This window comes from Streptomyces sp. SID12488, from assembly GCF_010548275.1.
GTDB lineage: Bacteria > Actinomycetota > Actinomycetes > Streptomycetales > Streptomycetaceae > Streptomyces.
In genome coordinates this window covers 57,672-152,938 of the sequence record NZ_JAAGLT010000024.1, presented here as the reverse complement: position 1 = coordinate 152,938, position 95,267 = coordinate 57,672, and the positions used below count along the sequence as shown (strand labels likewise).

62 protein-coding genes and 2 pseudogenes are annotated in these 95,267 nt (G+C 69.6%); 41 read left to right on the top strand and 23 right to left on the bottom strand.

Features of this window, described 5'->3' with window-relative positions:
• Window positions 1-147: 147 nt before the first annotated feature.
• Together G3I56_RS30500 and G3I56_RS30495 are read right to left on the bottom strand one after the other, a co-directional pair.
• Entirely contained in the window at window positions 148-2,727 is a 2,580-nt protein-coding gene (locus tag G3I56_RS30500; RefSeq protein ID WP_343240095.1) for a maltotransferase domain-containing protein, read from the bottom strand.
• A gap of 224 nt (window positions 2,728-2,951) precedes the next feature.
• Window positions 2,952-4,163 carry a S8 family peptidase gene (locus G3I56_RS30495; RefSeq protein ID WP_164414558.1) on the bottom strand — a complete coding sequence of 404 codons (1,212 nt, stop codon included), beginning with the start codon at window positions 4,161-4,163 and terminating at the stop codon, window positions 2,952-2,954.
• 256 nt (window positions 4,164-4,419) lie between these two features.
• On the opposite strand from G3I56_RS30495, the gene glgP reads away from it, so the two are divergent.
• Window positions 4,420-7,062 carry an alpha-glucan family phosphorylase gene (gene glgP, locus G3I56_RS30490; protein WP_164414555.1) on the top strand — a complete coding sequence of 881 codons (2,643 nt, stop codon included), beginning with the start codon at window positions 4,420-4,422 and terminating at the stop codon, window positions 7,060-7,062.
• 87 nt (window positions 7,063-7,149) lie between these two features.
• On the opposite strand, the gene G3I56_RS30485 is transcribed toward glgP, so the two are convergent.
• From G3I56_RS30485 to G3I56_RS30450, 8 genes are all read right to left on the bottom strand, one after another.
• Window positions 7,150-9,141 (bottom strand): protein kinase, encoded by a 1,992-nt coding sequence (locus tag G3I56_RS30485; protein ID WP_239135197.1) that lies wholly within the window; start codon window positions 9,139-9,141, stop codon window positions 7,150-7,152.
• Between the two features lie 176 nt (window positions 9,142-9,317).
• Window positions 9,318-9,830 (bottom strand): DUF1990 domain-containing protein, encoded by a 513-nt coding sequence (locus G3I56_RS30480; RefSeq protein WP_164414553.1) that lies wholly within the window; start codon window positions 9,828-9,830, stop codon window positions 9,318-9,320.
• Window positions 9,831-10,014: 184 nt separating this feature from the next.
• Window positions 10,015-11,676: a M4 family metallopeptidase gene (locus tag G3I56_RS30475; RefSeq protein WP_164414551.1), complete on the bottom strand. Its 1,662-nt coding sequence runs from the start codon at window positions 11,674-11,676 to the stop codon at window positions 10,015-10,017.
• 349 nt (window positions 11,677-12,025) lie between these two features.
• A complete protein-coding gene (locus tag G3I56_RS30470) occupies window positions 12,026-14,104 on the bottom strand; it encodes a M4 family metallopeptidase (protein ID WP_164414549.1) in 2,079 nt (692 codons plus the stop codon).
• 236 nt (window positions 14,105-14,340) lie between these two features.
• On the bottom strand, window positions 14,341-16,128 hold the full coding sequence (locus tag G3I56_RS30465) for an ABC transporter ATP-binding protein (protein ID WP_164414547.1): 1,788 nt from the start codon (window positions 16,126-16,128) through the stop codon (window positions 14,341-14,343).
• A complete protein-coding gene (locus G3I56_RS30460) occupies window positions 16,125-17,909 on the bottom strand; it encodes an ABC transporter ATP-binding protein (protein WP_164414545.1) in 1,785 nt (594 codons plus the stop codon). Before G3I56_RS30460 ends, G3I56_RS30465 begins: the two co-directional genes overlap by 4 nt.
• Window positions 17,910-17,987: 78 nt before the next feature.
• A complete protein-coding gene (locus G3I56_RS30455) occupies window positions 17,988-20,168 on the bottom strand; it encodes an ABC transporter ATP-binding protein (protein ID WP_239135196.1) in 2,181 nt (726 codons plus the stop codon).
• Window positions 20,165-22,039, bottom strand: a complete 1,875-nt coding sequence (locus G3I56_RS30450; RefSeq protein WP_164414543.1) for an ABC transporter ATP-binding protein — start codon at window positions 22,037-22,039, stop codon at window positions 20,165-20,167. The genes G3I56_RS30455 and G3I56_RS30450 overlap by 4 nt, the downstream gene beginning before the upstream one ends.
• Window positions 22,040-22,221: 182 nt before the next feature.
• Between G3I56_RS30450 and G3I56_RS30445 the strand changes: the two genes are divergently transcribed.
• The 4 genes from G3I56_RS30445 to G3I56_RS30430 are packed head-to-tail and all read left to right on the top strand — an operon-like array spanning window position 22,222 to window position 25,853.
• On the top strand, window positions 22,222-23,127 hold the full coding sequence (locus G3I56_RS30445; protein ID WP_164414541.1) for an ABC transporter ATP-binding protein: 906 nt from the start codon (window positions 22,222-22,224) through the stop codon (window positions 23,125-23,127).
• A 5-nt stretch (window positions 23,128-23,132) separates the two neighbouring features.
• Window positions 23,133-23,918: an ABC transporter permease gene (locus G3I56_RS30440; protein ID WP_164414584.1), complete on the top strand. Its 786-nt coding sequence runs from the start codon at window positions 23,133-23,135 to the stop codon at window positions 23,916-23,918.
• A 32-nt stretch (window positions 23,919-23,950) separates the two neighbouring features.
• Window positions 23,951-25,216 (top strand): sensor histidine kinase, encoded by a 1,266-nt coding sequence (locus G3I56_RS30435; protein WP_164414539.1) that lies wholly within the window; start codon window positions 23,951-23,953, stop codon window positions 25,214-25,216.
• Complete coding sequence (locus G3I56_RS30430; protein ID WP_164414537.1) at window positions 25,206-25,853, top strand: response regulator transcription factor; 648 nt, start codon at window positions 25,206-25,208, stop codon at window positions 25,851-25,853. The genes G3I56_RS30435 and G3I56_RS30430 overlap by 11 nt, the downstream gene beginning before the upstream one ends.
• A gap of 77 nt (window positions 25,854-25,930) precedes the next feature.
• Here G3I56_RS30430 and glgX read toward each other — a convergent pair whose 3' ends face one another.
• A complete protein-coding gene (gene glgX, locus G3I56_RS30425) occupies window positions 25,931-28,255 on the bottom strand; it encodes a glycogen debranching protein GlgX (RefSeq protein WP_164414535.1) in 2,325 nt (774 codons plus the stop codon).
• Window positions 28,256-28,459: 204 nt separating this feature from the next.
• On the opposite strand from glgX, the gene G3I56_RS30420 reads away from it, so the two are divergent.
• The 7 genes from G3I56_RS30420 to G3I56_RS30390 all read left to right on the top strand — a co-directional run bounded on the left by G3I56_RS30420 (window position 28,460) and on the right by G3I56_RS30390 (window position 35,670).
• On the top strand, window positions 28,460-29,689 hold the full coding sequence (locus G3I56_RS30420; protein WP_164414533.1) for an Ig-like domain-containing protein: 1,230 nt from the start codon (window positions 28,460-28,462) through the stop codon (window positions 29,687-29,689).
• A 307-nt stretch (window positions 29,690-29,996) separates the two neighbouring features.
• Window positions 29,997-31,187: an Ig-like domain-containing protein gene (locus G3I56_RS30415; RefSeq protein ID WP_164414582.1), complete on the top strand. Its 1,191-nt coding sequence runs from the start codon at window positions 29,997-29,999 to the stop codon at window positions 31,185-31,187.
• A 90-nt stretch (window positions 31,188-31,277) separates the two neighbouring features.
• Complete coding sequence (locus G3I56_RS30410) at window positions 31,278-32,045, top strand: enoyl-CoA hydratase-related protein (protein WP_164414531.1); 768 nt, start codon at window positions 31,278-31,280, stop codon at window positions 32,043-32,045.
• A 326-nt stretch (window positions 32,046-32,371) separates the two neighbouring features.
• The gene (locus G3I56_RS30405) at window positions 32,372-32,875 is read left to right on the top strand and encodes an ATP-binding protein (protein ID WP_164315485.1); all 504 of its coding nucleotides are present in this window, start codon (window positions 32,372-32,374) and stop codon (window positions 32,873-32,875) included.
• 106 nt (window positions 32,876-32,981) lie between these two features.
• Window positions 32,982-33,773: a polysaccharide deacetylase family protein gene (locus G3I56_RS30400; protein ID WP_164414529.1), complete on the top strand. Its 792-nt coding sequence runs from the start codon at window positions 32,982-32,984 to the stop codon at window positions 33,771-33,773.
• Complete coding sequence (locus G3I56_RS30395; RefSeq protein ID WP_164414527.1) at window positions 33,773-34,963, top strand: YncE family protein; 1,191 nt, start codon at window positions 33,773-33,775, stop codon at window positions 34,961-34,963. Before G3I56_RS30400 ends, G3I56_RS30395 begins: the two co-directional genes overlap by 1 nt.
• A 98-nt stretch (window positions 34,964-35,061) precedes the next feature.
• Window positions 35,062-35,670 (top strand): ADP-ribosyltransferase, encoded by a 609-nt coding sequence (locus G3I56_RS30390; protein WP_164414525.1) that lies wholly within the window; start codon window positions 35,062-35,064, stop codon window positions 35,668-35,670.
• A 15-nt stretch (window positions 35,671-35,685) separates the two neighbouring features.
• On the opposite strand, the gene G3I56_RS30385 is transcribed toward G3I56_RS30390, so the two are convergent.
• Window positions 35,686-36,324 (bottom strand): GNAT family N-acetyltransferase, encoded by a 639-nt coding sequence (locus G3I56_RS30385; protein ID WP_164414523.1) that lies wholly within the window; start codon window positions 36,322-36,324, stop codon window positions 35,686-35,688.
• Between the two features lie 56 nt (window positions 36,325-36,380).
• Here G3I56_RS30385 and G3I56_RS30380 point away from each other — a divergent pair, with 56 nt between their 5' ends.
• Both G3I56_RS30380 and G3I56_RS30375 read left to right on the top strand, forming a co-directional pair.
• A complete protein-coding gene (locus G3I56_RS30380; protein WP_164414521.1) occupies window positions 36,381-37,328 on the top strand; it encodes a MerR family transcriptional regulator in 948 nt (315 codons plus the stop codon).
• Window positions 37,329-37,370: 42 nt separating this feature from the next.
• Complete coding sequence (locus tag G3I56_RS30375; protein WP_164414579.1) at window positions 37,371-37,583, top strand: EF-hand domain-containing protein; 213 nt, start codon at window positions 37,371-37,373, stop codon at window positions 37,581-37,583.
• A 100-nt stretch (window positions 37,584-37,683) separates the two neighbouring features.
• Here G3I56_RS30375 and G3I56_RS30370 read toward each other — a convergent pair whose 3' ends face one another.
• On the bottom strand, window positions 37,684-38,241 hold the full coding sequence (locus G3I56_RS30370) for a glycoside hydrolase family 25 protein (protein WP_164414519.1): 558 nt from the start codon (window positions 38,239-38,241) through the stop codon (window positions 37,684-37,686).
• A gap of 367 nt (window positions 38,242-38,608) precedes the next feature.
• Between G3I56_RS30370 and G3I56_RS30365 the strand changes: the two genes are divergently transcribed.
• Window positions 38,609-39,367, top strand: a complete 759-nt coding sequence (locus tag G3I56_RS30365) for an IclR family transcriptional regulator C-terminal domain-containing protein (protein WP_164414517.1) — start codon at window positions 38,609-38,611, stop codon at window positions 39,365-39,367.
• Window positions 39,368-39,673: 306 nt separating this feature from the next.
• Here G3I56_RS30365 and G3I56_RS30360 read toward each other — a convergent pair whose 3' ends face one another.
• Window positions 39,674-40,444, bottom strand: coding sequence for an IclR family transcriptional regulator (locus G3I56_RS30360; RefSeq protein ID WP_164414515.1), 771 nt, complete (start codon window positions 40,442-40,444; stop codon window positions 39,674-39,676).
• Between the two features lie 175 nt (window positions 40,445-40,619).
• On the opposite strand from G3I56_RS30360, the gene G3I56_RS30355 reads away from it, so the two are divergent.
• The 13 genes and pseudogenes from G3I56_RS30355 to G3I56_RS30295 all read left to right on the top strand — a co-directional run bounded on the left by G3I56_RS30355 (window position 40,620) and on the right by G3I56_RS30295 (window position 56,341).
• Window positions 40,620-41,522, top strand: a complete 903-nt coding sequence (locus tag G3I56_RS30355) for an ABC transporter substrate-binding protein (protein ID WP_203690984.1) — start codon at window positions 40,620-40,622, stop codon at window positions 41,520-41,522.
• A complete protein-coding gene (locus G3I56_RS30350; protein WP_239135195.1) occupies window positions 41,519-42,412 on the top strand; it encodes an amino acid ABC transporter permease in 894 nt (297 codons plus the stop codon). The genes G3I56_RS30355 and G3I56_RS30350 overlap by 4 nt, the downstream gene beginning before the upstream one ends.
• Window positions 42,412-43,161, top strand: a complete 750-nt coding sequence (locus tag G3I56_RS30345; protein WP_164414574.1) for an amino acid ABC transporter ATP-binding protein — start codon at window positions 42,412-42,414, stop codon at window positions 43,159-43,161. The genes G3I56_RS30350 and G3I56_RS30345 overlap by 1 nt, the downstream gene beginning before the upstream one ends.
• Complete coding sequence (mmuM, locus tag G3I56_RS30340; RefSeq protein ID WP_343240094.1) at window positions 43,158-44,078, top strand: homocysteine S-methyltransferase; 921 nt, start codon at window positions 43,158-43,160, stop codon at window positions 44,076-44,078. Before G3I56_RS30345 ends, mmuM begins: the two co-directional genes overlap by 4 nt.
• A gap of 196 nt (window positions 44,079-44,274) precedes the next feature.
• Window positions 44,275-45,245 (top strand): annotated as a pseudogene (locus G3I56_RS30335) (2OG-Fe(II) oxygenase family protein).
• Between the two features lie 1,173 nt (window positions 45,246-46,418).
• Window positions 46,419-46,835, top strand: coding sequence for a hypothetical protein (locus tag G3I56_RS30330; protein WP_164414513.1), 417 nt, complete (start codon window positions 46,419-46,421; stop codon window positions 46,833-46,835).
• A gap of 452 nt (window positions 46,836-47,287) precedes the next feature.
• Window positions 47,288-47,812 carry a hypothetical protein gene (locus G3I56_RS30325; RefSeq protein ID WP_164414511.1) on the top strand — a complete coding sequence of 175 codons (525 nt, stop codon included), beginning with the start codon at window positions 47,288-47,290 and terminating at the stop codon, window positions 47,810-47,812.
• 150 nt (window positions 47,813-47,962) lie between these two features.
• Window positions 47,963-49,315: an L-fuconate dehydratase gene (locus G3I56_RS30320; protein WP_164414509.1), complete on the top strand. Its 1,353-nt coding sequence runs from the start codon at window positions 47,963-47,965 to the stop codon at window positions 49,313-49,315.
• Window positions 49,312-50,079, top strand: a complete 768-nt coding sequence (locus G3I56_RS30315; RefSeq protein WP_164414507.1) for an SDR family oxidoreductase — start codon at window positions 49,312-49,314, stop codon at window positions 50,077-50,079. The genes G3I56_RS30320 and G3I56_RS30315 overlap by 4 nt, the downstream gene beginning before the upstream one ends.
• 39 nt (window positions 50,080-50,118) lie before the next feature.
• Window positions 50,119-51,162: a sugar ABC transporter substrate-binding protein gene (locus tag G3I56_RS30310; protein ID WP_164414505.1), complete on the top strand. Its 1,044-nt coding sequence runs from the start codon at window positions 50,119-50,121 to the stop codon at window positions 51,160-51,162.
• Between the two features lie 48 nt (window positions 51,163-51,210).
• Complete coding sequence (locus G3I56_RS30305) at window positions 51,211-52,761, top strand: sugar ABC transporter ATP-binding protein (protein WP_164414502.1); 1,551 nt, start codon at window positions 51,211-51,213, stop codon at window positions 52,759-52,761.
• 19 nt (window positions 52,762-52,780) lie between these two features.
• Window positions 52,781-53,788, top strand: a complete 1,008-nt coding sequence (locus G3I56_RS30300; RefSeq protein ID WP_164414570.1) for an ABC transporter permease — start codon at window positions 52,781-52,783, stop codon at window positions 53,786-53,788.
• 90 nt (window positions 53,789-53,878) lie between these two features.
• Window positions 53,879-56,341: a SpoIIE family protein phosphatase gene (locus tag G3I56_RS30295; RefSeq protein WP_164414500.1), complete on the top strand. Its 2,463-nt coding sequence runs from the start codon at window positions 53,879-53,881 to the stop codon at window positions 56,339-56,341.
• A 225-nt stretch (window positions 56,342-56,566) separates the two neighbouring features.
• On the opposite strand, the gene G3I56_RS30290 is transcribed toward G3I56_RS30295, so the two are convergent.
• The 4 genes from G3I56_RS30290 to G3I56_RS30275 all read right to left on the bottom strand — a co-directional run bounded on the left by G3I56_RS30290 (window position 56,567) and on the right by G3I56_RS30275 (window position 61,875).
• Window positions 56,567-58,864, bottom strand: coding sequence for a tetratricopeptide repeat protein (locus G3I56_RS30290; RefSeq protein ID WP_164414498.1), 2,298 nt, complete (start codon window positions 58,862-58,864; stop codon window positions 56,567-56,569).
• 65 nt (window positions 58,865-58,929) lie between these two features.
• Complete coding sequence (locus tag G3I56_RS30285) at window positions 58,930-59,394, bottom strand: hypothetical protein (RefSeq protein ID WP_164414496.1); 465 nt, start codon at window positions 59,392-59,394, stop codon at window positions 58,930-58,932.
• Between the two features lie 430 nt (window positions 59,395-59,824).
• On the bottom strand, window positions 59,825-60,157 hold the full coding sequence (locus tag G3I56_RS30280; RefSeq protein ID WP_164414494.1) for a hypothetical protein: 333 nt from the start codon (window positions 60,155-60,157) through the stop codon (window positions 59,825-59,827).
• A gap of 44 nt (window positions 60,158-60,201) precedes the next feature.
• On the bottom strand, window positions 60,202-61,875 hold the full coding sequence (locus tag G3I56_RS30275) for a DUF262 domain-containing protein (RefSeq protein ID WP_164414492.1): 1,674 nt from the start codon (window positions 61,873-61,875) through the stop codon (window positions 60,202-60,204).
• Between the two features lie 736 nt (window positions 61,876-62,611).
• Between G3I56_RS30275 and G3I56_RS30270 the strand changes: the two genes are divergently transcribed.
• The 11 genes and pseudogenes from G3I56_RS30270 (at window position 62,612) to G3I56_RS44180 (ending at window position 84,921) form a co-directional block, all read left to right on the top strand.
• A complete protein-coding gene (locus tag G3I56_RS30270) occupies window positions 62,612-63,526 on the top strand; it encodes a hypothetical protein (RefSeq protein WP_164414490.1) in 915 nt (304 codons plus the stop codon).
• 31 nt (window positions 63,527-63,557) lie between these two features.
• The gene (locus G3I56_RS30265) at window positions 63,558-65,750 is read left to right on the top strand and encodes a DNRLRE domain-containing protein (protein WP_164414568.1); all 2,193 of its coding nucleotides are present in this window, start codon (window positions 63,558-63,560) and stop codon (window positions 65,748-65,750) included.
• Between the two features lie 42 nt (window positions 65,751-65,792).
• Window positions 65,793-68,858: an RHS repeat-associated core domain-containing protein gene (locus G3I56_RS45130; protein ID WP_164414488.1), complete on the top strand. Its 3,066-nt coding sequence runs from the start codon at window positions 65,793-65,795 to the stop codon at window positions 68,856-68,858.
• A 29-nt stretch (window positions 68,859-68,887) separates the two neighbouring features.
• Window positions 68,888-69,172, top strand: coding sequence for a hypothetical protein (locus tag G3I56_RS30255; RefSeq protein WP_164414486.1), 285 nt, complete (start codon window positions 68,888-68,890; stop codon window positions 69,170-69,172).
• A 278-nt stretch (window positions 69,173-69,450) separates the two neighbouring features.
• Window positions 69,451-69,603 (top strand): annotated as a pseudogene (locus G3I56_RS44185) (ISKra4 family transposase); the annotation flags it as partial.
• A 1,560-nt stretch (window positions 69,604-71,163) separates the two neighbouring features.
• Window positions 71,164-74,736 carry a LamG domain-containing protein gene (locus G3I56_RS30250; protein ID WP_164414484.1) on the top strand — a complete coding sequence of 1,191 codons (3,573 nt, stop codon included), beginning with the start codon at window positions 71,164-71,166 and terminating at the stop codon, window positions 74,734-74,736.
• A gap of 53 nt (window positions 74,737-74,789) precedes the next feature.
• Window positions 74,790-81,236, top strand: coding sequence for a putative adhesin (locus G3I56_RS30245; RefSeq protein ID WP_164414482.1), 6,447 nt, complete (start codon window positions 74,790-74,792; stop codon window positions 81,234-81,236).
• A gap of 3 nt (window positions 81,237-81,239) precedes the next feature.
• Window positions 81,240-81,656 (top strand): hypothetical protein, encoded by a 417-nt coding sequence (locus G3I56_RS30240; RefSeq protein ID WP_164414480.1) that lies wholly within the window; start codon window positions 81,240-81,242, stop codon window positions 81,654-81,656.
• Complete coding sequence (locus G3I56_RS30235) at window positions 81,653-82,117, top strand: hypothetical protein (RefSeq protein WP_164414478.1); 465 nt, start codon at window positions 81,653-81,655, stop codon at window positions 82,115-82,117. The genes G3I56_RS30240 and G3I56_RS30235 overlap by 4 nt, the downstream gene beginning before the upstream one ends.
• Window positions 82,118-82,895: 778 nt before the next feature.
• Entirely contained in the window at window positions 82,896-84,626 is a 1,731-nt protein-coding gene (locus G3I56_RS30230) for a PE-PGRS family protein (protein WP_239135194.1), read from the top strand.
• Entirely contained in the window at window positions 84,601-84,921 is a 321-nt protein-coding gene (locus G3I56_RS44180) for a hypothetical protein (RefSeq protein WP_239135193.1), read from the top strand. Before G3I56_RS30230 ends, G3I56_RS44180 begins: the two co-directional genes overlap by 26 nt.
• Before the next feature lie 763 nt (window positions 84,922-85,684).
• On the opposite strand, the gene G3I56_RS30225 is transcribed toward G3I56_RS44180, so the two are convergent.
• Window positions 85,685-86,374 carry a helix-turn-helix domain-containing protein gene (locus G3I56_RS30225; protein ID WP_343240093.1) on the bottom strand — a complete coding sequence of 230 codons (690 nt, stop codon included), beginning with the start codon at window positions 86,372-86,374 and terminating at the stop codon, window positions 85,685-85,687.
• Window positions 86,375-86,679: 305 nt separating this feature from the next.
• Here G3I56_RS30225 and G3I56_RS30220 point away from each other — a divergent pair, with 305 nt between their 5' ends.
• Both G3I56_RS30220 and G3I56_RS30215 read left to right on the top strand, forming a co-directional pair.
• Entirely contained in the window at window positions 86,680-89,535 is a 2,856-nt protein-coding gene (locus G3I56_RS30220) for a BTAD domain-containing putative transcriptional regulator (protein ID WP_164414474.1), read from the top strand.
• Window positions 89,536-89,795: 260 nt separating this feature from the next.
• A complete protein-coding gene (locus G3I56_RS30215; RefSeq protein ID WP_164414472.1) occupies window positions 89,796-90,626 on the top strand; it encodes an AfsR/SARP family transcriptional regulator in 831 nt (276 codons plus the stop codon).
• Window positions 90,627-90,719: 93 nt separating this feature from the next.
• Here the strand turns inward: G3I56_RS30215 and G3I56_RS30210 are convergent, their stop codons facing one another.
• The 4 genes from G3I56_RS30210 to gcvH form a co-directional block, all read right to left on the bottom strand.
• A complete protein-coding gene (locus tag G3I56_RS30210; RefSeq protein ID WP_164414470.1) occupies window positions 90,720-91,334 on the bottom strand; it encodes a hypothetical protein in 615 nt (204 codons plus the stop codon).
• A gap of 771 nt (window positions 91,335-92,105) precedes the next feature.
• Window positions 92,106-93,473 (bottom strand): L-serine ammonia-lyase, encoded by a 1,368-nt coding sequence (locus tag G3I56_RS30205; RefSeq protein ID WP_164414468.1) that lies wholly within the window; start codon window positions 93,471-93,473, stop codon window positions 92,106-92,108.
• Between the two features lie 70 nt (window positions 93,474-93,543).
• Window positions 93,544-94,806, bottom strand: a complete 1,263-nt coding sequence (gene glyA, locus G3I56_RS30200; protein WP_164414466.1) for a serine hydroxymethyltransferase — start codon at window positions 94,804-94,806, stop codon at window positions 93,544-93,546.
• A 52-nt stretch (window positions 94,807-94,858) separates the two neighbouring features.
• Window positions 94,859-95,236, bottom strand: coding sequence for a glycine cleavage system protein GcvH (gcvH, locus tag G3I56_RS30195; protein ID WP_164414464.1), 378 nt, complete (start codon window positions 95,234-95,236; stop codon window positions 94,859-94,861).
• Window positions 95,237-95,267 lie beyond the last annotated feature (31 nt).

Genomic DNA, 95,267 nt, shown 5'->3' with positions numbered 1-95,267 from the left:
GGCCCTTGAGGTCACCGATTCCGTCGCCGTTGCTGTCCTGGAAGGAACGGACGAGGACCTCGTAGAAGACGGCGCGTTTGAACCACTCGGGGTCCCGGTCCTTGGCGGGAGTGTCCTCGAAGGTGTCCGGGACAGGCTCGTTGACGATCATGTGGTGGGTGACCCTCCGATCTGCGGGGTGGACGGTCGCAGGACGGTCAGGATGTGCGCGGGGCGCGTACCCGGTTCCAGGCGCACGTAGTTCGTCCTGCCCCATTGGTAGGTCTCGCCGGTGAGCTCGTCGCGCACAGGCAAGGACTCGTGCCAGTCCAGGCCGAGTTGCGGCATGTCCAACGACACTGTGGCTTCCTGGGTGTGGTGAGGGTCGAGGTTCACGACCACCAGAACCGTGTTCGATCCCCGGCGTTTCGAGTAGACGATCACCGACTCCTGGTCCGCCTCGTGGAAGTGGATGTCACGCAGTTGCCGCAGGGCCGGGCTGCGCCGCCGGATCGCGTTGAGCGCGCCGATCAGTGGCGCGATGCTACGTCCGTCACGTTCTGCCGACTCCCAGTCGCGGGTACGCAGTTGGTATTTCTCGGAGTCCAGGTATTCTTCGCTGCCCTCGCGCAGGGGGGCGTTCTCGCACAGTTCGTAGCCGCTGTAGACACCCCAGGTGGGCGAGAGCGTCGCGGCCAGCACGGCACGCACCTCGAACGCCGGACGGCCGCCCCGCTGAAGATACTCGTGCAGGATGTCCGGGGTGTTGACGAAGAAATTCGGCCGCATGTACGCCGCCGCATCACCCGACAGTTCGGTGAGATATTCGGTGAGCTCGGGCTTGGTGGTACGCCAGGTGAAGTAGGTGTACGACTGCTGGAAGCCGACCTGGGCCAGCGTGTGCATCATCGCCGGCCTGGTGAACGCCTCCGCCAGGAAGATCACGTCCGGGTCGGTGCCGTTGATGTCCGCGATCACCTGCTCCCAGAACACCACCGGCTTGGTGTGCGGGTTGTCGACCCGGAAGATCCGCACCCCGTGGTCCATCCAGTGCCGCAGCACCCGGGTGGTCTCGGCGACCAGACCCGGCAGATCGGCGTCGAAGGCAATGGGATAGATGTCCTGGTACTTCTTCGGCGGGTTCTCCGCGTACGCGATCGTCCCGTCGGGCCGGTGATGGAAGAACTGCGGGTACTTCTGCACCCACGGATGGTCCGGCGAGCACTGCAGCGCGAAGTCCAGCGCCACCTCCAGCCCGTGCCGGGCGGCCTCCGCGACGAAGAACGCGAAGTCCTCCAGGGTGCCCAGATCCGGGTGCACGGCGTCGTGGCCGCCCGCCTCGGAACCGATCGCCCACGGCACCCCCACATCCTCCGCCGACGCCGACAGCGTGTTGTTGGGGCCCTTGCGGAAGGTGCGCCCGATGGGGTGGATGGGGGGCAGGTAGAGGACGTCGAAGCCCATCTCCGCGATCTGCGGGAGCCGCCGCGCCGCCGTCCGGAACGTCCCGTGCGGCTGCTCCGGCGTGCCCTCGGAGCGCGGGAAGAACTCGTACCATGCCCCGTACAGGGCCCGCTCCCGCTCCACCATCAGCGCCAACGGTTCACTCGACGTGACCAGCTCACGCAACGGATACCGGCGCAGCACCTTGTTCACGGCCGGTGTGAGGGCCGCTGAGAGCCGGGACGGCGCCGGGCGTCCGACGTCCCGGAGGGCCTCGGCGGCGGCCAGGAGCACGTCCCGCTTGCCCTTGTTCTTCGGTACGCCGGTGGCGGCCCGCTCGTACAGCAGCGCGCCCTCCTCCAGCACCAGCTCCGTGTCGATCCCGGCCGGGATCTTGATGCCCGCGTGATGCCGCCAGGTGCTGATCGGGTCGCCCCACGCCTCCACGGTGTACGTCCAGTCACCGGGCGCGTCGGCCTCGACGGTGGCGCCCCAGCGGTCGGTGCCGGGGGCCAGTTCGCGCATTGGCGTCCAGCGGCCGGGGCGGCCCTTCGGGTCGCGGAGCACGACGTTGGCGGCGACCGCGTCATGGCCCTCGCGGAAGACGGTGGCCGAGATCTCGAAGGCCTCGCCGACCACCGCCTTCGCCGGACGGCGCCCACCCGTGACGAGGGGCCGGACGTCCAGGACGGGGATACGGCCGACCGCGGTGCCCTTTGCCGCAGGGCGGGGCGGGCTGCTCTGAGGGGCCGGGGCCGGTTTCGTGGCCGGAGGGGTGGTGACGGAGCGGGTGTCCGATGCCGGTTGTCCGGTGACGGACTGCGTGGCCGGGGCCGGTTCGCCTGTGGCGGGCGGTACGGCCGGGGTGGGCTTGCCCGTCGCCGAGGGCCGGCCCTTGGCCGAGCGTGTGTCGCGGGCCGTCGGGCCGGGGTCGGAGGGTTGTTCCGGAGCCGGGGGCCGGACGGCGGACGAGGTCTCCGGGGTCGCTTTGCCCGTGGCGGGCGGCGTGGCCGGGGCCGGTTCGCCGGTGACGGAGGGCGTGGGCGCCGTCCGGTTGTCCGTGACCGAGGGCGTGCCCGGGGTCGGCCCGCGCTTGGCCGAGCGTGTGTCGCGGGCCGTCGGGCCGGGGTCGGAGGGTTGTTCCGGAGCCGGGGGCCGGGCAGCGGAGGAGGCCTCCGGAGTCGTGGACCGGGCGGCCGAGGGGGTCTCCGGGGTGGCCGGCGGGACGGCGGCGTCCGTCGGGCGTATCGGTGGTGTGTCGGAGGTGGGCGTCGGGGGTGGTGACGAGTGGTGCGTGGCGGGCATTACCGCTCCTGTCCGCGTCAACGTGGGTGGGCGGATGGATGTGGGGGAGGGTGTCCAGCGTCGTGTACCCCGGTTGTGTACCGGGGGAGCCTTCCCACCCTATTCGGGTAGGCAATCCGGCACTTTGCCAACTACTCACGCGTATGTCCGCACCCAGGATCAGCCAGGTCGGCGAACGACATCGGCCCCGTCCGGTGGACGGGGCCGACAACGCCACAGTGCTCCTAGGGAAGCGGTGTCCGCAGGAGTTTGTTCGGTGAACCGGCCTTCTTGTCGGAGACTTTCCCGGATGTCGCCAGAGCCGTCAGAGCCCTGGCGACCTGCGCCGGATTGGATTTCGGTTGTTCCGCCAAGTAGAGGGCCGCAGCGCCCGCCACGTGCGGCGCCGCCATCGACGTACCGGAATAGGCCACCCGGCCGGTGTCACTGGCATACGACGCCGAGGTGATCGAGACACCCGGGGCGAACAGGTCGAGAGCCGGTCCCCAGTTCGAAAAGTCGGCCCGGGCGTCCGTCGGCCCGGTCGCGCCGACCGTGATCGCATCCTTGACGCCGGCCGGCGAGTAGGCCTCCGCCGGTTCCCCGGCGTTTCCGGCGGCGACCGTGTACGTCACCCCGGACGCGATCGAGTTCCGTACGGCCGTGTCCAGTTGGGTGTTGCGGTAGCCGCCGAGGCTCACATTGGCGACCGCGGGCTTCCTGGCGTGTCTCGTCACCCAGTCGATACCCGCGATGACCTGCGCCGTCGTGCCGCCGCCCGCGTTGTCGAGGACGCGTACGGAGACGATCCTGGCCTTCTTCGCGACGCCGAGGGCCGAGCCCGCGATCGTCGCCGCGACATGCGTGCCGTGGCCGTTCCCGTCGCCGGCCCATCTGTCGCCGCCGACGAAGTCCCAGCCGTAGCTCGCGCGCCCGCCGAAGTCCTTGTGCGAGATACGGACACCGGTGTCGATCACGTAGACCGTGACGCCCGTGCCCGCCGACTTCGGCCAGCTGTAGCCGCCGTCGAGCGGCAGACCGGCCTGGTCGATCCGGTCCAGGCCCCAGGAGGGCGGGACCTGCCGGCCACGTTCAAAGGCGCGGTCGTACGTGATCCGGGTGTCCTGGGCGACCGAGGCCACGCGGGAGTCCGCCGCGAGACGCCTGGCCTGTGTCTCGTCTGCCTGAACGGCGTAGCCGTTCAGGACGGAGCTGTAGGTGTGGCTTATTTTCGCCCCGTACCTCGCGGCGAGTCTCCTGCCGTCCGCCGAAGGAGCCGGCGTACCTCCCTTGAGTGTCACCAGGTAACTTCCGCCGACGGCGCCGGGTGAGCCGGCGCCGACTATCAGGCCCTCGGGTGCGGCCTGCGCGGGTGCGGTGACCGAAAGTACAGAGAGCGTGGTCACCGTGGTCAGGCCCGCCGCCCAGCGCAGACGTCCGGTACGCGTCCGTTTCATGCTTGGAGTTCCCCCTCCTCGGCCGCCGGCGCCCGGCGGCCTTCTGGGCAGCCTCTCGTGCGGGGAGAAGTGTCACAAGGTGGCCTACGGGGGTGGAATCGGCCATATCGGCGGTCGGCCCTCACCGGGGGCGCGCAATACGCGCCATGGTTCCCGCGCGCCCTCACCGATACCGTCAGGGGGATGATGAGGGGACGCACACGGTCGTGCGTCCCGGTACGTACAGGTTTGATAAGCACGACCACCGAGGTGGAATGTGAAGGCGATCCGTCGGTTCACCGTCCGTCCCGTTCTCCCCGAGCCTCTCCGGCCGCTCAGCGACCTGGCCCGCAATCTGCGCTGGTCGTGGCATGCGGAGACCCGTGAGCTCTTCCAGTCCGTCGACCCCGAGCGCTGGACCGACTCGGAGTGCGACCCCGTAAGGCTCCTGGGCAGCCTCTCGCCCGAGCGGCTCACCGAGCTCGCCGAGGACCACCGCTTCCTGCGCCGCCTCACCGAGGCCGCCGACGACCTGCACGACTACGTCACCGGCACCCGCTGGTACCAGACGCAGAATCAAGGTCAGGGGGGTGAACTTCCCGCCGCCGTCGCCTACTTCTCTCCCGAGTTCGGCATCATGGCCGCCCTGCCGCAGTACTCCGGCGGCCTCGGCATCCTCGCCGGGGACCATCTGAAATCGGCCAGCGACCTGGGCGTGCCGCTGATCGGCGTCGGGCTCATGTACCGGCACGGCTACTTCCGCCAGTCCCTCTCCCGGGACGGCTGGCAACAGGAGACCTATCCCGTCCTCGACCCCAACGAACTCCCCGTCACCCTCGTCAAGGAACCCGACGGCTCCGCGGCCCAGGTCTCCCTGGCCCTGCCCGGCGGCCGGTCGCTGCGGGCCCGGATCTGGCTGGCCCAGGTGGGCCGGGTGCCGCTCCTCCTCCTCGACTCGGACGTGGAGGAGAACGACCTCGGCGAGCGGGGCGTCACGGACCGGCTCTACGGGGGCGGCAGCGAGCACCGGCTGCTCCAGGAGATGCTGCTCGGCATAGGAGGAGTGCGCGCGGTCCGGACGTACTGTCGCCTGACCGGCCACCCCGCCCCCGAGGTGTTCCACACCAACGAGGGCCACGCGGGCTTCCTCGGACTGGAGCGGATCGCCGAACTCTGCGACGAAGGGCTGGACTTCGACGCGGGACTGGAGACGGTCCGCGCGGGGACGGTCTTCACGACGCACACGCCCGTCCCGGCCGGCATCGACCGTTTCGACCGCGAACTGGTCGCCCGCCACTTCGGCCCGGACGCCGAACTCCCGCGCATCGACGTGGAACGCGTGCTGAACCTGGGCATGGAGACCTACCCGGGCGGCGAGCCCAACCTCTTCAACATGGCGGTGATGGGCCTGAGGTTGGGCCGCCAGGCGAATGGCGTGTCCCTTCTCCACGGGCAGGTGAGCCGGGAGATGTTCGCGGGGCTGTGGCCGGGCTTCGACCCGGCCGAGGTTCCGATCACCTCGGTCACCAACGGTGTGCACGCGCCCACCTGGGTCGCGCCGGAGGTGTACAGGCTCGGCGCCAGGCAGATCGGCGCGGAGCGCACCGAGGACGCGCTGACGGTCGGCGGCTCGGACCGGTGGGACGCGGTCGCGGACATCGCCGACCAGGACATCTGGGAGCTACGGCGGTCCCTGCGCGAGCAGTTGGTGGTGGAGGTACGGGAGCGACTGCGGGCGTCCTGGCGGCAACGCGGCGCGGGTACGGCGGAGTTGGGCTGGATCGACGGGGTGCTCGACCCGGACGTGCTGACCATCGGATTCGCGCGCCGTGTCCCCTCGTACAAACGCCTGACCCTGATGCTGCGCGACCGCGACCGGCTGCTGGATCTGCTCCTCCACCCGGAACGGCCGATCCAGATCGTGATCGCGGGCAAGGCGCACCCGGCGGACGACGGCGGCAAGCGGCTGATCCAGGAGCTGGTGCGCTTCGCGGACGACCCGCGCGTCCGCCATCGCATCGTCTTCCTCCCGGACTACGGCATGGCGATGGCGCAGAAGCTGTACCCGGGCTGCGACATCTGGCTCAACAATCCGCTGCGCCCCCTGGAGGCGTGCGGGACGAGCGGGATGAAGGCGGCGCTGAACGGCTGTCTCAACCTCTCGGTCCTGGACGGCTGGTGGGACGAGTGGTTCCGGCCGGACTTCGGCTGGGCGATCCCCACGGCGGACGGCATCGCGGGCACGGACCCCGACCACCGGGACGACGTGGAGGCCGCGGCCCTGTACGACCTGCTGGAGCAGCGCGTCACCCCGCGCTTTTACGAGCACGGCGAGACGGGACTGCCCGACCGCTGGATCGAGATGGTCCGCGAGACCCTGACCCACCTGGGCCCGAAGGTCCTGGCCGGCCGTATGGTCCGCGAGTACGTGGAACGCCTGTACGCTCCCGCGGCCCGCGCCCACCGCACCATGACCCCGGACACGGCAAGGGAGTTGGCGACCTGGAAGTCCCGGGTGCGCTCCGCCTGGCACACGGTGACGGTCGACCACGTGGAGACCTCGGCGGCGACCGCCCCCGCGTTGACGGCGGAACTGGGGAGCACGCTCTCGCTCCGCGTGCGGGTGGGGCTCGGTGAACTCACCCCGGACGACGTCGAGGTCCAGGCGGTCTCGGGGCGCGTCGACTCGCAGGACAGCATCACCGACGCGACGACGGTGCCACTGAAGGCCGTCGGCGGCCCGGACCCGGAAGGGTGCTGGCTGTACGAGGGGCCACTGTCGCTGCACCGGACAGGGCCCTACGGGTACACCGTGCGGATTCTGCCGGCGCACCGGCTGCTGGCGTCCAGCGCGGAGATGGGGCTGGTGGCGGTGCCCTCGGAGGAACTGGGGGAGGGGGCGGGGGTTCTGATGCGGTGACCCGCGGCTTCCGGCTCCGACCGGTCCTGTCCGGCTCGGTCCGGCTCGGGCCGGTCCTGGCTGGTCCCTACTGGTCCTGGCGAATCGTCAGGACCAGTTCCACGCCTGGTTGGGGTTGCCCGCACAGCTCCACCCCTGTGTCGCCCGGCCCTCCTGCCCGGACGTGGCGTCCTCCGCGTCCAGGCAGAAGCCGTCCGGAACGCTGATCAGTGACTGGCCGGCGTACTCGCCCCCGTCGCCGAGCTGCCAGTGCTGGGCGCTCAGGCCGTCGCAGGCCCTGGCGTGGATCTTCTGGCCGTTCTGCGCGGCGGTGGCAGCGTCGGCATCCAGACAGCGGTGGTTGCCCTGGTTGACGACGAGGTAGGTGGAGGCGGGACCGGGGACCCGGTACAGGGCCCACTTCTGGGCGGACGTGCCCTTGCAGGTCCACACCCCGACGGTCACGCCGTCCCGGGCGTCGAGGCATCTGGCGACCGGGGCGCCGTTGATGTTCTCGGTCATCGTCAGTGAACCGGTGCGGACCGGCCCGCGTGCCGTGGCGTACAGGGCTTCCTTGGTCTGGGAGCCGACCTTGCCGTCCACGCTGACCCCGGCCTCCGCCTGGAAGGCCTTCACCGCGGCGAGGGTCTTCTGCCCGAACCGGCCGTCCACCGCGACGTACAGGCCGTGGCCGCCGAGGAGGAGTTGCAGGGCCTCGACGCAGTCACCGGCGGCGCCCGACGCGAGCTCCGCGGCGCACGCGGCGGACCGGAGGTCCAGCGTCGCGGGGTCCTGGCCGGTCGTCGGGCTCGACTCCGGCCGGGTGGTCGCGTCGTCCGTCTTCGACGGGGTGGGCGCGGGCGCGCTGCGGCTGGCGGACGCGGATGCCGTCGGGTTCTTCGTCGTGGTCGGGGAGGGCGCCGACTCCGGGACGGCCGACGTACCGATACTGGTGTCGGGGCCGGTTGCCGCCGATGTCCGGTCGTCGTCCTGGCCCTGGAGTGCCAAGGTGATGCCCCCGGCGGTCAGGACCACTGCCGCGGCGACGGCAACTGCCGTCACCCTCCTGCGGTTTCCGCGCCTTGTGGGTGGGGCGGGCGAGGCGGGCGAGGCGGTTTCGGCAGCCCGGGGTGGCCCTTCGGGAAGGGCCTTCGGTCTGGGTCTGCTCGGGGGTGAAGGTACCGGGACCGTTACCGGCGCCGACAGCTGATGCCCGATGGCCGTCCTGAACACCGTCTCCGGCAGGGGGCGCCGCTCGGGATCCTTGTCCAGGCAGGTGCGGATGAACGCGCCGAGTTCCGCGTCGACGGTCCCCACCTGGTCGAGGATCTCCTCACGGGGCGGCTCGAAGGCCACCCCGAAGAGGACGTCGACGCCCGTCCCCTCACCGAACGGCGCGTGCCCCGTGACGGCGTACGTCAGGGTCGAGGCCAGCGAGAAGACGTCGGAGGCTGCGGTCACCTCGCGGCCCCTCGCCTGTTCCGGGGACATGTAGGCGGGCGTTCCGACGTTCTGGCCCGTGGCGGTGATCGCGGTCCCGTCGGGGGACTGGACGACGCCGAAGTCGATGACGCGGGCACCGTCGGCGCCCAGGATCACGTTGGACGGCTTGAGGTCGCGATGGACGAGTCCCGCCTGCCAGATGGACTCGATCGCGCGCCCCACGTCGGCCAGCAGCCGCCAGGCCGACGCCGGGTCGATCGGCCCGCGCGCGTTGACGACGTCGGAGAGGGTGGGCCCAGGTATGTACTCGGTGGCGACCCAGACCAGGTCCTCCTCGCACCCGCTGCCCAGCAGCCGCACGATGTGCGCGCCCTGGATGCTGTCCAGCGCGCCGACCTCCCGCTCGAAGCGCTTCCGGAAGAGCGGGTCCTCCGCGTACTCGGGCCGGATCACCTTCACGGCGGCCAGGCCCGTCCCGCCGGTGGTGTCCCGGCCCAGATAGACCCGGCCCATGCCGCCGGCGCCGAGCACCGACTCCAACAGGTACGGGCCGGCCTGTCTCGGATCGTTCCTGCGCAGCGGGACCACGGGAGGCGGTTCCATACCGGCCGCCGCGTAGGCCAACTCTTCGGTGCGGCTGCGGTGTTGGGGTGGCATGTGGGCCCTGGTCTCTCGGGTGGCACGTAGGACCGAGAGATTAGCGCAGCACGCGTGTGCGAAACGGGGAGTTGGACCGGTTCCTCGGCCAGGAATTCGCGCAGCCGCCGGGTCGCACCGGTCCGCGTGGGTCCGTGTCGGAGTTCGTCGGTGTTTATCGGTGTTTTCGGCCCGCGTCAGTCCTCTTCGTATCCCCCGCACAGCCGCCGCAGCACCGCCCCGCACCGCCGTGCGTAGGCATGCTGCAACCCGCGCGTCGCGGGGCCGCCCGCCTTGGCGTACCACTTCGCGGGGCGGCTGAACGCGCTGATCGTCAGCCACACCGTGCCGTCGCCCGTGCGGTCCACGACGAAGGACTCCTCGCCGCACTCCGGGTGACCGGCCAGGGTGCCGTACGCCCAGCCGGCGCGGCGGTACTCCTCCACGGTCCAGACCACGCGGCAGGGGGCCTTTATGACGCCGGCGAGGGTGACCGTCACGTTGACGTCCGGGGCCGCCCGTTCGGAGCTCGCGTCGATGCCCACGCCCATCGCGCGGTGCATCTCCCAGGTGAGGACTGCCTCGGCGGCGCGCCGGAAGACCTCCTCGCCCTCGCCGAGGCGGGTGCGTACGTGCATGGGGTGGAAGCCGGGCGGGCAACGGAAGCCGCGGTCGCGCGTCGCGCCGACGTCCGCGTACGTGAAGGACATGGGGCCCAAGGGTAGGGCGGGGGGTGCGCGCGGCTGAGCGGCGGGGTGTGGGATTCGGACGCACGTACGGCGGGGCGGTACCCGGAGATGCCTTCGCTCCGGGTACCGCCCCGCCGCTCACCTGCTCACCCGCCGCTCATGCCGAGCGGTGCGTGTCACTCGTCAATTTGTCATGCGTCACTTGTCACGCGGTGACGTTGACCGCGGCCCAGGCCGCGTTCACGGCCGCGTACTCCGTGCTGCTGGCGCCGTACAGGGCCGAGGCCGCCGACAGGGTCGCCGTGCGGGCGCCCTTGTAGTTGGTCGTCGACGTCATGTAGGTGGTCAGCGCCTTGTACCAGATCTGGACGGCCTTGGCGCGGCCGATGCCCGTGATCGTGGAGCTGTTGGACGTCGGGGAGTTGTAGGCGACCCCGTTGATCGTCTTCGCACCGCTGCCCTCGGAGAGGAGGTAGAAGAAGTGGTTCGCCGGGCCCGACGAGTAGTGCACGTCGAGGTTGCCCAGGGTGGAGGACCAGCTGTCCCTGGACCCGCCGTCCTTGCTCGGCTTGTCCATGTAACGCAGCGGCGTGCCGTCGCCGTTGATGTTGATCTTCTCGCCGATGAGGTAGTCACCGACGTCGGAGGAGTTCGCCGCGTAGAACTCGACGGCCGTGCCGAAGATGTCGGACGTCGCCTCGTTCAGGCCACCGGACTCGCCCGAGTAGTTCAGGCCCGCCGTGTTGGCGGTCACGCCGTGGGTCATCTCGTGGCCGGCCACGTCCAGCGAGGTCAGCGGGTGCGTGTTGCCCGTCCCGTCGCCGTAGGTCATGCAGAAGCAGCTGTCGTCCCAGAAGGCGTTGACGTACGCGTTGCCGTAGTGGACGCGGGAGTAGGCGGCGACGCCGTTGTTCTTGATGCCGCTGCGGCCGAACGTCGACTTGTAGAAGTCCCACGTCGCCTGCGCGCCGTACGCGGCGTCGACGGCGGCCGTCTGGTCCGTGGTCGAGCTGGAGGCGGCGCCGGTGCCCCAGGTGTCGTCCGCGTCGGTGAACAGCGTGCCCGCCGAGGAGGACGTCGCGTGGGCCTTGTTGTACGTCTTGTGGCCGCCGCGGGTGCCGTCCGTCAGGTTGTACGTCGAGCCCGAGAGGGTCGTGCCGAGGGTCACCGTGCCCGAGTACAGGCTCTTGCCGGTGCCGGTCTCGATGCCCTGGTACTCGTACAGCTTCTTGCCGGTGGCCGCGTCGGTGATGACGTGCAGCTCGTTCGGGGTGCCGTCCTCCTGGAGGCCGCCGACGACGGTCTCGTAGGCGAGGGTCGGGGTGCCCGAGGCCGCCCAGATCACCTTGCGGGGGGCGTTGGACGCCTCCGACTTGGTGGAGCCGGCCTTCTTGGCGAGTGTGACGGCCTGCTTCTCGACGGCGGCCGTGGTCACCTCGGGGGTGAGGTCGGCGACCTTGATGGCGGCGTTGTGCGCTCTGGTCACGCCCTTGGTCACGCCGGCCGCGTTCTCGTGCACGACGAGGTCGCCGCCGAGGACCGGGAGGCCCGCGTAGGTGCGCTCGTAGCGGGTGTGCAGCGTGCCGTCGGCGTCCTTGAGGACGTCACGGACGACGAGCTTCTCCTTGGCGCCGAGGCCTATCTCGTCGGCGGTCGCCGGGGCTTCGGCGGCGGCTTCCTTGATGAGGGCCGTGCGTGCGGCGGGAGTCAGTGTCACCGGGACGGCGGCGACCCTGGCCTTGGTGCCGGCCGGCTCGCTCTGCGCGGAGGCGCCGGTGGTCACCGCGGTGGTGAGGAGGGCTCCGGCGGCGACGGCGGTGGCGATGGCGAGCGTGGTGCGCTTGTGACGCGCGTAGAGGGGGGTCACACGAACTCCTTTTGTGGGGGTTCCGGGCGGTCTTGGGGTGAACGCCTGGAAGTGCTTGTGAAGTTGGAGTGCTGCTGCGGCGTGCGTTGGAAGAGTGACATTGGGGGCGCGTACATGTCAGGACCCCGAAGTGATGTTGGCCGAAAATCGACTGTCAGCCGAACGTTTCATGCATGTAACACGGCGCGACCCTGGTAAAGCGAGAACCAAGGTCGGGCACGGTGCCAACAAAAGCGCAGTACAGGCGCCGCAAAGGCAAAGCCGCCCCGGTGGGTTGATCCACCGGGGCGGCGCCCTGTCGTTTACGCGTCCTGAACGGGGCTCGAACGGGCCCTTAACCGCTGTGTGTTCAGGCTGACGGGAAGGTGATCTTCCAGCCGTTGATCCTTCCGGTGTCCTGCGCCGCCTTGTCCTGGACCCTCAACTGCCAGGTCCCGTTGGCGACCTCGGAGGAGGCGTTGACCGTGTAGGCCTCGGTCACGTCGTCCGCGGAGTCCGAGGAGCTGAACGGCTTCAGGTTGTAGACCGAGCCGTCCGGCGCCACCAGGTCGACGACGAGGTCGCCGCGCCAGGTGTGCGTGATGTTCGGCGTGACCACCAGGTTGGTCGGCGCGTTGCCGGTGATGCCGGTGACCGCGAGCGACGAGGTCACGGCAGCGCCGTTGTCCGGAATCGATACGACGGTCGCGGACTCGAAGGAGGTGCCGGTGCCACCGCCACCACCGCCCGGCCGCGTACCGACGGCGATACCGGCCCACGCGTTCTGCACGGCCGTGTACTCGGGGCTCGTCGTGCCGTACAGCTCACCGGTCGCCGCGAGGGTGCCGGTGCGGGCCGCCGCGTAGTTGGTGGTCGATGTGAACTTCGTGGTGAGCGCGCGGAACCAGATCTTCTCCGCCTTGTCCCGGCCGATGCCGGTCACCGGGAGCCCGTCCGAGGTGGCCGAGTTGTAGCTGACGCCGTTGATGGTCTTTGCGCCGCTGCCCTCGCTCAGCAGGTAGAAGAAGTGGTTCGCGGGGCCCGACGAGTAGTGCACGTCGAGGCCACCCAGGCTGGAGGACCAACTGTCCCTGGACGAACCGTCCTTGCTCGGCTTGTCCATGTAACGCAGCGGCGTGCCGTCGCCGTTGATGTTGATCTCCTCGCCGATGAGGTAGTCACCGACGTCGGAGGAGTTGTTCGCGTAGAACTCGACAGCGGTGCCGAAGATGTCCGAGGTGGCCTCGTTGAGACCGCCGGACTCACCGCTGTAGTTGAGGCCGGCCGTGTTGGCGGTGACGCCGTGGGTCATCTCGTGGCCGGCCACGTCGATCGAGGTCAGCGGGTTGGCGTTGCCCGACCCGTCGCCGTACGTCATGCAGAAGCAGGCGTCCTGCCAGAAGGCGTTGATGTACGCGTTGCCGTAGTGGACGCGCGAGTACGCGCCCACGCCGTCGCCCCTGATGCCGGAGCGGCCCTGGACGTTCTTGTAGTAGTCCCAGGTCAGTGCCGCGCCGTAGTGGGCGTCGGCGCCGGCCGACTCCAGGTTGGACGCGAGACTGTTGCCCCAGATGTCGTCCGGGCCCGAGAAGAGGGTGCCGGTGCCGGAGGTGCCGCGGTTCAGGTTGTACGTCTTGTGGCCGCCGCGCGCGCCGTCGGTCAGGTTGTACGTCGAACCCGATTGCGTGGTGGTGAGGGCGACCGCGCCGCTGTACACCGTGTTGCCGGTGCCGGTCTCGACGCCCTGGTACTCGAAGAGCTTCTTGCCGGTGGCCGCGTCGGTGATGACGTGCAGCTCGTTGGGGGTGCCGTCGTGCTGGAGACCGCCGACGACCGTCTCGAACGCGAGCACCGGGGTGCCGGAGCCGGCCCAGATGACCTTCCTGGGCTCCTTGCTGAGCTTCGGGCTCTTCGACTCGGCCTTCGCGGCGGTCAGCGCCTGCTTCTCCGCCTTCGCGACGGGCAGCGAGGCCTTCGTCGTCGCGACCTTGATGGTGGCCCGGGCCGCCTTCGCGACGCCTTCCGTGGCACCCGACTTGGCGGTGTCGACGATCAGGTCGCCGCCGAGGACGGGGAGTCCGTCGTACGTGCGCTCGTACCGTGTGTGCACCGTGCCGTCGCCGTCCTTGAGGACGTCACGGACGACGAGCTTCTCCTTGGCACCCAGGCCGAGTTCCCGGGCCGTCTCCACCTTGGTGGAGTTGGCCTCGGCCAGCAGTGCAGCGCGCTGCGCGGGGGACAGCTTGACGGACTCGGCGCCCGGTATGACCTTGCCCGCGGCCGACGGTGCCTTCTCCGGGGCTGCGGTGGCGGCACCGGACTGAACTGCCGCTGCCAGTAGGGCGGTTACCGCCACGAGGGCGCCGGTGGCGACCCGTCGCTGGGTGGAACGGGAGAGCTCGGTGGAGGTGGCGTGGGGGGCGCGTCTGTGGGACTGGCGTCTCAACACTGACTCCTTCTGCGTGGCCGCTGGTCCAACGGCCAGGGGGGACCGAACGGTGGTCGTCCGTCCGGGGCAGAACAGGTGCGTGCGGATGCGCGGCGACGGACGCAGCGGTGTTGCTGTGGAGTTGCTGTGAAGTCGCCGTGGGAAGAGTGGCAGGCGGGGCCGTACGCTGTCAGGACCGCGTCAATAAGTTGGCTGGAAAAGGTTCGTTGTCCGGTTGGTCATGTTCGGTATACGGGCTATTCAGTCTTCTGCAAGGAATCGACCTTCTCCGTCGAAGCCGACTGCTGCTCCCCGTGCCACGACCGCCACAGCGCCGCGTACGCCCCGCCCGCAGTCACCAGCCCCTCGTGCGTGCCGAGTTCGGTGATCAGCCCGTCCTCCATCACGGCCACCCGGTCCGCGTCGTGCGCGGTGTGCAGCCGGTGCGCGATCGCGATCACCGTCCGCCCCTCGAGTACAGCGGCCAGCGCGCGCTCCGTATGACGCGCGGTCGTCGGATCGAGCAACGCCGTCGCCTCGTCCAGGATCAGTGTGTGCGGGTCGGCCAGCACCACGCGGGCCAGGGCCAGTTGCTGGGCCCGTGAACCGTCGGTCGACTCCCCGTCGGGGCCCAGCCCGGTGTCCAGCCCGGCCGGCAGCTCGCGCACCCAGCCGGCGGCGCCGACAGCGGCCAGCGCGGCCCACAACTCGGCGTCCGTGGCGGCCGGTTCGGCGATCAGCAGATTCTCCCGGACCGTGCCCAGGAAGACATGGTGCTCCTGCGTGACGAGCACGACCTGCCGCCGCAGCTCCTCGGGCCCGAGCGAGGCGATCGGTACGCCGCCCACGGTCACCGTGCCCGAACGTGGCTTGTCGATGCCCGCCAGCAACCGGCACAGCGTCGACTTGCCCGCACCCGACGGCCCCACCACCGCGAGCCGTTCACCCGGCCGCACCGTCAGATCGACCCCGCGCAGCACCTCGCCCCCACGGTCGTACGCGTACCGCACCCCCGTCACGTCGATCCGGTCGCCCACCGGCACGGGAGACTCCTCCGAGTCACCTGTGGGCGCCCGGCCGAGCCCCTCCACCCGCGCGAACGAGGCGCTGCTGGACTGCAGTTGCTCCATCCACGTCAGCACCTCGTCGAGCGGTGCCTCCAACTGCCGCAGATACAGGGCAGCCGCCACGACCGCGCCCAGACTGATCGCCCCCTGCCCGTGCAGCGCGCCGCCCACCACCAGCACGACGACCACGGGAAGGACGTACGACACCTCCACGGGCGGAAAGAACACGGTCCGCAGATACAGCGTGTGCAGACGCCTGCGCCGGGAGTGGTCCAGCGCCTCCCGGCTCACCGCCACCCGCCGCTCCGCTAGTCCGAACGCCTCGACCGTGCGCGCTCCGGACGCGGTCGCCGAGAGAATTTCGGCCACTTCGGAGTTCGCGGAACCCTCGGCGAGATACGCGGTGCGCGCCCGGCGCAGATACCAGCGCAGCGCGAACCAGATACCGCTCTGAGCGACCACCGCGGCCAGGCCGAGCAGCGGATCGAGCGCGAACACGGCGCCGACGATGAACAGACACTGCACCGAGGCGATCAGCAGGTCCGGCCCCGCATCGCGCAACGTCGTGCCGACCGTGCTGACGTCGGCCGTCCCCCGGGCCGTCAGATCTCCGGTCCCGGCCCGCTCCACCACCGACGCGGGCAGCGCGAGCGCCCGGTCCACGAACTCCTCCCGCACCCGCGCGAGCGTCCGCTCCCCGAACCGGTACCCCACGAACCGTGCCCAGCGCGCCAGCAGCAACTGGCCCACCGCGCAAACCACGATGACCAGCCCGAGTCGGTCCACGACCGAGACCCCGGCGCCCGCCCGCACCTCGTCGATGATCCGCCCGAGCAGCCAGGGCGCGACGAGCCCGGCACCGGCGGCGGCCGAGTTCAGCAGCAGAAGCGCGACGAAGGCAAGGGAGTCGGCCCGGATCAGCCGACCGGCGGCCCGGCGTACGTCGGCCGCCGAGGCGATGGGGAGTTGGGCAGTCACCGTACGGACTCCTCGATGTTCGCCAGGCCCTCTTCGCCCGCCAGGTCGGTCGGGCCCTCTTCCTCGTCCGGCTCGTCCGCGTCGCGCGCCACCAGGGCCCGGTATCCCGGTTCCTCCGCGAGCAGGCGCTGATGGCTGCCGACGGCCGCCGCCTTGCCGTCGACCAGGTAGTACACGGTGTCCGCCCGGTCCAGCATCAGGGGCGAGGTGGACGCCACGACGGTCGTACGGTCCGTGCGCTCGCCCCGCTCGGCGCGCAGCCGGTTCGCGACGGCGGCCTCGGTGTGCGCGTCCAGCGCCGACGTCGGCTCGACGGCGAGCAGTACCTCGGGGTCGGCGAGCAGCGCCCGGACCAGGCGTACGCGCTGCCGCTGACCGCCGGAGAGGTTGCGGCCCTGCGCGTCGATCGCCGAGTCCAGCCCCTCCGGCAGCCCGAGGACGATGTCGTCGGCGACGGCCGCGCGCACCGCCCGCGCGATGGCCTCCTCGCCCGGCTCCCCGCGCCCGGAGACCAGTTCGCGAAGGGTCCCGGCGAACAGGTCGGCCTCGTTGTCGGCGACCAGGATGCGGGCGCGCACCTGGGCGAGGGCGACGTCGTCGAGCCGTACACCGCCCCAGGTCGCCGCCGACGGCACGAACCGGCCGAGCCGGTCGACGACGTCGGCGGCATCGGCGGGCCGGGCACCGGCGAGCGCGGTCAGCCGCCCCGGCACGACGGTCACGCCGGAGTCGGGGTCGTGCAGCGCGGACGGGGGCGCGGGCGCGTCCAGCCCCCGGCCGCCGCTGTCGTCGTCGGGATCGAGTACCAGGAACCGTACGACCCGTCGGGCGGCCACCAGGGCGCGGCTGATCTGGAATCCGCACTCGATGAGGAACGCCACCGGCATGATCAGCACGGCGACGTAGCCGTACACCGACACCAACTCGCCCACGGTGATGGACCCTTGGGCGGCCAGCCGGGCCGCCAGCCAGGTCACCACGGCCAGGAACAGCGTCGGCAGCCCGACCCCGAGCGCCTGGATCCAGCTGCTCACCGCCCCGACCCGGTACCCCTGCTCCTGGAGGCGACGCGAGTCACGGCGGAAGGCGTCGGCGAACAGCCCTTTGCCGCCAAGGCCGTTGAGGACGCGCAGCCCGCCCGAGAGGTCCCCGATCCGGGCGGTCAGGACGCCCTGCCGATCCCGGTACGACGACTCCACCCCCTGGAGCCGGCCGAGCAACGGCCCGATGAGGACGGCGACAACGGGCACCCCGAGCAGGATCACGGCGGCGAGCGTCGGTGACACCGACAGCAGCAGACCGGCGACCACGCTGTACGAGACCATCGCGCCGATGCCGGGCCCGACGAAGGTCAGCGACTGGCCGATCGTCTGCACGTCACCGACGCCGATCGTGACGACCTCACCGGCCCCGACCTGCCGGGGCAGCGCGGCCCCCAGCCGCACGGCCTGCCCGACCACGACCTTGACCGTACGGAAGTTGGCGTCCATCCGGATACGGGTCATCGTGCGGTGCCGCATGATGCTCAGCCACGCACTGAACGTCCCGGCGGCGAGGATCGCGCCCGCCCAGCCGGCCAGCACGGCCTGGTCGCCCGGTTCGAGACCGTCGTCGACGGCCCGGGACATCAGATACGGCGACAGCGCCATCAGCGTCGTCCAGGTGCTGGCCAGCAGCGCCCCGACCGCACACCGCCGCCACTGCTGCCGCACCAACCACACCAGATAGCGCGCGGGGCCGCGGGAGTCGGGCGTGCCGGGATCCTCGTACGCGTCGATCATTACCTTCTCGTCCCCGTCCTGTCCCCGCCCCGTCCTGCGCCTACAAGATCACGAACTGCTCATGGGCTGCTCACGGGCTCACGCCAGGCTGTCCCGCCAGGCCCGGTGCAGATCCGCGAACCGGCCCGTACCGGCGATGAGTTCGGCCGGGGCGCCGTCTTCGACGACCCGCCCGTGCTCCATCACCAGCACCCGGTCGGCGATCTCGACGGTCGACAGCCGGTGCGCGATCACGACGGCCGTACGCCCCTTCAGGATCGTCGACATCGCGCGCTGTACGGCCCGTTCGCCCGGGATGTCGAGCGAACTGGTCGCCTCGTCGAGGATCAGCACCGCCGGATCGGCGAGCAACGCCCGCGCGAACGCGACCAGTTGGCGCTGCCCGGCGGAGATACGGCCACCTCGCTTGCGTACGTCCGTGTCGTAGCCCTCGGGCAGCGCGGTGATGAAGTCGTGGGCGCCGATCGCCTTGGCCGCGCGCTCGATCTCCTCGCGAGGGGCGTCCGGGGAGCCGATGGCGATGTTGTCGGCGACGCTGCCGGAGAACAGGAAGGCCTCCTGCGTCACCATCACGACCCCGCGCCGCAGATCGGCACCCGACAGGTCGCGCAGCTCGACGCCGTCGAGGCGGACATGCCCCTCGGTGGGGTCGTAGAAGCGGGCGAGCAGCTTGGCCAGGGTGGACTTGCCGGCGCCGGTCGAGCCGACGACCGCCACGGTCTGCCCGGCCGGAAGGGTGAGGTCGAAGCGGGGGAGCACCTCGCCGCCGGTGCGGTAGGCGAACCGGACCCCGTCGAAGACGACCTCGCGACCCGGATGCTCGGACTCGAGTACCGGAAGCTCCCGCGGAGCCGACGGCTCAGGGACCGAGGGGGCCTGGGCGAGCAGCCCGGAGATCTTCTCCAGGGAGGCGGTGGCCGACTGGTAGGAGTTGAGGAACATACCGAGCCGGTCGATGGGGTCGTACAGCCGGCGCAGGTACAGCACGGCGGCGGCCAGCACACCCAGCTCCAGCGAGCCGTCCGCGACCCGGTGGGCACCCCACAACACCATCGCCGCGACAGCGGAGTTGGCGACGACCCGGGAGCCGACGACGTAACGGGCCATCTCCAGGATGGCGTCGCCGTTCTTCTGCTCGTGACGCCGGTTGAGGTCCTCGAACTCCGCGTCGTTGGCGGCCTCGCGACGGAACGCGCGCACCGGCCGGATGCCGTTCATCGTCTCGACGAACTTGACGATGACGGCGGCGATAGCCGTGGACCGCAGCGCGTACACACGGCCGGCCCGGCGCCGGTAGAGCCGGACGAGGAGGTACAGCGGCACGAAGGAGGCGATGGCGAGCGCGCCGAGGCTCAGATCCAGCCAGAGCAGGACGGCCGAGATGTAGGCGAAGGACAGGGCGATGGTGACGAGTTCCTGGAGCCCGTCGTTCAGCAGCTCGCGCAGCGACTCGACGTCCGCGGTGGAACGGGAGATCAGCCGGCCCGAGGTGTAGCGCTCATGGAAGTCGAGGCTGAGCGCCTGCGCGTGCCGGAAGATACGCCCGCGCAGATCGAGCAGCGCGTCCTGGCTGACCCGGGCGGCGGCGGAGATGAACCAGTACTGCAGCCCGCCCGAGGCCAGCGCGCAGAGCAGATAGCCGACCCCGACGGCGACGAGCGGCCCGTTGTCGTGGTCGCGGAAGGCCGGTACGGCACGGTCGATGGCGTACGCGACGAGCAGCGGGCCCGCCTGGACGGCCGCCTGCTGGAGCAGCAGAAGTACGGCGGTCAGGGCGACGCGGCCCTTCATCGGGGCGAGAAGCGACCGCAGCAGGCTCGCGGTGGCGCCCTTGGGGGTGGGCAGGTCGTCCTGGTCGAAGGGGTCGCCGGGGGCCGGGGGCCGGGGAACGGCGGGGGCCGCCTTGGCGGCTGGTCCGGCTTCCGGCCCGGCGGTTGCTCCGGGGTTCGGCCCGGCGGTTGGTCCGGTGTCCGGTTCGGCGTTCAGCCTGGTGTCCGGCCCGGGGTGCGGTCCGGGGTTCGGGTCGGTGTCCGGACCGGCGTTTGGCATGGTGTCCGATCCGGCGTCCGACCTGGCGTTCGGTGCGGTGTTCGGCCCGGCGTTCAGGCTGGTGTCCGGTCCAGGGTGCAGGTCGGGGTTCGGTCCGGCGTTCGGTGCGGTGTCCGAGTCGGCGTTCGGTCCGGAGTCGGGCCTGGAGTCCGGGCCGGGGGGCCGTTCCTCGTCGTCGGGGGTCGGCGCGGTGGTCGTGGGCGCCGTCATCGGGCGGCCTCCTCGAAGCTGTCGGTGCCGTGGGGGGTGTCGCCGCGGTCGGTCCCCTCGTCCGCGCCGGCCATCAGCCAGGCGTACTCGGCGTTCGTCCGCAGAAGTTCGTGATGCGTGCCCACGGCGGCGATCCGGCCGCCGGACAGGAGGGCGACGCGGTCGGCGAGCAGAACCGTGGACGGGCGGTGCGCCACGATCAGGGCCGTGGTGTCGGCGAGGACCCGGCGCAGCGCGGCCTCGACGGCGGCCTCCGTGTGCACGTCCAGCGCGGACAGCGGGTCGTCGAGGACGAGGAACCGGGGCTTGCCCACGACCGCCCGGGCCAGCGCGAGCCGCTGCCGCTGGCCGCCGGACAGACTGAGGCCCTGCTCGCCGACCTGGGTGTCCGTGCCCTGCGGAAGCGAGTGCACGAAATCGGCCTGCGCCACGGAGAGCGCGTGCCGCAACTCGGCCTCGCCCGCGGACTCCTGGGCCCCCATGAGGACGTTGGCGCCGACGCTCGCGGAGAAGAGAGTGGGTTCCTCGAAGGCGACGGCGACCAGGGCGCGCAGTTCTTCCCTGGGCAGGGCGGAGATGTCGTGCCCGTCGAGAGTGATGCGCCCCGAGGTCACCTCGTGCAGCCGGGGGACGAGTGCCGTGAGCGTGGTCTTGCCGCTGCCGGTCGTGCCGACGAGGGCCATGGACTCGCCGGGGCGGATGTGCAGGTCGACGTGGTCGAGGACGGGAGCGGAGTCGGCGGGGGCGTCGGGATACCGGAAGGAGACGTCGTGAAAGCGGAGCCCACAGTCGGCGCCCGAGGATCCGGAGGCAGAGGCATGGGGACGGGGATGGGCGCCGGGGAGCGAGTCCCCCTCGCTCTCCGGATCCTCGTCCATCACCTCGAAGTACCGTTCCGTGGCGGTGGCCGCGTCCTGGCTCATCGCGAGGAGGAAGCCGATGGAGTCGACGGGCCAGCGCAGGGCGAGGGCCGTGGACAGGAAGGCGACCAGCGTGCCGGCCGACAGGTCACCGTCGGCGACCTGCACGGTGCCCAGGACGAGCGCCGCCCCGATCGCCAGCTCCGGCAGCGTGACGATCACCGCCCAGATCGCCGACAGCAGCCGGGCCTTGTGCAACTCGGTCCCGCGCAACGTCCCCGACAGCTCACGGAACGCCCGCGCCTGACTCCGGTGCCGCCCGAACCCCTTGATGATCCGGATGCCGAGCACACTCTCCTCGACGACCGTCGTCAGGTCACCCACCTGGTCCTGCGCCCGCCGGGCCACGAGGTGGTAGCGCCGCTCGAAGACGATGCACACGATCAGGACGGGAATGGCGGGCCCCAGGATCACCAACCCCAGTGACCAGTCCTGGACCAGCATGATGATCACGCCGACCAGGATCGTCACCGCGTTGACGAAGAGGAACGTCAGCGGGAAGGCGAGGAACATCCGCAGCAACTGCAGGTCCGACGTCGCCCGGGACAGCAACTGCCCGGACGGCCACCGGTCGTGGAAGGCGACCGGCAGCCGTTGGAGCCGCCGGTACAGAGCCGCCCGCATCGCCGCCTCGACCCCCGCCAACGGCCGGGCCACCAGCCACCGCCGCAGCCCGAACAGCAGCGCCTCCCCGACACCGAGGAGCAGCAGCCACAGCGCCCCGAACCACACACCCCGGGAATCCCGGTCGGCGATCGGCCCGTCCACCATCCACTTCAGGACGAGCGGGATCACCAGCCCCATGCACGAGGCGAGCACGGCGACGAAGGCGGCGACGAACAGCCGTGCGCGCACCGGCCGGACGTAGGGCCACAGGCGCAGCAGAGTGCGTACGGCGGAACGGCCGGCGTGGACCTCGGGGTCCTTTGCGGTTGCACGTGTCGTGGGCATCGATCCGAGCCTACAAACCACCACTGACAGTGCCTACCGAGTTTTGACCCGAACTCGGTCCGCCGAAGGTCCTACGACCTGCGTGTTCGAGAAGTCGTACATGCGTGTCAACCGATCGGCTGATGTGGGTCCGAGCGCGTCGGCCGATGTGCCGCCCCGTCCCGCACCGCGACGCTGGTTGCATGTCCGTCATCGAAGTGAACGAACTGCGCAAGTCCTACGGCGGCCGTCCCGTCGTGGACGGTGTCTCCTTCTCCGTCGAGGAGGGCGAGATCTTCGGCATCCTCGGCCCGAACGGCGCCGGCAAGACCACCACCGTCGAATGCGTCGAGGGCCTGCGCGTTCCCGACGGCGGCCGGGTCCGGGTCACCGGCCTCGACCCGGTCACCGACCACGAGGCCACCAGCCGGGTCCTCGGCGCCCAGCTCCAGCAGAGCGAACTGCAGGCCAAGCTGACCGTCCGCGAGGCCCTGGAGCTCTACGCCGCCTTCTACCCCCGCCCGGCCGACTGGCGCCCACTGGCCGAGCGGCTGGGCCTGACCGACCGTCTCGACGTCAGGTTCGGCAAGCTCTCCGGTGGCCAGAAACAGCGCCTGTTCATCGCGCTCGCGCTCATCGGCAATCCCCGGGTCGTCGTCCTCGACGAACTCACCACGGGCCTCGACCCACGCGCCCGCCGGGACACCTGGCAGCTCATCGAGGACGTACGGGAGAGCGGGGTGACGGTCCTCCTGGTCACCCACTTCATGGAGGAGGCGCAGCGGCTGTGCGACCGGATCGCCGTGATCGACAAGGGGCGGATCGCCGCCCTGGACACCCCGGCCGGTCTGATCCGCCGCTCGGCAGGCGCCACGGTGATCAGCTTCACACCGTCCGCCACGCTGGCCGAGGACACTCTGAACACGCTCCCGGCGCTCGCGTCGGTCGACTACAGGGACGGCCGCGTCACCCTGTCCGGCACGGACGAGACCGTCAACGCGGTCATCACCCTCCTCGCCCGAAGCCATGTCACCGCCCACCAACTCCGTGTCACCGACGCCACGTTGGACGACGCGTTCCTCGACCTCACGAAGGAGGAAGCGGTATGAGCACCATGAGCGCCACGAGTACGTCGCACACGTCGCACACGTCGGACACGTCCATCGTCAACACCGCCGTACTGAGGACCGAGGTACGCCTCTTCCGCCGCGAACCCGGCGCCCTCTTCTGGATCCTGCTGTTCCCGACGCTCCTCCTGGTGATCCTCGGCGCGATCCCCTCCTTCGGCGACCACCAGGCCGACCTGGGCGGCCTGCGGACGATCGACGTGTACGTCCCGGTGGCCGTGCTGCTCGGTCCGATCGTCGGCGGGCTCCAGTCCATGCCGCAGACCCTCACCGGCTACCGCGAGCGCGGCATCCTGCGCCGGATGTCCGCCACCCCGGTCCGCCCGGCCGCCCTGCTCTCCGCGCAGATGCTGGTCTACGGCGGGGCGGCCCTGGCCTCGTCGCTGCTCGCCCTGGCGGTCGGGCGCCTGGCCTTCGACGTGCGACTGCCGCGGCAGCCCTTCGGCTACGCCCTGGCCCTCGCCCTGACCGTCCTGGTCGCCCTCGCGCTCGGCGCGGTGGTCTCCGCGCTGTCCCGGACGACGAAGATCGCGGGCGCGATCGGCTCGGCCGTGTTCTTCCCGGCGATGTTCTGCGCGGGCCTGTGGGCGCCGGTGCAGACCATGCCGGACGTGCTGGCCAGGATCGTCGGCTTCACCCCGTTCGGCGCGGCGGCCGAGGCGCTGAACCGGGCGGCGGCGGGGGACTGGCCCGGCTGGGGCCACCTGGGCGTGCTGGTGGCCTGGACTGTGTTGCTGACGGCGGGCGCCGCGCGCTGGTTCCGGTGGGAGTAGGGGACGGCCGAGGGTCCGTGCAGACTGGGGACATGACCGCGGCGGACACGCAGATCGACCGGCGCATGGAGCAACTGCACATCTGGGGGCCGTACGGGCTGCTCGGTGTCAGCGTGGTCCTCGGCGCCGTCTCCGCCGACCTGATCGACGGCCCCGTCGAGTGGCGGGCCGCCGGGGTCCTGGTCGGCGCCGCGCTCGCGCTCCAGCTCTGGTGGCACGGCACCCGTTCCCGGCGGGCGAACCGCGGCCGCACCCCGTCCCGGGCGGGGACGGCGTACTACGTCGTCCGCTGGGCGATCGCCTTCCTGCTCACCTGGATCAACCCGTTCTTCGCGTTCTACGCCGCCACCGGCTACATGGACGCCGACGAGCTGATCCCGGGCATGTGGCGGCGGCTCGGGCTGTTCGCCAGCGCGATCACCGTGGCTGCCGCGCAGGCCGGCGGGTTGTTGTTCGACAGCGGGGTCCAGTGGGCCGCGTTCGCCGCGCTGCTCGTCGTCAACTTCGGTCTGCAGGCGCTGGTCGCCCACGCCACCGAGCAGGAGGAACAGCGCTCCCGCGACCGGGCCCTCACCATCACCGAACTCGAACGCACCAACACGGCGTTGCAGCAGGCCCTCGACGAGAACGCCGCCCTGCACGCCCAACTCCTCCACCAGGCAAGGGAGGCGGGCGTCGCGGACGAACGCCGACGGCTGGCCGCCGAGATCCACGACACGATCGCCCAGGGCCTGACCGGGATCATCGCCCAGCTCCAGGTGGTGACGAACACCCAGGACCGGGCCCTGGCGCGCGAACACGTGGACCGCGCCGTGAAGTTGGCCCGTCACAGCCTCGGCGAGGCCCGCCGTTCCGTGCAGAACCTGGCGCCCGTGGCCCTGGAGAGCGACGACCTGCCGGGAGCCCTGAAGAAGACGGTCGCCGACTGGGCCGAACGGACGGGCGTACGCGCCGAGTGCACGGTCACCGGCCCGGCGGAACAGCTCCATGCGGAGCTCGCGGCAACTCTCCTGCGCATCGCCCAGGAGGCCCTGTCGAACGCCTCCCGCCACGCCCGTGCGTCCAGGGCCGGCGTCACCCTGACCTTCCTCGGCGACGAGGTGATCCTCGACATCCGCGACGACGGCGAGGGCTTCGACCCGCTCGCGGTCCGCGAACGCACCGGCACCGGCGGCTTCGGCCTCGACGGCATGCGCGCCCGCGCCGAACGGGTCGCGGGCACGCTCACCGTGGAGTCCGAGCCGGGTCACGGCACGGCGGTCTCGGCACGCGTACCGTTGGTCCCCCATGACCACTGACGCACCCATCACCCTCCTCATCGTCGACGACCATCCCGTCGTACGGGACGGTCTGCGCGGCATGTTCGAGTTGGTACCGGACTTCACGGTGCTGGCCGAGGCGTCGAACGGCGTGGAGGCGGTGGAACTGGCCGCCACGCTCGACCCCGACGTTGTCCTGATGGACCTGCGGATGCCGGGCGGCGGCGGAGTCGACGCGATCGCCGAACTGGCCCGCCGCCGGTCCCGGGCGCGGGTCCTCGTCCTGACGACGTACGACACGGACTCCGACACTCTCCCCGCGATCGAGGCGGGCGCGACCGGCTACCTCCTCAAGGACGCCCCGAGGGACGAACTCTTCACGGCGGTACGGGCGGCGGCCCAGGGCCGCACCGTCCTCTCCCCGGCGGTGGCCTCCCGTCTGGTCTCCGCGGTCCGCACCCCGGGCAACGAGCCCCTTTCGGCCCGCGAACGCGAGGTGCTGGCCCTGGTCGCCAAGGGCACGTCGAACCGGGAGATCGCCCGCGCCCTCTTCATCAGCGAGGCCACGGTGAAAACCCATCTGACCCACTTGTACACCAAGTTGGGCGTGAAGGACCGCGCGGCGGCGGTGGCGACGGCATACGAGCGAGGCATCCTCGGCCCGCAGAGGCCCTGACGCAGAGGATCTGACCCGCACAGGACCCTGACCCGCAGAGGATCTGACCTGCGTAGGTCCTGAATCGAGGCCGTCCCTCACCCCACCACCCGCAGCAGCAGAACAGCCCGCCCCGGCACTTCGACCTCAACCCCCGCCCGGTACTCCACCCCCGGCGCCTCACCCTGTTCCTCCCGCGACGTGTCGACGACGACCTCGTACCGCTGCGCCCAAGGGGCCCCCGGTAGCGCGAAGTTCGTCGGGAGGTCGCCCGTGTGGAGGATCGCGAGGAAGCTGTCGTCGGTGATCGGGACGCCCCGGGCGTCCCGGCCCGGGATGTCGCTGCCCGACAGATACATGCCCAGGGTCTCCGCCGGGGCGTACCAGTCCCCTTCCGTCATCTCCGTGCCCAGAGCCGTGAACCAGGCCAGGTCCCGCAGCCCGTCGGTCGAACGGGCCCGGCCGGAGAAGAACGCACGTCGGCGCAGAACGGGATGGCGGTGCCGCAACTCGATGAGGCGTGCGGTCAGTTCGGTCAGCGCACGCCAGCCCGGGTCCTCGAGCAGGGTCCAGTCCACCCAGCTGATCTCGTTGTCCTGGCAGTACGCGTTGTTGTTGCCCCCCTGCGTACGCCCCAGCTCGTCGCCCGCGACCAGCATCGGAACGCCCGTCGACAGCAACAGAGTTGTCAGCAGGTTCCTCAACTGGCGGCGCCGCAGGGCCAGTACGTGCTCGTCGTCCGTCTCGCCCTCCGTGCCGCAGTTCCAGGCGCGGTTGTCGTCGGTGCCGTCCCGGTTGCCCTCCCCGTTCGCCTCGTTGTGCTTGTGCTCGTACGACACCATGTCCCGCAGCGTGAAACCGTCGTGCGCCGTGACGAAGTTGACCGAGGCGTAGGGCCTGCGACCGCCCCACGCGTACAGGTCGCTCGACCCCGACAACCGGTAACCCAGGTCCCGTACGTCCGGCAGCGCGCCCCGCCAGAAGTCGCGCACCGCGTTGCGATAGCGGTCGTTCCACTCCGTCCACAGGGGTGGGAACGCGCCGACCTGGTAGCCGCCGGAACCGACGTCCCACGGCTCCGCGATCAGCTTCACCCGGCGCAGTACCGGGTCCTGCGCGATCACCGCCAGGAAGGGGGAGAGCATGTCGACGTCGTGCATCGAGCGGGCCAGGGCCGCCGCCAGGTCGAAGCGGAAACCGTCCACCCCCATCTCCGTCACCCAGTACCGCAACGAGTCGGTGATCAGCCGCAGTACGTGCGGCTGGACCACGTGGAGCGTGTTTCCGCAGCCCGTGTAGTCCGTGTAGCGGCGCGCGTCGCTCTGCAGCCGGTAGTAGCCCCTGTTGTCCATGCCCCGCAGGGACAGCGTCGGACCGTGTTCGTCCGCCTCCGCCGTGTGGTTGTAGACCACGTCGAGGATGACCTCTATGCCCGCCGCGTGCAGTGCGCGCACCATGCGCTTGAACTCGCCGACCTGCTGGCCCGCCGTACCGGTCGCCGCGTACCCGGCGTGCGGGGCGAAGTAGCCGATCGAGTTGTAGCCCCAGTAGTTCTTCATGCCCCGGCGCAGCAGATGGTCCTCGTGCGCGAACTGGTGCACCGGCAGCAGTTCCACCGCCGTCACGCCCAGTTTCGTCAGGTGTTCTATCGCCGCCGGGTGGGCCAGGCCCGCGTACGTGCCGCGCAGTTCCTCCGGGATGCCGGGGTGCAGCTTGGTGAAGCCCTTGACGTGGACCTCGTAGATCACCGAGTCCGCCCACGGGGTCTTCGGGCGGCGGTCGTCCGCCCACTCGTCGTCGGAGGTGTCGTCGTGGACGACGACGCCCTTCGGGACGAACGGCGCCGAGTCGCGGTCGTCGCGCACGGTGTCCGCGATCTGCTGCTGGGGCCAGTCGCGGACGTGCCCGTACACCTCGGGTGGCAGGTCGAAATCGCCGTCCACCGCTCGCGCGTACGGGTCGAGAAGCAGCTTCGCCGGGTTCCAGCGGGCGCCGGTCCACGGGTCCCAGCGGCCGTGCACGCGATAGCCGTAGCGCTGACCCGGCATGACCCCGGGTACGAAGCCGTGCCAGATCTCGTGCGTCAGTTCGGTGAGGGGGACACGGGTCTCCACCTCACCGGCGCCCTCCTCCACCTCCCCGAACAGGCACAGCTCCACCGCCTCCGCTCCGCCCGCCCACAGCGCGAAGTTGGTGCCCGACACCCCGTCCGGGCCCGTGCGGAAACGTGCGCCCAGGGGCATCGGCGTTCCCGGCCACACGGGCACGGCGGGCAGCGCGGCGCGTGACATGCCGTTCGGCGCACTGTCGGTGTCGGTATGGGTACCGATGGTGAGGTCGGTCTCGGGCAACACGACTTCGGGGCGCCTCTCCTCGACGGCTCGCTGTTCGGCGACCGCCTTCTGCTCGGCTGTGCTGGACACCTCTCCGCCTCCCGCGACTCGTGGAAAGAGTAGAACGAGTGAAACGAAGCGAGCAAAGCTCGAACAAGTGTGCGGTGTCCCGGCCGCGGCGCCCTGTTGCGTTGTTCTTCGCGTCGGTCTTCGCGTCGTTTCTCCCCCCTGTTCTGCCCAGAGCGCGGCTCGCACTCACGTTTCCCCGGGGCGGGCCGAGTCGTTGGGTCCTGCGTGAGGCATGCACAAGGGCGCGCTCGGCGCGCGAGGGCCGGGTTGGTCGCCGTACTGACATGGGCAGGACTGCTGGCCGGAGCCGCCGGCTGCACTTCGGAGGGGGTGGGCGGGGCGGACTCGGTGTTCGGGAAACCCCGGGCGCCGCAGGACGTGATCCGCGTCTCGCCCGACGACGGCAGCCGCTCCGTACGCCCGGACAACCCCCTTCTCGTACGGGTGCCCAGCGGGCGCCTGGAGTCGGTGAAGGTCGTCAGGGCCCAGGACGCGCAGGATTCGGAGGTGTCCGGGCGGATCTCCGAGGACGGGCTGTCCTGGCGGCCCGACGACGCGCGGCTCGCGCTGGCCGCCAGGTACACGGTCGACGTCGTGGCGCTCGACGCCCACGGACGCCGTTCGGCCCGGCACACGACCTTCACCACCTACGTGCCCGATGAGCGGTTCATCGGATACGCCACCCCGGAGAACCGCGCCACGGTCGGCACCGGAATGATCGTGTCGCTGGAGTTCAACCGCGAGATCAGGAACCGGGCGGCCGTCGAACGTGCCATCCACGTCACCGCGGAGCCGGCCGTCGGCATCCGGCCGCACTGGTTCGGCGCCGAGCGCCTCGACTTCCGGCCCGAGGAGTACTGGGCGCCGGGAACCAGGGTCACCGTCGACCTGGCGCTGCGGGACGTCGAGGGGGCGCCGGGGGTGTACGGGATCCAGCGCAGGACGTTCACTTTCACCGTCGGCCGCAGTCAGGTCTCGCTGGTCGACGCCGCCGCGCACACCATGGAGGTGCGGCGCGACGGCGACCTGCTCGCCACGGTGCCGATCACGGCGGGGTCGCCGAAGAACACGACGTACAACGGGAAAATGGTGGTCACGGAGATGCTCGAAGTGACCCGGATGAACAGCCGTACGGTCGGTTTCGGCGGCGAGTACGACATCCCGGATGTGCCGCACGCGATGCGGCTGACCACCTCCGGCACCTTCCTGCACGGCAACTACTGGGCGCCGGACGCCTTCGGCAACACCAACGTCAGCCATGGCTGCGTCGGACTGAAGGACGTGAAGGGCGGCAGTTCGGACAGTCCGGCGGGCTGGTTCTTCGACCGGAGCCTGGTCGGGGACGTCATCGAGGTCGTCCACAGCAAGGACAAGAAGGTCGCTCCCGACAACGGGCTCGGCGGGTGGAACATGGGCTGGAAGGAATGGACGGCGGGCAGTGCCGTGAAGCAGTAGCGGGAAACCGAACGATGTAGCGATCACCGAAGTGCTGCAACGATCACCGGAGTGACGTAAACAGTCGGGTCCGACAATCTGATGATGTTGGGACGGAATGGTGACCTTCAGGGGCCGCCGGAGGGCGTGACCTTGTGCTTAATATGCGCCCGGGTGCGCGGGACGCACCGGGAAAGCGGGCCTGAGTCAGGCCACGGGGAGGGGAGAAAGCTTGAACACGCGACCGATATCGGGGGCTTCGGCTGCGGCACAGCAGGGCGGGGTACGGGTAAGCGGGACACGAGGCGTACGGGGCAGCAGAGGGCCGCTGGCACTGCTCGCCGGTGTTGTGCTCGTCGCCGTGACCGCGTGCGGCGGGGGCGGGAGCGGCGGCTCGGGCTCCGGGTCCGACGACGCCAAGCCGAAGGGCAACGACTCCACCACCGCACAGACCCAGCAGTCGCAGGCGGTCGTCACCATCGCGCCCAAGGACGGCGCGAAGTCCGTGGACACCAGCGGCGCACTCAACGTCAGCGCCGCCAAGGGCAAGCTGACCGAGGTCAAGGTCGAGGACTCCAAGGGCAACGCGGTCGCGGGCGCGCTGACCGCCGACAACACCAAGTGGGCGCCCGCCACGCATCTCGCCGCGTCGACCACGTACAAGGTGCACGTGGTGGCGAAGGACACCGAAGGGCGCGCGGCGGCGGAGGAGTCCTCCTTCACCACCCTCACCCCGAAGAACACGTTCGTCGGTACGTTCACGCCCGAGGACGGTACGAAGGTCGGCGTGGGCATGCCGTTCTCGGTTCGCTTCACCCGGGGCATCACGCACCCCGAGGACGTCGAGAAGGCCATCACGGTCAAGACCGAGCCGGCCGTCGACGTCGAGGGCCACTGGTTCGGCAACGACCGCCTCGACTTCCGCCCGGAGAAGTACTGGGCGCCGGGTACGAAGGTCACCGTCTCCCTCGCTCTCGACGGCGTCGAGGGACGGCCCGGCGTCTACGGCAAGCAGGCCAAGCAGGTCTCGTTCACCGTCGGCCGCAGCCAGGTCTCCACGGTCGACGTCAAGACCAAGAAGATGGTCGTACGACGGGACGGCAAGGTCATCAAGACCATCTCCGTCACCACCGGCAAGCCCGGCTATGACACCTGGAACGGCCAGATGGTCATCACCGAGCGCCTCGAAGTGACCCGGATGAACGGCGAGACGGTCGGCTACGGCGGCGAGTACGACATCAAGGACGTCCCGCACGCCTCGCGCCTCACCGACTCCGGCACCTTCATCCACGGCAACTACTGGGGCGGCGACGCCTTCGGCAACTACAACGCCAGCCACGGCTGCATCGGCCTGCGGGACGTGCGCGGCGGCTACGACAGCGGTGTGGCCGCGGCCTGGTTCTTCGACCGGTCGATGATCGGCGACGTGGTGGTCGTGAAGAACTCCAACGACCGGATCGTCGACCCGGACAACGGGCTCAACGGCTGGAACATGTCCTGGGAGAAGTGGAAGGCGTAGCCCCTCCTTTTCTTCGCTGCGACGTTCTGCGGGCCCGGTGTGACTGACAGCACCGGGCCCGTTGTCGTTAGCCCCCGTTAACCTGCGTACATGACTGTGCATCTCGAAGTCGCCGATGGCGTCGGCACGATCCGCCTGGACCGGCCGCCCATGAACGCGCTGGACGTCGCCACCCAGGACCGCCTCAAGGAGCTCGCGGAGGAGGCCACCCGTCGAGACGACGTACGGGCGGTCGTCGTGTACGGCGGGGAGAAGGTGTTCGCGGCCGGCGCGGACATCAAGGAGATGCAGGCCATGGACCACGCGGCGATGGTCGCCCGGTCCAGGGACCTGCAGGATTCCTTCAGTGCCGTCGCCCGTATCCCCAAGCCCGTCGTCGCCGCGGTGACCGGCTACGCGCTCGGCGGAGGCTGCGAGTTGGCACTCTGCGCGGACTACCGCATCGCCGGCGACAATGCGAAACTCGGCCAGCCGGAGATCCTGCTCGGGGTGATTCCCGGCGCGGGCGGTACGCAGCGACTGGCCCGGCTGATCGGCCCGTCCAAAGCCAAGGACCTGATCTTCACCGGACGGATGGTCAAGGCCGACGAAGCCCTGTCGCTCGGTCTGGTGGACCGCGTGGTACCGGCCGCCGACGTGTACACCGAGGCACACGCGTGGGCGGCGAAGCTCGCTCAGGGACCGGCGATCGCGCTGCGCGCGGCGAAGGAGTCGATCGACGCGGGTCTGGAGGCGGACCTGGAGACAGGGCTCGCGATCGAGCGCAACTGGTTCGCGGGCCTGTTCGCGACGGAGGACCGGGAGATCGGGATGCGGAGCTTCGTGGAGGAAGGTCCGGGCAAGGCGAAGTTCCTCTGACTCCCGCTGGGTTGCACCGAGTTCGACCGAGTTCCACGGCGTTCCACTGGTTTTGGTCGAACAAAGTACTTGCAGTTGACGCGGTGTCTTATCCGGGTCCCTCGATCGGGCGGTTTATGGGAGCCTTGACGCAGCCTTGAGTTTGCCTTGTCGAGGGGGCCTGTCGCTTGCCCGAAAGTGAGCTTCCGTCGCAGGTCGGAGGACCTCCAGAGGTCCATGGGATGCCTTCGGCATATGCCGAACGGCCTATTCGGAATGATGTGTTCCGGGGGGCGTATTCCTTCGGAACGGCCCCCGGGGACGGCTCGGGCCGCCATGATGGGGGCATGGCGGGGCTGGAAGGCATGGAACAGCCGCGGGGACACGGCCGTGCGACGGCGGCGCGGTGGTCGCCTGCGGTGGAGGACGAACGGGCGCTCAAGGCGCTCGAGTTGTTCGGAAACCCGACGGAGGCCGAGGTTCCGCTGCCGTCCCGCCCCGAGTCCGCCGCGACCGCGCGCCGCCTCACCCAGGTCGTCGTGCTCCGGCAGTGGGGGCTGACCCCCAAGATGACGGAAGACGCGGTACTGCTCGTCTCCGAACTGGTCGGCAACGCGGTGCGGCACACAGGCGCGAGAGTGTTCGGCCTGCGGATGCGCCGACGCCGCGGCTGGATCCGGGTGGAGGTCCGGGACCCCTCGCGAGGGCTGCCGTGTCTGATGCCGGTCCAGGAGATGGACATCAGCGGGCGGGGGCTGATGCTGGTCGACAAGCTCTCCGACCGGTGGGGTGTCGACCTGCTGCCGCGCGGGAAGACCACGTGGTTCGAGATGCGGGTCGCCGACCGCTAGGGCGGCGCGCGACCGCATATGGGGCCGCCTGACCGTATGGGCGGTGACCGGGTGGGCGGGCCGCCGATCGGGCTAATCGCCCGTTTTCCGGACCAACCCCCCTTAAATGGTGCGGGTGACCACGACCGACCGTCGGGCGGTGCTGCGCGCGGGTGCCGGAATCGTTGCCTCGGGGGTGCTGACCACCGGGTGCGCGACCGATACCGCGACCGGCGGTACCGCCGCTCACCCCGTCGCCGCTTTCTCCTCCGCACCGGCCTCCCATACCCCCGCCCCCACTCCCGCCACTCTTCTCCACTACCCCGCCCAGATCGCCCACGGCCCCCGCGACCACCCCCAGGTCGCCCTCACCTTCCACGGCGACGGCGACCCCGCCACCGCGCACGCACTGCTCGCCGCCGCCGAGAAACACGGCTCCCATATCACCGTGTTCACCGTCGGGACCTGGCTCGACGCCCATCCCGGCCTCGCTCGCCGCGTCCTCGACGGCGGTCACGAACTCGGTAACCACACCCTCCGGCACCTCGACATCAACGCCATGCCGGAGGCGGACGCCGACGCCGAGATCAGGGGGTGCGCCGAGCGGCTGAAGGGGCTCACCGGGTCCATCGGCACCTGGTTCAGGCCCTCCCGGGCCGCCCTCGCCTCCCCGCTCGTCGAACGGCTCGCCCAGCGCGCCGGCTACCCGCACGTCCTGTCCTACGACGTCGACTCCCTCGACTTCACCTCGCCGGGCGCCCCCGCCGTCGTACGCAATGTCATGACCGGCATCCGCGCCGGCTCGATCGTGAGCCTGCACTTCGGCTACGCGGACACGGTTGCCGCGTTCCCCGGCCTCCTGCACGAACTCGACCGCCGCGGCCTGCGCGCGGTGACCACCACGGAGTTGCTGACCTGATGCCCCCCACCGTCATCGCCCGCGCCCTCGTCACGGGGGCCGCTCTCACCGTCCTCGGCGGACTCGCCGGCTGCGGCACCCCGGCCCGCGACCAGCCGAACCGGGCCCTCGCCACGGTCAGGCCCGCCAGGCCTGCCGTCCCCGCCGAGCCCGTCGTCCGGGGACTGCCCGGGATGCCGCCCGTCCTCAACCCACGTGATGTGTACGCCGCCGACCGTCCGGGCAGACTGTCGCCGGTCGTCCGGGACTTCCCGTCCCGCGTCTACGTGCCCAACACCGAGTCCGACACCGTCTCCGTCATCGATCCGAAGACGTACGAGATCGTCGAGACCATCCACGTCGGGCGCCAGCCCCAACACGTCGTGCCCTCCTGGGACCTGAAGACCCTCTGGGTCAACAACAACCGCGGCCACACCCTCACGCCCATCGACCCGAGGACCGGGAAGGCGGGCGAACCGGTCGACGTCCACGACCCCTACAACCTCTACTTCACGCCCAACGGCAGATACGCCGTCGTCATGGCCTCCCTCGACCGCGAGCTCGTCTTCCGCGACCCGCACACCATGAAGATCGCCAAGACCGTGCCCGTCACCTGCTATGGCGTCAACCACGCCGACTTCTCCCTCGACGGCCGGTACTTCATCGTGTCCTGCGAGTTCAGCGGCGAACTGCTCAAGGTCGACACGGAGAAGATGGAGGTCGTCGGGCAGCAGAAGCTTCCCTACGAGGGCGCGATGCCCCAGGACGTCAAGATCTCGCCGGACGGGAAGCGGTTCTACATCGCCGACATGATGGCCGACGGCATGTGGGTCCTGGACGGCGACAAGTTCACCCGGCCCACCCTCCTGCCCACCGGCAAGGGCACCCACGGGCTGTACGTCAGCCGCGACTCCCGCGAGATGTACGTCTCCAACCGGGGCGAGGGCACCGTCTCCGTCTTCGACTTCGAGAAGGGCGAGGTCACGAAGAAGTGGCAGCTGCCCGACGGCGGCAGCCCCGACATGGGCGGCGTCTCCGCCGACGGCAAGGTCCTCTGGTTGTCCGGGCGTTACGACGACGAGGTGTACGCCATCGACACCCGCACCGGGAAGCAGCTCGCCCGCGTCGCGGTCGGCCGCGGCCCGCACGGTCTCGCCGTCTACCCGCAGCCCGGCCGCTATTCACTCGGCCACACGGGCATCTTCCGCTGATCCGGTGTCAGTTGGACCACCGGCGGTACGTCATGTGACACGCCGCCGATCGAGTGATGATCCGCGCCCCGCCGCCGCAGACCCGACATGGTGCATCCATGATCACAACTCCCCTGCGGCGGCGGACCGCTGCCGTCGCCCTCTCCCTGGCCGCGGTCTTCGCGACCTCGGCCGCCACCCTCCCCGCAGCCGCTCCGAAGTCCGGCGCCAGGGCCGCCGCCCCGGCCTGCCCCCAGTTCGACGATCCGATCAAGGCGGCCGTCGACCGCCGCGTCGACGTCGACCGCATCACGCCCGACCCGGTCTGGCGCAAGACCTGCGAAACCCTCTACCGCAGCGACGGCCGCGGCCCGGAGATCGTCTTCGCTGAGGGCCTGAAGCCCCGGGACGTCATCAACGGCCAGTACGACATCGAGAAGTACGTCCTGGTCAACCAGCCCTCCCCGTACGTCTCCACGACGTACGACCACGACCTGTACAAGACGTGGTGGAAGTCGGGATACAACTACTACATCGACGCCCCGGGCGGCGTGGACGTGAACAAGACCATCGGTGACACCCACAAATGGGCCGACCAGGTCGAGGTCGCCTTCCCCGGCGGTGTCGACCGGAAGTACATCATCGGCGTCTGTCCGGTGAACAAGACCACCAAGGTCGAGATCATGAGCGGCTGCCAGAGCAACCCGCACTTCGAGGCCTGGCACTGAGCCCACCCAGGGTGCCTACGGGGCGAGGAGCAGAGCCTCCCCGCCCACCGGCACGAACCCGGCCGCCTGGAACGCCCGCACACTGCGGGCGTTCCCGGGAGCCATCTGCGCCCACACCGGCTCCCCACCGCTCAGCTGCCGCGCGGCAGACGCCAGCGCCCGGCCCATCCCCCGGTGCCGTACCGTCTCCGCCACCTCCACCGCGGCCTCCAGCCGGCCCGCGACCCCGCGCCCGAGGATGAGCACCCCGCCGTCGGCCGCCCACACCCGCACGTCGTCGCGGTGCTTGTGGGCCCGGGCGATCCGGTGATGCCCGGGGTCGTCGATCTCCGTCAGCGTCAGCGGCGGGTCCCCTTGGAGGGGGGAGGCGACCGCCAGGAGGTCGATCGTCTCGTTCGAGCGGCCCGTACGGTCCATGAGGGCGGCCAGGAAGCGCGGGTTCATCGGTGCGGAGAGCGCGTCGCTGTCCACTCCGGCCAGGGTCCGGCGTACCCACTCCGGGTCCTCGTCCGTGAAGACGACCGCGTGCGCGGTGAAGGCGAGCACCCCGGCATCGCGGTGGGAGGACTGGGCCACGATCGTGGTACGGCCGTCGGGAGGCGGGAAGACGCCCAGGGCCACGGAGTCGAGAATGTCCTTCAGCGTTTCCCCCACAGTGCCCCTCCCGGCCTCTTGAGTCTCCACCCACTGGAAGGCCCAGACTCGCCATCATGCTGCGCTATCCGGGGGGAAGCCCCCCAGACCCCCTGCACGACGGCACCGTACATCTCACCATCGGCGAGCTTTCCCGGGCCTCCGGCCTGACCGTACGGACCATCCGCTACTGGTCCGACGAGGGCGCCCTGCCGCCCGTCACCCGGTCGTCCGGTGGTTACCGGCTGTACGACGCCGGCTCCGTGGCCCGCCTCGAACTGATCCGCACCCTGCGCGAGTTGGGCCTCGGCCTGGACCACGTACGCGCGGTGCTGGCCGGTGAGACGACGGTCGCGGAGGTGGCCGCCGCGCATGTGGCGGCGCTGGACGCGCAGATCCGGACCCTGCGGGTGACCCGTGCGGTGCTGTCGTCCGTGGCGAGACGCGGTTCGACCGCGGAGGAGATGACGCTCATGAACAAGTTGGCGCGGCTGTCGGCCGCCGAACGCAAGCGGATCACCGACGACTTCATGGAGGAGACCTTCGGGGGCCTCGACACCGCGGACCCCGACATTCGCACCCGGCTGCGGTTCGGTCTCGGTGAGTTGCCCGAGGACCCCACGCCCGAGCAGGTGGACGCCTGGGTGGAGCTGGCCGAGCTGATCCAGGACCAGGGTTTCAGGACGCGCATGCGGCAGATGATCGAGTTCAACGCGGCGGACCGGGGCCCGGATGCGCGGGCCGGTACTTCCCTGTGGTTGATGAGCCGGCTGGTGCAGCTCGCGGGCGAGGCCCGGGAGCGGGGCGTCGAGCCCGGGGAGCCGGAGGCCGAGGAGGTGCTGGCCGGGCTGCTCGGCAACGCCGACCGGGCCGCCGTACTGGAACGGGTCGAGTTCGCGGCGCACGACGAAATGGCCCGCTTCCGGGAGCTGAAGGCGCTGGTCCGCGGCACGGACCCGCTGCCCGCGCACCGCGAGGAGTTCGCGTGGGTGGTCGCGGCGCTGCGTACCCGCTTGGCCAGCTAATCTGACCTCGTCAGCAGTACGTACATGAAGGGGCGGGTCCCGGTGGCGGACATCGAGGAAGCACGCAAGCAGTTCGATCGGATCGACACGAACGGTGACGGGCTCATCACGGCCGCCGAGTTCAAGTCCGCCCTGGCGCAGGCGGGTGACTGGAACGTCACCGAATCCGTGGCCGAGGTCATCATCGCCTCCCGCGACCTCGACGGCGACAAGCTCCTGTCGTTCGACGAGTTCTGGACGTACCTGAACAAGTAGGTCTGATCAGTACGTGTATGGGGCGCCCGCCGGATCGTCGGTGGGCGCCCTCTCACGTTCCCGCCGGCGGCATCGCGCGGGGCCGTGAGGGAGCGGTCCTTCAGACGGCTGCCCACTCCTGCAGAGCCGTCCTGGTCGCGAAGTCGGCGACGTTCGTGTCGACCGGGTCGTCGGTGTACTGGTGGAAGCGCCAGGTCGCCTGGATACGGGGCTCGCCGGCCGTCACGTAGTCGGCGATCCACAGTCCGTCGCCCGCGTAGGAGGTCGTGTCGACGTTCAGCCAGTAGCTCCTGTTGCAGTAGAGGACGACCCGGTTGTCCGGCCGCAGCTCCTTCAGTTTGCGGATGAAGGTGTCCTTCTCGGCGTTCGACGCGTGGGTGCCGTCGCCCGTCGTCTCCCAGTCGACGGCGAGGATGTCGGCGCCCGCCCGCTCCGAGGCCTTGCTGAGGAAGTACTCGGCCTGGGCGGTCAGGTTGCCGGGCCAGAGGAAGTGGTAGAACCCGACCACACAGCCGGCGTCGCGGGCCCGCTGCGTCTGGGCCGCGAGCTTGGGGTTGACGTACGAACGGCCCTCCGTCGCCTTGATGAAGACGAAGGAGATGCCGTCGGTGTCGTAGGTGGAGGACTGGTACGCACTCACGTCTATGCCGCGCAGCATGGGGTGCTCCCTGAGGTGCCGGTGGGGGAAGTACCGGTGGGGGGACAGGAGTTGCTGGCTCCCCACCTTTGCACAAGTGATTCGGGGGCACGGGTGATTGCCGGTTCGGCCTCTGGTCGTCACCGAAGCCGGCACCGACGCCGACCCGACCCGACCCGACCCGACCCGACCGGGCCGAGGCCTCCGTGTCCGTCGGCGCCGTGGCCGGGATCGCGGTCGTGCACGGGCCCGCCGGGGCGGAGTCGCCCGACGATGGCGCGGGCGCTCCAGGAGCGGGCGCGGGAGGTGCCGGCACGCACTTCGGCGGCTTTTGCGCTACCCCGACAGCGCCTGACCCGACACCTGGGACCTCGCCGGGATGGGTAGCATGCGGCAGGTGGACGTGGTGATGGGTGCGCTGCCCCGGGGGCTCGGACTGGTGGAGCGGGTGGTTCGCGGGGAGCTCGACACCCGGGGAGGGCCTGGCGTCGTCCGGCTGGCGGAGGAGAGCGGGCTGGACAAGGGGCAGGCCTCGCGCCTGTTGCGGGATCTGGTCGGCTCCGGAGTGCTGGCCCGTGACGGGCACGAGTTCCGTGCCGGGACGGATCTGCTGGCCGTGGCGGCGCAGGTCGGCCCGTGGGGAGCGGAGAGCCGGGCGCTGCTGCGAGGCCTGGTGGCCCGGTTCGGGGCGTGTGCGTACGTGGACGTGCTCGGCGGGGCGATGGTGCTCTCGGTGCGGGCCGAACTGGCGGCCTGGGCCGAGTTCGCCTGGGCACGGGCGGGGCGGCAGACACCGGTCTGGTGCACCGGAGCGGGACGGGCACTGCTGTTCGACCACTCCCGGGAGGCGGTCGCCGAACTGCTCGGCGGCGAGGACTTCATCGGGGCGGGCGGTCCCTACGCGCCGCGGACCGTGGACGACCTGTTGGCACGGGTCGCCGCCGACGCCGCGCGAGGGGTCGCGGTGTGCGAGAGCGAGTACGACGAGGACGTGCTGGAAGTCGCCGCGCCGGTGCGGGATCCGCGCGGGGACATCGTGGCGGCGGTCAGCGCGGTCGTTCCGCACGCGGCGGTCAGGGACGACCGGGCCGAGCTGGTCGCGGCGGTGGGTGACGCGGCGTCGCGGCTGGCCCGTCTGCTGGGCTGAGTCTCAGGCGTGGTCGGTTGAGCCCCAGCGGGGGTGCGTCAACTGGTCGGAGCGGCCGGTGTCGCGGGTGGCTCTCGTCTGTTGGATGGAGCCCCGGTCGTGGTCCGGCGAGTTCGTCGGGGCGGTCGGTGGCGTGGTGGCGCGGCCGGCCTGCTGGGCTGAGCCTCGGTCGTGGGTGGTCGAACCTGTCGCGGCGGTCGGTGACGCGGCGCGGTCGGCGCGCCTGCCGATCTGGGCGCCGGCCGTGGTCCGTCGAACTCGTCGCGGCGGTCGGCGGTGCCGTCGGCCCGGCTGCTCGGGTGAGCCTCAGTCCCGGTCCGTCGAACGCAGCGCGGCGGTCAGCCAGTTGCTCCAGCGGACCACCGAGTCGGCACAGGCCGCCGTCGCCGGTTCGAGACGGTGGCGGGGGCCGACGACCTGGACGGCGGCGACGACCTCGCCGCGAAAGTCCCTGACCGGGGCGGCGAGCGAGTACAGACCGGGCTCGGCCTCCTGGTCGACGATGGAGTAGCCCCGCTGCCGGGCCGCGTCGAGCCGGGCCAGGAAATCGTCCAGGTCGGCCGGGGTGTTCGGGCCGTGCCGGACGAAGGCCGTGCGGGAGAGGACGGCCTCGACCTCGGCGCGCTCGGCGTCGAACAGCAGTGCCTGTCCGGCGTCGCTGCAGTAGGCGGGGTAGCCGCGGCCCACCCAGGACACGAACGAGGACAGGGCCGGCGGCATCGACTCGAGGATCGTCACCGAGCTGGCGCCTCGCAGGACTCCCAGGTAGGCGCACTCCTTCGTGTCGGCGGCGACACCCTCCAGCGCGGTCCGGCCGTCCCGGTGCAGCCGTGCCTCGGTGATCTGCTGTGCCCGCGCGTACAGCTCCCAGGCGCCGGAGTAACGCAGCGACGCGGGGTCGCGGCGCAGGAACCGGCCTGCCTCCAGGCTCCGCAGTATGCGGGAGACCTGGCTGCGCTCCCGGCCCAGCAGTGCGGCGACCTCGGCGGCGGTGTGGCCGCGGGGGTCCGGCGGGGGGTGCTCGGCGAAGAGGCGCAGGACGGCAAGGCCGCGTTTCAGGCTGTTGTCGGTGGTCATCGCGGGCCGAGCTTAGCGCCGGGTGAGCGACGGGCCGAGCGCTGTTGTTGCGGGAACATTGCAGGTTGATGGCAATGTCCGTGCAGGATGAGCAACTGGATTTGTTTATTTCGCATCGAAGGTTAGCCTCCTTCCCATCCCGACCCTCGGAAATCAGGCTCATCAGGAGTTCCCGTTGTCCGCTCTGCGCCCGTTCGTACTCCTCGGCTCCGCGACGCTTCTCCTGGCGGGCTGCGCCGACCCCTCCGAGCCGACCGCCACGTCGTCCGGACCGAAGTCCACCGCTTCCGTTTCCGCCGCCCCGATCGCCGAGAACGCCACGCTCGCGGGCAAGGTCCCGTCCGCGGTGAAGGCCGACGGGATCACGGTTGCCAGCGACGTCAGCTATCCCCCGATGGACTTCTTCGCCGCCGACAACAAGACGGTCATCGGTGCCGAGGCCGACCTCGGCGCGGCTCTCGGCACGGTCCTCGGCGTCAAGGTCACCGTCGTCAACGTGCCCTTCGACTCGATCATCCCGGGCCTGCAGGCGGGCAAGTACCAGCTCGGCATCTCCTCCTTCACGGACACCGCCGAGCGGGAGAAGGTCGTCGACTTCGTCACCTACTTCAACGCGGGCACGTCGTTGCTGGTCCGGGCGGGCAACCCCGAGGCGCTCAAGCCGGAGGGCGACTCCCTGTGCGGCCGGACCGTCGCCGTGGCGAAGGGCTCCACGCAGGCGCTGGTGGACCTGCCCGCCCGCGCCAAGACCTGCAAGACGCCGATCAAGGTCAGCACCTTCCCGGACGGCACCGGTGTGAACCTCGCCCTCACCAGTGGCCGCGCCGACGCCGCCCTGGCCGACTCGCCGGTCGCCGCCTACACGGCCAAGCAGTCCGGCGGCAAGCTCGACGTCGTCGGGGACTCCTACGGCAACGCGCCGTTCGGCATCGCGGTCCCGAAGAAGAGCGAGCTGACCGATCTGCTGAAGTCGGCCCTTGAAGACCTCGAGGCGACCGGCGGCTACCGGCAGATCCTCGCCAAGTGGGGCCTGGAGTCAGGGGCGCTCGACGACTTCGAGATCAACGCGGCCTCATGACGAAGGCGACGAAGGCGGGAGAGGCGACGGACGCCACGGATGGGATGGAGACGGCGGAGGCGATGGAGGAGTTGCCGGTCGTCCGCCGGCGCAGACCCGGCCAGTGGGTCCTGACCTTCGTCGTCCTGCTTCTGGCCGCGGCACTGCTCCGGTCGCTGATCACCAACCCGCGCTTCGGCTGGGACACGGTCGGTGCGTGGCTGTTCAGCCGGACCGTGCTGAGGGGGCTGCTGGCCACCCTGGAACTCACCGCCGCGGCCATGGCGATCGGTCTCGTGCTGGGCGTCGGACTGGCGCTCATGCGTCTGTCGGACAACACCGTTGCCCGGACCGTCAGTTGGGCGTACATCTGGCTCTTCCGGGGCACACCGCTGCTGGTCCAACTGCTGTTCTGGGGCTTCATCTCGGCGTTGTACCCGACGCTGTCCCTGCACCTGCCGTTCCTGCCGGCGGTCGGCGAGGTCCCCGCGAACACCGTCGTCACCACCTTCGCCGCGGCCCTGCTGGGCCTCGGCCTCAACGAGGCCGCCTACCTCGCCGAGATCATCCGGGCCGGGATCGTCTCGGTCGACCACGGGCAGACCGAGGCCGCGGAGGCGCTGGGCCTGTCCCGGGCCAGAACCCTGCGCCGGATCATCCTGCCCCAGGCGATGCGGGTGATCATCCCGCCGGTCGGCAACGAGACCATCTCCATGCTCAAGACGACCTCGCTGGTCAGCGTGCTGGCCTACACGGAACTCCTGTACTCCGTACAGATCGTGTACTCCAAGACCTACCAGACGATCCCGATGCTGATCGTCGCCAGCATCTGGTACCTGGCCGTCACCACCCTGCTCAACGTCGGTCAGCACTACCTCGAGCGCCACTTCGCGAAAGGCAGCCGCCGATGATGGTCCAGGCCACCGGGGTTCGCAAGTCCTTCGGCGGACAGGAGGTGCTGCGCGGCATCGACCTGGCCGTGCCGCCCGGGACGGTCACCTGCGTGATCGGCCCGTCCGGCTCGGGGAAGTCCACCTTCCTGCGGTGTGTGAACCACCTGGAGCGGCCCGACAGCGGCCGGATCGTGGTGGACGGATCAACGGTCGGCTACGAGCGGTACGGGCGGGGGCTGCGCGAGTTGCGCCGCCGTGACCTGGCCCGGCAACGCCGCCGGATCGGGATGGTCTTCCAGCGCTTCCACCTGTTCCCGCACCTGACGGCACTCGCCAACGTCGTCGAGGGACCGGTGGGCGCCGGCCGTCCCCGCTCCGAGGCCGCCGACGAGGCCATGGCGCTCCTTGACCGGGTCGGCCTGGCCGACAAGCGCGATGCCTACCCCGCCCAGTTGTCCGGCGGCCAGCAGCAACGGGTGGCCATCGCCCGCGCCCTGGCGATGCGGCCGAAGCTCATGCTGTTCGACGAACCGACCTCGGCGCTCGACCCGGAACTCGTCGGCGAGGTCCTGGACGTCATGCGCGACCTCGCCGCCGACGGCATGACGATGCTCGTCGTCACCCACGAACTGGGCTTCGCCCGCGAGGTCGCCGACGCGGTCGTCTTCCTCGACGACGGCCGGGTGCTGGAGTCCGGGCCGCCCGCCCGCATCCTCACCGCGCCCGACCACCCCCGAACCCGCGACTTCGTGACGAAAGTGCTGTGACGAGTGCTGTGACGACCTTCACCGAGGCCCTGGCCGCCGGACCACTGGTCCTGGACGGCGGCATGTCCAACGAACTGGAGGCCCAGGGCCACGACCTGAGCGGCACGCTCTGGTCCGCCCGTCTGCTGCGCGACGCCCCCGAAGCGATCGAGGCCGTCCACCGCGCCTACTTCGCGGCCGGTGCGCAGATCGCCATCACGGCCAGTTACCAGGCCACCTACGACGGCTTCGCCCGCCTGGGAATCCCACGCGCGCAGACCACGGCCCTGCTGCGACGCAGCGTGACCCTGGCTCGCCGGGCCGCCGCCGGAACGGGCTGGGTCGCCGCGTCGGTCGGCCCCTACGGCGCGATGCTCGCCGACGGTTCCGAATACCGGGGCGACTACGGCCTCACGGTGTCCGAGCTCACCCGTTTCCACCGCCCCCGGCTGGAGGCGCTGGCCGAGGCGGGCCCCGACGTCTTCGCCGTCGAGACCATCCCCGATCTGCGGGAGGCCGAGGCCGTACTGACCGCCCTCGACGGCCTGGGCATCCCGGCCTGGCTCTCCTACAGCATCCGCGGTACGACCACCAGTGCGGGCCAGCCCCTGACCGAGGCCTTCGCCCTGGCCCGCAGCAGCGACGCCGTCGTCGCCACCGGCGTCAACTGTGCCCCCGCCGCCGACACCGCGGCGGCCCTCGCCCTGGTCACCGGTCTGCCGGGCGTCGCCTATCCCAACGGCGGCGGTGTCTGGGACCCCGAGACCCGCGGCTGGCAGGGCGCCGAGGACGAGATCGCGAACCTGGCCCCCTCCTGGCTCGCCGCCGGCGCGGCGATCCTCGGCGGCTGCTGCCGGGTTGGCCCCACCGAGATCAGGGAACTGGCCGCCGGCCTTCACACCGAACCGGCGGCCCGGCCCGCGCCCAGCGCCCGCTGACGCGGTACACCACGCCTCGCCGGCACCACACCCACACCCACACCCACACCCACACCCACACCCACACCCACACCCACACCCACACCCACACCCACAACCACACCCACACCCACGACCACACCCACACCCACGACCACACCCACACCCACGACCACTGAACCAACGCTCTCCCGGGAGACCAACCACGCCTGAACCCATCGGCCTCCCCGTGATCGACCTCTCCGCCCTCGACTGTGACGCGCTCCACCGGGCCGCCCGCGACGTCGGCTTCTTCCAGCTCACCGGCCATGGCGTCACCCCGGCCGAACAGGCCCGGCTCCTGGGCGCCGCCCGCGAGTTCCTCACCCTGCCTGAAGCCGACCGGCACGTCATCGACAACCTCAACTCCCCGCACTCCGCTGCTACACACGGATCGGCAACGAGCAGACCCAGGGCCGCCGCGACCGGCGCGACCAGCTCGACATCAGCAACGAGCTGCCCAGCCATGTGCCCGGCCTCGGCGAACCCCCGTACTGGTGGCTGGAGGGCCCCAACCAGCGGCCGGACGCCCTCCCCGCACCGCGAGAGGTCGCGCTGGAGTGGATGGACCGCCTCAGCGCGGTCGCCCACCGGCTGCTGCACGAACTGCTCGCGTCCATCGGCGGTCCGGAGGACTTCTACGACGAGGCCTTCTCCGGCAACCCGCGCAACAACCTCAAGCTGATCCGCTACCCGGGGCGGGCCCCGGAAGGTGACGACCAGGGCGTGGGCGTACACAAGGACTACGGCTTCCTGACCCTGCTGCTGACGGACGAGGTACCCGGCCTCCAGGTGGAGTCACCGGGCCGGGACGGCTTCATCGACGTTCCGCACCTGCCGGGCGCGTTCGTGGTCAACCTGGGCGAACTGCTGGAGGTGGCGACGAACGGCTACCTGAAGGCGACGAACCACCGGGTCCTCTCCCCGCCCGGAGCACGGGAGCGGTTCTCGGCGCCCTTCTTCCACAACCCCCGCCTGGACGCCCACATCACCCCCCTGCCCTTCCCCGGCGCGGCCCAGGCGAGCGGGGTCACCGAGGACCCGGACAACCCGCTCCACGCGGAGTTCGGCTGGAACGAACTCAAGGGCTGGGCGCGCGCCCACCCCGAGGTCGTCAGGAAACACCACCCTGAGCTGCTGACCGCCTGACGAGGCGCGGGAAGCGGGAAGGGCGGCCCTCACCAAAACCGGCCGCCTCAACACTCGATGATGTTCACCGCAAGCCCACCCCGGGCCGTCTCCTTGTACTTGACGCTCATGTCGACTGCCTGCGCTCATGGCTCTGAGCTGGCGTTTTGGCCCGGCAAGCGCGGCTCGCGCGGCGCCGGGGACTTCTTGCGGATGCTCACCTACAAGGTATCCGGCGACGCTCGACATCCGTTGTGCGGGGCGGATCCCAGAACCATGTTGACGTCTGGGCGAGCATCCGCCCAGGCCGTCGAACCGGCGTACTCGTAATGCGTAGGTCTCGGGTTCGAATCCCGAAGGCGGCTCTGGAAAACCCCGGGACTCACTCGCCGTGACCTGGGGTTTTTCCTTGCCCTTTACCTTCTCGTGGTCTAAACCACCGCCCCGTGAGGTGGGTTCGAGGGTCAGATGGGGCCCAGATGGGGCCCGAATTAGCAAAGCTGGTCTTGCGCATTGAAATGCGTAGGTCTCCAGTTTGAAACTCGAACGCGTATCCAAGGTAAATCCCGGGTCAGGCCTGCGAACTGAGGTCCTCTCTTTCGGGTGGCCATGGAATTCAGGCAAATTGGGCACGCGTGCCCTGCGATGTCGACAGGCGATCAGGATGCTGCGCAGCCCTTGGATCACGGGGCTGCCGCCCGACCGCGGTGTGGGAGAAACGGCCCGTACAGGAAACGGCCCGAGGGGACACACGGGTGTGCGTGGACGCCTTGTGGGCGCGGCAGCTGTGCTGGACCGAAAAGACGGTTCTTCGGAGGCCTGCCGGAGGCTGCTGACCCGGAGAGTCGGTTCGCGGGAGGTGGAGTCCGGCGAGGTAGCTCGCGGACGTTTCGTCGTAGCAGGTGGCGATGTCTCGCCGGTCCTTCACTTTGTTGATGGCCCGCTCGATAGTGTTGGGGTCGTTGTAGGGGCGGTGTCGTGGGTGATGGGCTTGCCGCCCCGGCTGCCTGTCTTCGTGCGGTTCGCGGCAACGTCCTACCGGATCCGCACCCCAACCGAGGCTTGATCACGGCTGAGGACTGACCCTGGCGCTACACCCACGGCCGACCGGCCCCGCGGCACTACGTCGACGGACCCGCACCTGTCCTGAATATCCGTGGTCACCGCGAACCTGCACCACTTACGCTCCACCCCATGCGCAGCGTGTTTGTCTTCCCTGCAGGTGAGCGAGCTGAGACTGTCGCCTCGCTCGATCAGCACCTGCCACAGCAGCGTGATCCGTGGAGCTTGGACGGCAACCTCTACATCGACATTGGCGATGAGCAATCCGGGCACTTCTTCTCCGACTGGGATCCCGACGAGGTTGCAGTCCTTGAAGCGGCTGTCGGACACCATCCCGGCTGGGCAGTGCAGATCGACATTTCCGGGCGCATCGACGGCACCACAGAGATTCGCCAACTGGTCGCGCTGCTAATTGAGCACGGTGGTGTTGCACTTGACGACTACTCCACCCACCCCTGGACTCTGCAGGAAATCGAGTCCGGCACCGTGATCGGCGGCCTACGCTTCTTCGACTTCCGCACCCACCACGGACTCCACCGCGAACAGTGACGTCGAGGGCCGGACTACCGTTCCGGCAAGTTCAGAAAATCATCGGAGACCACAGCCCTTGCCGACCGCCGTCCACTCTGAGCGTTATCCCCGGCCTTGCCCTGGTGAGACAGACCATCACCTGATGTTCACCCGCCTGGCGTGCAGCTCGGAGCATGGCCATGGCGTCCGGCTTCGCGGCGGTGACCAGGGACGGCCCGACGCAGGCGAACGGGAACGCCTCGCCGTCGCCGACAGCCGGGCCCGCCCCGGTGCGCCGGATGGCTTCCAGTACACCGTGACGGTGGGCGACCGCACCCTCGAATGCGCCGCCCCGGAGTTCACCGCAGGACCAACTGGTCGACCGTGTGCTCCGGAAAGGCGAATACACGACGCCACTCGTCGACCGAACCGGTGACGCACGGTGCAAGGCGTCAACACCGTGGAAAAACAGCGCCATGGGAGAGACTTCAATGGCCACGGCCGCGGAAATCAAGATCAGCTTTTCCGGAGACGAGGCCCGCGAGGCGACCGATGCGTTTGAGCTCCAGGGTGGCGAGGGCCGAAGTCGCACCATCTACTTCTGGGACAGCCCGAGGAAGGGCAGCGACGGCATCTCGCTGCCCTTTCTCGACCGCGGAGTCATCTTCCGCCTGCGTCTGGACGACCGGGACCACGGGTCCAAGCGCGAAACGGACATGACCGTCCGACACCCGCAGCCGCCACCTCCAGGAGCCCGACGACCACGACCTGTTGCCCGCACCGGCCGCACCGCTCCCGGCGCCCGAAAAGGGGGCCCGTCGGGCCGCGTTGAAAAGCTGATCCGCTACACCGCCGAGGAGATCCGCCGCCTGCTCAACCGGCTCGTCTGGGCCACCACACCGCCACCACCGGCGATCGTGATCATCCAGTCACGCTGGCGCCGAACCCACCAAACACGCGCACAACGCTGCCACTACGCCACCCGCGACAAACGAGATCGCGAGTCACGGCTGTAGTACCAGGCTCGACCACTAAGCCCTCGGAGACACAGGTGTGCGGTCGCGCGGCCGGGGCTTTTAGGAGATATAAACTCATTTGGGTGTCTAAGCTTGCCGTCAGGCCTGATTCTCTGGAGTCCTCACGATGACGTCGATGAGCCGCCTGCCATGAGGCCCCACCCGACGCGGGGGCGGATCACGGCGCTGGACGCCTACGACATCCGGTTTCCCACGTCTCGTCGGCTTGAAGGGTCGGACGCGATGAATCCCGATCCGGATTATTCGGCGTCATATGTGATCATCCGCACCGATGCCGGGGACGGGCTGGAGGGGCACGGGTTCTGCTTCACCATCGGCCGGGGCAATGAGGTCGAGGTGGCGGCGATCAACGCGTTGCGCCCGCATGTGGTGGGGCTGCGGCTGGGAGAGGTCCTGTCCGACCTCGGGGGGTTCTGTCGCTCGCTCGTCGGCGACAGCCAGCTGCGCTGGCTGGGGCCGGAGAAGGGCGTGGTGCACATGGCCATCGGGGCCGTGGTCAACGCCGTGTGGGATCTGTACGCGAAGCGGGAGGGGAAGCCGCTGTGGAAGCTGCTGGCCGACCTTGCGCCCGAGCAGGTGGTCGCGTTGATCGACTTCCGTTATGTGGAGGACGCGCTGACCCCCGATGAGGCGCTGGGGATTCTGCGGCGGGCGCGGGGCGGGATGGAGGAGCGGGAGGCGCGGCTGCTCGCCGAGGGGTATCCGGCCTATGCCACGTCTCCTGGCTGGCTCGGTTACCCGGACAGCAAGGTCGCCGGGCTGGCCCGGGAGGCCGTGGACAGTGGGTTCAGGCAGATCAAACTCAAGGTCGGTGCCGATCTGGACGACGATGTGCGGCGATGCCGTACCGCGCGGGGGACGATCGGCCCCGGGGTCCGGATGGCGCTGGACGCCAATCAGCGCTGGGGGGTCGCCGAGGCGGTCGGGTGGATACGGCGGCTGGCGGAGTTCGACCCGTACTGGATCGAGGAGCCGACCAGCCCGGACGACATTCTCGGTCTCGCGGCGATCCGCCGGAAGGTGGCGCCGGTGCGGGTGGCGACGGGCGAACACGTGCACAACCGGGTGATGTTCAAGCAACTGCTCCAGGCGGGCGCGATCGACTTTCTGCAGTTGGACGCCTGCCGGGTCGGGGGAGTCAACGAGAACCTGGCGATCATCCTGCTCGCGGCCAAGTTCCGGATCCCGGTGTGCCCGCACGCGGGCGGGGTGGGCCTGTGCGAGCTCGTGCAGCATCTGGCGATGTTCGACTATCTTGCGGTCTCCGGCACCCTCCAGGGCCGGGTCATCGAGTATGTGGATCATCTGCACGAGCACTTCCTCGACCCGGTTGTGATCGTCCGGGGGCGGTACGCGGCCCCGACCGCCCCCGGCTTCAGCGCGGCGATGCGGCCCGGGTCGCTCGCCACGTACGCGTTCCCCGGTGGCGCCGCCTGGCAGCCCCCGTACGACGTGCCCCCGGCTGAGGGACCCCCGACATGAACCCCGGGGAGGAATTCCGGGGGCTGGCCGCGGTCGTCACCGGCGGGGCGTCCGGGATCGGCCTGGCCACCGCCGAGACCCTGGCCGCGAGGGGGTGCCGGGTAGCGGTGCTCGACCGGGCTCCTGGGCCCGTGCCCGCAGGGCTGCACGCGGTACAGGCCGATGTCGGGGACGCCGTGTCGGTGGCCGATGCCGTGAGCCGGGTGGCGGACCTGTTCGGCGGCCTGGATGTGCTGGTCAACAACGCCGGCATCGGCGCGCTGGGCACCGTGGAGGACAACGCGGACGAGGAATGGCACCACGTGCTGGACGTCAATGTGCTCGGCATCGTCCGCACCAGCCGGGCGGCGCTGCCGTATCTGCGCCGGTCTCCCAGCGCGGCCGTCGTCAACACCTGCTCGGTCGCGGCGCTGGCCGGGCTGCCGCAGCGGGCGCTGTACGCGGCCAGCAAGGGCGCGGTTCTCGCGCTGACCCTGGCGATGGCCGCCGACCACATCGGCGAGGGCATCCGGGTCAACTGCGTCAACCCGGGCACCGTGGACACCCCCTGGGTGCGCCGACTGCTCGAACATTCCGACGACCCGGAGGCCGAACGCGCTGCTCTCATTGCCCGCCAGCCCACCGGCCGCCTGGTCACGGCCCAGCAGGTCGCGGACGCCATCGCGTATCTCGCCGGGCCGCTGGCCGGTGCCACCACCGGGACGGCACTCGCCGTGGACGGTGGGATACAGGGCATCCGCAGACGTCCGGACTCCTTCCACTGACATGACCAACTACTGACCACCTACTCGGAGCCGAGCATCATGAAGCGACGCATCGCCGCTGTCGGAACAGCCCTCGCACTCGGCTGTGGGCCGGCCGTCACCGCCTGCGGTGGGGGCACGGGCAGCACCACCGACACCGCTTCGGGCAAGGTCGGGGTGGTGCTGCCGCTGCTCACCTCACCGTTCTGGGAGTCGTACAACTCCTACGTCCCCCAGCAGGCCGCAGCCCAGGACGTCCGCGTGCTGCAGACGGTGAACTCCGACTCCGATCCGAGCAAACAGATCACCGACATCCAGAATCTGCTCGCCCAGAACGTGAAGGGCCTGGTCGTCTCGCCGCTGGACTCCGCGGCGATCGTCGCCGGGCTGAATGCCGCGCAGCGCAAGGGCGTGCCGGTGGTCGCCGTCGATGTGGCGCCGGACAAGGGCAAGGTTGCGATGGTGGTCAGGGCGGACAACCGTGCCTACGGGGAGAAGGCCTGCCGCCGGATCGGCGGCGCGGTGAGGACCGGCAAGGTCGTACAGATCCAGGGCGACCTGGCGTCGGTCAACGGGCGGGATCGCTCGGAGGCGTTCAGCTCGTGCGTCAAGAAGAGCTACCCGGGCATCAAGGTGCTGGACATTCCCGCCGTCTGGAAGGCGGAAAGGGCGGCGGCTGGCCTGGAGGCGCTGTACACCGCCAACCCCGATATCAAGGGCATCTACATGCAGGCGGGCGGCGTGTATCTGGCCCCCACACTGAGCACGCTGCGGCGGCACGACGCGCTGGTGGCGGCCGGTGATCCCAGGCACGTCGTGATCGTCTCCAATGACGGCATCCCGCAGGAGCTTGATGCGATCCGTAAGGGCCTGATCGATGCGACCGTCTCCCAGCCGGCCGACCAGTACGCCAAATACGGCATCTACTACATCAAGCGGGCGATGGAGGGCCAGACCTTCCGGCCGGGCCCGACCGACCACGACAGCACCATCGTCCGGCTGCCCAGCGGACTCCTGGAGGACCAGCTCCCGGCACTGCTGGTGACCAAGGCCAATGTCGACGACGCGTCGCTGTGGGGCAACCAGATCGGCAAGAGCTCCTGACCACCCGGGAGACCGTCCCCTCCCGGGCGCCCAGGAAGCGAGGCCGCGATGAACCGGACGCCACCGACCGAACCCCGCGCCGATGGCGCCGGCCGCCGCGCGGTGGCCGAGGCCCACGGGATCCGTAAGCGTTACGGGCCCACCGTGGCCCTGGACGACGTGCGGATCGCCGTCCGGGCCGGTGAGTCGCACGCCCTGGTCGGCCGTAACGGGGCAGGCAAGTCGACCCTGGTGGCCATCCTGACCGGACTGCAGCGGCCGGACCGCGGCGTTGTCCTGTTCGACGGCGAACCCGCGCCCGGCCTGGCGGACCGTGAGGCGTGGCAGCGGCGGGTCGCCTGCGTCTACCAGCAGTCGACGATCATCCCGGATCTCACTGTCGCCGAGAACCTGTACGTCAACCGGCAACCCACGGTTCGCGGCCAGGTGATCAGCTGGCGGCGGATGCGCTCGGCGGCCCGCGAGCTGCTGGACGAATGGGGTGTGGAGGTCCACGAGAACGTGCCGGCCGGTGGGCTCACCGTCGAGGACGCCAAGATGGTGGAGATCGCGAGGTCGATCTCGCGTGGAACCCGGTTCATCATTCTGGACGAGCCGACCGCCCAGCTGGACAGCCGGGCGATCGACCGCCTGTTCACCCATATTCGGCGGTTGCAGAGGGCCGGGATCACGTTTCTCTACATCTCCCACCATCTGGAGGAGGTCTACGCCGTCTGCCAGGTCGTCACCGTCTTCCGGGACGCCCGCTGGATCACCACGGCGCCCGTGGGCGAGCTGGGCAGGACCGAACTCGTCCGGGCGATGACCGGAGAGCGGGGCGCGGGTGCGGTTCCCGGCGACGGCGCGATCCGGTCGCAGTTGGCGAACGCGCCCGTGGCCGTACGGGTGCACCGGCTGAGCGGCCCGCATTTCACGGACGTCAGCTTCGCCATCCGGTCCGGCGAGACGGTGGGGCTGACCGGGCTCGCGGGCTCCGGGAGCCATCAGGTCGCCGAGGCGCTGGCCGGGCTGTACCGGCCCGACAGCGGGCGGATCGAGGTGCTCGGCCGTCCGACGCGGCCTGGCAGTGTCGCCTCGGCGCTCGCGGCGGGCGTGGGCTGTGTACCGCGTGACCGGCACCATGAAGGGCTGGTGCCGGAGCTGTCGGTGGCCGAGAACGCCTCCATGACCATCATGGACCGGCTGGGGCGGCTGGGCGTGATCTCGCGCCGGGCCCGGGACATCTTCGCGCGGCGGACGATCACCGGTCTCGACATCACGACGGACGGCCCGGACCAGCCGGTCAAGGACCTGTCGGGCGGTAATCAGCAGAAGGTCGTCATGGGCCGGGCGCTGGCCACCGACCCGCCGGTACTGGTCCTCATCAACCCGACGGCGGGTGTCGACGTGAAGTCCAGGCGGGCGCTGCTGTCGGTCGTCGACCGGGCCAGGGACGCGGGACGCGCGGCGCTCGTCGTCTCGGACGAGCTGGCGGACCTGCGGACCTGCGACCGCGTCCTGGTGATGTTCAACGGCTCTCTCGCCGCCGAGTACACCGTCGGCTGGACCGACGGAGAACTGGTGGCCTCGATCGAAGGGGTCGGCACCGGCCATGAATGACACCGTGCAGAACGGCCCGATGCCCGGTGACGGACCGGAAAGGGCCGTCCGCCACCCCGTACGCGCGATCGCCCTGGGCCGGATCCGTGACCTGGCGCTGCTGCCCGCGCTGCTCCTGCTGCTGGTCATCGGTGCGGTCAGCAACGAGAGCTTTCTTGAGCGGGACAACCTGCTGAATGTGCTCAGCGCCTCCTCGGCGCTCGGACTGCTGGTGCTCGCCGAGGCGATGATCCTGATCAGCGGCAAGATGGACCTCTCGCTGGAGTCGATCGCGGGGCTGGCCCCGGCCCTCGGCTTCATGGTCGTGCTCCCGGCCGCATCGGCGGGTTTCGGCAGCGAGTTGCCCACCTGGTTCGGCCTGCTGGTCATTCCGCTCACCGGGGCGCTGATCGGGGCCGCGAACGGTCTGCTGATCGTCAAGCTCCGGCTCAACGGCTTCATCGTCACCCTGGCGATGAATATCGTGCTGCGCGGAGTCCTGGTCGGCATGGTGTCCGGCAAGACCCTGTTCGACGCCCCCGCCGCGTTCTTCGCCCTCGGGTCCGACACCTGGCTCGGCGTCCCCGTCTCCGTGTGGGTGACCGGCGCCTGTTTCGCCGCCGCCGGGTGGGTGCTGCGCTACCACCGGCTGGGACGCGCGGTGTACGCGGTGGGCGGCAACGCCCCCGCTGCGCGGGCGGCGGGCATCCGGGTCGACCGGGTGGCCTGGGGAGTTCTGGTCATCGGCGGGACGCTGGCCGCGCTGGCCGGTCTGGTGATCGCCGGACGGGTCGGGGCGATCAACGCCAATCAGGGACAGGGCCTGATCTTCACCGTGTTCGCGGCCGCCGTCATCGGCGGCATCAGCTTGAACGGCGGCAAGGGATCCCTGGCCGGGGCGCTGCTCGGGGTCCTGCTGCTGGGCATGCTGGAGAACCTGCTCACCCTGGCGCAGGTGTCGTCCTTCTGGATCCAGGCCGTCTACGGCGCGATCATCCTGGTGGCGCTGATGATCGCCCGGCTCACCACCGGCGAGGGCCAGGAGTAGGGCGAGGCCCGAGTGGTCCCGAGGGGGAGCAGCGTCGGGCGATACGCCATAGAATGACCCATATGCCATCCGCCAGATAGGACGGCTCTCATGATGTTCCCCCAGGAGGTAAGACCGGACGGAACGCATGGACCGTTCGAGATGGCGAACGTGGCTGCTGCGGTGATCGACGCGGAGGGCACGGTCATCGCCTGGACAGGGGCCGCTGAGCGGCTCCTGGGATACGGCGCGGCGGAGGTCCTCGACCGCTCCGCCGCCACTCTGCTGGCCCAGCCCGAAGATGCGGCACGGGCGGCCGAGGTCGTCGAGGAGTGCGGTACCCGGGAGAGCTGGGGCGGTCTGGTGGGCGCCCGGCACCGGGACGGCCGCCGTCTCGAGGTCGGGCTGCGGGTGACCGCGATGTCCGACACCGACGACCGTAGGGCCTGGCTCGTATCGGCGATCGACGTGTCGAAGGCTCCGACCTGGGCGGTCGGCGGGGAAGTGCTGGAAGGTTTCCTCACCCGCTCACCGCTCGGCATGGCCGTGCTCAGCACGGACCTGCGGTACGTGTGGATGAACGACACCCTGGAGCGCTACGGGGGTGTGCCGCGCGACGAGCGGCTCGGGCGCCGGATGTCGGACTCGTTGCCGGGCCTGAACACCGATGCCCTCGAAGCGCAGATGCGGCGAGTGCTGGAGACCGGCGTGCCGGTCATCGACTACGAGTACCGGGGCTGGACCTGGGCGGATCCGCACCAGGAACACGCCTACTCCACCTCCTTCTTTCGGCTCGACGACCCGGATGGCAACCCGCTGGGCGTGTGCTACATGGGCATGGACGTCACCGACCGATGGCGGGCCCGGGAGCGCCTGGCCCTGCTCAGCGAGGCCAGCGCCCGTATCGGGGGCACGCTGAATGTGATGCGGACCGCCCAGGAGCTGGCCGACTTCTCGGTGCCGCGGCTCGCCGACTTCGTGACCGTCGATCTGCTGGAAGCGGTGCTGCACGGCGAAGAACCCGGTTCGGGGCCGGCCGGCAGCGCGTATCTGCTGCGGCGTGCCGGGCAGCAGTCGATCCACGAGGGCTGCCCGGAGTCGGTGATCGCCACGGGTGACTCGATCGACGCCCCCGGGTCCTCGCCGTACTTCGAGTGCATGGTCAGCGGCACCGCGGTGCTGGAACCGTTCCTGGACCCGGCCACCGCCCCGTGGGTCGCGGAGGACCCGGCGCGGGCCAGGAGCATCGCGGAGTTCGGGATTCACTCGGTGATGTGGGTGCCGCTGTCCGCGCGCGGCACCGTGCTGGGGGTGGCGACCTTCATCCGTACGGAGCATCCGCATCCGTTCGAGGAGGACGATCTGCTGCTCGCCGAGGAGCTTGTCAGCCGGGCCGCGGTGTGGGTGGAGAACGCCCGCCGCTACACCCGTGAACACGCTGCGGCGCTGGCCCTGCAGCGCAGTCTGCTCCCGCAGGAGCTGAACGGCGGGACCGCCATGGAGGTGGCCTCGCGCTATCTGCCGACCAACGTACGGGAAGGGGTGGGCGGCGACTGGTTCGACGTGATCCAGCTGTCCGGCGCCCGGGTCGCCCTGGTCGTCGGTGACGTCGTCGGGCACGGCCTCAACGCCGCGGCGACCATGGGCAGGCTGCGTACCGCCGTGCTGACGCTCGCCGACATGGACCTGCCGCCCGATGAGCTGCTGGCCCACCTGGACGACCTGGTGATCCGCCTGGCGGAGGAGAAGGGCGGCGACGACGAGCCCATCGCCACCGCGGTACTGGGCGCCACCTGCCTCTACGTCGTCTACGACCCGGTCACCCAGCTGTGCACCATGGCCCGGGCCGGACATCCGCCGCCCGCCGTGGTCACCCCCGGCGGCAAGGTCACCTTCCCGGACCTTCCGGCGGGCCCTCCGCTGGGCCTCGGCTCGTTGCCCTTCGAGTCCGCCGAGATGTCCCTCCCCGAGGGAAGCCTGATCGCCCTCTACACCGATGGCCTCATCGAGAGCAGTGACCAGGACATCGACGTCGGGCTGTCCCGACTCAGCGATGTGCTCGCGCAGTCCGGCCTGCCGCCGGAGGAGCTGTGCTCGGCGGTCATGGACAATCTGCTGACCGGCCCGCAGACCGACGACGTCGCTCTGCTCCTGGCCCGGCCGCACGCGCTGGGCGCCGACCGGGTCGCCTCGTGGGACCTGCCGACGGATCCGGCGATCGTCGCGAGCGCCAGGGAGCTGGCCGGCCGCCAGCTCATCGGATGGGGGCTGGACGACCTGGTGATGACCACGGAACTGGTGGTCAGCGAGCTGGTCACCAACGCCATCCGGCACGGCACCGGACCCGTCAGGCTGCGCATGATCCGGCATGACAAGTTGATCTGCGAGGTGTCCGACGCCAGCAACACCTCGCCCCGGATGGGCCACGCGCGGACCACCGACGAGGGCGGCCGGGGTTTGTTCCTGGTCGCCCAGCTGACCCGTCGTTGGGGTACGCGCTACACCCAGGCCGGAAAGATCATCTGGGCCGAGCAGGACCTCCCGGGGCGGGTGGGCAACCGGGGCGGGCGCTGAGGGTGCTGCGCAGCCCTTGGAGCACGGGGCTGCCGCCCGACCGGGGTGCGGGAGAAACGGCCCGTACAGGAAACGGCCGAAGGGACACACGGGGTGTGCGTGGACGCCTTGTGGGGCGCGGCAGCTGTGCTGGACCAACTTGGCGCCTGATCAACGGGCCTTCCCCTGGAAGGAACTGCACTCACCGGACAATGTCTGCTCGGGCCATCCCGATGGAACGTCAGGTCAGTACGGGATGGGTGTCCCGTCGTCCTCCGGCTGCTCGCGCCAGCGGGCCAGGTTGGCCTGGGCGATACGGGTGTAGGGGTGGCGGGGGCCCAGGACCCGCAGCATGTCGTGCAAGAGTTCCTCCGTGAGGGAGACCGCGCCCGCGCGGTCTCCGGCCTCGCTCCGCCAGCAGGCGAGATTGCTGCGGGTGGCGAGGGTGCGCGGATGGTCGGGGCCCAGGACGCGGGAGCGGTCCTTCAGCAGCGTGGTCAGGGAGTTGGCGGCGCCCAAGGCGTCCCCGGCCTCTCCCTGCCAGCGAGCGAGTTCGTGACGGGTGGTGAGGGTGTCCGGGTGGTCGGGGCCCAGGATCAGTTCCTGATCCTCAAGGAGTTCTGCGGTCGCCGACGCGGCGGCCTTGTGGTCGCCTGCACGGCCGCGAACGTGGGCGAGGTGGCTGCGCGCGGTGAGCGTGTAGGGATGCTCCGGGCCCAGGATCCGCAGCATGTCCTCCAGCAGTTCGCCGGTGGCCACGGCGGCGTCGGCCGGGTCGCCCGTCCGGCCACGCCAGTACTGGAGGTTGCTGCGTGTGGAGAGGGTCAGCTCATGGTCCTGGCCCAGGATCCGCGTCCGGTCCCGGAGCAGGTCGGCCGTCGCCGCGGCGGCCCCTTCGGGATCGCCTGCCTCGCCCCGCCACCGGGCGAGGTTACTGAGCGTGGTGAGGGTGTGGGAGTGATCAGGGCCGAGGACCCGCAGGACGTCCCCGAGCAGGTCGGCGGTCTCGTCCGCGGCGCCGGAGGCGTCGCCCGCCTCGCCCCGCCAGCGGGCATGACCGCCCCGCGCAAGCAGCGTGTCGAGGTGGTCTGGGCCGCAGTACCGCCGCAGCGTGCGGGCGAGGTCCTCGAAGTAGTCGCGGGCCGCGCTGACTTGGCCCGTCTTGCCGAGACTCCGGCCGATGCGGTGCAGCAAGGGATGCGGGTGCGGCCGGTGCAGGGCGTCCTGCCCGTGCCGCATCAGCGCGGTGGTGTTGGCCCGCAGGGCCTGGGCGAAGCCGGTGTCGCGCTCGATGTCCGGCCATATGGCGGTCAGCGCGTCGGCGGCGGCCCGCACCAGCCGCTCGTACTCGGCCGGGGCCAGCGCGTCACGGACCGTGCGCTGGATGAGCTGGTGGATGCGCACGCCTTGAGGGGAATCGCCCGGGGTGTGGTCGATCAGGTTCAGACGGTGGAGCGCGCGCAGGGCTCCGCGGGCTTCCTCGTCGGTGCACTCCCCCTGCCGCTGTCCCCGCCGGTGCCGCCCTCGTACCGAGGTCGACAGGTGGTCGAGGGCTGGGCCGTCGGTCAGGACCTTGTTGGGGATGCCGTTCGCGTCGAGCATGGCGGCCAGTTGGAGCATGGGCCGGGCGAGGCCCGTGGGGCGGAGACCGTTGGCGTGGTCGATCGACAGGGCCCAGGCGGCGGCCATGGGGGCGTCCTGGTCGTCGGGCAGGGTCCGTTGTTCGGGCAGGAGCTCGGCGAGGTTGCGGGCTCCGTTGGCGAGGAGTTCGCGATAGGCCGTCGCGTCCAGACCGGCGTCCAGCATGAAGGCCGCGCCCTGGGAGAGGGCCAGGGGGAGGTATCCGAGATCTCTCGCGAGGTCCGCGAGGGTGTCCTTGGGCTCGGTGCTGCCGTGGTCGGACAGGCTGCTGGACAGATAGGCGACGGCCTCCTCCGGGCCGAACAGGCCGACGGGCACCAGGCGTCGGCCGCCGCCGCTCAGCGCCGCGTCCCGGCGCCGGGTGGTGATCACCGTACGGCCGTACGGACTGTCCGGGGGCCACAGGTGCCGCAGGTCGCCCGGATCGGAGACGTCGTCCAGCACGATGAGCCAACGGCATGGCTGCGCCCGCGTCCTGTGCTCCAGCCAGGCCAGAAAGGTGACGGCAGCCTGCTCCGGGCTGCCGGAATCCGCGCCGAGCAGCTCCGACGCGGCCTGGGCGTACATGGTGACGATACCGGCCCGGGTGTTGGCGTTGATCCACAGCAGCAGGTCCAGTTGACCGGACTTCCACGCGTCGCGCGCGTACAGGGCGGCGAGTTGGGTCTTGCCGACTCCGGCCGTCCCGGTCAGCACATGAGTGCCCGCGGGCTGACCGGTGGCCGACTCCTGGTTCAACGCCTCACTGGCGGTCCGGCGTTGATAGTAGTCAGCCTCCCGAGGAATGGTCCCGATCCGGGGCGGACGCTCCGCCCGCTGCTGGGGAAAGGCCGGCACACCGCCGTAAGGCATGGCGTGGTAGGCGCCGATCGCTATGCCCCCGGCACCGGCCTGCGCGCTCACACCTCCCGGCCGGTCCCCGATGAGCCCGGACTGCGCGAGGTCAGGGCCGCCGGACGCCGGTCCAGTCAGCCGAGGGAGGGATCCGGCGTCGTAGGAGGGCCGATGTGCGCGCCCCCGTACAGGTTGTGCGCCGCGATCGACTGGTTGTCGGCCCGTACGGTGACGTGCTGTTCCACGACGACTCCCGCACCGTTCGCCCGTACGTGGGGGACCATGTACGGGGCGAGCAGATGTTGCAACTCCGCTACCGCCCGAGCCTGTTCATCATTCCCCAGACCTTCGAGCACCTCGGCGATACGATCGCGCCACAAGGACTCCTGGGCGGCTCTCACCTGCGCCGACCCGTTCGCCGTACGCAGTTCGCCCGCGGTCCCGTTCAGCCGCTCCAGCTCGGCCTCCTCCGCCCTGGCGTGTCCTCGCCCGAGCCACTGAGCCACCCGCCCGCTCAACTGGCCCCACGCCTCCGTCCCGGCGGCCTGCACCACCGCGGTACCGCCGGACGCGGCTAAAGCCAAGACCTCGGGAAGCATGCGCCTGTCCTTCCTCGCCCGTTTCACAGCATCGGTTGGATGGAGACCGTACCGGTCCAGGCAGGCCGGAATTGGGGGTTTCTGAGAAGACGTGCCTTCCGCCGAAGAGGGCGGAGAAGGCCCGCACTTCAGTGGCAGACTCACTGAGGTTTCTGATCAGGTTGGTGCTGGGTGGATTTCGAGTCCGGTGTGCGCGAGGAATGCGGTCAACAGGGCGGGGTGGTGCTGTTCGAACGGCACGGGTCAGCTCTTCCAGCACCCCTGGATCACGTCTGTGTCGCGTTCCACGGCCTGGCGTGCGGGTATCTGCGAGGGACCGGGTGTGCCGGGTGCCCGCCAACGGCTGTCGAGTCGTCACGACGGCGCTTGCCGTGCGGGAAAGAACCTATCCAGTGCGGGCGGCAGGACAGCAGTCGCCCCGGTGAGGCGGCTACAGGTGGGCGGTGATGCCGAACTGGTGCATCAGGTCCGTAAGGAGCTCCTGGGCACTCGCACGCAGCAGATCGTCTTCGTCGGCGGGGTTGACCAGAGCGGTCACCGTCTGGATGCGGCGGGGCCGGCGTGCGCGGTCGGGGATTTCTCTGAAGGCGCCGCCGTGTGTGGTGACGATGGCTGTCAGGGGTACCGGTTCGGCGGTGGTGATGGCCGCCCGGACGTGCGAGGAGCTGTCCACGCCGAGGTGTCGGGCGAGTTCACGGGCCAGGGCGAGGGTGTCGCGGCAGGCCGCCGCGGTGTACGCCAGACTCTGTACATCAAGGACCATCGCACCCCGGACCGGCGGAGCAACGTCACTGGCGTGCTGACTGATCACAAATCCCACTCGTCGGCCAGTAGTCCCACAAGTCGCAGCTGTCGCTTCTGTAGCAGTTGCGGCGCCCACTCTTGATGTTGCAATACCTGGCTGGTCAGGGCGAACGTGGAAACGCCATGCCTGCCGGTGAAGTACTTGGACTTCTTCTCTGTGAAGTCGTAGTTCTGGGCGTAGGCGTTCTTCGTCCGATTGAGCAGGACGAGGTTACCCAGCCGGTGCGTCCACTCCTTGCGCTGCTCGTCGGCGAAGTGCCGCAGCCACTGCGACCCCTGCTTCGGATTCTGTGGCAGCACGTGCTCGACGGTAATCAGGGTGTGGTCGTACGAGACTCCGGGCTTTCCGGCCAGCATCTCGTCCAGGCGCAGCAGGACGTACTTACGGGTCTTGGTGACGAGGTATATATCGCCGTCCAGCCGTGCGAGAGTCTCGGCCTTCTCCGTGTCCGTCAGGGCGAAGGACGTCGCGTCCAGGCCCTTGCCGGCGTTGAGTTCGCGCAGGAGATCCGCGTAACGCGTGACGCGGGGAGTGGTGTAGACGCGGCGTATGAACATGCTGGCCGCCAGCCGCTCCAGTGCGCCGAAGAATCCGTCGAGCCAGGCAGGGTCGTCGCCGTGGTTACGCAGCGCCCACAGGGCCGCGGGCCGCCAGTCGTTGTTGTCGATCTGCTGGAGGCGTTTGAACCAGGCGTTGACCCGCTCGGCTCCAGAGGCCGCCGTGTATCTGGCGTCGCGGATCTGCACGTAGGCGTCCGCGTACGGTACGACGACGTCGTTGACGAACGACTCGGCCTTGCCGGGCAGGTAGTGGTTGAGCACTTGCTCGGGAAACTCTTTGAGCAGTTCCCGCTCCGCCCGCTTCATGGCGAACACCATGCGCAGATGAAGGAAGAGGTCGGCGAAGTCGTCCCGCCCCAGGGCCTCCTCCGCGTCTTCCCACTTGCGGGCGCACTCCTCCGAGGTCCTCTCGTCCAGAGCACCGATGATGTGCGACTTGAAGATGTCCGTGGGCGAAAGGTCCATCCCCCGGGAGTTCATCACGCTGAAGATCCGGTGCGCGCTGTCCAGATCGGGAGTGCTGACGACCACTAGGAAAGTGCGCTCACCAAGCATCTGTACAAGGTCCAGCCGTCGCTCCTCCGACCAGACGGCGAGTATCGCGTGCAGTGCCTCCGCGTTACGCAGAACGGCCTTCTGCGCGTCCGTCGGCAGCGTCTCCTCCTTCAGGGTCCGCAGCGCCTCGGTGGTTCCCGTCGTCTGGACGTACTGCTGGAAGAAGCCGGCGTCGCGGATTCGCAGGGTGAGCCTGGGCCTGGGGTCGAGCCGGCGGACCTTGTTGCCGGGCTCTGTGACCAGCTTGTCAAGATCGCTGCGCAGATCGGGGTCCTCCGTCAGGTCGCGAAGGAGGGCGAGCAGGATGGTCAGGGTGGTGAGGCGCTGCTGGCCGTCGATGACCTCGGCGGGCGCGTTCCCCTTCGCCTTGACGAGGACAATGGAGCCGAGGAAGTACGGCTCGTCCGTCCCCCTGTCCAGCGACTCCTCCAAGTCGGTGAGCAACTGCACGGCCTGCTCGACGTCCCAGGCGTACGGACGCTGGTAGTCCGGGATCCTGAAGTCGTAGTCGCTGCTGAAGACCTTGTGCAGGGACACTTCCTGCGCCTCGAGTTGCTGCATGCCCCAATGATGTCGGAGGCGTTGGCGCTGTGTCCCAGGAGTTCGGCGAGCTGCCGACCGGCTGTGACATCGCCCGCTGCACCGTCGGCGGAGAGCAGTGGCTCCGCTGTGGCCACAGCGGAGCCACTGCCACTCCATACGGGCCGGTACCCCAGGTCCGTAGAAGCCTGCTGGGTACGTTCCCTTCGCGCGGCTGGTTTCCGGTGAGGGTCGGCAGGCATGCCTCGCCGACGCCCCGGACGCGATGCCGGACCCAACACCTGGCGGATGAGCTGCTCCGCCCGCTGACCGGTGGGGCCGGTCTCGGCGACCAATGGAGGAAGGCGGCGGAATTTGACGCACAGTCAGGGTGGATTTATTAGCTGATGTACTTAATTTCTACTATTAGGCCGATATCTCGCAAAGTCTTGATCAAGGTCACATCCGTGACGGGAGGCGTGGGTGAGCGCGGCCGGATGGTGGAGATATGGTTAATTGCCCATTTTTGCAACCTCCATTGAGGATGTGGGCTGCGAGTCCCTTGAGGGTTCCCATCGGGCACCTTTGCTCCCGCTTGGCGATATGTGCAGCGATCGCGAGGGGCCAATGTGTGGCTGATGTAAAGATCTGCCCGTCCATGGCTTCACGAACGGAAAGATCACGGGGGTTGTCCGTGCGCAGCAGATCACGGTCCGGCAGACTTGGCAGAGTCGGTCGGTCGAACGGTTTCGGCTGGTCCCGAACCCACATACGCACGGTGGGCTTGGTAGCCGCAGCCGTCCTCGTTGGCGAAGCCGCTCTCACCCTCGCCGACACCGGCGCGGCGGTGGCCCTTCCTGAGGGCGCCGCCGCCGCGACAGCATCCACTGCTTCCGCGAACGCCCACTACGGTGCCCCCGAGGCCAACGACCCTGCCTCCGCCTTCCTGATGGCCCGGTTGCAGAACCGGAAGATCGAGGTCCTGTCGGACAGGACCGGCGATTCCACGACGTACGCGCTCCCCGACGGCAGCATGCAGACCGAGGACTACGCCGGTCCGGTCCGGGTGAAGCAGGACGGCGACTGGCACGACATCAACACCGACCTCTCCGACACCGGCGCCGACCTGCAACCTCATGTGGCCGCGGCGGACATCACGGTGTCGGACGGCGGGGACACCACCCTGGCCTCGGTCGCCAAGGGCTCCGAATCCTTCGGCCTGGGCTGGGCGGACAAGCTCCCCACCCCGACCGTGAAGGACGCCACGGCGTCGTACAACCTGGGCGACGGGCAGACCCTGACGGCGACCGCGCTGGCACAGGGCTTCTCGGAGAACATCAAGCTGGACGGCCGGCCCGCCGATTCCGCCGTCAGTTACCGGATACCCCTGCGACTCAAGGGCCTGACGCTGTCCCAGGCGGACTCCGGGCACCTGCTGCTGAAGGACTTCGGCGGGAAGCTGGTCGCCGAGGCGCCGGCACCGATGATGTGGGACGCGTCCAAGGACGCGGCGTCCGGGGAGTCGGCGCACCAGGAGCAGGTCGCCACGAAGGTAGAGACCGCGGACGACGGGTCGCAGACTCTGGTGCTCACCCCTGCCGCCGACTTCCTGGCCACCGCTACGTATCCGGTGACGGTCGACCCGACCTCCACGCTTGCGGTGACCACGGACACCTGGGTGCAGACGCCGTGACTACACCGACTCGCAGGTCTCCTCGACCGAGCTGAAGTCGGGCACGTACGACTCCGGCAGCGATGTAGCGCGCGCCTACCTGAAGTTCGACGTATCGAAGTTCACCGGCAAAGACATCACCTCGGCGACGATGTCGCTGTACAACTACTACTCCGCGACCTGCTCCACCTCGGGCGCGGCGACCCAGGCCCGGCGGATCACCTCCACCTGGTCGTCGTCCGCGGTGACGTGGAGTGCGCAACCCTCGACCACCACCACGGGCGTGGCGAACAACAGCGGTCACTGGGGCTACAGCTCTTCCTGCCCGGCCGCGTACTCGAACTGGAATTTGCAGACCATCGTGCAGGCCTGGGCGGACGGCGCGACCAACTACGGACTGCAGATCCGCAGCGCCGACGAGAGTGACTCCACCAGCTGGCGGCGATTTCGCTCCGCGAACTACGGCACGTCCGGCTACGCACCGAAACTGGTGGTGAACTACAACTCCTACGCCAACACCAGCGCGCTGGCGATCTCGCCCAGCTCGGTGAACGCCTACAGCGGCAAGCGGTACGTGACCACCTACACCCCCACCCTGTCGGCGAAGGTCACCGACGCCGACGGCTCGACGGTCAAGGGCCAGTTCGAGATCACCAACGACCCGTCGTACAGTGGTGAGACCTCGTACTCCTACACCGCCACCTCGGCGTCGGTGTCCTCCGGCGGCACGGCGAAGCTGACGATACCGACAGCCAGCCAACTGGCCGCCTCACACCTGCGGATGCGAGTACGCGGCTACGACGGCATCGACTACGGCCCCTGGTCGTCATACATCTACTTCGTGCCCAACGTCGCCAAGCCCAACGCCCCCACCGTCTCGTGCGCCACCTACGCGCAGGACACCTGGGCGGACAAGGCCTCCGGTTCGGTGACCTGCACCCTGGACACCTCCTCCACCGACGGCCAGGGCTACCTGTGGGGTCTGGACGACCCGCTCACCAAGCAGAGCGTGTACGACACCGCCGACGGCAACGGCGGTGACCCGCTGACCATCTCCATCGCGCCGAACGACGGCTGGCACGAGTTGTCTGTCAAGACCATCGACTCCGGTGGCAACATCTCCACCAGCGCAACCGACTACTCCTTCGGCGTCGGATCCGACCACGCCAGCCTGCAGACCCCCAGCGACGGCGACATCACCGCCCGCCGCCTGTCCCTGACCTCCAAGGGCGACACCACCTACACCGGTGTGACCTACCAGTACCGGCGCGGCGAGACCGACACCTGGACCAACATCCCCGTCGGAGACATCACCAAGACCTCCGACGGCACGGCCGTCTCCACCTGGCCGGTGACCGTCACCAGCGGCGCCCCGGCCCCGCTGACCTGGAATGTGACGTCCTCGACCTCGATGCCCGATGACGGGTCGATCGACATCCGGGCCGCCTTCACCGACGGCACCACCACCAAGTACTCACCTACCCACACCGTCACGGTGGACCGCAACGCCGGCACCGCCCCCTCGGAGAGCGTCGGACCAGGTGCGGTCAATGACCTGACCGGCGACTTCACATTGTCGGCAACCGACGCCTCCGGCTTCGGCCTGTCGGTCACCCGCACCGCCTCTTCACGCCGCCCGACCGCCGGGTCCGCCGCCGGCCAGGTCGCAATCTTCGGCCCGCAGTGGACCTCCGGCGTCTCCGCCGAAGTCACCGACTCCGACTGGGCCTACATCCGCAAGACGTCGACCTCAACCACCTCGGTGGCTCTGATCGACGCGGACGGCAACCAGACCGGCTTCACCGCCACCAACTCCGGCGGCTGGAAGCCCGAGCCGGGCGCGGAAGACCTCACCCTCACCGGATCACTGACCACCTCATTCACTCTCAAGGACGACCAGGGCACCACGACCACCTTCGCCAAGGTCAGCCCGTCGGCGACGACCTGGCAGGTGTACACCACCTCCCTGCCCGTCGCCGACAACTCCACCACCAAGGTGGTCTCCGAGTCGCCGACCGGCTCCACACTCGCCCGCCCGAAGTACGTCATCGCCCCCACAACCGCAGTCAGCGCCGACTCCTGCCAGACCGCGATCGACGCCGCGGTGGCCCTTGGCCACGACTACTTCGACAACACCAGCACCAACAGCGGCTGCCGCGTCCTTCAGTTCGTGTACGCCACCTCGACCACCGCCGCCGGCACGACCTTCGGCGACTACACCGGTCAGGTACAGCAGATCAATTAGTGGGCCATCACGCCCGGGACAAGCACTACCACCGCCACCCCGGTGGCCCACTACGCGTACGACACCTCCGGCCGGCTCCGCCAGGAATGGGACCCCCGGCTCAACACTCCACTGAAAACCACCTACACCTACGACAGCTCCGGCCGCATCGCCACCCTCACCCCGCCGGGTGAACTGGCCTGGACCTTCACATACGGCACCGCAGGCAACGCCGCCACCGCCGGCCCCGGCATGCTCCTGAACGCCTCCCGGCCCAACCTCACCCAGGGCAGCGCCAGCACGCTGGACGGCACCACCGCCACCACCACCGTCGTCTACGACGTACCGCTGTCCGGTGCCAAGGCACCGAACCAAATGAGCAGCACCGATGTGGACGACTGGGGCCAACTCGACGTCCCGAACGACGCCACCGCAGTCTTCCCGCCCAACCCCGACACGACGTCGAACGACACCCCGACATCCAACACCGGCTCCGACCTGGCGGCCTCCGCATACACCCGGGCCACCATCACCTACACCGACGCCTCCGGACGGGAGGTCAACACTGCCTCGCCGAGCGGCCACATCACCACCACGGGCTACGACCAGTTCGGCAACACCGTCATGCAGCTCACCGCCGGCAACCGGGAACTCGCGCTGACCTCCGCAACCAGCGGCGACAGCTACGACGAACTCAGCCTGCTGCACATCGCAGGCGACACCACCCGCGTCCGCGCCGGACTGCTGTCCGCCCTCTCCACGTACTCAAGCGACGGACTGCGCGAGCTCGATGAGGCGGGTCCGCTGCACTTGGCGACTCTGGCCTCGACCCTCAAGGCCGGATCCGGCGGTACCGACCAGCCGACCGGGACGATCTGGCCGGTGCGCCAGCACACCGTCAACACCTTCGACGAAGGCCGCCCCACCGACGGCACCGCCACCATCGCCAACCAGGTCACCACGGTGAAGACCGGGGCATGGGCGGAGAACTACCCGTCCGACACCGACCTCCGGACCAGCACCACGGCCTACGACTGGGTCAAGGGCCTACCCACCAAACAGATCACCGACCCCAGCGGGCTCGCGATCACCAAGACGACCTCGTACGACTCGCAAGGCCGGGCCGTCAAGGCTGTCCAGCCAACGTCGGACGGCACCGACGCCGGCACCACGGTCGCCACCTACTACTCCGGCACTGGCACCGGTACCTGCAACGGCCATCCCGAATGGGCAGACATGGTCTGCACCATCGGCCCCGCCGCGACCATTACCGGTGGTGGCACCAACCCCACCGCGCTGCCCACCAAGACCTTCGAGTACGACCGCTGGGGAAACCCGGCCAAGGTCAGCGAGTCCGCCAACTCCGTCACCCGCACCACCACCACGACCTACGACACCGCCGGCCGCCCCACCACGACGGCCATCACCGGCGGAGTCGGCACGGCCGTCCCGGACACCACGGCCACGTACGACACCGGCAGCGGCGTCCTGGCCTCGGTGACCTCCAACGGGCAGACCGTCACCCACACCTACGACCAGCTCGGCCGGGAGATCGCCTACAACGACGGCTCGGGCAACACCACGACAACGGCCTATGACGCCCTCGGGCGCACGGCGAAGACCACCGACTCGGCCCCGTCCACCACCACCTACGCCTACGACGCCACCAAGGACCCCCGCGGCCTGGAAACCTCCCGCACCGACTCCGTCGCAGGCACCTTCGCCGCCACTTACGACGCGGACGGCGGCCTGGCCACTGAGGCCCTCCCTGGCGGCTACACACTCGGCGTCACCCGGGACGAGACAAGGGCCGCGATCTCCCGGATCTACACCCGGGACAGCGACCAGACCATCGTCGCCTCCGACACCGCCGATCACTCCGTCGACGGCCGGACCGTCGCCGAGGCCGACAGCAATGGCCAGACCCGTTCGCGTAGCTACACCTACGACGCAGCCGGCCGCCTCGCACGGGCCGACGACACCGCTCCCGACGGGTCCTGCACGCGCCGCGACTACACCTTCGACAAGAACACCAACCGCACCGCGCTCGCCACGGCCACCAGCGACGTAGGCGCCACTTGCACCAGCACCGGCGCCACGACCACCTCGTACACCTACGACAGCGCCGACCGCCTCACTACCAGCGGCACCATCTACGACGCCTTCGGCCGCACCACCACCCAGGCCTCCGGCGCCACCATCGGCTACTACGCCAATGACCTCGTCCGCACCCAGACCTCCGGCACCAGCCGGCAGACCTGGTCTTTGGACGGGGCTGGGCGCCTCGCCGCATGGACCACCGAATCCAACAACAGCGGCACCTGGACGCAGACCGCCTCCAGGACCAACCACTACGGCTCCGACGGCGACAGCCCCGACTGGATCCAGGAGGCCAGCACTGCGATCACCCGCAATGTCCAAGGCATCGACGGCGGCCTGGACGCCATCAGCGCCGGCGACGGCGGTACAGTCCTCCAGCTGACCGACATCCACGGCGACACCGTCGTGCAACTCCCTCTGGACAGCACGCAGGCCGTCGTCTCCGCCGCCTACGACGAATACGGCAATCCCGAGGACGACGCAGCCGCGACCCGCTACGGCTGGCTGGGCAGCCAGGAACGCTCCAGCGACACCGTGACAGGCGCCACCCTCATGGGCGTCCGCCTGTACGACTCCACTACTGGCCGGTTCCTGTCCACCGATCCCATCCCGGGCGGCAGCGCCAACGCCTACGAATACTGCAACGGCGACCCGGTCAACTGCTACGACCTCGATGGACGGATGGCGGTTCTGGCGCTGGCGGGGCTGGCCGTCGAAGGCGTCAGCGCGGGCGCGGTCGTCACGGCGCTGGGCTGGGCCGTCCTTGCAGGCATCGTCGCCCTTATCTTCTGGTACGGGGTGAAGTGGGCGATCCACAAGGTGCAGGTCCTCTGGAAGGAATCCAAGAAATCCGGGAAAACCAAGGGCAACGACGTCCCGGACTTCGCGAAGGGCGAGCGGAGGCACCCGACTGAAACGTTGGACCACGCGGTGGACCGGGTCATGAAGAAGGGCGGTTTCCGCCCGCCCTACAAGAAGGGCCCCACCTCGACCTACAACAGGGTCAGGAAATACCTTTCCCGTAACTAGCCAGACGGGACAGAAAGGCGCAAGACCACATGAACGGACCATTCACGCTCTTCCTGCTGTGGCATGTACACCACCGCGCCGAAGAGGACGGAGAGATCAGGCACTTCGCGGATCCCGACGACTACTGGTCCGACGAGGAAGCCGGGGACGATGTCAAGCGAATCGGAATCTACTCAAGCCGTGAACTCGCCCAGGAGCGCATGGCTCACGCCAGAAGCCTCCCCGGTTTCCGTGACGAGCCGGACTGTTTCTACATCGAGGAAGCAGTCGTCGACGAAGACGAGTGGACGGACGGTTACGTAATCGCGTATTAGCCGATTGGCCGAAGGGCACCTGACGGGCATCGTCCCGGCTTCAGGTGCCCTTCCGGCAGCGGTCGGGCGGCCTCTTCGCGTCGGATTGTGATCGCCTCGCTTGCGCATGGGGCCAATCGTCCCCGGCCGAGCCGGTGATGCCCTCGGTCGCGCCGCCCGCCCCACCGACCAAATGACCCGCCCAGGTCGACCGGGAACACCTGTCAGCCACCCGTCGCGAGGCCGTCCACGCCTGCTACTGCTACCTGACCAGCCACCTCGACCAGCTGAACTACGACTGGCCGATCGCCACCAGAGCGGTCGAAGGTGCCTGCGGCTACTCGATCGCCGACCGCCTAGACATCACAGGCACCCGCTGGGGCCTTCACGGAGCAGAAGTCGTCCTCCAGCTCCGCGCCCTCGTCTCCAACGGTGACCTCGACACGTACTGGCGCTTGCACGCTGCCCGCGAGCACAAGCGCCTCTCCTCCACGGCCGACCAGCGGAACTACGCTCTCACTGCTTTATCAGCAACTTCACTCGAAACGAACTGCACCCTCCTTGCTTCGCAAGGTCGATGCGCTGGAGGCGCTTTCCCGCCTGGCGCTGACCTGGCCGCGCGTTCCGGCCGGGGCACCAAGTGCCCGCTGGCGGGCCCTTTCTGGGGCCAGCCTGGGGCCGGAAGGAGAGGGAGACCCTGTGAATGATCGTGAAGGGCCGGGATGCTGGAGGCCTTTTGACCTGCAAGAACGGAGGAAACGGGGGCAGTTGGGTAAGCCTGGGGTAACGATCTGGCGAGCTCGTAATGCGTAGGTCTCGGGTTCGAATCCCGAAGGCGGCTCCATGGTGAACCCCAGGTCAGGCCTCTGACCTGGGGTTTCTTGTTTCTGTTGACCTTGGAATCCGGGCCAATCGGATGCATGCTGTCTACGCATCGTAATGCGTAGGTCCAAGGTGCAGCTCCTGTGGTGACATCTAGGGTCGTGGCCCTTGAGCTGGGCTTTTGCGGTGGTGGCGGCGTTAGCTGATGAGCTGTCAAGGATCAGGTGTGGCCAATGTGAGGCCATGAGTGCAGCCGCAGCGCTCGGACGGCGATAAGGGGCCCGCATTCCTGGGTTCAGCGTTGACCGGCGATTTGTAGGTATTCGACAAGTAGGTGCGTGACTCACCCCATCAAGTAGGAGCGGCGGCTGATCGTCGCCCCGAGGGCAACAGCCGGGATGCTCGGGGCGGCGACGAAGTTCGACGGCGATTCCCGACTGCTGCGGGATGCTTCATTTGGAGAATGCGCGACACCTGCGGTGGTGATGTGGGTTCCGGTGATTCAGGTAGTCGTCGGCGGGAGTTCGGGCGGTCATGTGTGCTCCGTCGTTGTGATGCGCAGCGCCGCTCGCTGCGACAGGTGGTGGGGCGAGAGTCGTCGGGAGCCTGGCTGGGCAGATTCGGCCACGGTGCGATCTCCGCTGGGGGCAAGCAAGGGGGGCCCACCACAGGTCAGCGCGTCCATGGGGCATGGGTTGGGGTTCTTCAGGAGTAAATGGCCGAGGGCAGTGGCGTTTGTGGCGGGCAGGGGTCTGGGGCGGGGACTCTCGTACCGCCCTCTGGCGGCGTATTGCGAGGGGCGGTCGCCTGCTGGTCCGGGGTGGTGGGATGAGCGGGGAGCGAGGCGTCAGCCTCATGTCGAATTCCTTGCCTGATAGAGATTTTGCCTTTCCTTGCCGCTGGCCCGGATGGTCGGTGGGATCTTGTTGGGTCAACTACCGCCTCCCCTGGTTCCCTTTGCGCTGAGCAGGTCCATTGATCAGCGAACTGTTTCTTTTTCTTTACTTGTTGACGATCGCTTGTGGGGTGGTTTGATCCACTTGGTCCCCTTGGGAATTAATTGACTTCGTTGACTTAAGTAAGCCCTCAGGTTTTGATCACTCGGCTGTGAACGGCAGTGAAGGATCTGTGATCACGGGGGTCGGGCTATGTGGCGTGCCGGAAGACGGCTGAGATGGCTGGCTGCGTCTGTGTTGTTGGTTCAGTTGGTGGGCGCGGCGGGCGCCCACGCGGCTGCTGACGCGCCCGTACGGGCCTCTTCGGCCACGGACGACCCCACCGGCCTGTCGCCCGAGGCGGTCGCGTCGCGAAAGGCGGCGCTGTCGGGTTCCCCCGTCGCTGTGGACGCCGAGACGACGCCCACCCAACTGGTCACCGCGCAGTCGGATGGCACGTTCACCGTCGAGTTCGATCCGGAGCCGGTGCGGGCGCACCAGGCGTCGGGCTGGGTGCCTGTCGACACCGACCTCGTGACCACCGCCGGCGGCCAACTGGCTCCGAAGGCCGCTGCTGTGGACATCGCCTTCTCCGGGGGTGGCGCGCACGACCCGCTGGCGCGGATCACGAAGGACGGCAAGACTTACAGCGTCGGCTCGCCCTGGACGCTGCCGAGGCCGGCTCTCGACGGTTCGACGGCGACGTACGCGGACGTTCTGCCCGGCACGGACCTGGTGGTGCAGGCGACGGCAGACGGCTTCAGCGAGAACCTGGTCGTCAAGTCCCGTACGGCGGCCGACAGTCCGGAGCTGGCGAGCGTGCGCTTCCCGGTCTCGGTCGACGGTGTCTCCGTGTACGACACCCACTCCGGTGGCGCGGCCTTCGTCGGCGCCGACGGCCGGCCGGTGTTCACCACCGGCGCCGCGATGATGTACGACTCCTCGGCGGCGGCCATCGCCCCGGCCGCGACCGCGCACACCGTCTCCCAGGCCTCCTACGACGTCACAACCGCTGCCGCTCGGACGGCCGTCGCCGACCAGGGCGCGCTCGACGGGCCCGCCCCGGGCGCCCGTGCGACCGCCATGGACGTGACCGCCTCCGACAGCGCGCTGACCCTGAAGCCGGACAAGGCATTCCTCGACAACCCGGACACCACCTACCCGGTGGTCCTCGACCCGCAGACGACCAGTGCGTCGCTGACGGGGTGGACGACGGTGTGGACGAGTTCACCGTCGACGTCGTTCTGGAAGACCTCGCACGCGCTGGGTGTCGGTTACGACGCGTGGGTGGACAACAAGAAGGCTCGCTCGCTCTACCAGTTCGACACGCACACCCTCGGTGGCAAGAAGATCCTCTCGGCGACCTTCAGCGCGCTTGAGGTGTGGTCGGCCAACTGCACCGACAAGGCAGTGCAGCTGTGGCGTACGGGGTCCATCTCCTCGGGCACCACATGGAATGCGCAGCCGTCCTGGTCCGCCCAGGTCGACTCGGTTTCCACCGCCAAGGGCTACTCGTCCTCCTGCCCGGGCGGCAACGTCTCCTTCGACGCCACCGGTGCCGTGAGTTACACCGCCGGGCAGTCCGCGTCGACCACCACGCTCGGGCTGCGGGCCTCCGACGAGAGTGACGAGATCGCCTGGAAGCAGTTCGCCTCGCCGTCGGACACCAAGCCGACCCTGTCGGTGACGTTCGTGTCCAAGCCGTCCACGCCGACCGGGGTGAAGCTCTCCAGCCCGAACCTGGCCTGCGCGACGACCCGTGCCACCGCCGCCGTGATCCGGGACACCACACCCACGCTGGGCGCGGCGCCGAAGTCGGCGGACGGCTCACAGTCGACACTGCGGCCCAACTTCCAGGTCTACAAGTACGACCCCAATGTCACTGACCCGCTGGCCGGTTCGGGCAGCCCGTCGGCCTACACGACCTCCGGCACGACCGGCACCTGGACGCCGGCGGCGCTGACGAACGGGCAGACTTACTGGTTCCGAGCCCGCAGCGAGTACAAGTACTCCTTCAACGGCACGACCGGTTACATGTACTCGGCCTGGACCAGCGGGTGCTGGTTCCGGATCGACTCCTCGAGGCCGGTGCAGCCGGACGTGGACTCGACGACGTACCAGGAGTGCGCGAGCCCGGACAGCCCGGACGACTGCACGGCCTACGGTGGTGTGGGCGCCCCCGCGACGTTCACGCTCAAGGCCAACGGGGCCTCGGACGTGGTCAAGTACACCTACCAGCTCAACGACAACCCGGTGCGGACCAAGACCTTCACCGCCACCACCACCAGCTACGCGGTGTCCCTGGCGCCGGACGTGCGTGGGGTCAACACCCTGACCGTGCAGACCTGGGACGCGGCGGGTAACGGCTCGCTCAGCTACACGTACACGTTCAAGGTCGCGCCGGGCGCGGGCCCGGTCGCCCACTGGTCGCTGGACGAGGGCACCGGCACCACGGCCACCGACTCGGTCAGCGGGCGGGCGGCGACCCTCGCCGGTTCGGCCGGCTGGTCCTCACTCGCCCGGCTCGGCAAGTCCCTCCAGGCCAACGGGACTTCGTCGTACGCGGCGACCGGCTCCTCGGTCCTGGACACCACCAAGAGTTTCACGATCTCGGCGTGGGCCCGGCTGACCGGCACCTCCCACAACTCGGTCGCCGTCGCCCAGGCGGGGGCAAACGGGTCGGCGTTCGCGATCTACTACTCGACCTCCTACAACGCATGGATCTTCAACCGGTACACCACGGACGTGGCGGCACCGACCATCGTCCGCTCGATCGGCACCACCACGCCCGAAGCCGGCGTCTGGACCCATGTGATGGGGGTGTACGACGCGCAGGAACAGACCATCCAGCTGTACGTCAACGGCGTACCGCAGGGTGACCCGGTCGCCTTCACCACGCCCTGGCAGGGCACCGGCGGCCTCCAGATCGCCCGCGGGCAGTACGGCAGCGCGTTCAGCGACTACTTCCCGGGTCAGGTCGACGAGGTGACCGCCTGGAACCGGATCCTGTCGGAGGACGAGATCGCCGACCTCCAGTCGATGACCGACGCGTCCACCGGGCAGGCACAGCCGGAGCTCGCCGCCGAGTGGAAGCTGGAGGAGACCTCGGGCACCAGTGCCGCCGACTCCTCCGGATACGGTCACACGGCCACGGTCGCGGGCGGCGCCACCTGGAGCACCGACACCGACGGTGGCAAGGGCAACGTCCTCTCCCTGAACGGCACTTCGACCGGCAACGCGAGCGCGAACGGGCCGATTGTCGACTCCCAGGGCGACTTCACGGTGGCGGCCTGGGCCAAGCTCGACGCGGCCTCGCTGTCCGACACCACGGTGGGCCATCACATGCGGATCGCCACCCAGTCCGGCGGTGTCCGTGACTCGTGGGGCCTGTGGTTCGACCAGGCGGCGGGCTCAGCGCAGGGCATGTGGGTGTTCGGCCGCACCACCGCGGACGTCGCCGGCACCGGCGCCACGGTGGTGACCGCGCCAGCGAGTATCGCCTCGGCCCAGCTGGTCGACCCGGGTGCCTGGACCCTGCTGACCGGCGTGTACGACGGTGCTCATCACCAGCTCTTCCTGTACGTCAACGGAGTTCGCCAGGGCGCGCAGGGTGACACGGACACCGACACCGACACCGGTGACGGCATCGTGTTCACCTCGCCCTGGCAGGCCACCGGCACCTTCAACATCGGGCGCGGCCGTATCAGCAACGGCGCGTACAGCGACTTCGCCGACGGACTCGTGGACGACGTACGGGTGTGGACGGGTGTGGTGTCCGACACCGACATCAACCAGATGTACGTCAACGAGCTGCCCATCCTCCTGTAGACGCCGGCGCCGGCACGGCTTTTCAAAACCTTCGACACACGGGGAGTTCGATCATGGGCGGGCTAGGGCACCAACGGCGGGTACCGCTGCGGCGGATACGGCTATGGGTCGTCGGGGCCACGGCGAGCGCTGTGGTGGCCGCCGGCCTCGGCACCGCGCCCGCGGTGTGGGCGACCCAGCGGCACGGGCACCACACCGTGGCGGCGAAGGCGGCCAAGAACGGCACGGCGGTCGCCTTCAAGGCGAAGACGGCCGCGAAGAAGGATCCAGCGAAGGCTGCCGCCGCGCGTACGGCAAAGACCCTTTCCCGGCCGGTGAGCTGGCCCACAGCCTCGGCCAAGACACTCCCGGTGGTGGCGAACACTGCCAAGTCGACCCTGGTCGGCAGTCTCCCCATGAAGGTGACCGCGCCCGGCAAGGGCGCGGCCCCCACGAAAGTCACCGTAAAAACGGCCTCGTATCAGACGGCCACCGCCCTCGGCATCCACGGGGCAGTCCTCTCCCTCACCCGCGCCGACGGCAAGAAGACCGCCGCCAAGGCCCGTCTCACGCTGGACTATTCGGGTTTCGCGCACGCCTACGGCGGCGACTACGCCTCCAGGCTGCAACTGGTCCGCCTGCCCGCGTGTGCGCTGACCACCCCGAAGCTCAAGAAGTGCCGTACGACAACCCCGCTGCCCACGACCAACGACACGTCGGCCCAGACCCTCACCGCCACGGCCCCGCTGGCCGCCTCCGGCATCACCGCCATGGCGGCGACCACCGGTGCCACGTCCGGTGCCGGTTCCTACGCGGCGACCCCGCTCAACCCGTCCGCTTCCTGGAACGCCGGAGGCTCCAGCGGCGACTTCACCTGGTCGTACCCGCTGTCGGTGCCGCCGGCCAACGGCGGCCCCTCGCCCAGCCTTTCGCTCACCTACGACGCGCAGAGCGTGGACGGCCGGCTGCCCTCGACGAACAACCAGCCCTCCTGGATCGGTGAGGGCTTCGACCTGACCACCGGGTACATCGAGCGGTCCTACGACTCCTGCGACGACGACGGACAGTCCGGCAAGAACGACGAGTGCTGGGCGAACGACAACGCCACCCTTGTCCTCGGCGGCAAGTCCAGCCCCCTGATCAAGGATTCCTCGACCGGCGCATGGCACCCGAAAACCGACGACGGAGAGCGCGTCACCCACTCCACAGGTGCCACGAACGGCGACAACGACGGCGAGTTCTGGACGGTAACCACCCAGGACGGCACCCAGTACGTCTTCGGCAAGAACCGCCTGCCCGGCTGGGCCACCGGCAACGCGGTCACCAACTCCACCTGGACCGCCCCGGTGTTCGGCGACGACTCGGGTGAACCGGGCTACGACCAGGGGACGTCGTTCTCGGGCCGTGCGCTCACCCAGGCCTGGCGCTGGAACCTGGACTACGTCGTCGACCCGCACGGCAACGCCATGTCGTACTGGTACACCAAGGAGAGCAACTACTACGCCAAGAACGGCACCACGACCGACAACGGCACGGTGTACGACCGCGGCGGCTACCTCAGCCGGATCGACTACGGCATCACCTCCTCCACCGTCTTCGGCACCGCCCCGGAGAAGGTCTCCTTCACCACCGCCGAGCGCTGCCTCGTCACCAGCACCGAGGACTGCTCCTCACTGACCTCGTCGACGTCCTCGCACTGGCCCGACGTGCCCTTCGACGAGATCTGCGCCTCGGGCAAGGTGTGCAGCGCCACCGGACCGACGTTCTTCTCCCGCAAGCGGCTCACGGGCATCACCACGAGCGTGTGGGACGCGAGTCTCGCCACCCCTGCCTATCGGGACGTCGACTCCTGGGCGCTGGCCCACTCCTTCCCCGACCCGGGCGACGGCACCTCGGCCGGACTGTGGCTGAAGTCCATCACCCGTACGGGCAAGGACGGTTCGACGACGGCGATGCCGCCGGTCACCTTCGCGGGTGTGCAGCTGTACAACCGGGTGGACACGACCCACGACGACATCGCCGCGCTGGTCAAGTGGCGTGTACGGACTATCACTTCGGAGACGGGCTCGGTCCTCACCGTCAACTACTCCGACCCGCAGTGCGTCGCCGGTACGACCATGCCGAGCGCCCCTGACTCCGACACGCTGCGCTGCTTCCCGACGTACTGGCAGCCGCCGTTCACGACTGATCCCCAACTGGACTGGTTCCACAAGTACGTCGTCACCCAGGTCACCGAGTCGGACCCGACCGGCGGCTCCCCGCTGAAGGAGACCGACTACACCTACGGCGGTTCCCCGGCCTGGCACTACGACAGCGACAACGTCACCGCCCTCGCCAAGCGCAAGACGTGGTCGCAGTGGCGTGGTTACGGGAGTGTCACCACGACCACGGGCGACGCGCAGTCGACGCGGACGAAGACGGTCGCGACGTACTTCCGCGGCATGGACGCCGACAAGCAGTCCGACGGCACCGCACGCAGTGTCAAGGTCACGGACTCCACGGGGACTTCGGTCACCGACTCGAACCCGCTGGCCGGCAGCGTCCGGGAGTCGGTCACCTACAACGGCTCCGCCGAGGTGTCCGGCACCATCACCGACCAGTGGATCCACCAGACGGCCACGGACGGCACCCGCAGCGCGTACTTCACCCGCCCGGCGGCCGTGCACACCCGTACCGACGTGTCCGCCAGCGGCACGCGGAACACGCTGGTCTCGACGACGTACGACCCGACGACCGGTGCCGCGCTGACGGTTGACGACGCGGGCGACACGGCCGTCACGGGCGACGAGCAGTGCACCCGCACCACGATCGCGAACAACACCACCAACTGGCTGATGGCCTTCCCGGTGCGCGTCGAGACGGTCGACGTGGCCTGCGCCGCGACGCCGACCCGCCCCGACGACGTGGTCTCCGACGTCCGCACGCTCTACGACAGCCAGTCCTACGGCACCGCCCCGACCCTCGGCGACGAGACGTCGACACAGCGCATGTCGTCGTACAGCGGCGGCAGCCCCGTCTACCAGACGGTCTCCACGAGCCACTACGACACCCAGGGCCGCGTCGACTCCGTCAAGGACGCCGACCAGACCGTGGTCAGCAAGACCACGTACACCCCGACCACGGGCGGCCCGTTGACCAGCACGGTCACCACGGACGCCAAGAGCTACTCGACGACGACGAACTTCGACCCCGCGCGCGGTCTCGCCACCTCGGTCGTCGACCCCAACAGCAAGCGCACGGACTACGCGTACGACGGACTCGGCCGGCTGAAGTCCCTGTGGCTGGCGAACCGCAGCAAGTCCTCGGGCCAGAGCGCGAGCCTCGTCTACACCTACGCCATCTCCAACTCGGCGGCCTCCGTGGTCTCCACGGGCAAACTCAACAACGACGGCACGACGTACGACACGACGTACGCCCTGTATGACGCGCTGCTGCGCCCGCGCCAGACGCAGACCCCGGCGCCGGGCGGCGGCCGTGTCATCGCCGAAACCAAGTACGACAGCCGGGGGACGGCGGTCGAGGCGGACGCCGACTACACGGACACGACCTCCCCGTCCGGGACCCTGGCGAACATCACCTCGGTTGTCCCGTCCCAGATGCTGACGACGTACGACGGCGTCGGCAGGCCTACGGCGGAGGACTTCTACGCGCTGGGCGCCAAGCGCTGGACGACCGCCACCGCGTACGGCGGTGACCGTGTCACGGTCACCCCGCCCAAGGGCGGCATCGCGACCACGACACTGACCGACGCGCTCGGCCGCACGGTCGAGACCCGTCAGTACGACAACGGCACGCCGAGTGGTTCCTACACGTCGATCAAGTACACGTACGACCCGAAGGGCCAACTCAAGGAGGTCGTCGACGACGCGGGCAACACGTGGTCGTACGGCTACGATTTGATGGGCCGCAAGACGAGCTCGGTGGACCCGGACACGGGCACGACGAGCACGGCGTACAACGAGCTGGACCAGGTCGCCTCCACTACGACGGCGGTCGGCACCTCCGACGAGAAGACACTCAGCTACTCCTACGACATCCTCGGCCGCAAGACCGACCTGTACGACGGCACGACGAAGGACGCGGCGCACGAACTGGCCAAGTGGACCTTCGACTCGGTGGCCAAGGGGCAGCCGACGTCGTCGATCCGGTACGTCGGCGGCAGTGCGGGCTCGGCGTACGTCACCCAGGTCGGCGCCTACGACTCGCTGTACCGGCCGACGCTGACCCGGGTGGTCGTCCCGTCGGTCACGGGCGAAGAGGCGCTGGCGGGCACGTACTCGTCGACGACCGGCTACAACCTCGACGGCACCGTCCAGGTCACCTCCGACCCGGCGGCCGGCGGTCTGGCTTCCGAGTCGCTGGAGTACGGCTACAACGACCTGAGCATGCCGACGACGCTGAGCGGGACCACCGGCTACGTACAGAACACGAACTACTCGAAGCAGAGCGACGTCAGCCAGCTCACGCTGGGGGTTTCGTCCTCGGACACCGCCAAGTGGCTGCAGATCACCAACACTTACGAGGACGGCACCCGCCGCCTCCAGCGTGAACTGGTCACCGACGACGCCCAGTCGGCGCCCGTGCAGGACACGTCGTACACCTACGACGACGCGGGCAACCCGACGAAGGTCGCCACGCACGCCGACGGAACCGACGACGTCCAGTGCTACCGATACGACGGCCACGACCGGCTCACCGAGGCCTGGACGGCGACCGACGGCTGCGCCGCCACCGCGTCCACGTCGGTCCTCGGCGGCCCGGCGCCGTACTGGCACAGCTACGCGTACGACGACCTGGGCAACCGCAAGACGCAGACCGATCACGCGACCACGACGGGCGGTTCCGACACGACAACGTCGTTCGTCTACCCGCCCCAGGGCACGACACAGGCGCACACGCTGACGTCGTCGAGCACGGTCGTGGGCTCCACCACGACCACGAACTCCTACACGTACGACCACTCGGGCAACACCCACACCCGCACCCTGGGCGGCAAGACCCAGACGCTGGACTGGGACGTAGAGGGCCACCTGGCCAAGGTGACCAACGCGGACGGGACGTCGGCCTCCTACCTCTACGACGCGGACGGCAACCGGCTGCTCTCGCGTGACGACTCCGGGACGACGCTGTACCTGGGCGACACCGAAGTGCACCTCGCCAAGGGCGCGACGACGACCACGGGCACGCGCTACTACGAGTGGGCGGGCCAGACCATCGCGGTGCGCACGAGCACGGGCAGCCTGCAGTGGCAGGTCACGGACGCGCACGACACGGCCGAGACTGCGGTGGACGCGACGACGCAGACGATCACGCGGCGGCGGCTCGACCCGTTCGGCAACGCCCGTGGTGCGCAGCCGAGTTCGAGTTCATGGCTGGGTGACAAGGGCTTCGTGAGCGGTGTGCAGGACGCGGTGACGGGTCTGACGCATCTGGGGGCGAGGGAGTACGACGCGACGACCGGCCGGTTCGTGTCGGACGACCCGGTCCTGGAGTTGACGGACGCCCAGCAGATCGACGGGTACACGTACGCGGCGGACAACCCGATCTCGGGCAGCGACCCGACAGGTCTGGACGACTGGTACAACGACCCGACGATGAACACGTGCGCCATCGACTGCGGCAGCACACCCGCACCTGCGACGACCACGACGACGACCTCCTCCGCGTCCTCTTCTTCCTCGCACAGCGGAGGCGGTGGCGGCGGTGGTTCCTCGCACCACAGCTGCGGCTGGTCCTTCTCCTGCTACGCCAAGAAGGCCTACCACGAGGTACAGAGGCACCCGGTGATCGCGGCCGTGGTCGCCACGGCGGTGGTGGTCGGCGCGGTCGCCTGCGTGGTGGCGACCGCCGGTGCGTGCGGAGCCGTCCTGGTGGCGGGCGCCGAGGGATTCACGGCGGGGGCCGAGATCGGTGGCCTGGGGGCCGCTGTGACGGGTGCGGCTGCCGGGGTGATCGGTGAGGGCGGGGCGGTGATCGCCGGGGCGGCGGGCATCGCCGGAACCGGGGTCGCGGCCGTGGCCGAGGGCACGAAGACGGGTACGGCGGAGGAGTCCGCGGCGGCCGGCGGCGCCAAGGCCAGTAGGTCGGCGGCGGAGGACACCGCCCGGGGCGCGAGCCCGCGCGTCGGCAAGGGGGTCGGCGCCCCGCACGCCAAGAGCGTCACGCAGCAGGGGCGTACCGACAACTCAACCGTCATCGCGGGCCACGGATACTATGTGCGCGGAGACGGGGACGCCACGGTGCCGACCGGGACGTGGGTGAAGTTCTACGTCGAAGACGGGAAGAAACTCAAGGACTCCATCGGTTTCTCCGTGGAAACGGGTGCGAACATTCCGCCCACCGAGACGTTCGGGCCGGGGCGGAGCATTCCCGACTACACCGTCGATGTCCCCGACAACCTGAACATCAGCAGCAGGTCGATCAGCGTGTCGGAGCCGACCAAACTGAGTGACATCCTGGAACCGAACATGGGCGCGTGCCACGTTGTGATCTGCCGCGAGCACATGAACCCCAGGAGGTGAGCGATGGCGTACTACAAGGACCTCAGCCCGTACGAGTACTCGGACGACGCGGACGAGACGGCTGAGGGCGTGGGCTCTGGCACTTCCCTGCTGAACGTGGGGTGGCTCGCCGACGGGCACGAGTTCCCGCAGGGCGACGTCCCCGAGAGATTCCTGGAAGACCTGCTGGAGTTGGCGAAGGACACGGTGAACGTCTACCGGGGCATGCACTTCTGCGACTTCTGCCCGACCTTCCAGGAAGCGCGGAAGAACGTCAGGTTCCGCGATGTGTTCATCGGCAGCGGAGAGGTCCATGTGCGGGGCGGCGAAGGCCGTGTGTACGCCGCCCCGGCGCTGGTCGTGCACTACGTGGCGGACCACGCATACCAGCCGCCGAGGGAATTCGTCGACGCGGTACTGGCAACGGGGGTGGGAAAATGACGGGCGCACGCGCGGAACGCCGTTCTGCGGGCAGCGAGACCCTGGTGGACGTGCTGCTGCGCTGGGCATGGATTCGGCGTCGTACGCCCGCGCGGGACATCGCCGACTTCGACGGTGGGCAGCTGCTGCGGGTCGTCGGGTTCACGCAGAGCATCGGCGGCACGGTCGAGGTATCGGTCGGCAAGGGCAGGCAGGTCGCGTGGCTCAGGCAGGGCTACCTGCGGCTCGCCACCGGTGAACCGCCGGTCTGGAAAGACGCGCGGGGCGGCCGGAGCGCGATCCTTCAGGCGCCGTTCCGGCTGAAGCCGGCGGGCGGGAAGGTGCGGCTGGCGCCGAAGTTCGAGCGGTACGAACTTGTCACGGGCGCGGGGACGTACGACCTCGCGGTGCCGAAGAAGGACGGGGAACTGGTGCGGCACGTGTTCGGTGGCGGGGACGGGGCTTCGGTGAGCGGCGGGTGAGTCCGGCGCGGGCCAGGGTGTCGGGGTCGAGGCGACACTCTGGCCCGCGCGGCCGACCGAGGGTGTCCGCGACGGCCGGGCTGGCTGAGCGTGTGACTTGAGTCCGGTGGTGGCCGTGTCCGCGATGAGGCCGCGCTGCATGATCGACCATGCTCGGGAAGCGCGCCCACCTCGCCCCGTCGCCCTCGACCTGCCCCAGCGGGCCGGGCTCTGCCGTCAACGTGGTGCGTTCCGCACGCCAGTCGCGCCATCCTGTTCCGGGAGACGTGTCGCCACTGACGGGCACGGTTCCGGTGCCGGAGCAGCACCATTGCGTGCTGCTCTGCCGGAGGGTGACAATGGCGTTCAGGCTGGCCGGAACACCTGTGCGTGTGGCCATGTGCGGCCACAGTGCGGCCGGACGCCTTTGGACCGGGTAACACAGGGTGTCACCGTGGAACTGGTCGCAAGTTTTCTGATCAGGCAGAACAGCACCGGGCGGCACGAGCCGGAACCAGCCGTCACGAGTCCCCGTGGTCTCGTAATGCGTAGGTCTCGGGTTCGAATCCCGAAGGCGGCTCTGGACACCCCCGGGACTCACTCGCCGTGACCTGGGGCTTTTGCTTTTGGCGGATGCGGCGGCGTGGAGCGCGGGCCGCGCGATTCTCGGTTGCGAAGAGGAGGCCGCCGCCTTCGCGCTGCTGACAGGCGCTCGCGGGCCGGCCCAGATTCAGTGGCCGCGTGCGGGCTGCGGAGCAGCTAGGAGGGCCGGTCGTCGCTTCGGGCAGGATGGGGTCCCATGACGGGTGGGAGAGACCAGTTCGTAGAGCTGCTTCAGCATGCGGGGCTGGAAACCGTGGGGGACTGGCACATCGAGGAGGTGCTGCCGCCTCGCGCCGCTTGGCGTCCGGTCGTTTCGGGCAGAGCCAAGCCGTTCGTGGCTGTGCCGGCGGATCAGCCCGACCTGGTCGCTGAGCTCAACGCACAGTGGCACCGGCTTGCCGGCAGCATCGGGATCCTGGGTGAGGACGGCGTGTTCCTCATCGACGTTGCCGGCAACTGGTCGGGCTGTGCGCCCAGGCGCTGGGCTCGGGTGAAGCTTTCCGATGAATGGGACCTTGCCGGAGTGCTCGGCAAGCGGCCGGGCCAGCCGGAGTTCCTCAGCCTCTCGACGGATGGCAACACCTTGATCGGCGTGACCACCGAGGAGGACGAGGTCTGGTTCATCGTCCTTGACCGTATCGGAGAGTGGCAGGAGGCAACCGCGCGGGCGGCGGCGCAGGAGACCGCTGAGGAGCGAGAGGCTGCGTGGGTGGCGCTCTTTCGAGGCCCAGGACCTTCGGAGCGGCTGCGCCAGATGTGGGTGCACGGTCTGGCACTCAACCCGGCCGCACCCGACGACCTCCGCTCCCGGCTCCTGGGGTTGTCCCACCACGGGATGTGGCGCCCACTGCCGACGGCCGTCATCGAGGCAGCCATGGTCCACCCGGATCCGAAGCTGCGGCAGCATCTGGCCGAGGTCCAGCCGAACATCACGACTGATCAGTGGGTGCGCCTGATCCTGGGCGAAGAGGAGTCCCGGAACCGGTGGATCCTCACCCTGCTCGCGGCGGAGCGGCAGGTCGAGCTCACCGACGCCGCGTACGAACAGCTCGTGGCGGACCCGTCGGCACGGATCCGCGGAGAGGCCGCTCGCCTTGCCGGGCTGCCCGTACGAATACTGACCGCCCTGGTCGCCGACGCCGAATGGTCCGTACGTGCCGCGGTCTGCCGTAGGGCCTGGCCCCATCTGGGAACCGCAGCTCGGCGGGCGCTTCTCGACGACCCCTCCGGAAAGGTCCGCATCGAGGCACTGCTCCAGCACCACCAAGAGCACCCGATGCCCCGATCCGCCTTTGACACCACAGAACTTGACGCCGCGGAACTTCAAGGCCGTGCGGTGAAGACCTGCTGTCTGGAGCGCCCCCTCGCTGAACATCTGACTCACCACGGCGATCAGGTCCAGCGCTGCTCACTCGCGGGCAACCCGCACCTGGACCCGGACCTGGTCGGCGTCCTCGCCCAGGACCCCGACGAGCGGGTCCGCTCCGTGGTGGCCCTGCGCGCCGACCTCACCGAGGAACAGCGGGCGGACATCGACATCGACTTCAACCCGCGCATTCACCACCGCCCGCTCGACTGGGTCGTGGCACTGCACGAGGATCCCGTCTCCATGCGCCGCCTGGCCGCCTCCTCCCACCCCTTCGTACGCAGAAGCGTCGCCCGGGCCCGGCATCTCCCGCCGGACGTCATCGAAGTCCTCGCCCATGACGAAGACCGTGTCGTGCAGGCTCTTCCTCGCGGAATCCTGCGACGACGCACCCGCGGACATGCTGCTGAGGGTGTGGCAGTGGTGGACAGGAAGCCTCAGCACCCCCGATCGCCCCCACGGACATCCGAACTTCCCCCGCGTCGGCCTGCTCTGCTACGCCGACGACCCGAACCCACGGATGCGCCAACTGGCCTTGGACGACCCGGAGTCAACAGCTGAGCTGGTCGAGCAGTTCAGTCGGGACAGCAATAAAGAGGTACGACACCGTGCGGCGAAGGATTCTCGGCTGACGCCCTCATCGGCGGTGCGGCTGCTCGACGACCCGCACGACAGCGTGCGCGATGCAGCGGCCCGGCACCCCGGACTGCCCGCGCGTGTGCTGGTCCGGCTCTTGCGGGACACCGACGCCGATACCGCACAGACCGCGGCCCGGCATCCAGCCTTGCCCGTGCCCGTCATGGAACAAATGCTCCAGCGGATCCACCTTCCGGCCGGCGTCGGGCCGGGACTGTGAGCTCGGCCCCACTGGGCAATTTCGGTGAGGCCGGGGCACACCGGGATGGCCGTCCGGCGGCCGGTCACGGGTGGAGGTCTGTGTGGTCGATCCACTCGATGGTGACGACGATGTTCTCGACGTTGGGAGCTTCGGTGGCTTCGAGCAGTGCCCATTCACGCGCCGATTCGACCAGCTCCGGCCAGGGCGCTGTCCAGTTGGGTTGCCAGTCCAGCTCGGGGCCGGAGACGAAGCAGGTGCTGTCGCCGTCAGCAGGTCAAGACTTTGATCGAGGAGACGGCCGCAGGTCACGGCCGCCGTTGACCAGTTGTGGCTGTGCAGCAGTCGGAGCACAGAGCCAAGGTCCGGTGCTCGGACAGCAGGGAGGTCAGCCGAACCACGAGCTGCTACGGACGGGCGGAAATGAAAGAGCGCGCTGCGCGGGTGCGAGGAGTCTGAGGGAATCGGAAGGTGCATCAGGTTCCGGCTGGCGTCGGTCGGCTCAGCGACCGACAGTTCCTATCGGGTGGGGTGGATCAGACCCGGGCCGACGGCATCGCGCACAGTTCGAAGACTGGCGGCAAGAACTTCATAGCCGGGCCAGGGTCACGGACGGATCGTGGTGTTGTCTCCGGTGACGGCCGTGCCGATTGTCTGTGCGGCGATAGACCGTTCACCGGACGCGGTGATCGTCACTGCACCGGCCGCGGGAAGCTTGGCGGCCAGTTCCGCAAGCAACTGCGGATTCTCCAGGCATCTCCGGCCAGTCACACGGAACAAAGGATCAAATCCTCAGCCGGAGGTCGCCGCACCCGAGGCCCGCACTGATCGCTCTGCTGGTCCGCCGGACGACATCGGCGAGCCGCTCCGGCCGGTGAGCGGGGCCGGTCGCGGCGAACAGCGCGGCGACCGGAGCACTGCTCACGGCGTACAACGGAGCGGCCACACAGCACACCCCGGGCATCAGAATTCCCTGGTCGACCGCGACACCGCATTCCCGGATCGCCTGTGCTTCCCGCGGCCAGGAGGCGGGCGTCGCGCTCGGCGGGAAGCGGTATTCCGGCGCTGCGGCGAGCACTTTGCCGGCGGCGGTGCACCACGGCCAGGCCGACTGGTTCCGCGAAGCCGGAAACGTCACGGCCTCACCGGGTGTCCAGTGGAGCAGGAGCGTCCGGTCGTGACGCAGCACCGCGATCCCCACGGCCGCGCCCGTGACCTCTGCCAGGCGGCGGGCGGGCTCGGCTGCCGTGGAACGCAGCCTCGGATGCGGTTGCCACCCGTTCCCCAGCTGGAACATCCGCGAGCCGATCCGGTACCCGTCCACGAACCGCTCCACCGCGCCCAGGGCGACCAGCTGTTCCAGCAGCCGGTACGCCGTGGCTTTGGGTAGTCCGCTCTCGGACGAAAGCCGGGTCAGCCCCGCCCCCCTGCTACGTTCCACCGCGGCCAGCAACTCGAAGGCTCCCTCCAGCACACTCCGCCCCCCGGCATGCGCCGAGGGACGAACCGAGGTGGGAGTGGGCCCATCGGTGCCCCCGCCCGCTCCGGGCTCGCCGCCGGTGTACACCCGTACAGAACTGCCGTTTTCTCGCATGGTCCCCCAAGTCCCCCCTGTGAGCGACGCGTTCGGTGGTCGGCCGCCGCGTACACCGCCATGGTGAGAGCCGGGTCTCCGCCAGAATGTTGTCGATAGGTTGTCGTCTCCCGTCGACCGGGCTGTCGCTCGCCGTGCGGACACGGGCCGACTCCTGCGAAGCAGAGGGATCGGGGAGGGGCAGCATGCTGCGACTGCAATTGCTCGGGCCTGTCGAACTGGCCACGCCGGAGCGGACGGCCGAGGTGGGGCCGCCACAACGACGCGCCGTGCTCGCGGCGTTGGCCGTGGACGCCGGTCGGCCGGTGGGAGCCGACGTGGTGATCAGGCGGGTCTGGGGCACGACCCCTCCGGAAGGAGCCCGGCGCTCCGTCTACTCGCACATCGCCCGGATCCGTCGGATCTGCGAGCAGACGGGTGACGCCGGGGGCGAACGGCTCCGGCTGACGCGCCGGTCCGGCGGATACGTTCTGGAAGCGGGCTGGGAGCAGGTCGACGTGCACCGCTTCAGGCGCCTGGTCGACCAGGCACGCGCGGCCCGGCTACCGGACCCTGCGCGGGCGTCCCTGCTGGGCGAGGCCCTCGGTCTGTGGCGCGGCGAGCCGCTGAGCGGACTGGACGGCCTCTGGGCGGAGCAGGTGCGGGAGGCGTGGCGCCGCGAGCAGATGGACGCGACCGTCGCCTGGGCTCGCGTCCAGACGCGCCTGGGCGACCCCGCCGCAGCAGTCGGCCCGCTCTCCGCACTCCTCGGTGAACATCCGCTGGTGGAGCCACTGGCCGAGGCGCTGATGCGGGCACTGTACGCCGCCGGACGGGGTGCCGAGGCGCTGGACTGCTATGCATCCGTCCAGCAGCGACTGGCGGAGGAACTGGGGACGGATCCCGGCACGGCGCTGCGCGAGATCCATCAGACCATCCTGCGTGGACAGGTGCCGGAGTCGGCCGCGCCGACACGTCCTGCGGCACCACCACGCCCCGGTCCGCAGCGAGGCGTGGTCCCCGCGCAACTGCCCGTCGGGGTGCGAGGTTTCACCGGCAGGGAGGAGGAACTGTCACGCCTGGACACGTTCCTTGAGACAGCGCGGCTGTCGGCCCCCGTGGTGATCTCGGCCGTGTCGGGCACGGCCGGCGTGGGCAAGACCACGCTGGCCGTGCACTGGGGGCACCTGGTACGGAAGCACTTTCCCGACGGACAGCTCTATGTGAACCTGCGCGGCTTCGACCCGAGCGGACCGTTACCGGACCCGGCAGAGGCACTGCGCGGATTCCTGGACGCCTTCGGAGTACCCCCGGCCAGGATCCCCACGGGCCTGGAGGCACAGGCCGCCCTCTACCGGAGCCTGCTGGCCGACCGGCGCGTGCTGGTGGTGCTGGACAACGCCCTGGACGCCCAACAGGTACGGCCGCTGCTGCCCGGCGCGCCCGGCTGCCTCGCCCTGGTCACCAGCCGGAACAGGCTCACCAGCCTGGCCGCGGCCGAGGGTGCCCACCTGCTCGCCATCGACGTGCTCTCTCCCGCCGAGGCCCGTTCCCTGCTGGCCGACCGGCTCGGTGCCCGCCGCACGGCCGCCGAGCCCGCCGCCGTCGCGGACATCGTGGCGCGGTGCGCGGGCCTGCCGCTGGCTCTGGCCGTCGTGGCCGCCCGCGCCGCCGCCCAGCCGCACATCCCGCTCGCCACGCTCGCCGACGAGCTGAGTGACACCGGCGACCGCCTGGACGCACTCGACGGCGGTGATCCCGCCACCCAGGTACGGGCCGTCCTCTCCTGGTCCTACGACGCCCTCAGCCCCGCCGCCGCCGGGCTCTTCCGGCTGCTCGGGCTGCATCCCGGACCGGATGTCTCGGCACCGGCCGCGGCGAGCCTGGCCGGTGTGCCGTTGGCGCGGGCCCGGTCCCTGCTGGCCGAACTGACCCGGACGCATCTGCTCGCCGAACCCGTACAGGGCCGGTACTCCTTCCACGATCTGCTCCGGGCCTACGCCGGGGAACTGGCCCAGTCCCAGGACGAGGAGGACGGCCGACGTCACGCGACGCACCGGATGCTCGACCACTACCTGCACACCGCTCTGCGGGCACAACGCCTCCTCGGGCCGCCGGCCGACCGGATTCTTCCCTCCCCGGCCCAGCCGCGGGTGGTCCCCGAGGAACCGGCCGGCCGCGAAGCCGCCATGGGCTGGTTCACCGCCGAACACCCCATTCTGCTCGCCGCTGTTCGCCAGGCCTTCGAGGCCGGCTTCGACACGCACGCCTGGCAGTTGGCAGCGGCACTGACCACGTACCAGCAGCGAAGAGTGCTGTGGTCCGACTGGACCACTGCCCATACGGTCGCGCTGGCCGCGGCCCGCCGGCTGGCCGACCCGGCGGCGCAAGCGTGCGCCCGCCGCAACCTCGCCAACGCCGCCTCGGCCCTCGGCCGGCAGGCCGAGGCCCGCGCTCACCTCGAACACGCGGCGGAACTGTACCGGGGGCTCGGCGATCAAGGGGGAGAAGCGCACACCCGTCTCGCGCTCGGCCGGGTCTCGACACGGCAGGGGCGTCGCACCGAGGCGCTGGACCACTCACTGCAGGCGGTGCAACTGTTCGATGCCGCGGGCGACCGTGCCTGGCAGGCCCTGGCCCTCAACAACGTCGGCTGGGACCACGCGCTGCTGGGCCATCACCAGAAGGCCATCGTGCACGGCAGGCAGGCGCTCGCCCTGGTGGAGCAGACCGGCCATACCTCCGGCGAGGCCCACACCTGGGACACCCTCGGGTACGCCCATCATCATCTCGGCCAGTACGACGAGGCCGCCGCCTGTTACCGACAGGCCGCCGCGCTTTTCCACGACCTGGGAGACCGCTACTACGAGGCGGACATTCTCGCCCACCTCGGTGACACCCACCACGCCGCCCGGAACCCCGCCCCCGCCCGCGACGCCTGGACCCGGTCCCTGACGCTCTTCGAGGAACTTGACCATCCCGACACCGAGGCGCTGCGTGCCAGGCTCCTGCACCACCTCGGCAAGGACCCGGCCGACACCGTGCTCCCGGAACGCGACTGACCTGGCCGCTGATGCGAGGAGGTCCACGGTGGGGACATCCGCCTCCGGGCAGCGGACCCATCGTCACTGCCGTCACCCCGCCGGTGTGTCGCAGGCCCCGGTTCACTCAGTGAACCTGAACATGACAAGAGCGTTGCGGCGCACCACGCTGTCGGACCACCTGACGGTTTTGGCGAGCGGACCGGTCACCCGCTCCCTCGCCATGCCTTTCGCTCGCGGCCTTCCGACCGCACATGCGGTGGAGGGCGAGGAGGACGACGATGGAAGATTCCGCGCTGGAACTGCGCGTACTGGGTCCGCTGGAAGCCGCCGTGCACGGCCGGCCCGTGGGTCTCGGCGGTCCCCAGCCGCGGGGCGTTCTGGCCCAGCTCGCGGCCGAGCCCGGCCGGACGGTGAGTGTGTGGGCACTGGTGGACGAGTTGTGGGGTGCACGTCCTCCGCGGGACGCCCACCGGACGGTACGTACGTATGTGTCGAGGCTGCGCGCGGCACTGCGCCGCGCCGCCGGAACCGACGCGCCAACGGCGCTGATCACTCGCCCACCGGGCTACCAGTTGCGCGTGGATCCGACGATGGTCGACGCGGTGCGGTTCGAGCGGTTGGTGACATCGGGCCGGCAGGCGTTGGGGACACAGCCCCGGCTTGCCTTCGAGCAACTGACCGCCGCGCTCGGGTTGTGGCGTGGCCATGCCTTCGCCGAGTTCCGCCATCTTCCGGCGATCGCCGCGAAGTCGACCCAGCTGGAACAGGTCCGGCTGTCGGCCTTGGAGGCCCGGATCGAGGCCGCGCTCGTCCTGCGGCTGGACGCCGAGGCGGCCGTCGAACTGGAGGGACTGCTCCGGGCCCATCCCACACGGGAGCTGTTGTGGGGCCAGCTGATGATCGCGCTCTACCGTCTGGGACGTCAGGCCGATGCGCTGGCCGCGTTCCGCACGGCGCGCGCCCTGCTGAGGGAGGAACACGGGGTCGAGCCCTCGCCGGCCCTTGCCGAGGTGCATCACCGGGTCCTGAGGCATGACGTCGCGCTGAACCACGACCGGCGGCCGCCATTGCAGGGGGCGGTGCTGCGCAGCCCGCCGGCCGAGTGCTGACCACGCCTCACATGCCGTGGCCCGTCCCGGGCGGTTGCGGGCCGTGGTGGCCGTCGGGGCGCGGGAGCCGGTCCGCCCCCCGACGGTCGACGATCAGGAGACGACGATGTGCACGAAGGCGTTCACGGAGTTCAGGCACTGGTTCCCGGTGCCGTTGTCGTGCGCGGTGTAGCCGTTGTCGGAGTAACCGTCGTCCTCGTAGCCCAGTTTCAGGCTCCCGCCCCGGCCGCCGACCACGTACGGCCGCCCGACCACGTCCACCAGCCGTTGCAGGTCGCCCGTCGCCCCCGGAATGGTGATCAGGCCGTGGTAGAGGTCGCCGTCCGAGGCCGGATCGACGTACCGCTTCCAGGTCAGCCCTCGGCCTCCGGTCTGCACACAGCCTCCCGCGGTCACTGTGACGTGGTCGCCCGGAAGGAACGAGAAGGTGTACGGCGTCTCGCGCTGGGTCACGACCGGCTCGCTGATCGTGCAGTCGATGGGCAGTGTCGTGCCCGAGCAGCCGGGGCTGTACCGCACGTCCGCCGCCAACAGCGCCGCGGGCAACCGCTTGACGTTGCGGTTGACGGACGACCCGTGGTGCGAAGCCTGAGCCGCGGCAGTCGGCGCGGAGCCGGTGGCCGCGGCCGAGGCGATGGGAGCCGTACTCGCCGCGGCGCCCGCGGTCAGAGCGGCTACGGCGACGACGGCCATCATGCGCTTTCTCATGCTGGATCACTCCTGGAGGAACGCGGATTTCGCCGGTGAGAGGTCCGACCGGCCTGGACTTCGCCCAGTCTGGCGAGGGCCGTCCACAGTCCGTTTGCGTCTCATCGACACCTCGTCGACACCCCGGACCGAGCCGGGTGTCTCCGCTTCGTTTGGAGCAATGGGCATACGTGGCCGGCGAGAACCGCGAGATGGCGTACTGGGTCTTGGGAGGCATCACGGTCGTGCTTCTGGCCGCAGGGCTCCTGCAACGTCGTGACGCCCCTGTGGAAGCAGTCCCGCCCGGGGGTGGTTCCCTTGCGTGGCGAAAAGCTGCAGGCCGAGGTCGAGTACGTCATGAAAAAGGCCAAGATCCCCACGCGGACCGTCAGGTTCGTCCTGCGGTTCCTCTGCCGGAAACGGACTCGCGCGTGGTGAAGACCGGCCTGAACGCGGTCACCTACGGACGGCCCGGACGCTACGCGGTCCAGCTCGACGCCTGCTTGCTCAAGTCGTACAGCTCTGATTCGGAGATGGTGCGCGCGGTCCTGTTGAGCTGGCTCACATCCGCAACCGGGACATGAGCACCGGAAGCGCGGCCGGGCGGATCGGAACAGTGATCGCGGATGTCACGAATTCCCAGGTCGGGCGCCCATCCCGTGGGATTTCCTGGGGTCTTTTCGGGGACTTCCAAGCCTGTCCCAGGGACATTCCGGGGACTTTCCGCCGCGTAAGCAGGGAAGGCCCTGACAGCGCTGAAAGTTACGAACGCGCTGGTCAGGGCCCGTCCCCTCAGCACTCGATGATGTTCACCGCAAGCCCGCCCCGAGCCGTCTCCTTGTACTTGACGCTCATGTCGGCCCCCGTCTCCTTCATCGTCTTGATGACCTTGTCCAGGGACACCTTGTGCGAGCCGTCCCCCCGCATCGCCATCCGGGCCGCCGTGACCGCCTTCACCGCTGCCATGCCGTTGCGCTCGATGCACGGGATCTGGACCAGGCCGCCCACCGGATCGCAGGTCAGGCCGAGATTGTGTTCCATGCCGATCTCGGCCGCGTTCTCGACCTGTTCGGGGCTGCCGCCCAGCACCTCGGCCAGTGCGCCCGCCGCCATCGAGCAGGCCGAGCCCACCTCGCCCTGGCAGCCGACCTCCGCGCCGGAGATGGACGCGTTCTCCTTGAACAGCATGCCGATCGCGCCGGCGGCGAGCATGAAGCGGACCACGCCCTCCTCGTCGGCGCCCGGCACGAAGTTGATGTAGTAGTGCAGCACCGCCGGGATGATGCCCGCGGCCCCGTTAGTCGGGGCCGTCACGACCCGGCCGCCCGCCGCGTTCTCCTCGTTCACCGCCATCGCGTACAGCGTGATCCACTCCATCGCGCGCGCCAACGGCTCGCCCTCCGCCCGGAGTTGACGCGCCGACATGGCCGCACGCCGGCGGACCCGGAGCCCGCCCGGCAGGATGCCCTCGCGGGACATACCGCGTGACGTGCACGTCTGCATCACGCGCCAGATGTCCAGCAGGCCGGAGCGGATCTCGTCCTCCGTGCGCCAGGCCCGCTCGTTCTCCAGCATCAGCGCGGAGATCGACAGACCCGTCTCCTTCGCCAGGCGCAGCAGCTCGTCGCCCGTGCGGAAGGGGTACTTGAGGGCCGTGTCGTCGAGCTTGATCCGGTCCGCGCCCACGGCGTCCTCGTCGACGACGAATCCGCCGCCCACCGAGTAGTACGTCTTCGAGAGGAGTTCGGCGCCCGAGGCGTCGTACGCCCACAGGGTCATGCCGTTCGCGTGGTAGGGGAGTGTCTTACGGCGGTGCAGGATCAGGTCGTCGTCGAAGGAGAAGCCGATCTCGTGGTCGTCGAGGAGCCTCAGCCGGCCCGACTCCTTGATCTGCTCCACCCGGGTGTCCGCGCCCTCCACGTCCACCGTGCGCGGTGAGGCGCCCTCCAGGCCGAGCAGCACCGCCTTGGGGGTGCCGTGGCCGTGCCCGGTCGCGCCCAGCGAGCCGTACAGCTCCGCGCGGACAGATGCCACCGCCCCGAGGACCTCCTCGTTGCGCAGCCTGCGGGCGAACAGCCGCGCCGCTCGCATCGGGCCGACCGTGTGGGAGCTGGACGGGCCGATACCGATCGAGAACAGGTCGAAGACCGAGATGGCCACGGGAACTCCTCAGAACGGGGGCGGTGGGCTCCGCACCGGGCGGAGCCCACTCACCCCAGGGGTACTGCTACTACTTGTTCAGGCCGGGGTACAGCGGGTGCTTGTCGGCCAGCGCCTTCACACGCGCCTTCAGACTGTCGGCGTCGTACGTCGGCTTCAGGCTCTCGGCGATGACGTCCGCGACCTCCGTGAAGTCCTCGGTCGTGAAGCCGCGGGTGGCCAGGGCCGGGGTGCCGATCCGCAGGCCCGACGTCACCATCGGGGGACGCGGGTCGTTCGGGATGGCGTTCCGGTTGACGGTGATGCCGACCTCGTGGAGACGGTCCTCCGCCTGCTTGCCGTCCAGCTCGGAGTTACGGAGGTCGACGAGGACCAGGTGGACGTCCGTACCGCCGGAGAGGACGGAGACGCCGTGCTCGGTGACGTCGGCGCGCACGAGGCGCTCGGCGAGGAGCTGCGCGCCCTCGACCGTACGCTGCTGGCGCTCCTTGAACTCCTCGCTCGCCGCGACCTTGAAGGAGACGGCCTTCGCCGCGATCACGTGCTCCAGGGGGCCGCCCTGGAAGCCCGGGAAGACGGACGAGTTCAGCTTCTTCGCGAACTCCTTCTTCGCCAGGATGATGCCGCCGCGCGGGCCGCCCAGCGTCTTGTGGGTCGTGGAGGTGACGACGTCCGCGTACGGCACCGGGTTCGGGTGCAGGCCCGCCGCGACCAGACCGGCGAAGTGCGCCATGTCGACCCAGAGGTAGGCCCCGACCTCGTCCGCGATGCGGCGGAACTCCGCGAAGTCCAGCTGCCTCGGATACGCCGACCAGCCCGCGATGATCACCTTCGGCCGGTGCTCCTTGGCGAGCTGCTCCAGCTCGGCCATGTCGACCAGACCGGCCTCGTCCACGTGGTAGGCGACCACGTCGAACTGCTTGCCGGAGAAGTTCAGCCGCATCCCGTGGGTGAGGTGGCCGCCGTGGGCCAGGTCCAGGCCGAGGATGGTGTCGCCGGGCTGGGCCAGCGCGAACAGGGCGGCCTGGTTGGCGGAGGCGCCCGAGTGCGGCTGCACGTTGGCGTACTCGGCGCCGAACAGCTCCTTGACCCGGTCGATCGCGATCTGCTCGGCGACGTCGACATGCTCGCAGCCGCCGTAGTAGCGGCGGCCCGGGTAGCCCTCGGCGTACTTGTTGGTGAGAACCGAGCCCTGGGCCTCCATGACCGCGACCGGAGCGAAGTTCTCCGAGGCGATCATCTCCAGGGTGGACTGCTGGCGGTTCAGCTCGGCGTCGACGGCGGCGGCGATGTCGGGGTCGAGCTCGTGCAGGGGCGTGTTCAGAATCGACATGGGGTCAGTACGTCCTTAGGTCCTTGTGCCTCGAAAACTCGGCTCGGGGATCTCAGCTGCCGGAGAACGCGGTGTACTCGTCCGCGGAGAGCAGGTCGCCCGGCTCCTCCGAGACGCGCACCTTGAAGAGCCAACCGCCCTCGAACGGGGCGGAGTTCACCAGTGACGGATCGTTGGAGACGTCCTCGTTGACCTCGGTGACCTCACCGGTGACCGGGGAGTACAGGTCGCTGACCGACTTGGTCGACTCCAGCTCACCGCAGGTCTCACCCGCGGTCACCGTGGCACCGACCTCGGGAAGCTGGACGTACACGACATCGCCGAGCGCGTTGGCCGCGTGCTCGGTGATACCGACCGTCGAGACGCCGTTGTCGGCGCCCGACAGCCACTCGTGCTCCTTGCTGTAGCGCAGCTGCTGGGGGTTGCTCATGGCCTGAATTCTCCTGTATGCGGGGGACTGG

What these genes read in the sequence shown, in the direction of transcription:
- G3I56_RS30500 (WP_343240095.1), bottom strand. Translation starts at nt 2,727, where the DNA reads ATGCCCGCCACGCACCACTCGTCACCACCCCCGACGCCCACCTCCGAC.
- G3I56_RS30495 (WP_164414558.1), bottom strand. Translation starts at nt 4,163, where the DNA reads ATGAAACGGACGCGTACCGGACGTCTGCGCTGGGCGGCGGGCCTGACC.
- G3I56_RS30485 (WP_239135197.1), bottom strand. Translation starts at nt 9,141, where the DNA reads ATGCCACCCCAACACCGCAGCCGCACCGAAGAGTTGGCCTACGCGGCG.
- G3I56_RS30480 (WP_164414553.1), bottom strand. Translation starts at nt 9,830, where the DNA reads ATGTCCTTCACGTACGCGGACGTCGGCGCGACGCGCGACCGCGGCTTC.
- G3I56_RS30460 (WP_164414545.1), bottom strand. Translation starts at nt 17,909, where the DNA reads ATGATCGACGCGTACGAGGATCCCGGCACGCCCGACTCCCGCGGCCCC.
- G3I56_RS30455 (WP_239135196.1), bottom strand. Translation starts at nt 20,168, where the DNA reads ATGACGGCGCCCACGACCACCGCGCCGACCCCCGACGACGAGGAACGG.
- G3I56_RS30450 (WP_164414543.1), bottom strand. Translation starts at nt 22,039, where the DNA reads ATGCCCACGACACGTGCAACCGCAAAGGACCCCGAGGTCCACGCCGGC.
- G3I56_RS30445 (WP_164414541.1), top strand. Translation starts at nt 22,222, where the DNA reads ATGTCCGTCATCGAAGTGAACGAACTGCGCAAGTCCTACGGCGGCCGT.
- G3I56_RS30440 (WP_164414584.1), top strand. Translation starts at nt 23,133, where the DNA reads ATGAGCGCCACGAGTACGTCGCACACGTCGCACACGTCGGACACGTCC.
- G3I56_RS30435 (WP_164414539.1), top strand. Translation starts at nt 23,951, where the DNA reads ATGACCGCGGCGGACACGCAGATCGACCGGCGCATGGAGCAACTGCAC.
- G3I56_RS30430 (WP_164414537.1), top strand. Translation starts at nt 25,206, where the DNA reads ATGACCACTGACGCACCCATCACCCTCCTCATCGTCGACGACCATCCC.
- G3I56_RS30410 (WP_164414531.1), top strand. Translation starts at nt 31,278, where the DNA reads ATGACTGTGCATCTCGAAGTCGCCGATGGCGTCGGCACGATCCGCCTG.
- G3I56_RS30405 (WP_164315485.1), top strand. Translation starts at nt 32,372, where the DNA reads ATGGCGGGGCTGGAAGGCATGGAACAGCCGCGGGGACACGGCCGTGCG.
- G3I56_RS30400 (WP_164414529.1), top strand. Translation starts at nt 32,982, where the DNA reads ATGGTGCGGGTGACCACGACCGACCGTCGGGCGGTGCTGCGCGCGGGT.
- G3I56_RS30395 (WP_164414527.1), top strand. Translation starts at nt 33,773, where the DNA reads ATGCCCCCCACCGTCATCGCCCGCGCCCTCGTCACGGGGGCCGCTCTC.
- G3I56_RS30390 (WP_164414525.1), top strand. Translation starts at nt 35,062, where the DNA reads ATGATCACAACTCCCCTGCGGCGGCGGACCGCTGCCGTCGCCCTCTCC.
- G3I56_RS30380 (WP_164414521.1), top strand. Translation starts at nt 36,381, where the DNA reads ATGCTGCGCTATCCGGGGGGAAGCCCCCCAGACCCCCTGCACGACGGC.
- G3I56_RS30370 (WP_164414519.1), bottom strand. Translation starts at nt 38,241, where the DNA reads ATGCTGCGCGGCATAGACGTGAGTGCGTACCAGTCCTCCACCTACGAC.
- G3I56_RS30365 (WP_164414517.1), top strand. Translation starts at nt 38,609, where the DNA reads ATGCGGCAGGTGGACGTGGTGATGGGTGCGCTGCCCCGGGGGCTCGGA.
- G3I56_RS30360 (WP_164414515.1), bottom strand. Translation starts at nt 40,444, where the DNA reads ATGACCACCGACAACAGCCTGAAACGCGGCCTTGCCGTCCTGCGCCTC.
- G3I56_RS30350 (WP_239135195.1), top strand. Translation starts at nt 41,519, where the DNA reads ATGACGAAGGCGACGAAGGCGGGAGAGGCGACGGACGCCACGGATGGG.
- G3I56_RS30345 (WP_164414574.1), top strand. Translation starts at nt 42,412, where the DNA reads ATGGTCCAGGCCACCGGGGTTCGCAAGTCCTTCGGCGGACAGGAGGTG.
- G3I56_RS30330 (WP_164414513.1), top strand. Translation starts at nt 46,419, where the DNA reads ATGCGCAGCGTGTTTGTCTTCCCTGCAGGTGAGCGAGCTGAGACTGTC.
- G3I56_RS30325 (WP_164414511.1), top strand. Translation starts at nt 47,288, where the DNA reads ATGGCCACGGCCGCGGAAATCAAGATCAGCTTTTCCGGAGACGAGGCC.
- G3I56_RS30320 (WP_164414509.1), top strand. Translation starts at nt 47,963, where the DNA reads ATGAGGCCCCACCCGACGCGGGGGCGGATCACGGCGCTGGACGCCTAC.
- G3I56_RS30315 (WP_164414507.1), top strand. Translation starts at nt 49,312, where the DNA reads ATGAACCCCGGGGAGGAATTCCGGGGGCTGGCCGCGGTCGTCACCGGC.
- G3I56_RS30310 (WP_164414505.1), top strand. Translation starts at nt 50,119, where the DNA reads ATGAAGCGACGCATCGCCGCTGTCGGAACAGCCCTCGCACTCGGCTGT.
- G3I56_RS30305 (WP_164414502.1), top strand. Translation starts at nt 51,211, where the DNA reads ATGAACCGGACGCCACCGACCGAACCCCGCGCCGATGGCGCCGGCCGC.
- G3I56_RS30300 (WP_164414570.1), top strand. Translation starts at nt 52,781, where the DNA reads ATGCCCGGTGACGGACCGGAAAGGGCCGTCCGCCACCCCGTACGCGCG.
- G3I56_RS30295 (WP_164414500.1), top strand. Translation starts at nt 53,879, where the DNA reads ATGATGTTCCCCCAGGAGGTAAGACCGGACGGAACGCATGGACCGTTC.
- G3I56_RS30285 (WP_164414496.1), bottom strand. Translation starts at nt 59,394, where the DNA reads ATGCTTCCCGAGGTCTTGGCTTTAGCCGCGTCCGGCGGTACCGCGGTG.
- G3I56_RS30280 (WP_164414494.1), bottom strand. Translation starts at nt 60,157, where the DNA reads ATGGTCCTTGATGTACAGAGTCTGGCGTACACCGCGGCGGCCTGCCGC.
- G3I56_RS30275 (WP_164414492.1), bottom strand. Translation starts at nt 61,875, where the DNA reads ATGCAGCAACTCGAGGCGCAGGAAGTGTCCCTGCACAAGGTCTTCAGC.
- G3I56_RS30255 (WP_164414486.1), top strand. Translation starts at nt 68,888, where the DNA reads ATGAACGGACCATTCACGCTCTTCCTGCTGTGGCATGTACACCACCGC.
- G3I56_RS30245 (WP_164414482.1), top strand. Translation starts at nt 74,790, where the DNA reads ATGGGCGGGCTAGGGCACCAACGGCGGGTACCGCTGCGGCGGATACGG.
- G3I56_RS30240 (WP_164414480.1), top strand. Translation starts at nt 81,240, where the DNA reads ATGGCGTACTACAAGGACCTCAGCCCGTACGAGTACTCGGACGACGCG.
- G3I56_RS30235 (WP_164414478.1), top strand. Translation starts at nt 81,653, where the DNA reads ATGACGGGCGCACGCGCGGAACGCCGTTCTGCGGGCAGCGAGACCCTG.
- G3I56_RS30230 (WP_239135194.1), top strand. Translation starts at nt 82,896, where the DNA reads ATGACGGGTGGGAGAGACCAGTTCGTAGAGCTGCTTCAGCATGCGGGG.
- G3I56_RS30220 (WP_164414474.1), top strand. Translation starts at nt 86,680, where the DNA reads ATGCTGCGACTGCAATTGCTCGGGCCTGTCGAACTGGCCACGCCGGAG.
- G3I56_RS30215 (WP_164414472.1), top strand. Translation starts at nt 89,796, where the DNA reads ATGGAAGATTCCGCGCTGGAACTGCGCGTACTGGGTCCGCTGGAAGCC.
- G3I56_RS30210 (WP_164414470.1), bottom strand. Translation starts at nt 91,334, where the DNA reads ATGAGAAAGCGCATGATGGCCGTCGTCGCCGTAGCCGCTCTGACCGCG.
- glyA (WP_164414466.1), bottom strand. Translation starts at nt 94,806, where the DNA reads ATGTCGATTCTGAACACGCCCCTGCACGAGCTCGACCCCGACATCGCC.
- gcvH (WP_164414464.1), bottom strand. Translation starts at nt 95,236, where the DNA reads ATGAGCAACCCCCAGCAGCTGCGCTACAGCAAGGAGCACGAGTGGCTG.